We start from the raw sequence: 114557 nt of genomic DNA, 5'->3' as shown, positions 1-114557 counted from the left end.
GCACATCCTCGTCCGCCACGAGCAGGGCGCCGGACACGCCGCCACGGGATACGCGCAGGCCACCGGCAAGGTCGGGGTCTGCATGGCCACCTCGGGCCCGGGTGCCACCAACCTCGTCACCCCGATCGCGGACGCCCACATGGACTCCGTCCCGCTGGTCGCGATCACCGGTCAGGTGGCGTCGAAGGCGATCGGCACGGACGCCTTCCAGGAGGCGGACATCTGCGGCATCACGATGCCGATCACCAAGCACAACTTCCTGGTCACCGACCCGGCCGAGATCCCCAAGACGATCGCCGAGGCGTTCCACATCGCGTCCACCGGCCGTCCCGGCCCGGTCCTGGTCGACATCGCCAAGGACGCCCTGCAGGCGCAGACCACGTTCAGCTGGCCGCCGCACACCGACCTGCCCGGCTACCGCCCGGTGACCAAGCCGCACGCCAAGCAGATCCGTGAGGCCGCCCGGCTGATCGCCGAGTCCAAGCGCCCGGTGCTCTACGTCGGCGGCGGCGTCCTCAAGGCCGGTGCCACCGCCGAGCTGAAGGTGCTCGCCGAGCTGACCGGCGCCCCGGTCACCACCACCCTGATGGCGCTGGGCGCCTTCCCCGACAGTCACCCGCAGCATGTCGGCATGCCCGGCATGCACGGCTCGGTCACCGCGGTCACCGCGCTGCAGAAGGCCGACCTGCTGATCACCCTCGGCGCCCGCTTCGACGACCGGGTCACCGGCAAGCTGGACTCCTTCGCGCCGTACGCCAAGGTCGTGCACGCCGACATCGACCCGGCGGAGATCGGCAAGAACCGCGCCGCGGACGTGCCGATCGTCGGTGACGCCCGCGAGGTCATCGCCGACCTGATCGTGGCCGTCCAGGCCGAGCACGACGCCGGCCACAAGGGCGACTACAGCGCCTGGTGGAAGGACCTCAACCGCTGGCGGGAGACCTACCCGCTGGGCTACGACCTGCCGGACGACGGCAGCCTGTCCCCGCAGCAGGTCATCGAGCGGATCGGCAGGCTCGCCCCCGCCGACACCATCTACGCCGCCGGCGTCGGCCAGCACCAGATGTGGGCCGCCCACTTCATCAAGTACGAGCAGCCCGCCACCTGGCTCAACTCCGGCGGCGCCGGGACCATGGGCTACGCCGTGCCGGCCGCGATGGGCGCCAAGGCCGGCCAGCCGGACCGCACGGTCTGGGCGATCGACGGTGACGGCTGCTTCCAGATGACCAACCAGGAACTGGTCACCTGCGCGCTGAACAACATCCCGATCAAGGTCGCGATCATCAACAACGGCGCGCTGGGCATGGTCCGCCAGTGGCAGACCCTCTTCTACAACCAGCGCTACTCCAACACCGTGCTGCACAGCGGCCCCGAAGCGGACGGCAAGCAGCCCTCGGCGGGCACCCGCATCCCGGACTTCGTCAAGCTCTCCGAGGCCATGGGCTGCGTCGCACTGCGCTGCGAGGACCCGGCCGACCTCGACAAGGTCATCGAAGAGGCCAATGCCATCAACGACCGCCCGGTCGTGATCGACTTCATCGTCCACGAGGACGCCCAGGTGTGGCCGATGGTCGCCGCCGGCACCTCCAACGACGAGGTCATGGCCGCCCGCGGCGTGCGTCCCGACTTCGGCGACAACGAAGACGACTGAGACGACGAAGAGCGAAAGAGAGAAGACCATGTCCAAGCACACGCTCTCCGTCCTGGTGGAGAACACCCCCGGCATCCTCGCCCGGATCGCCGCGCTGTTCTCCCGCCGCGGCTTCAACATCGACTCGCTCGCCGTCGGGGTCACCGAGCACCCCGACATCTCCCGCATCACCATCGTGGTCAGCGTCGAGTCGCTGCCGCTGGAGCAGGTCACCAAGCAGCTCAACAAGCTCGTCAACGTCCTGAAGATCGTCGAGCTGGAGCCCGGCTCCGCGATCCAGCGCGAACTGGTCCTGGTGAAGGTCCGCGCGGACAACGAGACCCGCTCGCAGATCGTCGAGATCGTCCAGCTCTTCCGCGCCAAGACCGTGGACGTCTCGCCCGAGGCCGTCACCATCGAGGCCACCGGATCCAGTGAAAAGCTGGAGGCCATGCTGAAGATGCTGGAGCCGTTCGGCATCAAGGAACTGGTGCAGTCCGGCACGATCGCCATAGGCCGGGGCGCCCGCTCCATCACGGACCGCTCGCTGCGCGCGCTGGACCGTTCGGCCTGACCGCCCCCGTCCGCCGCGCTCCGACCGGACCGTATGGCGAGACCCACCGACCTTCCTCACCCCGCCCGACGTACTGTGTGGGCACCCCGCTAGATCCAAGGAGAAACCCGAAGTGGCCGAGCTGTTCTACGACGACGACGCCGACCTGTCCATCATCCAGAACCGCAAGGTCGCGGTGATCGGCTACGGAAGCCAGGGCCACGCCCACGCGCTGTCCCTGCGCGACTCGGGCGTCGACGTGCGCGTCGGTCTGCACGAGGGCTCCAAGTCCAAGGCCAAGGCCGAGGAGCAGGGCCTGCGCGTGGTCACCCCCGCCGAGGCGGCCGCCGAGGCCGACGTCATCATGATCCTGGTGCCGGACCCGATCCAGGCCAAGGTCTACGAGGAGTCCATCAAGGACAACCTGAAGGACGGCGACGCGCTGTTCTTCGGCCACGGCTTCAACATCCGGTTCGGCTTCATCAAGGCCCCGGCCGGCGTGGACGTCTGCATGGTCGCCCCCAAGGGCCCGGGCCACCTGGTGCGCCGCCAGTACGAGGAGGGCCGCGGCGTGCCGTGCATCGCGGCCGTCGAGCAGGACGCCTCCGGCAACGCCTTCGCGCTGGCGCTGTCCTACGCCAAGGGCATCGGCGGCACCCGCGCCGGCGTCATCAAGACCACCTTCACCGAGGAGACCGAGACCGACCTGTTCGGTGAGCAGGCCGTGCTCTGCGGCGGCGCCTCGGCGCTGGTCAAGGCCGGTTTCGAGACCCTGGTCGAGGCGGGCTACCAGCCGGAGATCGCGTACTTCGAGTGCCTGCACGAGCTGAAGCTCATCGTGGACCTCATGTACGAGGGCGGCCTGGAGAAGATGCGCTGGTCGGTCTCCGAGACCGCCGAGTGGGGCGACTACGTCACCGGCCCGCGGGTGATCACCGACGCCACCAAGGCCGAGATGAAGAAGGTCCTCACCGAGATCCAGGACGGCACCTTCGCCAACAACTGGATGGCGGAGTACAACGCCGGTCTGCCGAAGTACAACGAGTACAAGAAGGCCGACGAGAACCACCTGCTGGAGACCACCGGCAAGCAGCTGCGGAAGCTGATGAGCTGGGTCGACGACGAGGCGTAAGGGCAGTGGACAGGGGGTCGCGAAACACTCGCGGCCCCCTCGTCCGTATGACCGGCCGCGCTCCGCCGCGGCGCCTTGTCCACCGCGTAGAACCACGCACGGGTGATCCTTCCGCAACGGCACAGGACGCGCCCCCCACCGCCACTACACTGCCCATCACAAGCGCGTTCAGGCTCACAATGTCGTGCGTCTTCCACGCGGCTTTCCCCCTTCACCGCCTTCGGCCGTCGGGACGGCCGTCCGCGAAGGACTAGTGAGGACTGAAGACCACGTGAGCTCGAAACCTGTCGTACTGATCGCCGAAGAGCTGTCGCCCGCCACCGTCGACGCCCTCGGCCCGGACTTCGAGATCCGGCACTGCAACGGCGCGGACCGTGCCGAACTGCTCCCCGCCATCGTCGACGTCGACGCCGTCCTGGTGCGCAGCGCCACGAAGATCGACGCCGAGGCGATCGCCGCCGCCAAGAAGCTGAAGGTCGTCGCCCGCGCCGGCGTGGGCCTGGACAACGTCGACGTCTCCGCCGCCACCAAGGCCGGCGTGATGGTCGTCAACGCCCCGACCTCCAACATCGTCACCGCCGCCGAGCTCGCCTGCGGCCTGCTGGTCGCCACCGCGCGGAACATCCCGCAGGCCAACACCGCGCTCAAGAACGGCGAGTGGAAGCGCAGCAAGTACACCGGCGTCGAGCTCAGCGAGAAGACCCTCGGTGTGGTCGGCCTCGGCCGGATCGGCGTCCTGGTCGCCCAGCGGATGTCGGCGTTCGGCATGAAGGTCGTCGCCTACGACCCGTACGTCCAGCCGGCCCGCGCCGCGCAGATGGGCGTCAAGCTGCTGACCCTGGACGAGCTGCTGGAGGTCGCCGACTTCATCACCGTCCACCTCCCCAAGACGCCGGAGACCATCGGCCTGATCGGCGACGAGGCGCTGCACAAGGTCAAGCCGTCGGTCCGGATCGTCAACGCCGCGCGCGGCGGGATCGTCGACGAGGTGGCGCTGGCCAGCGCGCTCAAGGAGGGCCGGGTGGCCGGCGCGGGCCTGGACGTGTACGCCGTCGAGCCCTGCACCGACTCCCCGCTGTTCGAGTTCGACCAGGTCGTGTGCACCCCGCACCTGGGCGCCTCGACGGGTGAGGCGCAGGAGAAGGCCGGTATCGCGGTCGCCAAGTCGGTGCGGCTGGCGCTGGCCGGCGAGCTGGTGCCGGACGCGGTCAACGTCCAGGGCGGCGTGATCGCCGAGGACGTCAAGCCCGGGCTGCCGCTGGCCGAGCGGCTCGGCCGGATCTTCACCGCGCTGGCCGGCGAGGTGGCGATGCGGCTCGACGTCGAGGTGTACGGCGAGATCACCCAGCACGACGTCAAGGTGCTCGAACTCTCCGCGCTCAAGGGCGTGTTCGAGGACGTGGTGGACGAGACGGTGTCCTACGTCAACGCCCCGCTGTTCGCGCAGGAGCGCGGCGTCGAGGTGCGGCTGACGACCAGCAGCGAGTCGCCCGAGCACCGCAACGTGGTCACCGTGCGCGGCACGCTCGCCGGCGGCGAGGAGGTGTCGATCTCCGGCACGCTCGCCGGCCACAAGAACGTCCAGAAGATCGTGGCGGTCGGCGACCACTCGATCGACCTCACGCTCGCCGACCACATGGCGTTCATGCGCTACACCGACCGCCCCGGCGTCGTCGGCACGGTCGGCCGCATCCTGGGCGAGGCGGGCATCAACATCGGCGGCATGCAGGTCTCCCGGGCCGACGTCGGCGGCGAGGCGCTGGTCGTGCTGACCGTCGACGACACCATTCCGGCGAACGTGCTCAACGAGATCTCCGAGGAGATCGGCGCGACGTCCGTACGCGCGGTGAACCTCGGTCACTGACCGGACGGTCTTCGCAGGTCAACGGGCCCGGCTCCCGCTTCGGCGGGGTCCGGGCCCGTTCGCGTGCCGGCCTCGTACGCACGCCCCGCGGGTGCGGCCCGTGCGGCCGGCCGGTCAGGCATTCACCCGAATGGCGTAGCGGGGGGTGGGGCCGGGGGAGCCGCGAGGGGGCTCCCAGGGCCGCCCGGCCCGGCACTCCCGTGGCCTTTCGAGTCGCAAGCCGGAAGCGGGCGTCGCGCAATGGGAACTGTGCGTGCCGCACCGGCGCGTGCGGAAGGAGCGAGACCCATGAACGCACCTCTGGGAGACACCCCGCAGAAGCTGACCGGCCTCCACGTGGTCGACGCGAACGGCGCGAAGGTGGGCACGGTGCAGCAGGTCTACCGGGACGACGCCACCAACGAGCCCGAGTGGATCACCGTGCGCACCGGCCTCTTCGGGATGAAGGAGACGTTCATCCCGCTCGCCGGAGCCCGCCGGACCGGCGACGAACTGCACGTTCCGCACGCCAAGGAGACGATCAAGAAAGCCCCGCGGATCGACGCCGACGCGCACCTCGACCCGTCCGAAGAGACCGAGCTGTACCGCCACTACGGGCTGATCCGGCCGGTCGCCACGGACCCCGCCCACGGCGAGCCGGGCGGCACGAACGCGGTGCGGCCCACCGGGCCGCGTCCCGGAACGGAGACCGGGCGTTCGCCGCGGACGCCGGGCGAGCGCAACAAACTGTTCGACCGGCCGATGGCCGGGGCCGGAGCGGGGGAGCGCACCCGCGAGGGCCGGCCGGACGACACCCGGCGCGACACCGAGCAGACGCCCGAGGCCACGCCCCCTGAGGAGCGGAGGAAGAGGGGTGCGGAGGGGCCCGGTGGCGAGGGGGGCCGGTGACCGGCGCATGGGCGTGCTCAAGGACATGCCCATGGGCATGCGCAGGGACCTGGTCGCCGTAGACGTACGTATAAGACACCCGTCTGGTACGAGCGTATGCCGGCGATTAGGCTGCCGTCATGGGACACCGTGAAGATCTTCTGGAAGGCGCCAAGCGCTGCCTGCTGGAGAAGGGGTACGCGCGTACCACCGCCCGCGACATCGTGGCCGCCTCCGGCGCCAACCTCGCCTCCATCGGCTACCACTACGGCTCCAAGGACGCCCTGATGCGCCAGGCGGTGATCGCGTCCAGCGAGGAGTGGGGCGCGAGCATGGCCGAGGCGCCGGCCGCCACGGAGGGCACGCGGACCTCCGCCGATCCGCTGGAGCGGTTCGCCGAGACCTGGGACCGGGTGCTCCAACACATCGCCACGGAACCGGAGTTCATTGCCGCCCAGGTCGAGGTGCTGGGGCTGCTCCCGCGCGACGAGGGCCTGCGGGAGGCGATCGGGGCCGTACTGCCGGAGGGCGGCGAGGGGCTGGTCGCCATCTTCGAGGGCGTCCCCGACACGGAGGTCGACGCCGAGGCGGCCCGCGTCGTCGGCTCCTTCTACCAGGCCCTCCTCACCGGCCTGATGGTCCAGTCCCTGGTCACCCCCGACGCGCTTCCTACGGGGCACGACTTGGCGGCGGCGCTGCGGCGGGTCACCAGCGGGCAGGTGCTCTGAGCTTGCGCTTTGTGGTGCCGCCCACGTACTTGGCTGTCCCGCCGCGGTTGTTGCTCGCCGTTGCGCTTTGCGGCGCCCCGTACGTAGCCGTCTGTTCCGCCGCGGGTGTTGTTCGCCGTTGCGCCTGCGGCGGGCTGGGTGGTTTGTGGGTGCGGTGACGGGCCTCCGGGGCCGGTTGTGGGGACTGCTGACGCTTTACGTCCCCACAACCGGCCCCTCCGGCCCGTCACCTCCCGTTGGGGGAGGGGGAACGGTGGGTGGGGGTGGGCGCCGGTGGGTTATGAGGATGCCGGGAGGACGTGTTCGGACGAGCGGTCCGTGCTGAGGCACAGTGAGCAGACCATGGCGTCGTGGGTCGGGCAGGCGGCCAGGTCGGGGCGCTCGAACTCCTGCCGGCAGACGTGGCACGGGTAGCTCGTGGCGCTCGGGTTGCCGTCCGCGTCCAGCAGCGGCTCGTCGATCCCGTCGTCGGAACGCCGCAGGTAGTAACGGCCCTTGGTGACAACCGCCATCAGCGGTGTGAGGACGAAGGCGAGCACCGCGGCGGCCACCGGTGAGTACGGCTGGAGGGCGTCGCCCAGCGCGTGGAAGTACATCGCGATGGACAGGCCGGAGGCCGCGGTGAAGGCCACCACCCCCACCGGGTTGACCGCGTGGAGCATGCCGCGGCGGAACTCCGGGATCTTCGGGGACAGTTTCAGCAGGTACTTGTTGACGAGGATGTCGGTGGCGACGGTGACGACCCAGGCGATGGCGCAGTTGGAGTAGAAGCCCAGGATCCCGTTGAGGAAGCTGAACATGTCGGCCTCCATCAGGATCAGCGCGAACGCCAGGTTGGCCAGGACGAAGACCATCCGCCCCGGGTAGCGCTTGGTGACCCGGGTGACGGAGTTCGTCCACGCCAGCGAGCCGGAGTAGGCGTTGGTCACATTGATCTTGATCTGGCTGATCACGACGAGGACCACGGCCAGTGGCACCACCAGCCAGGAGGGCAGCATCGCGGCGAACGCACCGGTGAACTGCCGGATCGGCTCGGTGGCCGCGGCCGGCCCGGCCTTCGCGAGGATGTAGACGGCCAGGAACAGGCCGATGGCCTGCTTCACCGCACCCAGCACGACCCAGCCGGGCCCGGCCATGATCACGGCCGCCCACCAAGTGCGCTTGTTCTCCTCGGTCTTGGGCGGCATGAACCGCAGATAGTCGATCTGCTCGCCGATCTGCGCGATCAGCGACAGGCAGACGCCCGCGCCCAGCAGCACGGAGGCGGTGTTGATCCCGCCGTGGCCGTCGGTCCCGGCGTACGACACGAAGCGGTGCACGGTGCCCGGGTCGGTGGCGACCAGGTAGACCAGCGGCCCCACCATCAGCAGCAGCCACAGCGGCGTCGTCCAGACCTGGAGCTTGCTCAGCGCTTTCATGCCGTAGATGACCAGCGGTATCACCAGGAGCGTGGCGACCAGATAGCCCAGCCACAGCGGCAGCCCGAGGCCCAGCCGCAGCCCCTGGGCCATGATCGAGCCCTCCAGCGCGAAGAAGATGAAGGTGAAGCTGGCGAAGATGACGCTGGTGAGCACCGACCCGTAGTAGCCGAAGCCGGCACCACGGGTGATCAGGTCCAGATCGATGTTGTAGCGGGCCCCGTAGTAGGCGAGCGGGAAACCGGTGACGAAGATGACCACGGCCGCGACCAGGATCGCGGTCAGTGCGTTGCCGGTGCCGTGGGTGAGCCCGATCCCGGCGCCGATCGAGAAGTCCGCCATGTACGCGATCCCGCCCAGCGCGGTGGTCGCCACCACGGCCGGCGTCCACCGGCGGTAACTGCGGGGCGCGAACCGGAGGGTGTAGTCCTCTAGGGTCTCTGCTGCGCTTTCCGCTGCGCTTGGCTTGGGCCGTACGTCGTCGGGTGCCCCGCCGTGCGTTGTCTCTTCGTTGCGTTCCGCAACGGCCTCGCTCATGCCACGTCTCCTCCGGCGCCGGGGCCATTTCGTCAGGCCGGACGCTAGAAAGCGAGTGTTTCGGTGGGGGGCGTGTCCGGTGAACCGGGTGTTTCTTCGCCCACGTACCTGGCTTTCCCGCCGCGGGGCGCTGCGCTTGGCTGTGCCTCCCACGTACCTGTCTGCGGCGCCGCGGGGCTTGTTCGCCGTTGCGCCTGGCGGCGGGCGTGGTGTTGTCGGGTGCGGTGCCGGCCCTCCAGACTTCGTCCTCCGGTCCAGCCCCTCCCGTGGGTGGGAGTGTCTTAGCTGGTTGGGGGCGGGCCTGGTCTGTTGGCTGCACGCTCGTGGGCATTACGTGCACCCCCACCGCTGTTTTCTTCTCCCCCAACGGGAGGGGACGGGCCGGAGGGGCCGGTTGTGTGGACGTAAAGCGTCAGCAGTCCACACAACCGGCCCCGGAGGCCCGTCACCGCACCCGACACCCACCCAGCCCGCCGCAGGCGCAACGGCGAACAACAACCGCGGCGGGAAAGCCAAGTACGTGGGAGGCGCCGCAAAGCGCAACGGCGAGACGACCCGCGGCGGGACAGCCGGGTACGTGGGAGGCACAGCCAAGCGCAGCGGAAGGCTTACAGCCTCGCCACCTTGAGGGCCATATGGAGAAGCAGCCGATGCTCCCCGTCATCCAGGTCGAGACCCGTCAGCTTTTCGACGCGGCCGAGGCGGTAGTAGAGGGTCTGGCGGTGGATGCCCAGGGCCTGGGCCGTGCGGCTCGCCTGGCCCGCGCAGTCGAGGAACACCTCGGCGGTGCGGGCGAGTTCGGCGTGTGCGGGGGTGAGCAGAGGGCCGATCACGGGGTCGGGATCGGTGACCGGCAGGGCGGTCAGCATGCGGTACGAGCCGATGGTGTCCCACTGGGCGACCGGGCCCAGCCGGGGCTCGGCGCGGGCCGCGCGGGCCGCGGCGAGGGCCTCTTGCCAGGACGTGGGGAGTTCGGCCGGCTCCCGGGTGGCGCTGCCGATGCCGGCCGCGCCCGGGCGGGGTGGTGCGGAGCGATCGGCGGAACGGGATCGCCCGGCGCCGGCCGGAGCCGCGGCGGCCGGGGCGCTCCCCGCCCGCGGGGAGCGCAGCAGGTGTTCCGCCACCGTACGGGCGGGGGCCGACCCGCCCGTAGCACGCAGGCGGACCAGCGCGGCCAGGACGGGCGGGCCGGGCGGGCCCGTGGGACCGCCGGGGGAGCGCAGTGCGCACGCCGCGAGCAGACCCGGCAGGCTCGGCAGGGGGGCCGCATCGGTGTCCGAGGTGTCCCAGGGCGCCACCGCGACCAGGGTGAGCGGCAGACCGGGGGTGAAGCGCAGGGCGTCGCGGAGCGCGTCGCGCAGGGCGGTCGCCGCGGCCGACCGGCCGGCGGCCGGGCCGGTCAGCAACTCCCGTAGCAGATCGCCGAGTTCGGAGCCGGCGCGGGCCTCGTCGGCCAGCAGCGCGCCGATCCGGGCCGCGGTCTCCATCGCCTGGGCGATCCGCGGGTCGGGCGGGGCGCCCCGGCCGCCCAGGGCCAGGTCGGTGAGGTGCCCGTCGTCCAGCAGCCAGACGTAACCGTGCACCACGCCCCGGTGGCGTACGGGGAGGCAGATCCGGCCGCGGAAGACGCCGGCGGCCGGGTCCGGCGGGATCCGCAGCGGCGTCGTGGACCGGGCGATCCCGAACGCCTCGAACCAGGCCCGGACCGCCGCCGAGGAGCGGCGCTGCAGGATCGACCGGGTCCGCACCGGGTCCATGACCTCGTCGTCCTCGCCCTCGTGCGCGCCGAACGCGATCAGCCCGAAGTCCCGGTCCTCCAGCGTCGCCGGTGCACCGAGCGCCGCCGAGATCTCGTCCACGAGCTGCTGGTAGTCGCCCCGCATCCGCCGTTCGGCCCCTCTCCTGTCGCAGTGGTCGTCCCTGTTCCCATTCTCATACATCTGTCTGAGATCCCGGCCACGAAGGCGTGACAGCTGTCGATGGCCGCGAAGTGGCGCGATCCTTAAATTTCAGGTGGCTCAATCTTGCCGACGCGTCCGCCCTGCCCGGCGCCGCCCGGTACTTGTCACCCTGAATGTGGAGGTGCCCCATGCTGGGTCCCGTGCTCCTCGCCGCAGCGCGCAGCGACAGCATCCGACGCGTCGTCGCGGCCGCTCCGGTCACCCGCCCCGTGGTGGAACGGTTCGTCGCCGGCGAGCGTCTGGACGAGGCCATGGCCGCGGTGCGCAACCTGGCCGCGCGTGGACTGGAGGTCACGCTCGACCACCTCGGCGAGGACATCACGGACCCGACGGAGGCGCTGCGCAACCGCGACGCCTACCTCCGGCTGGCCGAGGCCCTCAAGGAGCACGGGCTCGGCGTGAAGGCCGAGATGTCGGTGAAGCTGTCCGCTTTCGGCCAGGCGCTGCCGGGCGGCCACGAGCTGGCCCTGCAGAACGTCACTCCGGTGGTCGAGGCGGCCGCCGAGGCCGGGACGACCGTCACCCTCGACATGGAGGACCACACCACGGTCGACTCGACCCTGGCGATCCTCGCCGAGCTGCGCGAGCGGTTCCCCCAGACGGGCGCGGTGCTGCAGTCCTACCTCTTCCGTACCGAGGACGACTGCCGGGCGCTCGCCGGGGAAGGCTCCCGGGTGCGACTGGTCAAGGGCGCGTACAAGGAGCCCGCGACCGTCGCCTTCCAGGACAAGCGGGAGGTCGACCGGGCCTATGTGCGCTGCTTGAAGATCCTCATGGCCGGCAAGGGCTACCCCATGATCGGGTCGCACGACCCGCGGATGGTGGCCATCGCCCAGGAGCTGGCGCACCGCAACGGCCGCAAGCCGGCGGACTACGAATTCCAGATGCTCTACGGCATCCGCGAGGCGGAGCAGCGCCGGCTGGTAGCCGAGGGGAATCGTATGCGGGTGTACATCCCGTACGGCACCGATTGGTACGGGTACTTCATGCGCCGGCTCGCCGAGCGCCCCGCGAACCTGGCCTTCTTCCTGCGGTCGCTCGCGACCCGGGGATGACGGCGGCCCGGGGCTGACCCCCCGGCCCCTTACGTACGTACGAACCGACCACCGAAGGAGAAACGGCCGCCATGGACGCTGTGACCCAGGTCCCCGTACCGGTGAACGAGCCGGTCCACACCTACGCACCCGGCAGCGCCGAGCGTTCCCGTCTGGAGGCCAAGCTCAAGGAGCTGGCCGGCAACCCGCGGGAGCTGCCGATGACCATCGGCGGCGAGCGCCGGATGGGCGGCGGCGAGCGCTTCGACGTCGTCCAGCCGCACAACCACGGAGCCCGGCTCGGCACGTACGGCAACGCCACGGTCAAGGACGCCCAGGACGCGGTGGACGCCGCGCTGGCCGCCGCGCCCGCCTGGCGCGCGATGTCCTTCGACGACCGCGCCGCGATCATCCTCCGGGCCGCCGAGCTGCTGTCCGGCCCCTGGCGCGAGACGCTGGCCGCCGCCACCATGCTCGGCCAGTCCAAGACCGCCCAGCAGGCCGAGATCGACACCCCCTGCGAGCTGATCGACTTCTGGCGCTTCAACGTGCACTTCGCGCGCCAGATCCTCGCCGAGCAGCCTCCGGCGAACTCCCCGGGCGTCTGGAACCGCTCGGACCACCGCCCCCTTGAGGGCTTCGTCTACGCGATCACGCCGTTCAACTTCACCGCGATCGCCGGCAACCTCCCGACCGCCCCCGCCCTCATGGGCAACGTGGTCGTCTGGAAGCCCTCGCCGACCCAGACCTTCGCGGCCGTGCTGCTGATGGAGCTGCTGGAGGAGGCCGGGCTGCCCAAGGGCGTGATCAACCTGGTCACCGGTGACGGCAAGGACGTCTCCGAGGTCGCGCTGGCCCACCCGGACCTCGCGGGCATCCACTTCACCGGGTCGACCAAGACCTTCCAGTACCTGTGGAAGACGGTCGGCGCGAACATCGAGAAGTACAAGACCTACCCGCGTCTGGTCGGCGAGACCGGCGGCAAGGACTTCATCGTCGCCCACCCCTCGGCCGACCGCGCCGTGCTGAAGACCGCCATGACCCGTGGCGCCTTCGAGTTCCAGGGCCAGAAGTGTTCCGCGGCCTCCCGCGCCTACGTCCCGGCCTCCCTCTGGAACGCCGGCTTCAAGGAGGAGTTCGCCGCCGAGGTCGAGTCGCTCGCCATGGGTGACGTCACCGACCTGTCGCACTTCATGGGTGCGGTCATCGACGAGCGGTCCTTCGCCAAGAACAAGGCGGCGATCGACCGCGCCAAGGCCGACCCGACCATCGAGGTCGTGGCCGGCGGCACGTACGACGACAGCGAGGGCTACTTCGTCCGCCCGACGGTCCTGGTCTCCACCGACCCGGACAACGAGATCTTCAAGGACGAGTACTTCGGCCCGATCCTCGGCGTCTTCGTCTACGACGACGCGGACTACGACGAGATGCTCACCCAGATGGAGTCCGCCTCGGCGTACGGCCTGACCGGTTGCGTCATCGCCCAGGACCGCGCCGCGGCCGCCGCGACCTGCGAGAAGCTCCGCTTCGCCGCGGGCAACTTCTACATCAACGACAAGCCCACCGGCGCCGTCGTCGGCCAGCAGCCCTTCGGCGGTGGCCGCGCCTCCGGCACCAACGACAAGGCCGGCGCCAAGCAGAACCTGATGCGCTGGACCTCCACCCGCTCCATCAAGGAAACCCTGGTCCCCCCGACGGACTACCGCTACCCGCACATGGGCTGACCCCCACGGGTACGACCACGGCCCGGCTCCCCGTCTCGGGGGCCGGGCCGTCGGCTTCGGCTCAGGTACGGGCGTTCCGCGGCGGCCCGGTGATCGCCTCACCGATGACGAATCCCTTGGCGGGGCCTTCGGGGATGATCGCTTCCGCGCCGTACGGCACCCGGTGGCTCAGGCGGTAGTCCGCCTCCTCGGGGGCGGGCTGGGCCAGCACGGTGACGCTGCCGCCACCGTCTTGGTCGTCGACCAGCACATAGACGGGGATGCCGGCGCGGGCATAGGCGCGGCGCTTGCGGACCCGGTCGCGCTCCTCGCTCTGGCCAGGTGAGACCACCTCCGCCACCAGCCGCACCCCACGGGCGGCCAGGCCGAGCCCGTCATCGGTGACGAACCTGTCGTCGTCCTCCGGGCAGACGACGGCGTCCGGGATCCAGCTCTGACGCTCGTGGATGACTTTCAGGGCGTTGTTGACCACGTACGGCTTCGACTCCCCGTCCAGGAACCGGCTCAGTTCCCGGCGCAGCCTGTTGCCGACCTTGCTGTGCCGGTGGTGACCGGTGGGCGACACCTCGATGAACCCCTCGACGATCTCGGCGTGGAATCCCTCGGGGAGTGCCATGGCATTCCATGCCTGCCACCGGGTCTCGTCCAGATCGGGGCCGGGCGTTGTGGTCACGGGCGCCTCCTGTGCGGTGTGGGCTCGGCCGTCCTGCGCGAGCGACAACGCGACGCTAGCCAGGCGCGACCCCCCGTGAGCTGCGGATGTCCGTGGATCACTCGTTCGAGTACACGGAATCCGTCTCAGATAGTAGGAAGCCCAAGTAATTGTGCAGACATCACGGCCGGGCTGTCCTAGCTTTGTAGGAGCCGAACGTAACGCTCCATCGAGCGACTGCGGATGTGGCCCGGTGCGTGTGCGCAGGTGACCCCTGTTGCGCCGGAGCCCCCGCCCTTTCCGGCCCGCTTCTGGATCGACGCATCCCATCCGTTCTCGGGGCTTTGGCATTGGAGACGTGAATCATGGCCGAGACCGCTGTCCGCAGGACCCGCCACTCCGCGCGTACGACCAACGACGCCGACCGCAGGAACGCCGCGGCCGCCCTCCAGCGTGCCCTCGACCGCCGGGACAACGGCGGCTCCACCGGACACTGAGATGCTCCGCGCGCATGCCGGGGCCCGGGCGTCGGTGCCGTGCCGCTGCTGGTGGCGGCTCCGGTGCTCCGTCGCCCGGCTGATCTGCCCCTCGTGACGCCGACAGGGGCGCCCGGTGTGCGGGCGCCCCTGCGTGCGGGAGTGCGTACGCGAGGTGGGTGCGCTCAGTGGGAGCGGGTCACCTCGAAGTGGTCGATGCGCTCGCCGGATTCGGCGAGGGCGGTGACCGTCATCCGCGGGCGCTGGCCCGGGGCGACCTCGACCGCGAGGAACGAGTAGCCGGTGTAGCGGACCCGGGACCACTCCACGGTGTCCTTGGTCTTCACCTGGCCCTTCGACCAGTGGTACGTGTCGACGTGGTCGAGGTCCTTGACGTGGCCCTCGTAGCTGTCCGGCACCGGGAAGTCGTAGAGGGACCTGCCCGCGCCGCCGGCCGTCACGTAGACGATGCCCTCGCGCGCGGCGTCGACGGACTCGCCGATCGGCATCTTCTTCGTGACCCGGCCGCCCTTGATGGCGTCGGTCCGCTCGTAGACGTGGTTGTGGCCGTTGATGACCAGGTCCACCTGGTGCTTGTCGAAGAGCGGCAGCCAGGCGTCGCGCACCCCGCCGTCGGAGGCGTGCGAGTTGGTCGTCGAGAAGGCGCAGTGGTGGAAGAAGACCACGATGAAGTCGATGCCCCGGGCGGCCCGCAGTTCGGCGAGGCGGCGGTCCAGCCAGCGGGTCTGCTTGCCGCCGGTGTAGCCCTGGTTGGCGGGGATCTCGTAGGAGACGTCGTTGGCGTCGAGGGCGACGACGGCGACGTTGCCGTAGGTGAAGGAGTAGATCCCCGGGGCGTTCTCGGCGTCGGGGCCGTTGCCGGGCAGCGACCAGCGGGCGTTCTGGCCGCCGTAGCCGTTGGGCGAGTACCACGCCTCCATGTCGTGGTTGCCGGTGGTCACCATCCACGGCACGGACTTGGCCACCGACTCGGTCTGCGCGAGGAACTGGTCCCAGACCCGGGCGTCGTAGGTGTCGTGGTCCGAGCCCTGGCCGTCCGGGTCCGCGTAGCAGATGTCGCCCGCGTGCAGGTGGAAGGACGGGTTCTGACCCAGGATCAACTGGTCGTTGGCGAGCGCGTGGTAGCTGACGCCCTGGTCGCCGAAGGCGGTGAAGACGAACGTCTCGGCGCGGGCCGGGGCGGTGCGGAAGGTGCCGACGGTGGAGAAGTGGCGCGGGTCGGCGGGGTCGAAACCGTCGTGGCCGACGCCGTAGTAGTACGTGGTGCCCGGGCGCAGGCCGTCGAGCGCCGCGTGCAGGTAGTACTGGTCGACGGCCGGCAGCTTGGCGGTGAGCGCGGGGGTGTGCAGCGGCCGCACCTCGGCCTCGATCTTGCGGCCCAGGTCCCAGGGCTTCAGCCCCACCCGGACGTACGGCCGCCGGACCGCGAACGGCACCTGCCAGCTCACCCGCATCTGGCACTTGGGGTCGGCGCCGAAGGCCAGGTGCCGGCCGAACGGGGCGACGAGCGAGCCGTCGACCGTGGCGGCGGCGGAGGACGCCAGCAGGGTGGGGGAGGTGGCCTGTGCCGATCCGGCCAGCAGGCCGGAGCCGGCCACCGCGCCCGCGGTGACGGCCGAGGTGCGCAGCAGCCCCCGGCGGGTCAGCTTGGTGCGGAGGTAGTCGTGCTGCTCGGGCATGGTCATCCGGGCCGCGAGCCGCTCCGGTATACCGACGCGCGGGGTGTGCGAGGGCGGGGGCGTGGACGCCCGGGGGGTACCAGTCATGTGGCCGAATTTGGCAGCATGATCCGACTGTTACGGGTCGTCCGGATGAACGGCGGCTGACCGACTTCCCCGCATGTCCGCATGGCGGACGTTACGTGTCAATCAATGGGACGAAGAGTAGGGTCCAAACATGTCTCGCAGCATTCGCCTCGCAGTGATCCCCGGTGACGGCATCGGCCAGGAAGTCGTGGCCCAGGGCCTCAAGGTCCTGACCGCCGTCCTGCCGCAGGACGTCAAGCTGGAAACCAAGGAGTACGACCTCGGGGCCAGGCGCTGGCACGCCACCGGCGAGACCCTGCCGGACGCGGAGCTGGAGTCGCTCAAGCAGCACGACGCGATCCTGCTCGGCGCGATCGGCGACCCGTCCGTCCCCTCCGGCGTGCTGGAGCGCGGGCTGCTGCTCAAGCTCCGCTTCGCCTTCGACCACTTCGTCAACCTGCGCCCGTCGAAGCTCTTCCCGAACACGACCACGCCGCTGGCCGGCCGCCCGGACATCGACTTCGTCGTCGTCCGGGAGGGCACCGAGGGCCCGTACACCGGCAACGGCGGCAGCCTGCGCACCGGCACCCCCGCCGAGGTCGCCACCGAGGTCAGCGTGAACACCGCCTACGGCGTCGAGCGCGTGGTCCGGGACGCGTTCGAGCGGGCCAACGCCCGCCCCCGCAAGAAGCTGACGCTGGTCCACAAGAACAACGTGCTGGTCTACGCCGGCCACATGTGGAAGAACATCTTCGACAAGGTCGGCCAGGAATACCCCGAGGTCACCACCGACTACCTGCACGTCGACGCGGCGACGATCTTCTTCGTCACCCAGCCCGAGCGGTTCGACGTGATCGTCACCGACAACCTCTTCGGCGACATCCTCACCGACCTCGCCGCGGCCGTCACCGGCGGCATCGGCCTGGCGGCCTCCGGCAACATCAACCCGACCGGTGAGTTCCCGTCCATGTTCGAGCCGGTGCACGGCTCCGCCCCGGACATCGCCGGCACCGGCAAGGCCGACCCGACCGCCACGATCCTCTCCGTCGCGCTGCTGCTGCGCCACCTCGGCTACGAGGCCGAGGCCGCCCGCATCGAGACGGCCGTCGCGACCGACCTGGAGGCCCGGGACGGCACCGCCCGCAGCACGGACGAGATCGGCGACGCGCTCGCCGCACGCGTAGCGGGCTGAGGCCCGCAGCGCACGCAGAAACCCACCGACAGCGCCGGGCCCCCACGGGGTTCCGGCGCTGTCCGCATTCCCGGCCGCCTGCCGCCCGCCGGTCGACCCTGTGCTAACGCCGGGCGGGATGCGACCATCGGACCCGGAGACCGCAGACGCGAGTACGGCGGCGGACACCCCCGAGCGATAATCGGAAGAGGGGCCGCCGCCCGCGGGGAAACTCGGACGTCCCAGTAACGACCGGTACGCCAAGATCCCGACGTACGCGGCCACCGCCAACCGCCCGGCGCGGACCACGCAGTGAAGGACACGCATACATGACGACGCCCACGATCGAGCTCAAGCCCTCCTCGCACCCGCTGTCCGACGCGGAGCGGGAGAAGATCCTGGCCGCCCCGGGCTTCGGGCGCCACTTCACCGACCACATGGTGACGATCAAGTGGACCGAGGGCCGCGGCTGGCACGACGGACAGCTCGTGCCGTACGGGCCGCTCTCCCTCGACCCGGCGACCAACGTCCTGCACTACGCGCAGGAGATCTTCGAGGGCCTCAAGGCGTACCGCCAGCCCGACGGCTCCGTCGCGACCTTCCGCCCGGACGCCAACGCCCGCCGCTTCCAGGCGTCGGCGCGCCGGCTGGCCATGCCGGAGCTGCCCGTCGAGACCTTCATCGAGGCCTGCGACCTGCTGGTCCGGCAGGACAAGGACTGGGTGCCGGCGCACGGCGGCGAGGAGTCGCTCTACCTGCGCCCGTTCATGATCGCGACCGAGGTCGGGCTGGGCGTGAAGCCGGCCAACGAGTACCTTTTCGTGGTCATCGCCTCGCCGGCCGGCGCCTACTTCCCCGGTGGCGTCAAGCCGGTCTCCATCTGGCTCTCCGAGGACCGGGTGCGCGCGGTGCCCGGCGGCGTGGGCGACGCCAAGACCGGCGGCAACTACGCCGCGTCGCTGCTGGCCCAGGCCGAGGCCGCGGTGCACGGCTGCGACCAGGTCGCCTACCTCGACGCCGTGGAGCACAAGTGGGTCGAGGAACTCGGCGGGATGAACCTGTACTTCGTGTACGGGGACAAGATCGTCACCCCGACGCTCACCGGCTCGCTGCTCGCCGGCATCACCCGTGACTCGCTGCTGTCCGTCGCCCGCGACCTGGGCTTCGAGGCGGAGGAGGCCCGGGTCTCCATCGACCAGTGGCAGGCCGACACCGCGAACGGCACCCTCACCGAGGTCTTCGCCTGCGGTACGGCCGCGGTGATCACCCCGGTCGGCACGGTCAAGCGCGACGGTGCCGAGTGGACCCAGTCCGACGGCGAGCCCGGCAAGGTCACGCTGAAGCTGCGCGAGACGCTGCTGGACATCCAGCGCGGCGTCGCCGAGGACGCCCACGGCTGGATGCACCCCCTGGGCTGACCCCGGCGCCTGCCCGGTACGGCCGACCTCCGCGGGGGCCTCCGGTGCGGTGGCCGGCGGGGGAGTGGCGACGGTCCGCAGCGCGGGGACCGGGCGCGGCCGGCGGGCGGTGAGCAGCAGGTAGGCGAGCCCGGCGACGGCCGCGGCCAGCAGGAAGCTGATGTCGATGCCGCCGGTGTGGGCCAGCAGTGGGCCCTGGTAGAACGGCGTGTCCACGCCCAGCAGGCCGACCGCCGAGCCGAGCGCCCAGGCGACGGTGGCCTGGACGTTCCAGCCGGCCTTGTACCAGTACACGCCGCCGCGGGTGCCGCGGTTGTAGACCTGCAGCGAGTCGGCGTCGTAGTTGCCGCGGCAGCGCGCGAAGCCCATGACCGTGATGACCGCCCAGGGTGTGCCGATCGCGGTCATCAGCAGCACGAAGGACGTCATGGCGTCCTGCGCGGCCCACAGGAAGTGGCCGGCGTAGACCAGCGCGGTCGAGACGCCCGCGACCACGTACGTGGCCTGGGTGCGGGTCGCCCGCGGCAGGATCGCGTCGAGGTCGAGACCCATGCTGTAGAGCATCAGGCCGGAGTTGCCCACCGAGCCGGCGGAGGCGTTGAGCAGCAGGAAGACCAGGTACCAGGCCGGGGCGCCGGCCACCAGCGGGCCCGCGTAGTCGTCGCCCGCGCCGACCGCCAGCGCGCTGAAGGTACCGAACAGCTGCGGCACCAGCAGGCCGATCACCAGGCCGAGGTAGGTGGCGGCGAAGACCTTCTTCGAGGAGTGGCGGCGCGGCGAGATGTAGCGGCTGTAGTCGCCGAGCAGGGTGATGAAGGCGATCGGGCCGCTCAGACCGGCGGAGACCGCGGAGAGCAGCCAGGTCTGCCAGTAGCCGCCCAGCGCGTACGGGACGCCGTGCACCGGGCCGGTGGTGAAGTGGCGCGCGTAGGCGAAGACGCCGACCACGAGCAGGATCGTCAGGCCGATGGAGAGCACCTTGCTCATCCGCAGCAGGACCTTGTAGCCGTAGACCGCGCCCACGGCGGTACAGCCCGCCAGGACGGCGTAGACGACGGCGTAGGACGCGCCGCCGGCCGGCAGGCCCAGCAGGCGGTGCAGACAGCCGACCATGGCGTCGCCGCCCACCCACAGCGTGAGCGCGGTGTAACCGAGCGAGAGCAGCAGGCCGATGATCGAGCCGATCAGCCGGCCGCGTACGCCGAAGTGGGCGCCGCTGCTGGTCGAGAGGTTGGTCGCGCTGCGCAGCGAGACCAGCGCGAGCGGCGCGGTCAGCACGGCGCCGACGAGGGTGCCGGCGGCCAGTGAGCTGATCGAGCCCCAGAAGCCGAGGCCGAACGAGACCGGGAGCCAGCCGAAGATCACCACGCCGAGGGCGAGGTTCGATCCGAGGAGGATCGAGATGAGATCTCGGGGACCGCTGGTGCGCTCCTCGTCCGGGATGGTGTCGACTCCGCGTTGTTCGATCGGCATGAGGCTCCCCTGAGAGGCCGGACAGCAGTGTGTGAGCAGTGCTCTGCGTGCAGTGCTCCGTCATGTGGACAGTGCTCGGAGTGAGCGAGGACTCGCGCTGCGGGTTCGCCGCGAGATCATTTAGAGCGGTGCTCTATTCACCGCTTATTTAGAACAGCGCTCAATGTGACTCATGCCCATGCCGTAGGTCAACGCTTCCGCGTTGACTATTTTCATGGTTAGAGTGATGCTCTAATCGAGCTGGAAGGTGGGACGGGATGCGGTTGACCCCGACGGAACGCGACCGGCTGCTGCTGTTCGGCGCAGCCGAGCTGGCGCGGACGCGCCGGGCCCGCGGACTGAAGCTGAACGTGCCCGAGGCGACCGCGTTGATCGCGGACACAGTCTGCGAGGCGGCGCGGGACGGGCGCCGCCTCGCTCAGGCCATCGAGGCGGCACGCAGCGTGCTCGGCCCGGACGACGTCCTGCCGGGCGTGGCCGACGTGGTCACCGAGGTCCACGTGGAGGCCGTCTTCGACGACGGCTCCCGGCTCGCGGTGGTCACCGACCCGATCGGCGCCGCGGCGGGGGAGCGCGACGAGACCGCGGCCCCGGCGCCCGGCGCCGTGCTCCCCGGCCCGGCCGACCCGGAGCCGGCGCCCGCGGTGGTGCTGACCGTGCGCAACACCGCGGAGGTGCCGATCAGCGTCACGTCCCACTTCCACTTCTTCGAGGCCAACCCCCGGCTGGAGTTCGACCGCGCGGCCGGGTACGGCATGCGGCTGTGCGTGCCGGCCGGCTCGTCGGTGCGGTTCGACCCCGGCGGCACCTCGGAGGTCGGTCTGGTGCCGATCGGCGGCGACCGGATCGCGATCGGCTTCGCCGGTCTCGTGGACGGCCCGCTGGACGCACCGGGCGCGAAGGAAGAAGCGCTGCGGCGGGCCGCCGCCTGCGGCTACCTGGGAGCGGAGGAGCAGGCATGAGCATCGATCCCCACGAGTACGCGTCGGTGCACGGCCCGCGCGCCGGCGACCGGGTCGTCCTCGGCGACTCGGGCCTGGTCGTCCGGGTCGAGTCGGACGCCCAGAAGCCCGGCGACGAGTTCCTGGCCGGCTTCGGCAAGACCGCCCGGGACGGGCTGCTGCTCAAGGCCGCCGCGGTCCGCGAGACCTGCGACGTGGTGATCAGCAACGTGCTGGTCATCGACGCGGTCCAGGGCATCCGCAAGGTGTCCATCGGCATCCGCGAGGGCCGCATCCACGCCATCGGCCGGGCCGGCAACCCCGACACCCTCGACGGCGTCGACGTCGTCGTCGGCACCGGCACCTCGATCGTCTCCGGTGAGGGCATGATCGCCACCGCCGGCGCCGTGGACACCCACGTCCACCTGCTCTCGCCGCGCGTCATGGAGGCCTCGCTGGCCTCCGGCGTGACCACGATCATCGGCCAGGAATTCGGCCCCGTGTGGGGCGTCGGCGTCAACTCCCCCTGGGCGCTGGGCCATGCGTTCAACGCCTTCGACGCCTGGCCGGTCAACATCGGCTTCCTCGGCCGCGGTTCCTCCTCCGGCGACGCCCCGCTCGTCGAGGCGCTCGCCGAGGGCGGCGCCTGCGGCTTCAAGGTGCACGAGGACATGGGCGCGCACGCCCGCGCCCTGGACACCGCGCTGCGGGTCGCCGAGGACCACGACGTCCAGGTCGCGCTGCACAGCGACGGCCTGAACGAATGCCTCACCGTCGAGGACACCCTGCGCGTCCTGGACGGCCGCACCATCCACGCCTTCCACATCGAGGGCTGCGGCGGCGGGCACGTCCCCAACGTCCTGAAGATGGCCGGCGTCCCCAACGTCATCGGCTCCTCGACCAACCCCACCCTCCCCTTCGGGCGGGACGCGGTCGCCGAGCACTACGGCATGATCGTCTCGGTCCACGACCTGAAGACCGACCTGCCCGGCGACGCCGCCATGGCCCGCGACCGGATCCGCGCCGGGACCATGGGCGCGGAGGACGTCCTGCACGACCTCGGCGCGATCGGCATCACCTCCTCCGACGCCCAGGGCATGGGCCGGGCCGGCGAGACCGTACGCCGCACCTTCGCGATGGCCGGCAAGATGAAGGCCGAGCTCGGGCCGATGGAGGGCGACGGCCCGCACGACGACAACGCCCGCGTGCTGCGCTACATCGCCAAGCTCACCATCAACCCCGCCATCGCCCACGGCCTCTCGCACGAGATCGGGTCGATCGAGGTCGGCAAGATGGCCGACATCGTGCTCTGGACGCCGCAGTTCTTCGGCGCCAAGCCGCAGCTGGTGCTGAAGTCCGGCTTCCCGGCCTATGGCGTCACCGGCGACCCCAACGCCGCCACCGACACCTGCGAACCCCTCGTGCTGGGCCCGCAGTTCGGGGCACACGGCGCGACACCCGCGGAGATCTCCGTCGCCTTCGTCGCGGGCGCCGCGGTCGACCAGGGCAACGACAAGATGCCCACCCGCCGCCGCCGGGTCGCGGTCCGCGGCACCCGCGGCATCGGCCCCGGCAGCCTCGTCCACAACTCCCGGGTCGGACAGGTCCAGGTCGACGCGCGCAGCGGACTGGTCACCCTCGACGGCGACCCGATGCGCTCCGAGCCGGCCGACACCGTCTCGCTCTCGCGCCTGTACTTCCTCTGACCCACCGCTTCCCGACCACACCGGTGTCCGTTGACCCACCGGCTCCCTCCCAAGGACCCCACATGAACACTCCCGTCGCCGACGGCTTCGCCATGCCCCCGGAGTGGGCACCGCACGAGCGCACCTGGATGGCCTGGCCCGGCCCCAACTTCACCTTCGGCGAGGAGGGCGGCGAGACGCTGGCCGAGGCCCGCCGGGCGTGGGCCGCGGTCGCCCGCGCGGTGCGGCAGTACGAGCCGGTCACCGTCGTCGCCGGCCCGGGCCAGCTGGCCGGCGCCCGCGAGCTGCTCGGCGACGACATCGAGCTGGTCGAACGGCCGCTGAACGACGCCTGGATGCGCGACATCGGCCCGACCTTCCTCACCGACGGCAAGGGCAACCTCGCCGCCACCGACTGGGTCTTCAACGGCTGGGGCGCCCAGGAGTGGGCCCGCTGGGACCTCGACGAGAAGATCGCCGAGCAGGTCGGCGCGCTGGCCGGGGCCCGCCGCTACGCCACCCCCCTGGTCAACGAGGGCGGCGGCATCCACGTCGACGGCGAGGGCACGGTCCTGCTCACCGAGACCGTCCAGCTCGACCCGGGCCGCAACCCCGACCGCACCAAGGAAGAGGTCGAGGCGGAGATCCACGCCCACCTCGGCACCACCAAGGCGATCTGGCTGCCGCGCGGCCTCGCCGCCGACTACGGACAGTTCGGCACCCGCGGCCACGTCGACATCGTCGCCGCCTTCGCCCGCCCCGGCGTCGTCATGGTCCACACCCAGCCGAACCCGGACCACCCCGACCACGCCATCTGCAACGAGATCGTCAAGCTGCTGAGCGCCGCCACCGACGCCAAGGGCCGCCAACTGGAGGTGGTGGAGATCCCCGCGCCCACCGTCATCGAGGAGGACGGCGAGCTGGTGGACTACTCGTACATCAACCACCTGCAGTGCAACGACGGCATCGTGCTGTGCGCCTTCGACGACCCGCGGGACGAGGAGGCGGCCGCGATCTTCCGCCGGCTGTTCCCCGGGCGGACCGTGACGCTCGTGGACGCCCGTACGATCTTCGCAGCGGGTGGCGGTATCCACTGCATCACCCAGCAGCAGCCCAAGGCCTGATCCCCAAGGCCCCGACCAGCCGACCCGGAGGTCCCCGTGCCCGGTCCCGTGCGCCGTCCCCGGCGCCGGCTCAACCAGCCCCGCGAGCAGGTCCTGGCCGCGGCGATGGCCACCATCGCCGCGGAGGGCCTGGACCGGCTGACCATGGCGGGTCTGGGCCGTGAGGTCGGCATGAGCAGCGGCCACATCCTGTACTACTTCGGGACCAAGGACGAGCTGCTGCTGCAGACCCTCCAGTGGAGCGAGGAGCAGCTCGGCGCCGAGCGCCGGGCCGCCCTCTCCCGCCGCGTCCCGGCCCGCGAGCGGCTGGACGCACTGATCGACCTCTACCTCCCCCAGGGCCACCGCGACCCGCGCTGGACCCTCTGGCTGGAGGTCTGGAACCGCTCCCAGAACGCCGACGACGAGACCCGCGAACGCCAGCTGGAACTCGAACTCGCCTGGCACCGCGACCTGGTGGCGCTCCTCGTCGAGGGCGCGTCCAAGGGCGAGTTCCGCCCCGTCGACGCCGAACGCTTCGCCACCCGCACCCGCGCCCTGCTCGACGGCTTCGGCACCCACCTCGTCGTCGGCCTGCCCGGCACCGACCGCGAACAGGTCCGCGACCACATACGGGACTTCCTGGACGAATCCCTCAGCGTCCCGCGCCCGTAGCCGACCGCGCACGGCGACCCGCGGCCGGTGACGCGCGCCGCCCCGTGACCACAACGCACGTAAATACGCCCGATCGTTGCCGTGCGCTCCCTTGCCGAAGGACGACCGGTCCGCGACCGTGATCGGCTATGGGACGAGAGCAGTGGAAGAAGATCTGGGTCGGCTCGGCCGGCAACATGGTCGAGTGGTTCGACTGGTTCGTGTACGCCAGCTTCGCGGTGTACTTCGCGGATGCGTTCTTCCCCAAGGGGAATGACACGGCGAACCTCATGAACACCATGGGGATCTTCGCCGTCGGCTTCTTCATGCGGCCGGTGGGCGGCTGGCTGCTCGGCCGGATCGGCGACCGCAAGGGCCGCAAGGCCGCCCTGACACTCACCGTCACCCTGATGTCCGCCTCGGCGATCCTGATCGCGATCGCGCCCACGTACGCCGCCGCCGGCTACGGCGGGGTCGCCGTACTGCTCCTCGCCCGGATGCTGCAGGGCCTCTCGGTCGGCGGGGAGTACGCGGCCAGCGCCACCTACCTGACCGAGGCGTCCGCCGAAGGGCAGCGCGGTTTCGCCTCCAGCTTCCAGTACGTGTCGATGACCGCGGGCCAGCTGCTGGGCCTCGGGCTGCAGATCGTGCTCCAGCGCACCCTGTCCGAGGACGCGCTGCACAGCTGGGCCTGGCGGGTCCCGTTCATCGTCGGCGCGCTGGGCGCCGGGATCGTCTTCTACCTGCGGCGCAACATGCTGGAGACGGAGGTCTACGCCCACGACGAGGGCGCCCAGGCCGACCCCGAGCGCGGCACGATCAAGGCGCTGCTGGCCCACAAGCGCGAGGCGTTCCTGGTCATCGCCCTCACCATGGGCGGCACCGTCGCCTACTACACGTACACCACCTACCTGACCAAGTACCTCTCGCAGAGCGCCGGTATGGCCAAGCCGACCGCCTCGCTGGTCAGCTTCTGCGCGCTGTTCCTCTTCATGTGCCTGCAGCCGTTCGCCGGCAAGCTGTCGGACCGGATCGGGCGGCGGCCGCTGCTGATCACCTTCGCGGTCGGGTCGACCTTCCTGACCGTGCCGATCATGATGCTGCTCAGGCACGCCGGCAGCTTCTGGCCGGCGCTCGGGCTGTCACTGCTGGCGCTGGTCGTGGTCACCGGCTACACCTCGATCAACGCCTGTGTGAAGGCCGAGCTGTTCCCCACCGGCATCCGCGCCCTGGGCGTCGCCCTGCCCTACGCGATCGCCAACGCGCTGTTCGGCGGCACCGCGGAGTACGTCGCCCTGTGGTTCAAGAACGGCGGCATCGAGTCCGGCTACTACTGGTACGTGGCGGGCTGCGCCGCGGTCTCGCTGATCGTCTACATCACCATGCGGGAGACCCGGACCATCGATCTGCACCGGGTCGGCAGGCCGGCCGCAGGCACGGGTGCCGACCGCTCGCCCGTGGGGGCGCCCGCCGCCGACTGAGGTGGTCTCCCGGCCGAAAACGGCCTCCCCTGCCCAGGGGAGGCCGTTCCCGTCTCCGGGGGATCCGCGCCCCGGCCCCCGGCGGCTTGGCTGGGCGGCATGAAGAAGACCAGGTACCTCCTCATGCCGCTGCTGCTGACGGGGCTGCTGGCCTCGGGCGCCGCGGCCCCGTCCGCAGCGCCGGCCCGGCCCGCCGAGGGCCGGCCGGCCGCCGCCCGTGAGGTCGCTGCCCGCCCGGCCGCCGACGACCTCTCCGCCCGGCTCTCGGCCATCCCCGGCATGCGGGTGGTCAAGGAGAACCCCGCCCCGGCCGGCTACCGCGCGCTTGAACTGCGCTACCGCCAGCCGGTCGACCACCGGCACCCCGACCGGGGCACCTTCGAGCAGCGGCTGTTCCTGCTGCACCGCGCCACCGACCGGCCGATGGTGCTGAACACCAACGGCTACGACCTCGACTACCAGGACCCCGCCCTGCGCGCCGAGCCGACCGAGATCCTCGACAGCAACCAGATCAGCGTCGAGCACCGCTACTTCGGCACCTCCACCCCGCATCCCACCGACTGGACCAAGCTCGACATCTGGCAGGCGGCCACCGACCACCACCGGATCGTGCGGGCGCTCAAGACGATCTACCGCGCCGCCTGGATCTCCACCGGTGGCAGCAAGAGCGGTATGGCCACCGTCTACCACCGGCGCTTCTACCCGCACGACGTGGCCGGTTCCGTGGTGTACTCGGCGCCCGACATCACCGACGCCCGGGACGGCGCCGCCGAGGACCGCTTCCTGGAGCGGGTCGGCAGCCCCGCCTGCCGCCGTGCGCTCACCGCGGTCCAGCGCCAGCTGCTGGGAGCCCGCAGGACGGAGACGGCGGGCCGCATCGCCCGCTCCGCCGCCGCCCACGGCGACACCCTGCACATCGTCGGCAGCGCCGACCGGCTGCTGGAATTCACCACGCTGATGCTGCCGGAGCGCTTCTGGATGGGGCAGGGCGAGGCGGGCTGCCGCCGCATCCCCGGACGCTCCGCGACCGGTGCGGCGCTCTACGCCTGGTTCGACGGGGTGATGGGCCTCCAGGGCTACACCGACCTTTACGTCTCCCTGGTCACCGCGTCCTTCTACCAGCTGGGCACCCAGCTCGGCATGACCGAGCGGGCCGCCCCGCAGCTGGCCGGCATGCTGCGCTACCCCGGAATCCAGCGGATCCGCACCCTCGTGCCGCGGCACATCCCGATGCGCTTCCAGCCGCGGGCCATGCCGGACATCGACCGCTGGGTGCGCCACCACGGCAGTGAGCTGACGTTCGTCTACGGCGAGAACGACCCCGTCCGGTCCCAACCGTTCCGTACCGGCCCCGGCAGCCGTGACGCCCACGTCTACCTGGCCCCGCACACCGGCCACCACGTGCGCTTCGACAAGCTGTCGCCGGGGGACCGCGCCCGGGCCACCGCCGCGCTCCGCCGCTGGGCCGCCGTGGACACGCCGCCCGCATAGTGAGACCGCCGAGTGCGCAGTGCGTCCGATATGGCACACTGCGGACCGTGCTCTCGTTCGCCATGATTATTGGCAGCAGGCGCGCCGGTCCGCAGTGACCGCCCCGTACGACCCGAGTACGGCGCGGCCACCGTCGTCCCAGACCCGCGCGCAGACCTCTCGCACCCGCGAGAGGTTTTTTCGTTTCCGGCCCACACCCCACCGGAGGCGGAGCGCGAGGGAGCATGGAGGGGCGGTGGCACCGGTTATTCCGGTAGACCGAGAACCCGACAGGAGCCAGACCGCATGACGGACGCACCCCAAGCCTCCCCGTCGCCCGCCCCCCGTCCCGCCGGCGCGGTGCCCGACGACTTCCACGTCTTCGACACCACCCTCCGCGACGGTGCGCAGCGCGAGGGCATCAACCTCACCGTCGCCGACAAGCTGACCATCGCCCGGCACCTCGACGAGTACGGCGTCGGCTTCATCGAGGGCGGCTGGCCCGGCGCCAACCCCCGGGACACCGAGTTCTTCCAGCGCGCCCGCGAGGAGATCGACTTCCGGCACGCGCAGCTGGTCGCGTTCGGCGCCACCCGCAAGGCCGGCGTCCGCGTCGAGGACGACCCCCAGGTCGCCGCCCTGCTGGCCTCCGGGGCCCCGATCATCACGCTGGTCGCCAAGTCCCACGTCGGACACGTCGAACTGGCGCTGCGCACCACCCCGGAGGAGAACCTCGCGATGGTCCGGGACACCGTCGCCTACCTCCGTTCGCAGGGCCGCCGGGTCTTCCTCGACTGCGAGCACTTCTTCGACGGCTACGCGCTGGACCCGGTCTACGCCAAGCAGGTCGTCCGCACGGCCGGGGAGGCCGGTGCGGATGTCGTGGTGCTCTGCGACACCAACGGCGGGATGCTTCCCGCGCAGGTCACCGCGGTCGTCCGGACCGTCCTCGCGGACACCGGCGTCCGGCTCGGTATCCACGCCCAGGACGACACCGGCTGCGCGGTCGCCAACACCCTCGCCGCGGTGGACGCCGGCGCCACCCACGTCCAGTGCACCGCCAACGGCTACGGCGAGCGGGTCGGCAACTCCAACCTCTTCCCGGTCGTCGCCGCGCTGCAGCTCAAGTACGGCCGGCAGGTGCTGCCCGAGGGCAAGCTCGCCGAGACCACCCGGATCTCGCACGCCATCGCCGAGGTCGTCAACCTCACCCCCTCCACCCACCAGCCCTACGTCGGCGTCTCCGCCTTCGCCCACAAGGCCGGTCTGCACGCCTCCGCGATCAAGGTGGACCCGGACCTCTACCAGCACATCGACCCGGCGCTGGTCGGGAACACGATGCGGATGCTGGTCTCCGACATGGCCGGCCGCGCCTCCATCGAGCTCAAGGGCAAGGAACTGGGCATCGACCTGGGCGGCGACCGCGAGTTGGTCGGCCGGGTCGTCGAACGCGTCAAGGAACGGGAACTGGCCGGCTACACGTACGAGGCGGCCGACGCCTCCTTCGAACTGCTGCTGCGCGAGGAGGTCCGCGGCAAGGCCCTGCGCTACTTCACCGTCGAGTCCTGGCGGGCGATCGTCGAGGACCGCCCCGACGGCACGCACGCCAACGAGGCGACCGTGAAGCTGTGGGCCAAGGGCGAGCGGATCGTCGCCACCGCGGAGGGCAACGGCCCGGTCAACGCGCTCGACCGCGCGCTGCGGGTGGGCCTGGAGCGGATCTATCCGCAGCTCGCCCACATGGAACTCGTCGACTACAAGGTCCGCATCCTGGAAGGCGCCCTCGGCACCGGCTCCATCACCCGCGTCCTGGTCTCCACCAGCGACGGCCGTGGCGAGTGGTCCACGGTCGGCGTAGCGGAAAACGTCATCGCGGCGTCCTGGCAGGCACTGGACGACGCGTACGCGTACGGGTTGCTGCGGGCTGGGGTCGAGCCGCAGGAATAACTCCCCACGTACCTGGCTGTCCCGCCGCGGTGGTTTCTCGCCGTTGCGCCTGCGGCGGGCCAGGTGGTTGTTGGGTGCGGTGACGGGCCTCCGGGGCCGGTTGTGTGGACTGCTGACGCTTTACGTCCACACAACCGGCCCCTCCGGCCCGCCCCCTCCCGTGAGAGGGAAAGTTAAAGCCGGTGGGGGTGCACGTAGTGCCCACGAGCGTGCAGCCAACAGACCAGGCCCGCCCCCAACCAGCCCTCACCTCCCACTCACGGGAGGGGGTGGACCGGAGGACGAAGTCTGGAGGGCCGGCACCGCACCCGACACACCACGCCCGCCGCCAGGCGCAACGGCGAACAAGCCCCGCGGCGGGAAAGCCGGGTACGTGCGGGGCGCCGCAAAGCGCGCAACGGCGAGCAACAACGACGGCGGGAGAGACGGGTACGTGGTAGGCCCCGCAAAAACGTGGGGATGCTACAAGCGTGCTGAAGCGCAGAGGCTTTCTCACGTTGTCCGCCGTGAGCGCCTGCGGGCTCGCGGGACCGGTCGCGTACGGGGCCGAGGACCCGTACGCCCTGTTACGGCGCCGCTGGTGCGAGCTCTCGCTCGGGACCGGGTTCGACCCGGACGCCCCGCCGTACGCGGCCGTGCTTCAGGAGACCGGCGCACTCGCCGCCGGGTTCCTGGCGAGCATGCGGCCGGCCGCGGGCTCGTTGTGGCCGGACTGCCCGTACGACCCGCCCTCCGGCATCACCCAGAGCTACGGCCGGCTGAACACGATGGCCCAGGCATGTGCCCAGGCCGGGACCGGGCACACCGGAGACCCGGACCTCGCCGACGCCGTCCGCCAAGGACTCGCGCATCTGGACGACACCGTCTACCACCCCGGCACCACCCGTTACGGCAACTGGTGGGAGTGGCAGATCGGGAGTCCGAGGCTCCTCCTCGACACGCTGGTGTACGTGGAGGAGCGGCTGCCGGGCGGGCTGACCGAGGAACTGCGCGGGCGCTGTCTCGCCGCCGTCGACCACTTCGTGCCGGACACGATGCTCGGCGACTACACCGGCACCAGCACCGGAGCCAACCGCGTCGACCTGTGCCGGGTGGTCGCCCTGCGCGGCATCCTCGGCCGGGCGCCCGCCAAGATCGCACTGGCCCGGGACGCTCTCTCGCCGGTCTTCCCGTACGTCAGCGAGGGCGACGGGCTCTACGCCGACGGCTCGTTCGTGCAGCACACCTGGGTCGCCTACTCCGGTACCTACGGCTACGTTCTGCTGGACGGGCTGGGGCGGCTGTTCGCGCTGCTCGACGGGTCGGAGTGGGAGGTCACCGATCCGGGGCGGCAGATCATCGCGGACAGCGTGGCGCACGCGTACGCGCCGCTGCTGCACAACGGGTTGATGATGGACAGCGTCAACGGCCGTGCGATCAGCCGCGGTTACCTCCGCAACGACGAGCGGCGGGTGCTGCGCAGCGACCACTACCACGGGCATGCGCTGATCGCCGCCATCGCGCTGCTCGGCGAGAGCGCGAGCGCCGCCGAACGGGACCGTTGGCACGCGATGGTCAAGGGCTGGATCGCCCGCGACCGCACCCTGCCGGTCCTCACCGACCGGCAGTACGGCGTCGCCGACCTCGCCCGGCTGCGGAAGATCGCCGACGGGCCCGGGCCCGCCGCCGCCGAGTCCGTCGGCCACCGGCTCCTCGCGGCCATGGACCGCGCCGTGCACCGCCGCCCCGGCTGGGCCGCGAACGTGGCGATGTGCTCGGACCGGATCACGTACTACGAGAACGGCAACGGTGAGAACCGCCGCGGCTGGCACACCGGTGCGGGGATGACGTACTGGTGGGGTGCGGACTTCGGCGGGGACCAGTACACCGATGCCTTCTGGCCGACCGTCGATCCGTACCGGCTGCCCGGCACGACCGTCTCCACCAAACCGCTCGCGGACAACGAGGGCGGCGGCTGGGGCGAGCCGAAGCCCGACGTCCGGTGGGTCGGGGGGACCACCGACGGGGAATTCGCCGCCCTCGGGCAGCATCTGCGGGGGCTGTCCTCGACGCTGAGCGCCCGGAAGTCCTGGTTCGCGCTCGCGGACTGCGTCGTCTGCCTGGGCGCCGGGATCGCCGCGCGGGACGGCGTGACGGTCGAGACCGTCGTCGACAACCGGTGCCTGGGGGAGTACGGCACGGCCGCGCTCACCGTCGACGGCGTCCGGCAGCCCGGCACGCTCGGCCGCCGCACCGCCTTCCGCCGCGCCCGCTGGGCCCACCTCGCCGGGCACGGCGGCTACGTCTTCCCCGGCGGCACCCCCCTGCACGCGCTGCGCGAGGCCCGCACCGGCTCCTGGCACGACATCAACACCACCTCGTCGCCGGAACCGTTCACCAGGCGGTATGTCACGTTGTGGTGCGATCACGGGCTCGATCCGGTTGATGCCCGTTATGCGTATCTCCTGATGCCGGGAGCGTCCGCGCGGGCCGTCGCGGCGCGGGCCGCCGACCCGCACTGGCTGACCGTGCTCGCCAACGACGCCTGCCGCCAGGCGATCGCCGTCCACCCGCTCGGCGTAACGGCCGCGAACTTCTGGCGGGCGGGGAGCGCCGGGCCGCTGTGCAGCAGTGGCCCGGCGAGCGTGCTGGTGCGTAAGGCGCCGGGCGGGCGGACCGCCCGGCTGTGCGTCGCGGCCCCCGTGCGGACCGGTGATCCGGTGGAGATCACCTGGTCGCGGCCGGTGCGGGCGGTGCTCGACCGCGACCCGTCGATCGAGGTGCTGGCGAGCGGCCCGGGCCTGCGGCTGCGGGTCCGCCCCGGTACGGTCTGCGCCACCCACCGCTGCACGGTGCGGCTGCGCTGACCTGCGCCGGACCGCCGCTCGTCCGGGCCCGCGGACCACCGGTCACCACAACATCACTCGGCGGCCGTTTGTCGGGCTCATACAGAGGAACCGGGGCCCGGCCACCCGAACGGAGGCCGGGACGCGGGCCGCGTACAGGAGGGTTCTGTACTGCCTGCCCACCAAAACGCATGTGACGTTGTACGAAACCGACATCGGTGTGCGGCGCCCCGCACACGTACCGTCGATACATGACCACTGTCGAAGATCTGCCCGCCGGCGCCAACGACGCCCGCGGGCGCGTCGCCGAGCTGCACGCCATCCGTGAGCAGGTCCGGCGCGGACCCAGCGAGCGGGCGACCGAGGCCCAGCGTGCCAAGGGCAAGCTGACGGCGCGCGAGCGGATCGAGCTGCTGCTGGACGAGGACTCGTTCAACGAGGTCGAGCCGCTGCGCCGGCACCGGGCGACGGGCTTCGGTCTGGAGGCGAAGAAGCCGTACACCGACGGTGTGATCACCGGCTGGGGCACGGTCCACGGCCGCACGGTGTTCGTCTACGCACACGACTTCCGGATCTTCGGCGGCGCGCTCGGCGAGGCGCACGCCACGAAGATCCACAAGATCATGGACATGGCCATCCAGGCCGGTGCCCCGCTGGTGTCGCTCAACGACGGCGCCGGCGCCCGCATCCAGGAGGGCGTCTCGGCGCTGGCCGGCTACGGCGGCATCTTCCAGCGCAACACCAAGGCCTCCGGGGTCATCCCGCAGATCTCGGTCATGCTCGGCCCGTGCGCGGGCGGCGCGGCCTACTCCCCGGCCCTGACGGACTTCGTGTTCATGGTCCGCGAGACCTCCCAGATGTTCATCACCGGCCCGGACGTGGTCCGTGCGGTGACCGGCGAGGAGATCACCCAGAACGGCCTGGGCGGCGCCGATGTGCACGCCGAGACGTCCGGTGTCTGCCACTTCGCCTACGACGACGAGCAGACCTGCCTGGAGGAGGTCCGCTACCTCCTCTCCCTGCTGCCGGCGAACAACCGCGAGAACCCGCCGGCGGTGCCGTGCGAGGACCCGGCCGACCGCTCCGGCGACGCGCTGCTGGACCTGGTGCCGGCCGACGGCAACCGCCCGTACGACATGCGCAAGGTCATCGAGGAGATCGTCGACGACGGCGAGTACCTGGAGGTCCACGAGCGCTGGGCGACCAACATCATCTGCGCGCTGAGCCGCTTCGACGGCAAGGTGGTCGGTATCATCGCCAACCAGCCGCAGTCGCTGGCCGGTGTGCTGGACATCGAGGCGTCCGAGAAGGCCGCCCGCTTCGTCCAGATGTGCGACGCCTTCAACATCCCGATCGTCACCCTGCTCGACGTGCCCGGCTTCCTGCCCGGCGTCGACCAGGAGCACGGCGGCATCATCCGGCACGGCGCCAAGCTGCTGTACGCGTACTGCAACGCCACCGTGCCGCGCATCTCCATCGTGCTGCGCAAGGCCTACGGCGGCGCCTACATCGTCATGGACTCCCAGTCCATCGGCGCCGACCTGACCTACGCCTGGCCGACCAACGAGATCGCGGTGATGGGCGCGGAGGGCGCCGCCAACGTCATCTTCCGCAAGCAGATCGCCGAGGCCGACGACTCCGAGGCCATGCGCACCCGCATGGTCAAGGAGTACAAGTCCGAGCTGATGCACCCGTACTACGCGGCCGAGCGCGGTCTGGTCGACGACGTCATCGACCCCGCCGACACCCGCCGGACGCTCATCCGGGCCCTGGACATGCTGCGCACCAAGCACGCCGACCTCCCGGCCCGCAAGCACGGCAACCCGCCCCAGTAGCCATCCCGCACCCGCGACTCACCGACGACGCGACGACGGAGAAGAAGACACCGTGAATCCTGCCCACCGCACCGACCCGATCCGCGTGGAGAAGGGCCAGGCCAGCGAGGAAGAGCTCGCCGCCCTGACCGCCGTCCTGCTGGCCCGCGCCGCGCACCGCCCGGCCGCCGCCCCGGCCGGCCCGCGCGCCACCGCCGCCCGCTGGCGCCGCCTGGAGCGCCAGACCGGCTTCCACGGCGCGACCAGCTGGCAGCGCTGACCGAACACCCACGGAAGGGCCCCGCGGCACGGCTGCGGGGCCCTTCCTGTTCCCGTTTCAACTTCCTTGTGAACAAAGGTAGTTGACGTCGCATCAGTACCTCGGCGTCCGGGTATTCCGATTCGGCAGCCGACGTCCGAATCAAGGCGTAGGTTCGCCCCAATCCTGCGGAGCAGAGCTGGTCAAGGGGAGATCCCCGTGCTGGCATGCGCTCGTCATCCTCACTCCTGGTGTTCCCGCCCCGCGGGCCTAGGACGACCGGAAGGAAGAGCCCATGCTCAGCACGCTCAGTGCTGGTGCCGCAGTGGCATCCTTGCTCCTCGCCGGATCGGCATCCCCCACCACACCAGCGCGGTTCGGCGACGACCCGCCGACCGGCAAGATCACCATTACCGTCGCCACGGTCAACGGATCGGGCTGCAGACCCGGCAGCGCCGCGGTGGCCATCGCCCCCGACAACACCGCCTTCACCGTCACCTACAGCGAGTACCTCGCCCAGGCGGGCGGCACCAGCAAGCCCACCGACGCCCGCAAGAACTGCCAGATCGCCCTCAACGTCCACGTCCCGCAGGGCTTCACCTACGCGATCGCCCGTGCCGACTACCGCGGTTACGCCTCGCTGGCCCCCGGCGCCAAGGGCCTGGAGCAGGCGAACTACTACTTCCAGGGCCAGCAGCAGACGGCGCGCAAGAGCCACAGCTTCGCCGGCCCCTACGACAACAACTGGCAGTCCTCGGACGAGACCGACATCGACGCGCTCGTCTACGCGCCCTGCGGCGAGGAGCGCTACTTCAACATCAACACCGAGCTGAGGGTGGACGGCAAGTCGGCCGACCCCAAGGCCACCAGCTTCATGGCCATGGACTCCACCGACGGCAGCATCAACACCGTGTACCACTTCGCCTGGAAGGAGTGCCCGGCGCGTAAGTAGCCGCTCGCGGCTCGTGCCGCGGACACGCCGAAGGCCCCCGCATCACGCGATGTGGGGGCCTTCCGGCTGGTGCGGCGTACGGGCACGGGGGGCCGGTACGCGGCGGTGCTAGCGCAGGCGGGCCATCAGGGCGTGCTCGACGAGCGTGATGAGCGCGCTCTTGGCCTCGCTGCGGTGCCGGGCGTCCGTGGTGATGATCGGGGCGTCCGGGCCGATCTGGAGGGCCTCACGGACCTCGTCGGGCGTGTAGGGCTGGTGCCCGTCGAAGCCGTTGAGGGCGATGACGAACGGCAGGCCGCTGTTCTCGAAGTAGTCGACGGCCGGGAAGCAGTCGGCCAGGCGGCGGGTGTCCACCAGGACGACGGCACCGATGGCACCGCGGACCAGGTCGTCCCACATGAACCAGAAGCGGTCCTGGCCCGGCGTACCGAAGAGGTACAGGATCAGGTCCTGGTCCAGCGTGATCCGGCCGAAGTCCATCGCCACGGTCGTGGTCGTCTTGTCCGGCGCGTGCGTGAGGTCGTCGATCCCCGCGGAGGCGGAGGTCATCACGGCTTCGGTACGCAGCGGATTGATCTCTGAGACGGCCCCGACGAACGTGGTCTTGCCCACGCCGAAGCCGCCCGCCACCACGATCTTCGCGGAGGTGGTGGAGCGGGCTGCACCGCTAGAGCTTGCGAAGTCCACTGAGCACCCTTTCGAGCAGTGTCACATCTGGCTGTCCGCCGGCGGTCTCGTCCCCGCCGGGCTGATGGATGGCGACGAGCCCGGCCTCCGCCAGGTCGGCGACGAGGATTCGGGCGACGCCGAGGGGGATGGAGAGGAGGGCCGAGATCTCGGCCACCGATTTGATCTCGCGGCAGAGGTGGCAGATGCGCTGGTGCTCCGGCAGCTGGCCCTGCAGCTTGGCCGGGTCGGCGGTCGTGCTGACCAGCGCCTCGATGGCGAGCTGGTAGCGCGGCCGGGTCCGGCCACCGGTCATGGCGTACGGGCGCACGAGCGGGTTGTTCGCCCCGGAGGGGGCGGGCTCGGGCTTCCGCGGCGGCTGCACCGGCTGGATGCGCGGTGCCTGCGGCTGGTCGTACACCGACGGCTCGTACGGCTGGGAGTCGTACGGCCCCGGCTGCGGTGGCTGGGGCCGCTGCGGCCGGCGGCTCGGCGCAGACGGGAAGTTGAAGCGGTTGTGATGGGTCTCGCCCACAGGCCCGGACTCCTGCCCGGAACCGTACGGGTATCCGCTAGGGGGCGTTGCCACGTCTCCTCCTTCAACTTGCCTGTCTGACGCCGGTCGCGCCACCGAACCATAAGACGCGGCGGCGGGAAACGCACTGCCTGTTTGCTAGTTGAGAAGACTGCCCTGGAGTTCGGCGCGCAGGTCGGGCGTCAGCACCGTGCCCGCGCGGTCGACCAGCAGGGCCATCTCGTAGCCGACCAGGCCGATGTCGCACTCGGGGTGCGCGAGCACGGCCAGCGACGATCCGTCGGAGACGGACATGATGAAGAGGAAGCCACGCTCCATCTCCACCACGGTCTGGTTGACGCTCCCGCCCTCGAAGATGCGGGACGCGCCGGAGGTCAGCGAGGTCAGCCCGGAGGCCACCGCCGCCAACTGGTCGGCGCGGTCACGGGGGAAGCCCTCGGACATCGCGAGAAGGAGTCCGTCCGCGGAGACCACGACCGTGTGGGACACCCCGGGGGTGTTGTCCACGAAGTTGGTGATCAACCAGTTCAGATTCTGCGCCGCCTGGCTCATCGGGCTCACACTAACGCTCCTGATCGTAGGTGCTGCCGGGGCCGAAGCCCTGTTGGTCATTCTGGGGGACCCCGGAGGGGTCCGTGCCGACACTGCGTCCCTGCTGGACTCCGCGGCGCAGGTTGCTCAACCTGCCGCGGACGTCCTCCGGGGCGCGGGAGACCTGGGGGCCGCCCTGCGGGGTCTGCTCCGCGGAACCCTCGACCAGGTTGGCCTTGGGCACCCGACGGGGAAGACCGGAGGCTGTGACTCCGCCCGCCTTCGGCTCGCGCAGCCGCTCCGCCCGCTCCCAGCGCTCGTCGTTCGAGCTGCGCCAGTCGGAGCCGTCCTGGCCGGTCTCCGGCGCGCTCCGCGGCTGCTGAACCTGCTGTGCCTGCTGGTCGCGGCCTCCGCGGCGCGGAAGGCCGGCGTCCGTCAGCGAGTGCGAGTCGCTCGGTGTGGGGCCCGGACGCTCGAATGGTACGCGCTCGGGCGCGTCAGCGGGAGCGGCAGTTGTATTCCGGTCAGATTCCGCTTCGGTCCCGAAGTAGCCCTCGAATGCGTGGCGTTCGGACCATTCGTCCGGCTGTACCGGTTCGTGCGAGACGTATGGCTGCTGGCCGGTGGTCTCCGGGAAGCCCGGATCACCGAACGCCTGGCTGCCGTGCGACCGGTCGTCGTAGAGCGGTTGATCAGCTTCCGGATAGCCCGGGGCGGGGTGGCCCTGGTAGCCGGTGGCGGACGTCGCCGGGTCGCGGAAGAGCGGATTGCCGGCCTCCGGCCCCTCGGCCGGGCGCTCGCCACCAGTGGCCTGCGCCTCCAGCGCCGCCCGGCGCTCCTCGCGCATCAGCGAGCGGCCGACCATGTCCAGGTCCGCGGCGTCCGTGCGGGCGTAGCGGCTGTCGTCGAAGCCGAGCTCGGCGGCGGTGCGCTGGTGGCCCTCGTAGGCCGCCTGCTGGTGCTCGGGGACGATCCGGGAGACCGTGAAGTCGTCCTCGAACTGCTCGTCGCCGCCACCACCGTGGGTGATCGCCTCGGGCAGCATGACCAGGGACGTGGTGCCCGCCTGCTCGCCGGAGGGGCGCAGCTGCACCCGGATCCCGTGCCGGTCGGCCAGCCGGCCGACCACGAACAGGCCCATGCGCTGGGAGATCGCGGCGTCCACGCTCGGCGGGTTCGCCAGCTTGTGGTTGATGTCCGCGAAGTCCTCGGGGGTCAGCCCGATGCCCTTGTCGTGGATCTCGATCATCACCCGGCCGTCGGGCAGCCGGGTCGCGGTCACCCGCACCTTGGTCTGCGGCGAGGAGAAGGTGGTGGCGTTCTCCAGCAGCTCGGAGAGCAGGTGCACGAGGTCGGTCACGGCGGTGCCGTGGATCTCGCTCTCCGGCACGCCGGTGAGGTCTATTCGCTCGTACGACTCGACCTCACTGATCGCCGCCCGCAGGACGTCGACCAGCGGCACCGGCTGGTTCCAGCGGCGGCCCGGCTCCTCGCCGGCGAGGATGAGGAGGTTCTCGCCGTTGCGGCGCATACGGGTCGCGAGGTGGTCGAGCCGGAAGAGGCTCTCCAGCTGGTCCGGGTCCGCCTCGTTGTTCTCCAGGTCGGTGATCAGCTCCAGCTGACGCTCGATCAGGCCCTGGTTGCGGCTGGAGAGGTTGGTGAAGATCGCGTTGACGTTGCCCCGCAGCAGCGCCTGCTCGGCGGCCAGCCGGACGGCCTCGCGGTGCACCTGGTCGAAGGCGCGGGCGACCTCGCCGATCTCGTCGGTGGTGGCGATCGGGATCGGGGTGACGCGGGTGTCGACCCGGCCCGGGGCGGTCCGGGAGAGCTGGTCGACCAGCATCGGCAGCCGCTGCTCGGCGACACCGAAGGCGGCGTTGCGCAGCTGGCGCATGTTGCGGCTCATCCGGCGGGCCATCAGACCGGCCACGACGAACGCGATGATCAGCGCGGCGAGCACGATCGCGGAGTCGACGAAGGTGGACTGCTTGGCGTCCGCGGAGATCTGCGCGGCCTCGTTCACGGCCTTGTCGGCCAGGTCCTTCTCGATGGACCGGTACATGTTGAACTTGCCGGTTGCGGCCGCGAAGTAGCTGTCGGAGGTGATGCCCTTCAGGCTCAGCGTCTCCGGCGCCGCGCCGGTCCCGATCAAGGTGGACATCTGGTCGATCGACGGCGGGGTGCGGAACGGCCGGTTCGCGGCCTGCGCCTGCTCCTTTGCCTGTGCGATCTTCTGCTGCGCGGCCTGCTTCAGCGCGGCGGCGTCCTTCTGCAGCCGCTCGACGTCCTCCGGGGTGCCGCCGGAGGTGTACTCGCCGATGGCGATGCCCTCCAGGTAGCGGTACGACGCGAAGGCGGTCAGCTGGAGCTTGTGCTCCTTGCCGCCCTGCGGCGTCGCCGGGTCGACCAGCAGATGGGTGCCGATCGAGCGCTCCAGCGACTCGGCCGCCTTGGCCAGCGCCACGGCGTAGACGGTGCGGCCGTACGAGGTGATGTTGCCGGTGCCCAGGCCGAGCTCGTTGGCGAACTCCATCAGCGGGTGCTGGACCTCGACGTAGCCCTCCTCGGTCTGCACACCGTGCAGCTTCGAGGTGTACGCGGCCTGGCGCAGCTGCTGGAGCTTGGGCTCGACCTTCTCGAACGAGGCGAGCCGGCGCTTCAGGCCCGGCTTGTCCGGCATGGCCTTGGCGGCCTTGTGGAACGCGTCCGCGGCGGAGTCGGTGGCGTCCCGGGCCTCCTGGACGACCGGGTCGTTCTTCTTGCCCTCCAACAGCGGCGCCGCGGTGCGGTCCCGCTCGTCGATCAGGGCGGTGCTGTAGGACAGCGCGGCACGCACGAGCTTCGCGGTGTTCTCCGCGTCCTGCGCCTCCTGCCAGGTGGCGAACGAGGTGTTCACCCGCAGGCCGCCCAGGACCAGGGCGAGCAGCACGGGGATCAGCAGGATCGCGTTCAGCCGGGTGGCCACCCGCCAGTTGCGCGGGGAGTACTTGCTACCGGTGACCGGAGGCTTCGCGACCGTGTCCTCGGGCGCGTCGGAAGCCGGTACGCCACCTCTCGGTGGCGGGGTGAAGTTGCCCCGCCGCGGTTCCTGCGGCTCGGGGCTCGACGTGCTTCGCCTCACTCGACCAACAACCTCTCGGCGGCCGGCACTACCTGCTGTGCCGTTTCTTCTGGGCGTTCCTACTCCGGAGTTCAGCGAATTTCAGCACGTCAGGGCGGTGCGTTCCAAACACTGAGCAAAGCCGGAGCAGGCCCGGAAGGCCCTCAGATAAAAGGGGCGTTAAGGGCGAGGTGCAGCAAAAGACAGGCGATCCGTGAGCGCAGCGAAGCCGGGCATGCGCGTGCGGTGTCGAAACCTCGGGGATTCACTGTCGAAACGTTATGAAGCGAATTTGTGGGCGTGTCGAAGGACACAGATCCCTTCGCGGATGGTGGGGCGCAGCCCTGGGCAGGGCGGCGCCCCCCATGAGAATCAACTGCCGGTTCGCCCACTACAGATGACGAACCGGAGCGCCGGCCGGTTCCTACTGGAGGCGGGCCATCAGCGCGTGCTCGACGAGCGTGATGAGCGCGCTCTTGGCCTCGCTGCGGTGCCGGGCGTCGGTCGTGATGATCGGGGTGTTGGGACCGATCTGCAGCGCCTCACGCACCTCGTCGGGCGTGTAGGGCTGATGTCCCTCGAAGCCGTTGAGGGCGACGACGAACGGCAGGCCGCTGTTCTCGAAGTAGTCGACGGCCGGGAAGCAGTCGGCCAGGCGGCGGGTGTCCACCAGCACGACCGCGCCGATGGCACCGCGGACCAGGTCGTCCCACATGAACCAGAAGCGGTCCTGGCCCGGCGTACCGAAGAGGTACAGGATCAGGTCCTGGTCCAGCGTGATGCGGCCGAAGTCCATCGCCACGGTCGTCGTGGTCTTGTCCTGCACGTGGCTGAGGTCGTCGATCCCCGCCGACGCGGAGGTCATCACGGCCTCCGTGCGCAGCGGGTTGATCTCCGAGACCGCGCCGACGAACGTGGTCTTGCCCACGCCGAAGCCGCCCGCCACCACGATCTTCGCGGACGTGGTGGCGCGGGCCGGGCTCGCGGCGAAGCCGCCGTCAGAGCTTGCGAAGTCCACTGAGCACCCTCTCCAGCAAGGTCACGTCCGGCGTACCGCCGGCCTCGCCGCTGCCACCGGGCTGGTGGATCGCCACCATCCCGGCCTCTGCCAGGTCCGCGACGAGGATCCGCGCCACGCCCAGCGGGATGTGCAGCAGCGCGGAGACCTCGGCGACCGACTTCACCTCACGGCACAGGTGGCAGATCCGCTGGTGCTCGGGCAGCAGCCCGGGCAGCTGCGCGGGGTCGGCGGTCGTGCTGACCAGCGCCTCGATGGCGAGCTGGTAGCGCGGCCGGGTCCGGCCTCCGGTCATGGCGTACGGGCGCACCAGCGGCTGGTCACCTTCGCTCCCGTACGGCGCTTGGCTGTAGGCGCCGTACGGGCCGGGCGAGGCAGGTGGCGGGGTCATGGGGTCCTCCGGACGGGACAGCGCGCGCTGTCGTCGGGTTGGGCCGGTGGGGGGTGCGGCACGAATGGTTGGTGTGGTGCTGGACGGGGCGGCGCTGCGGACGCCGTCAGTTCAGCAGACTGCCCTGGAGTTCGGCGCGCAGGTCGGGCGTCAGCACCGTGCCCGCGCGGTCGACCAGCAGGGCCATCTCGTAGCCGACCAGGCCGATGTCGCACTCGGGGTGCGCGAGCACGGCCAGCGACGATCCGTCGGAGACGGACATGATGAAGAGGAAGCCACGCTCCATCTCCACCACGGTCTGGTTGACGCTCCCGCCCTCGAAGATGCGGGACGCGCCGGAGGTCAGCGAGGTCAGCCCGGAGGCCACCGCCGCCAACTGGTCGGCGCGGTCACGGGGGAAGCCCTCGGACATCGCGAGGAGCAGTCCGTCCGCGGAGACCACCACCGTGTGGGACACCCCGGGGGTGTTGTCCACGAAGTTGGTGATCAACCAGTTCAGATTCTGCGCCGCCTGGCTCATCGGACTCAACTAACGCTCCTGCTGGTGTGTGGGATCGACAATGCCGTGGTTGCCGGTGGACGACGTCCCGGCCTGCCGGCCCTGCTGGATACCGCGACGGAGATTGGTCAGCCGGCCGCGCACATCGCCCGGCGCGCGGGAGACCTGCGGACCGCTCTGGGCGGGCTGCTGCTGTTGGGCGGTGCCCGCGACGAGGTTGGCGCGCGGGACCCGGCGCGGCAGCCCGGAGGTGGTGATACCGCCCGAGGCCGGCTGACGGATCTGCTCCGCCTGCCGCCAGGTCTCGTCGTTCGGCGAACTGCGCCACTGCGCCGTGGCGTCGGCCCGCTCCGGGTTGCGTGCGCCGTTGCCCTGCGGCTCGGCGGGCGCACCCGGGGCCGCCGCGGATCCGCGGCGCGGCAGTCGCGGCGCCTCCGGCTCCTCGGTGCCCTGCGGCGGCACACCGGCAGCGGCTGCCGCCGGGTGGCTGAACCAGTTGGACTCGATCGTGTCGAAGATCGGCGTGCGGCCGTCACCGGGACCGGCGTCGGCGGCGCCGAGCACGTCCGGCTCGGGCGCGCGGCCGTCCTGCCGCCCGGCCATCGGGAACTGGCCGGTGCTCTGCGGGTCGTCGGCGTAACCGGCCCGGTCCGCGTCCGGCTGCTGCAGCTGACGGGTGTCGAGCTGCCCGGTCTCGTACGGGTCGGCCTCGGCGGCGGGCTGCGGGAAGCGGTCCGCCGGGTACTCGCCGGTGTCGTAACGGTCCGCGGGGTACTCGCCGGTGTCGTAACGGTCCGTCGGGTACTGGCCCGTGTCGTACCGGTCCGGCTCGCGCTCCGGGGCCTTCGCCGCGGGCGGCGGGGCGTTGAAGTCGGGACGGGCGAACGCGGCGGTGTCACCGGGGCCGCCGGCCGGTGCGGGCCGCTCGAAGCTGCCGGTGGTCTCCGGCTCCTCGTGGCCGCGCGGCCGGTCCTGCGCCTCGCGGGGCGTCAGCGGCCAGTCGTCGTCGCCGCGCTCGCGGCGGGCACCCCAGCTCGTACCGCCCGGCTGCTGCTGACCGCCGAAGGCGTCCTGGCCACCGCGGCCGCCGCCGGCCGGCGTACCGCCCGGCAGTTCGGCCGCCGGACCGCGGGCCGGCAGCTCCGCGCGCTCCTCGCGGCGGGGCGCGCCGGTGGGCGGGGCGACGGTCGCGGCGGGGCCGTTGTCCGCACCGCGGGTGGGCAGCGCGGGGCGCGCACCGCCGGAGCGTGCGGCGGGCGGACGGGCGTCGCCGCCCGCGGCCGGGGCACCGGGTGCGGCGCCGGCGGGCGCGGGACGCCCGGACGGGGCGCCGAAGGCGTTCGGTCCGCCACCGGGACCGCCGCGGCCGGGCAGCGCGGGACGGCCGCCGGCACCCGGGCCGGAACCGACCTGGCCGCGCGGCTGGAGCCCGGCGAGCCGGCTGGACGGCGCACCGCCGACCTCGCCGGACGGGCTCTTGGCGGTGCTGGGTGCCGGCTTCTTGCCGCCCTGGGCGACGTCGACCGGCAGCATGACCAGTGCGGTGGTGCCGCCGGAGTCGGACGGCCGGAGCTGGATGCGGATGCCGTGCCGCAGGGACAGCCGGCCGACCACGAACAGACCCATCCGGCGGGAGACCGAGACGTCCACGGTCGGCGGGCTGGCCAGCCGCTCGTTGATCGCCGAGAGGTCCTCGGGGGACAGGCCGATACCGGTGTCGTGGATCTCGACCAGGACCCGGCCGTCGGGCAGCGCGTGGCCGGTGACCTTGACCTTGGTCTGCGGGGAGGAGAACGAGGTGGCGTTCTCCAGCAGCTCGGCGAGCAGGTGCACGAGGTCGTTGACGACCCGGCCGGCGACCTCGGTCTGCGGGACGGCGTTGAGCTCGATGCGCTCGTACTGCTCCACCTCGGAGGCGGCGGCACGGAGCACGTCGACCAGCGGCACCGGGCGGGTCCACCGGCGGCCCGGCTCCTCGCCCGCGAGGACGAGGAGGTTCTCGCCGTTACGGCGCATACGGGTCGCGAGGTGGTCGAGCTTGAAGAGCGAGGAGAGCTGGTCCGGGTCGGCCTCGCGGGACTCCAGTTCGGAGATCAACGAGAGCTGACGCTGGATCAGACCCTGGGAGCGGCGCGAGAGGTTGGTGAACATCGCGTTGACGTTGCCCCGCAGCAGCGCCTGCTCGGAGGCGAGGCGGACCGCCTCGCGGTGCACGTCGTCGAAGGCCGCGGCCACCCGGCCGATCTCGTCCCGGCTGTGCACACCGACCGACTCGACGGAGGTGTCCACGTCCTGCGGGTCGGACTCGGACAGCTGCTTGACCAGCTCGGGCAGCCGGTCCTGGGCGACCTTCTGCGCGGTGTCCTGCAGCCGGCGCAGCGAGCGGACCATGGAGCGGGCCACGACGAACGCGCCGACCAGCGAGACGCCGAGGACGAGCAGGATCAGCGCACCGTTGATGAGGGCGTCCTGCGTGGCCTCGTCGCGGGCCTCGCGGGACTTCTGCTCCATCTCCGACAGCAGCGTGGTCTCGATCCGCGACATCTCGTCGATCTTGACGGTGTCGGAGTCGTACCAGTCGAGGTAGCGGTAGTCCTGGCTGCGGATGCCGGAGGCGCTGGCGAAGGCGCGGTGCGAGAAGGCGGACGCCGCCTTGATCTCGTCGTTGTTGCCGTCCAGGCCGCGGGTGAGCGCGCCGGCGTTGTTGGCGTAGATCTGCGAGAACCGGTCCCGGGCGGCCTTCTCGCTGATCTCGGCGTTGTGACCGGCCTGGCGGTCGTTGGCGGACAGCTCCGGGCCGCCCTTGTGGGCGAGACCGGCACTGATCAGGGCTCGCTGGATCGACGCGTACTCCTTGGCCGACGAGAACGCCGCCAGCGCACGGGTACTGCGGATCATGTCCGGGTTGCTGGTCGCCTGCGCCATGTCCTGGGAGAGCGACAGCAGCGAGTTGATCAGCTGGTTGTAGCTGGTGACGGTCCGCGCGGTGTTGCCGTCGTCCTTGTAGGCGTTGGCGCGGATCTCGTTGAGGGTGTTGAGCTGGCGGCCGATCTCCAGGATGGTCGCCCGGACGCCGGCCATCGTGGCGTCCTGGCCCTGGATGTCGCCGGTGGCCTGGTTGAAGGACAGCTTGGCGCGGTCGGTCGCCTCACGGGGGGCGACGACGTTCGCGTCGTCCTTGGCGTTGCCGCTGCCGGCCAGCGGACCGGCCGACTTGTCCCGCTCGACCTGCAGCGCGTCGGCGAGCTCGGTCGCCTGCCGGGTCATCTCGGTGAGCATCTGCATCTTGTCGAGCTGGTCGATGTTCTCCAGCTGCGTGGCGATGCGCATGCCGCCGAGCGTGGTGGCGGCGACCACGGGCAGCGCGAGCAGAGAGACCAGTCGGGTGCTGATGCGCCAGTTGCGCAGCGCTATTCGCGAACCGGGGCCGGTCGCGGCCTTGGGCGCACCGGTGTCCGTGGCGTCACCGCCCGGCGCCTGGCCGCCGCGGTCGGACGGCGTCAGGCCGCCCGCCGGGTTGTTGCGGTCGCGCTGGGGCGAGGAGGCGCGGTCGGTTCCGCCGCGCAGCTCCGGTTCCGCCGCAGCGCTGCCATCCCTCTTGAAACGTCCCTGCACTAGCGTCGCAACCTCTGGACCAGGCGTCCCACCTCGGCGGGACGGTGTCGAGTCGTATAGGGGACCGTGAATCCCCCATGGGCGGTCGTGAAATGACCGGCGGGCTGCCCCCTCTGGCCGAGAGAGCGGCACCACCGCGCGGCGCCACCTTGCGCCCTGCGCGCCGGCTGAAACGTGCGGCGGTCCGTGGAATTCCAGCACAGTGCCGGATCTCCAACAAGAGCGGAGCGGGTGGCTGTGACGTGGATGACGCAATGTACGGACCACGTCACGAGTTGTAGAAGAAGCCGCTGGAGATATCGGACGTTTGCCCGCGAGTCGCACGCCTCTGCCGGCTGTCCCAGGTGCGGTGATCGGGAGCGGAACGTGCGCTTCAATCCGTCATTGTCCGATTCGCCCAGGGATGTTGATCATGGGAAATGCGGCTTTTGTCGCACGGCTCGTGAGCAAACTCACAGGAAGATCGTTGAGTTCCCCAGCGCTTCGGAGGGAATAGCGCGCATAGCCTGACGCTTTACACAGTTGCCGGAACCGACAAGACAGGTTTCCGCAACGGCTTTTCCACCGGCCGATCACCAGCTTTCGACCACACGAGGCATACCGAAGTGAAGACGACGATGATGTTCCGCAACATAGCCAACCCGCGGCGCACCACCCTGGCCCACCTCAAGGACGCCGACGAGCTCGGCACCACCCTCCCCGAGGCTCCGGAGCACACCGTCGATCTCCCCACACAGACCGCCAACCCCCGGCGCACCGTCCTGATGGACGCCCCCGAGCAGGCCGTCACCGCGTAACCACGCGGCCAAGGGGCAGCGGCCGCGGACCGCCTCGGCGCCCATAGGTGAGCGCGCGCCCAAAAAGGGGCGATAGCCTGGAGTGTCAACTCCGGTCAATGATCACTGAGGGGCAGCGGCACCCGTGCGCATCGCCAGATTCTCCATCGACGGCAACGTCGGCTTCGGCGTCCTCGAAGGCGACGAACTCGACGTCATCAAGGGTCATCCCTTCGCGGAATTCGAGCGCTCGGGCCAGAAGGTTCCCCTCGACAAGGTCCGGCTGCTGCCTCCCGTCCTGCCCAACAAGGTCGTCTGCGTGGGCCGCAACTACGCCGAACACGCCGCCGAGCTGGGCAACGCCGTCCCGGACGTGCCGGTCACCTTCTTCAAGCCGTCCACCTCGGTGATCGGCCCCGGTGACCCCATCGCCTACCCCTCCTTCTCCCAGGAGGTGCACCACGAGGCGGAGCTCGCCGTCGTCATCGGACGGATGTGCCGCGAGGTGCCCCGCGAACGCGCCAAGGACGTCATCCTCGGCTACACCTGCGCCAACGACGTCACCGCGCGCGACGTCCAGCAGCGCGAGAAGCAGTGGGCCCGGGCCAAGGGCTTCGACAGCTCCTGCCCGCTCGGCCCCTGGGTCGAGACCGGGCTGGCCCCCGCCGACGTCGCCGCGGGCCTCGCGATCCAGTGCACGGTCAACGGCGAACAGCGCCAGCTCGGCCGCACCAGCGACATGATCCGCCCGATCGAGGACCTGATCGTGCACATCACCGAGGCCATGACCCTGCTCCCCGGCGACGTCATCCTCACGGGCACCCCGGCCGGGGTCGGCCCCCTCAACGTCGGCGACGAGGTCGCCGTCACCATCGAAGGCATCGGCACTCTCACCAACAAGGTGATCAAGCGTGGCTAACGCGACCCCCGTCCGCGTCCGTTTCTGTCCCTCCCCGACCGGTAACCCCCATGTCGGCCTGATCCGCACCGCCCTGTTCAACTGGGCCTACGCGCGGCACCACAAGGGCACCCTGGTCTTCCGGATCGAGGACACCGACGCGGCCCGCGACTCCGAGGAGTCCTACAACCAGCTGCTGGACTCCTTCCACTGGCTCGGCTTCGACTGGGACGAGGGCCCCGAGGTCGGCGGCCCGCACGCGCCGTACCGCCAGTCCCAGCGGATGGACCGCTACAAGGACATCGCCGAGAAGCTGCTCGCCGCCGGCCACGCGTACCCCTGCTACTGCACCACCGAGGAGCTCGACGAGCGCCGCGAGGCCGCCCGCAAGGCCGGCCGGCCCTCCGGTTACGACGGCACCTGCCGCGAGCTGACCGCCGAGCAGAAGGCCGCGTACGAGGCCGAGGGCCGCAGCTCGATCGTCCGCTTCCGGATGCCCGACGAGCCGATCACCTTCACCGACCTGGTCCGCGGCGAGCTGACCTTCACCCCGGACAACGTCCCGGACTACGGCATCGTCCGGGCCAACGGCGCGCCGCTCTACACCCTCGTCAACCCGGTCGACGACGCCCTGATGGGCATCACCCACGTCCTGCGCGGCGAGGACCTGCTCTCCTCCACCCCCCGCCAGATCGCCCTGTACAAGGCGCTGATCGAGCTGGGCATCGCCTCGTCGATCCCCGAGTTCGGCCACCTGCCGTACGTCATGGGCGAGGGCAACAAGAAGCTCTCCAAGCGCGACCCGCAGGCCTCGCTCAACCTCTACCGCGAGCGCGGCTTCCTGCCCGAGGGCCTGCTCAACTACCTCGCGCTGCTCGGCTGGTCGTTCTCCGCCGACCAGGACATCTTCTCGGTGCCCGAGCTGATCGAGAAGTTCGACATCGCGGACGTCAACGCCAACCCGGCCCGCTTCGACCTGAAGAAGGCCGAGGCGATCAACGCCGACCACATCCGGCAGCTGGACGTCGAGGACTTCATCAAGCGGTGCGAGCCCTGGCTGGCGGCCCCGTTCGCCAACTGGGAGCCGGCGGACTTCGACGAGGCCGCCTGGCGCGCGATCGCTCCGCACGCCCAGACCCGCCTCACCGTCCTGTCCGACATCACCGCCAACGTCGACTTCCTGTTCCGCAAGGAGCCGGTGGAGGACGAGGCGTCCTGGACCAAGGCGATGAAGGGCGACCCGGTCGCCCTGCTCACCACCGCCCGGGCCAAGCTCGCCGCCGCCGACTGGAACGCCGGCCCCGAGCCCCTCAAGGAGGCCGTCCTGGCCGCCGGCGAGGAGCACGGCCTCAAGCTCGGCAAGGCCCAGGCCCCCGTCCGGGTGGCCGTCACCGGCCGCACGGTCGGCCTGCCGCTCTTCGAGTCCCTCGAAGTCCTCGGCAAGGAGCGCACCCTCGCCCGCATCGACGCCGCGCTGGCCAAGCTCGCCGGCTGACCCACGACGGGCGCCCGAGGGCCCGGAAGCCGCACCGGCTTCCGGGCCCTCGGCATATCTCCTCCCGGCACCGCCCAGGAGCGTTAGATTGCCCTCATGCCCCTCCGCGCCGTCCTGTGGGACATCGACGACACACTCTTCGACTACACCGGGTCGGACCGCGCCGGTGCGCTGCGGCACCTGCGCGCCGAAGGCCTGCTGGCCGCCTACGGCGGGGAGGAGGCGGCGCTGACGCGCTGGCGCGCGGCGATGGAGACCGAGTTCGCCCGCTTCCTCGCCGGTGAGCTGGGATTCCTCGACCACCGCAGGGAGCGCGCCCGGACGTTCCTGGGCGTGGCGCTGAGCGACGAGGAGGCGGACGCCTGGTTCGCGCGGTACATCGCGCACTACGAGGCGTCCTGGGCGCTCTTCCCGGACTCCGAGCCCGCGCTGACGGCGCTGGCGCCCCTGGTGCGGCAGGCCGTGCTGTCGAACTCCTCCGTCGCCAACCAGGAGCGCAAGCTGGCCACGCTGGGCATCCGCACCCACTTCGAGGCGGTGCTGTGCGCGGACGAGCTGGGGCACGCCAAGCCCGCGGCGGAGGCCTTCCACGGCGCCTGTGCCGCGCTGGGCCTCGGGCCCGAAGAGGTGGTCTACGTCGGCGACCGGCTCGACATCGATGCGCTCGGCGCCCGGGACGCCGGGCTGGGCGCCGTCTGGCTGGACCGCACGGGCGCCGGCGGGGAGCTGCCGGCCGGGGTGCGGCGGATCGCGAGCCTGGCGGAGCTGCCCGAGCTGCTGCACGGAGTTATCGGTTTTGGAGCCCCGTCCACGATCAGGTAATGTTCTTCCTGCGCCGCCCGAGAGGGCCGAGAGGCCCGGCCGGGAAGCGTAAGTCAAATACCACCCCCGCAGGGGGTTGCGTTTTGATGGCCTATGGTGTAATTGGCAGCACGACTGATTCTGGTTCAGTTAGTCTAGGTTCGAGTCCTGGTAGGCCAGCTCGCAGAGCTCATCTGCAAAGCCCCCGTTGTGTAGCGGCCTAGCACGCTGCCCTCTCAAGGCAGTAGCGCCGGTTCGAATCCGGTCGGGGGTACGGATCCATCCCGTAGATCATCAGGGTCGCTCCCGATGGTATTGCGGTGACAGCATCCGGCTCCGGCCGGATGGGATCGCTAGGGCCCCCGTTGTGTAGCGGCCTAGCACGCCGCCCTCTCAAGGCGGTAGCGCCGGTTCGAATCCGGTCGGGGGTACTGGTCTAAACCACCATGGGCTATGGTGTAATTGGCAGCACGAGTGATTCTGGTTCATTTAGTCTAGGTTCGAGTCCTGGTAGCCCAGCGCAGCGTGTCCTCGTGACAGGCTCAACTGCAGGAAATCTTGCCCCCGTTGTGTAGCGGCCTAGCACGCCGCCCTCTCAAGGCGGTAGCGCCGGTTCGAATCCGGTCGGGGGTACGTAAGAGGGAAGGCCCTCCGCATCATGCGGGGGGCCTTCTCGCTGTTCCGGTGGCTCAACGGCCCGTTCCGAAGCGCCTGTTGGACGCCTTGAGGCCTTGCGGTCTCGACATCGTCGCGGCGCCCACCCCGCTGCGCTCCCGCGCTCCCGGGCTGCGCCGGTCGCCTACCACTTGCACTCCCTCTTGGGGAGTGGCACTATCCAATTATGGATAGCGACGCTATCCAGCGTCATGGTGTGACCAAGGGGGCTGTGATGAGCGGCAAGCCGGTGCAGGGACGGATGACGGCGGACGGTACCGGGGAGGTGGTGGTCTTCCTCGTCGGGGTGCGGATCAACGACTGGCGGGCGGTGCGCAGTTGGCTGCCCGTGCTCCGGGCGATGACGCCCATGCTCAAGGAGCTGGCGCGTGACCCGGAGCGGGGCATGCTCGGCTACCGCTTCCTGCCCGGACTGCGGAACGTCGCGGTCCTGCAGTACTGGGAGTCGAAGGAGAAGCTGCTGGCCTACGCGAGCGACCAGGGCGGTGCGCACCGCCCGGCCTGGGCCGCCTTCAACCGGCGGGCACGGGCGGGGCGGGGGCGCGTCGGCATCTGGCACGAGACCTACGCCGTCCCGGCGGGCTCGTACGAGAACGTCTACGCGAACATGCCGCCCTACGGGCTGGGGGCGGCCCGCGGGGTGGTGCCGGTCGCCCGCCGCGGGGAGCGGGCGGCCGAGCGGCTGGCGGCCTGAACCGGGGCGCGGCCGCCCGGCCCCGGTCCCGGACGGAGCTCGCCGTACGGGAGCGGGGCCGGGCCGCGTGGTTCGGGCCGGGGCCGGCCGGGTCGCTCAGCCGTTGCGGCGCAGGCCCTCGGAGAGCCGGGCGGCCGCGTCGATGACCGCCTGGGCGTGCATCCGGCCCGGGTGGCGGGTCAGCCGCTCGATCGGTCCGGAGACCGAGACGGCGGCCACCACGCGGTTCGAGGGGCCGCGTACGGGCGCGGAGACCGAGGCCACGCCGGGCTCCCGCTCGCCGATCGACTGGGCCCAGCCGCGGCGCCGTACGCCCGACAGGGCCGTCGCCGTGAAGCGGGCGCCCTGGAGGCCGCGGTGCAGCCGCTCGGGCTCCTCCCAGGCCATCAGGATCTGCGCGGCCGAGCCGGCCTTCATCGGGAGCGTGGAGCCGACCGGGACGGTGTCCCGCAGTCCGGACAGCCGCTCGGCCGCCGCCACGCAGATCCGCATGTCGCCCTGCCGGCGATAGAGCTGGGCGCTCTCGCCCGTCACATCGCGCAGGTGGGTCAGTACCGGTCCGGCCGTGGCCAGCAGGCGGTCCTCGCCGGCCGCCGCGGCCAGCTCGGAGAGCCGTGGGCCCAGGATGAACCGGCCCTGCATGTCCCTCGCCACCATCCGGTGGTGTTCCAGTGCCACGGCCAGCCGGTGGGCCGTGGGTCGTGCAAGCCCTGTCGCCGCGACCAGCCCGGCGAGGGTGGCCGGACCGGACTCCAGGGCACTCAAAACCAGAGCTGCCTTGTCGAGAACGCCGACGCCGCTAGAGTTGTCCATGCAACGATACTCACGTCTCACAGTGTGAAACGCAAGTTCAATTTTCCAGGGAAGTCGTCAGTCTGTAGGTGTGGGCCCTCGACCAGGGCCCGGCGTAAGGCCCGGCAGGGGGAGTTCTGCGGGCGATCGCGCATGGACGAGCAAGGCCGGCACAGCGGCCGGCCGGAGGGAAAGCGATGGGACGGACACTCGCGGAGAAGGTCTGGGACGACCACGTCGTCCGGCGCGCGGAAGGCGAGCCCGACCTCCTCTTCATTGATCTGCACCTGCTGCACGAGGTCACCAGCCCGCAGGCGTTCGACGGCCTCCGCAAGGCCGGCCGCCAGGTGCGCCGGACGGACCTGACCATCGCCACCGAGGATCACAACACCCCGACCCTCGACATCGACAAGCCGATTGCCGACCCGGTCTCGCGCACCCAGCTGGAGACGCTGCGGAAGAACTGCGCCGAGTTCGGCGTCCGGCTGCACCCGCTCGGCGACGTCGAGCAGGGTGTCGTCCACGTCGTGGGCCCCCAGCTGGGACTGACCCAGCCGGGTACCACCGTGGTCTGCGGTGACAGCCACACGTCCACCCACGGCGCCTTCGGCGCGCTGGCGTTCGGTATCGGCACCAGCCAGGTCGAGCACGTGCTGGCCACCCAGACGCTGCCGCTGGCCCCGTTCAAGACGATGGCGATCACCGTCGACGGCGAGCTGCCGGAGGGCGTGACCGCCAAGGACCTGATCCTGGCGATCATCGCCCGGATCGGCACCGGCGGCGGCCAGGGATACGTCATCGAATACCGCGGCCCGGCCATCGAGAAGCTCTCGATGGAGGCCCGGATGACCATCTGCAACATGTCGATCGAGGCGGGCGCCCGGGCCGGCATGATCGCCCCGGACCGGACCACCTTCGACTACCTCCAGGGCCGCGACCACGCCCCCCAGGGCGCGGACTGGGACGCCGCGGTCGAGTACTGGAAGACGCTGCGCACCGACGACGACGCGGTCTTCGACGCCGAGGTGCACATCGACGCCGCCGAGCTGGCGCCGTTCGTCACCTGGGGCACCAACCCGGGCCAGGGCGCCCCGCTTTCGGCGCGCGTCCCCGACCCGGCTTCGTACGAGGACGCCTCGGAGCGACTGGCCGCCGAAAAGGCCCTGGAGTACATGGGGTTGACGGCGGGTCAGCCGCTGCGCGAGATCACCGTGGACACCGTCTTCGTAGGTTCCTGCACCAACGGCCGCATCGAGGACCTGCGCTCCGCGGCGTCGATCCTGGAGGGCCGCAAGGTCGCCGACGGCGTACGGATGCTGATCGTTCCCGGCTCGGTCCGGGTCTCCCTGGAGGCGGTCGCCGAGGGGCTGGACAAGGTCTTCACCGCGGCCGGCGCCGAATGGCGGCACGCGGGCTGCTCGATGTGCCTGGGCATGAACCCCGACCAGCTGGCGCCCGGTGAGCGCTCGGCGTCCACCTCCAACCGCAACTTCGAGGGCCGCCAGGGCAAGGGCGGTCGTACGCACCTGGTCTCGCCGCAGGTGGCCGCCGCAACGGCGGTTCTCGGCCATCTGGCCTCACCGGCCGACCTGTCCGACGTCGCCACGCCCGCGGGAGTCTGAACCATGGAAGCTTTCACCACCCACACCGGCCGGGCCGTCCCGCTGCGCCGCAGCAACGTCGACACCGACCAGATCATCCCGGCCCACTGGCTGAAGAAGGTCACCCGCGACGGCTTCGAGGACGGGCTGTTCGAGGCCTGGCGCAAGGACCCCGAGTTCGTCCTCAACAAGCCGCAGTACAAAGGCGCCACGGTGCTGGTCGCCGGCCCCGACTTCGGCACCGGTTCCTCGCGTGAGCACGCCGTCTGGGCGCTGCAGAACTACGGCTTCAAGGCCGTCATCTCCTCGCGGTTCGCGGACATCTTCCGCGGCAACTCCCTCAAGAACGGCCTGCTGACGGTCGTCCTGCCGCAGGAGACGGTGGACCGGCTGCAGAAGCTGGTGGAGGCCGACCCGGCCGCCGAGGTGACCGTCGACCTCGTGGACCGGCAGGTCCGGGCGGAGGGCATCAGCGCGGACTTCGAGCTGGACGAGAACGCCCGTTGGCGTCTGCTGGAGGGGCTGGACGACATCAGCCTCACCCTTCGGGAGGAGTCATCAATCGTGGCGTACGAGGCGAATCGCCCGTCGTTCAAGCCGCGTACGATCGAGGTCTGACCTCGGGTTTTTGGCTCAAAGCGTTATTGCGTACGATGCGCCCCCTGTGCAGTTGGCAGGGGGCGCATCGGCTTGTGGAGACGCCTGTTGAGGCCCCGTGAAGCGACAACTCGCCGCAGATGGCACAATTAGCGCATGGAACGCGACGACCAACTCCAGCTCTACGGCGTCGTCGCCGACCGACTCAAGGACGCACACGCAAGAGTGCGGACACTGCAAGTCCCGGAGGGCGTACGGATGGCGCTGACCCGGAAGCTGCTCGTCATCACGGCCGCGGCTAAACACGATCTTGCGGACGCGGCACGGCGTCTGGAGTGGTTCATGGAAGACCTCGACGAAGGTCGTTATCCCGAAGATGTGCATGCCGACGGAAGTCCGTGAAGGTCGAGTTCGTTGCGGCACAAGGGTGATTAGCCCGTTTCGTGTTTGATTTGCGGTATATATCTGCCTAACGTGCGAAAAAGCTTGGAAACTTTCCTTCCAGCAATGTCTCCGAAGGGGAAGACGTGAACAAGGCGCAGCTCGTAGAAGCCATTGCCGACAAGCTCGGCGGCCGCCAGAACGCCGCGGACGCGGTCGACGCCGTACTCGACGCGATCGTCCGTGCAGTGGTCTCCGGCGACCGCGTTTCGGTCACCGGATTCGGCTCGTTCGAGAAGGTCGACCGCCCGGCCCGTTACGCCCGCAACCCGCAGACGGGTGAGCGGGTGCGGGTCAAGAAGACCTCGGTGCCGCGCTTCCGCGCCGGTCAGGGCTTCAAGGACCTGGTGAGCGGCTCGAAGAAGCTCCCCAAGGGCGGCGAGGTCTCCGTCAAGAAGGCCCCCAAGGGCAGCCTCACCGGTGGCGCGGCCATCAAGAAGGCCGCCGCGAAGAAGGCCACCGCCAAGAAGGCCGCGGCGAAGAAGGCGGCTCCGGCGAAGAAGGCCGCGGCGAAGAAGGCCACCACCGCGAAGAAGGTCACCGCCAAGAAGACGGCGGCGAAGAAGGCCCCCGCCAAGGCCGCCGCCAAGAAGGCGACCCCGGCCAAGAAGACCACCGCGAAGAAGGCGACGGCCAAGAAGACCGCGCCCGCGAAGAAGGCGACGGCGAAGAAGGCTCCCGCCAAGAAGGCCACCGCGCGCAAGACCACCGCGAAGAAGACCACCGCCCGCAAGCGGTGACCACAGCAGCGGCGACGCCATGCGTCGGGCCGGTCTCCCTCCGGGGAGCCCGGCCCGCGGTGCTTGTGGGCCCCGGCCGCCGTCTAGGCTCTCTTCCATGCAGGCCACCGCGTACACGTACGACCCCCAGACCCGCTCCGGCAGCGTGCTGCTCGACGACGGCACCCCGCTGCCCTTCGACGCGGCCGCCTTCGACGCCGGCGGGCTGCTGCTGCTCCGGCCCGGTCAGCGGGTGCGCATCGAGGTCACCGGCGAAGACGACGCCCGGCACATCGACCTGATCACGCTCCAGACGCTCTGACCTGCGGCGGCACCGGCCCGGACGGGTCCACGGCCGCCCCGGCGCCGCCCGCCCCCGCGGCCGTCCGCGCCGCCAGCGGCGCCTGCCGCGCCGTGTGCGGGCCCACGCCCAGCGCCAGCGCGGCCAGCAGATCCTCGCCGGTGTCCACGTCCCGGCGTACCGACGGCACGTCCGGTGCGGTGATCTCTCGCGCGCCCGACGCCAGATGACGGGCCCGCGAGGCGCCTCCGAATGCCGGTGCCAATTCCACCCCGGAACTCGCGGTCAGAAGTGTTGTCCCGAAATGCGCCGCATCCGCGAGAAATGCACGGGGAAATACCGCGGCGGAATGGAGCACCCGGGCCAGCTCGGCCGGGCGCAGTGCGGGCAGATCCGCGTTCAGCGCGGCCACCGGCGCGCCCGGACGACCCTCCCGGACCGCCGCCGCGCCGTGCGCCAGCGCCGCGTTCAGCCCGCCCGCCGGAGTGTCGGGCACGATCCGCGCCCCCAGCGCCGCGAGCCGCTCCGCGGCCGACCGGTCGTCCGTGACAACCACCACATCGTGCACATCACCGCAGGCCAGCGCGGCTGCCACGGTGTCCAGGGCGAAGGCCAGGGCCAGCCGCGGCCGGAACTCCTCCCCGGCGGCCCGGGCAAGCCTGCTCTTGGCCCGCACCAGCGGTTTCAGCGGCACCACCAGGCTCCAGGCCGCCGCTGCCTCGCCGTCCGCTCCGTCTCTTCGCATCCGCGCCATTCTCACCCGCCGCCGACGCCCCGGGGGAGCGCCGGGGTTACGGTGTCCTCGACATAGCGGGTACCTGGGGCGACACTTGTGCGGCTGCCGGCCCGTAGCAGCTACGCAGGTCCCACAAGGAGGGTGTCCCAGTGTCCCGCCGCAGAATCGGCTTCTGGTACCGCTTGGCCGCGGTCATCTGCAAACCGCCGCTCTTGGTTCTGTTCAAGCGGGACTGGCAGGGAATGGAGCACATTCCGGCCGACGGTGGATTTATCACCGCGGTCAACCACAACTCCTATCTCGACCCGCTCTCCTATGCGCACTATCAGTACAACACCGGTCGGGTCCCCCGATTCCTCGCCAAGGCCGGACTCTTCAAGAGCGGCTTTGTCGGCCTGATGATGCGCGGCACCGGACAGATCCCGGTCTACCGGGAAACCACCGACGCCGCCAACGCGTTCCGCGCCGCCGTCACCGCCATCCACAAGGGCGAATGCGTCGCCTTCTACCCCGAGGGCACCCTCACCCGGGACCCCGAGCTCTGGCCGATGCAGGGCAAGACCGGAGCCGCGCGGGTGGCGCTGCTGACCAAGGCCCCGGTCATCCCGGTCGCCCAGTGGGGCGCCAACGACGCGATGCCGCCGTACGCCAAGGAGAAGAAGCTCCAGCTCCTCCCGCGCAAGACGCTGCGGGTCAAGGCGGGGCCGCCGGTCGACCTGAGCGCCTACTACGACCAGGAACCCACCGCCGAGGTGCTGCGCGCCGTCACCGACCTCATCATGAGCGCGATCACCGAGCAGCTGGCCCAGCTGCGCGGCGAGCCCGCACCGGCCGCACCGTACGACTGGCGCAAGGCCATCGCCCAGGAACGCCGGGCCGCCCGCGAGGCCGCCAAGGCCGCCGCTGAGCCGGCCCCCGCCACCGAAGGCGCGATCGCCCCGCAGCAGGCCCGAAGCACCCAGCAGGCACAGGAGGATGAAGGCAAGTGACGCGCTGCGCCGTCTACGGCACGGGGTCCTGGGGCACCGCATTCGCGATGGTGCTCGCCGACGCGGGATGCGAGGTGACCCTGTGGGGGCGCCGCGCGGCCCTGGTCGACGCCATCAACAACGGCCGTACGAACCCCGACTACCTGCCGGGCGTCGAGCTCCCCGAGGCCGTACGGGCCACCACCGACCCGGCACGGGCGGCCCGCGACGCGGAGTTCACCGTCCTGGCCGTGCCGTCCCAGACGCTGCGCGGAAACCTCGCCGAATGGGCGCCCCTGCTGCCCGCCGACACGATCCTGGTCTCCCTGATGAAGGGCGTCGAACTGGGCACGGCCAAGCGGATGAGCGAGGTCATCGAGGAGGTCGCCAAGGCCCCCGCCGAGAGGGTCGCGGTGCTCACCGGCCCCAACCTCGCCAAGGAGGTCGCGGCCCGGCAGCCCGCCGCCGCGGTCGTCGCCTGCGCCGACGAGGCGGTCGCCCGCCGGGTGCAGACCGCCTGCCACACCTCGTACTTCCGCCCGTACACCAACACCGACGTGGTGGGCTGCGAACTGGGCGGCGCGGTCAAGAACGTCATCGCCCTCGCGGTCGGCATCGCCACCGGCATGGGCCTGGGCGACAACGCCAAGGCCTCACTGATCACCCGCGGGCTCGCCGAGACCACCCGGCTCGGCCTCGCCATGGGCGCCGACGCGCACACCTTCGCCGGCCTCGCCGGCATGGGCGACCTCGTCGCCACCTGCTCCTCGCCGCTGTCCCGCAACAACACCTTCGGCACCAACCTCGGCCGCGGGATGACGCTCCAGGAAACCATCGCGGTCACCAAGCAGACCGCCGAGGGCGTCAAGTCCTGCGAATCCGTTCTGGATCTGGCCCGCAGGCACGGCGTCGACATGCCGCTCACCGAGACGGTCGTGTCCATCGTCCACGACGGCAAGCCGCCCCTGGTGGCCCTCAAGGAACTGATGGCGCGCAGCGCCAAATCCGAGCGGCACTGAACAACGGCACCGGGAAACGGCACCGAACCGGGACGAAAACCCGGCCGTCCGCGGCGGGTGCCGGCGCCACGCCACCAACGGCGGCCGCCGCACTGACGCCGCGCCGGTCAGCAGGTACCCTCAACGCGATATGAGCAGCCAGACCTCCTCCCACAAGCCCCGCGTCGCCGTCGTGTTCGGCGGGCGCAGCTCCGAGCACGCCATCTCCGTGGTCACCGCCGGAGCCGTACTGCGCGCCATCGACCGCGACAAGTACGACGTGCTGCCCATCGGCATCACCACCGACGGCCGCTGGGCGCTCACCGCCGACGACCCCGAGCGGATGGCCATCGCGGACCGGCGGCTGCCCAGCGTGGCCGAGCTCGCCGAGTCCACCGAGGGCGGAGTGGTGCTCCCCGTCGACCCGTCCAACCGCGAGGTGGTCTACACCGAGCCCGGTTCGGTGCCCAAGGCGCTCGGCGAGGTCGACGTGGTCTTCCCCGTCCTGCACGGCCCGTACGGCGAGGACGGCACCCTGCAGGGCCTCCTGGAGCTCTCCGGCGTGCCCTACGTCGGCTCGGGCGTGCTGGCCTCCGCGGTCGGCCAGGACAAGGACTACATGAAGCGGGTGTTCACCTCCTTCGGGCTGCCGGTCGGCCCCTACGAGGTCATCCGCCCCCGGGAGTGGGAGAAGGACCCCACGGCGGCCCGCAAGAAGATCGTGGACTTCGCCGCCGAACACGGCTGGCCGCTCTTCGTGAAGCCCGCCCGGGCCGGCTCGTCCATGGGCATCAGCAAGGTCGACGGCCTGGAGGGCCTGGACGAGGCCATCGAGGAGGCCCGCCGGCACGACCCCAAGATCCTCGTGGAATCGCTGTTGAGCGGCCGCGAGATCGAGTGCGGGGTGCTGGAGTTCGCGGACGGGCCGCGGGCCAGCGTGCCGGCCGAGATCCCGCCGGTCACCGCGCACGACTTCTACGACTTCGAGGCCAAGTACATCGACTCGGCCGCCGGCATCGTGCCGGCGCCGCTGACCGCCGAGCAGACCGCGAAGGTCCAGGAACTGGCCGTCGCGGCCTTCGAGGCGGCGTCCTGCGAGGGCCTGGTCCGCGCGGACTTCTTCCTGCAGGACAACGGCGAGTTCGTGATCAACGAGATCAACACGCTCCCCGGCTTCACGCCCATCTCGATGTACCCGCGGATGTGGCAGGAGAGCGGAGTGAGCTACCCGGAGCTGATCGACCGCCTCCTGGAGGCGGCGCTGCAGCGCTCGACCGGCCTGCGCTAGCACCGCGGCCGGCCCGCGCCAGGAGGCTAGATGCCCGCGGGGACGGTCTTCTTCACCGCGCCCGCGAGGTCGGGGAGCACATTGACCTCGGGGGCGTACTTCCCGGGCACGGTCACCTCGACGTACACCTTGCGCAGCACGGTCGTGAAGCGGTAGCCGTCGTCCTGCTTCTCGAAGAGCCACCGGACGCCGTTGACTTCCGCCGCCTCCGGGTTGGGGTTGTAATGTTCACTCCCGTGTCTCAGGACGTCCGGCTTCGGCACCCCGCAGCGCAGTTGCACGGCGGGGTCGCCCCAGACGGCGGTGAAGTCGGAGACGGGCTCGGCGGTCCGCCGCTTCAGTCCGTCGACGGTCCGCGGCAGTTCCTCGTGGAGTGCCCGGCAGTGCCGCGCCGCCTCGCCCCGGGGGGACGGGACGGCCACGTCCTCGGAAGACGAACAGCTCACCGCGGCGAACGCCACGGTGAGCAGGGGAAGGGCCAGGATCGGGCGGCACCGGCGACGCGAAGAGATCACCCGGCCGAGCATACGGGGGAGCTAGAGATGAACGACCGGGCAGGTGAGGGTGCGCGTGATGCCCTCCACTTGCTGGACCTTCGCCACCACCATGCGGCCCAGCTCATCGACGGTGTCGGCCTGTGCGCGCACGATGACGTCGTAGGGACCGGTGACGTCCTCGGCCTGCAGCACACCGGGGATCTTCGCGATCACCTCCGCGACGGCCGAGGCCTTGCCGACCTCGGTCTGGATCAGGATGTAGGCCTGTACCACGGAACCTCCAGGGCGGCTACGAGGATCATGGGGGAAGAAGGGACGCCACGGTACCGCGTCACCGTGCGGAGCGGGGAGACCCGCGCGGTGAACACGGCAGGTGCGGCGCAACCGTCAGCCACGTACGGACCGTCCGTACAACGGTCCGTACACATGAGAAGGGCAACAGCATGAAGGGCACCGTGGGCGAGCTGGGGGAGTTCGGTCTGATCAGGGAGCTCACCTCCCGGCTCACGTCCACTCCGGCGGTACGGATCGGGCCGGGGGACGACGCCGCGGTGGTCACCGCGCCGGACCGGAGGGTGGTCGCCAGTACCGACATCCTCCTGGAGGGCCGGCACTTCCGCCGTGACTGGTCCACCGCCTACGACGTCGGCCGCAAGGCCGCCGCACAGAACCTCGCCGACATCGCGGCGATGGGCGCGGTGCCCACCGCGATCCTGCTGGGCCTGGTCGTGCCCGCGGAACTCCCCGCGACCTGGCCGACCGAGCTGATGGACGGGCTGCGCGACGAGTGCCAGGTGGCCGGTGCCGCCGTCGTCGGCGGGGACGTGGTCCGCGGCGACACCATCACCGTCGCCATCACCGCCCTCGGCGACCTGCGCAACCAGGAGCCGGTCACCCGGGCCGGCGCCCAGCCCGGCGACGTGGTCGCGGTGACCGGCTGGCTCGGCTGGTCCGCCGCCGGGCACGCGGTCCTCTCCCGCGGCTTCCGCTCGCCGCGCGCCTTCGTGGAGGCGCACCGCCGCCCCGAACCGCCGTACCACGCCGGTCCCGCGGCCGCCGGGCTCGGCGCCACCGCCATGACCGACGTCAGCGACGGGCTCGTCGCCGACCTCGGGCACATCGCGGAGGCCAGCAAGGTCCGGATCGACCTGCGGTCCGCGGCGATCGACATCCCCACGCAGATGTCCGACATCGGCACCGCGGTCGGCGTGGACCCGATGCAGTGGGTGCTCAACGGCGGCGAGGACCACGCGATCGTGGCCACCTTCCCGCCGGACGTGAAGCTGCCCGCCCGGTGGAAGGTCATCGGCGAGGTCCTCAACCCCTCCGCGCTGCCGCAGGTGACGGTGGACGGCGCCCCCTGGGCGAAGGCCGGCTGGGACCACTTCGGGGACAACGCCGACGCCGAGTAGCCCCTGGTGGCGGGTAGATTCGCCGGCATGCACATACCTCCACGCGTCCTGACCGTCGCCGGGTCCGACTCCGGCGGCGGCGCGGGCATCCAGGCCGACCTGAAGACGATGCTGGCGCTCGGCACCCACGGCATGAGCGTGCTCACTGCCGTCACCGCCCAGAACTCCCTGGGCGTGCAGGGCGCGTGGGACCTGCCCGCCGAGGCCGTACGCGCCCAGTTCCGCAGCGTCGTCGACGACATCGGCGTGCAGGCCGTCAAGACCGGCATGCTCTCCTCGGCGGAACTCGTCGAGACCGTCGCCGATCTGCTCGCCGCACTGGACGTCCCGGTCGTCGTCGACCCCGTGGGCGTCTCCAAACACGGTGACGCGCTGCTCGCCGCGAGCGCCCTGGACGCGGTGCGCACCAAACTCCTGCCGACGGCCACCGTCGCCACCCCCAACCTCGACGAGGTGGCCCAGCTCACCGGCGTTGCCGTCCACGGAGAGGCCGACATGCGCCGGGCGGCCGCCGCCGTCCTGGACTTCGGGCCGCGCTGGGCGCTGATCAAGGGCGGCCACCTCACGGCCGCGGACGGTGCCGGTGACAGCGCCGTCGACCTGCTCACCGACGGCACCGAGGAGCACTGGCTGCGCGCCCCGCGCCACGACAACCGGCACACCCACGGCACCGGCTGCACCCTCGCCAGCGCGCTCGCCGCGCAGCTGGCCAAGGGCGACCCCGTCCCGCGGGCCGCCGCCGCGGCGAAGGACTACGTCACCGGCGCGATCGCGGCCGGCTTCCGGCTGGGCGCCGGCATCGGGCCGGTCGACCACGGCTGGCGGCTGCGCGACGGGGGGTGAACCGCCCGCCCGCGGCGGCACCGGAACGGCAAAAAGCCGGTCCACCCCACGGGTGGACCGGCTTCCCAGGCAACCGGCCGGCTGCGCTACGACTAAGGCGTCAGCGCGAGACCTTGCCGGCCTTGATGCACGAGGTGCAGGCGTTCAGCTTCTTCGGCGTGCGCCCGATCACTGCACGCACCGTCTGGATGTTGGGGTTCCAACGACGGTTGGTACGGCGATGCGAGTGCGAGACACTCTTGCCGAAGCCCGGCCCCTTGCCGCAGACGTCGCAGTTGGCAGCCACGGGTCACTCCAAAGACTTCAGATGCACTTACGGTGAAATCCCGACGGGCCGAGTGCATTGCCCGACCGGCGACCGTCAGGAGAGGAAATGGCCCGATTCTCATCGGGCAACCGGAGCAGCATACAACGACCGCTCCCGTAGAACGAAACTATCACGCACCTCCCGGCCCCCGCCCCGGCCTCCCCACCGGGGCGCGGCTACTGTGCGGTGCAGCCCGTGACCCAGGAGGACGATGTGCCGTACCCGCTCGACGCCGCCGCGGTCCGCTCCTGGTGCGGGCTGGCGCTGGAGGCGCTCGGCCGGGAACGCGAGCGGATCGACGCGATCAACGTCTACCCGGTGGCCGACGGCGACACCGGCACCAACCTCTATCTGACGCTGGAATCCGCGGCGCGCGCGGTCGAGGCCGCCTTCGACGGCCATGCCTCCGCGGGCACCGCCCCCGGCCTCGCCGACGCGATCGGCGCGATGGCACACGGCGCCCTGATAGGAGCGCGCGGGAACTCCGGCACCATCCTGGCGCAGCTGCTGCGCGGGATGACCGACGTCCTGGCGGCCGGCGGCGGGACGGACGGCACGGACACCGCGACCGGTGACCGCTCGGCCGAGGCGCTGCGCCGGGCCCTGCGCCGGGCCGCCGCCTCCACGTACGAGGCCGTCGCCCACCCCGTGGAGGGCACCGTCCTGACCGTCGCCACCGCTGCCGCCGACGCCGCCGAACGCGCCGCAGGCGAGGCCGGCGACGCCGCCGCGGTCGCCCGCGCCGCCCACGAAGGCGCCCGTACGGCCCTGCAGGAGACCCCCGGGCAGTTGGCCGTGCTCGGCAGGGCGGGCGTCGTGGACGCCGGCGGCTGCGGGCTCGTCGCGCTGCTGGGCGCGCTCGCCGACGCGCTCTCCGGAGAGGTCACCGCCACCCCCGTCGCCGTACGGGCCGACGCCCCGCTCCCCGAGGCCGCCGGCTGCGACGTCGCCGCCCACACGGCGGCCGACGCCTGCGGAGAGCCCGGTGGACCCGCCTTCGAGGTGATCTACCTGCTGGAGGCGTCGGACGAGGCCGTGGCAAGGCTGCGCACCCGGCTCGACGGGCTCGGCGACTCCCTGGTGGTGGTCGGCGGCGACGGGCTGTGGCACGTCCACGTCCACGTCGACGACGCGGGCGCCGCCGTGGAGGCCGGCATCGAGGCCGGCCGCCCGTACCGGATCCGCATCACGCACTTCGGCGGCGCCGGCCGCACCAAGGAGCCGGCCCTGGCAGCGCGGGCCGTGGTCGCGGTGGTGCCGGGCGCCGGGCTCGCCGGCCTGTGTACCGGGGCCGGTGCGACGGCCGTCACCGTACGCCCCGGGGAGCCGCCGGCCAGCGGCGAACTGGTGCAGGCGATCCGGCAGGCCCACGCCCGCGAGGTCATGCTGCTGCCCAACGACCCCGAACTCCGGCACACCGCCGCGGCCGCCGCCGAACAGGCCCGCACCGAAGGCGTCCGGGTCGCGGTGATCCCCACCCGCGCCGCCGTCCAGGGCATCGCCGCGCTGGCCGTGCACGAGCCGGACCGCAGCTTCGACGAGGACGCGGTCGCCATGACCTCCGCCGCCGGCGCCACCCGCTACGCCGAGCTCGCCCTCGCCGAACGGCAGTCGTGGACGATGGCGGGCGTCTGCCAGGCCGGCGACGTCCTCGGGCTGATCGACGGCGACGTCGCGGTGATCGGCTCGGACCTCACCGTCACCGCCATGACGGTGCTGGACCGGATGCTGTCCGCGGGCGGGGAAATGGTGACCCTGGTCCTCGGCGCGGGGGCGCCCGCCGCCCTCGCCGAGCGGCTGGAACGGCACGTCCGCGAGCGGCACCTCGCCGTCGACACGGTCGTCTACGACGGCGGCCAGCGCACCGCCCCGCTGCTCATCGGCGTGGAGTGACGGCGCCCCGGCGGCCGGGACCGGCGCAATTGTCAGAGGCGTGGTGTGCAATAGACGCGTGGCTGCGCTCGACGAACCCCTGAAGAAAATCCTCGGCGGCACCACCGCGAAGGTGCTGGCCGAGCATCTCGACCTGCACACGGTCGGTGACCTGCTGCACCACTACCCGCGCCGCTACGCCGAGCGCGGCGAGCTGACCCGCCTCGCCGACCTCCCGCTGGACGAACACGTCACGGTCGTCGCCCGGGTCGCCGACGCCCGGGTGCACAAATTCAACGCCGGCCGGGGACAGCGCCTGGAAGTGACGCTCACGGACGGCAGCGGCCGGCTCCAGCTCGTCTTCTTCGGCAAGGGCATCCACAAGCCGCACAAGGAACTGCTGCCCGGGCGCCGCGCGATGTTCGCCGGCAAGGTCTCCGTCTTCAACCGCAAACTCCAGCTCGCCCACCCCGAATACGCGCTCCTGGACGGCGACACCGACGGCGACGCCGTGGACGCCTTCGCCAATCAGCTCATCCCGATCTACCCGGCCTGCCAGCAGATGGCGTCCTGGAAGATCACCAAGGCGGTCGACGCGGTGCTGCCCAGCGCCCAGGACGCCGTCGACCCGCTTCCCGAGGCACTGCGCGAGGGCCGGTCGCTGGTCCCGCTCACCGAGGCGCTGCTGAAGATCCACCGCCCCGACAGCAAGGCCGACATCGCCGGTGCGCGGGACCGGCTGAAGTGGGACGAGGCGTTCGTGATGCAGGTCGCGCTGGCCCGCAGGCGCCTGACCGACACCCAACTCCCCGCCGTGCCACGGCAGTTGGTCAAGGACGGCATCCTCGACGCGTTCGACGCCGAGCTGCCGTTCACGCTCACCGAAGGCCAGCAGAAGGTCAGCCGGGAGATCTTCGACGACCTGGCGACCGAACACCCCATGCACCGCCTCCTCCAGGGCGAGGTCGGCTCCGGCAAGGCCCAGCCGCTGGACGCCCTGGTGCTCACCCCGAGCGGCTTCCGGCCCATGGGGGAGATGACCGTCGGCACCGAAGTGGTGGTGCCCAGCGGCGAGCGCGCCGTGGTGGACGGCGTCTTCCCGCAGGGCGAGCGCGAGGTGTGGCGACTGGTGCTGTCGGACGGCTCCACCGCCGAGTGCGACGACGAGCACCTGTGGATCGTCGGGTCCCGCGAGACGGGCGAGCGGGTGCTGACGACCCGCGAGCTACGGGCCGACCTGCTGCGCGCCGACGGCCGGCCCAAGTGGTCCATCGCGCCCGCCACACCGGTGGACCTCGACGACGGCGGGGAGCGACCGCTCGACCCGTACCGCCTGGGCCGGTCCCTCCCCGAGGACGGCCTGCCGGCCGCCTGCCGCAACGCCCCCGTCAAGGACCGGCGGGCCGTGCTGCGCGGTCTGCTGGACGCCGGGGGAGAGGCTTCCGGCGCCGGGGACGTGTTCCGCGCCGCGTCCGGCCCGCTGGCCGCCGACCTCGCCTGGCTGGTGCGCTCCCTGGGCGGCGCGGCCCAGCTGCAGGACACCGGGGCGGGCGGGTACGACGTCCATGTCGCGCTGCCCGAGGAGGGGGCCGGTGACGCTCCGGGCTTCCGGCGCTCCATCCGCGCGATCGAGCACGTGGGCCGCAAGCCCGTCCAGTGCATCAGCGTCGCGCACCCCTCCCACGCCTATGTGACCGACCACTTCACCGTCACGCACAACACCATGGTCGCGCTGCGCGCCATGCTCGGAGTCGTCGACAGCGGCGGCCAGGCCGCGATGCTGGCGCCCACCGAGGTGCTCGCCCAGCAGCACCACCGCTCGATCACCGAGATGATGGGGGAGCTGGCCGAGGGCGGGATGCTCGGCGGCGCCGAGCAGGGCACCAAGGTGGTGCTGTTGACCGGCTCCATGGGCGCCGCGGCCCGCCGGCAGGCGCTGCTCGACCTGGTCACCGGCGAGGCCGGCATCGTCGTCGGCACGCATGCGCTGATCGAGGACAAGGTGCAGTTCCACGACCTGGGGCTGGTGGTCGTCGACGAACAGCACCGCTTCGGCGTCGAGCAGCGCGACGCCCTGCGCGGCAAGGGCAAACAGCCGCCGCACCTGTTGGTGATGACCGCGACCCCGATCCCGCGGACGGTCGCGATGACCGTCTTCGGCGATCTGGAGACCTCCGTCCTCGACCAACTCCCCGCCGGACGCTCGCCGATCGCCAGCCACGTGGTGCCCGCGAAGGACAAACCGCACTTCCTCGCGCGCACGTGGGAGCGGGTCCGCGAAGAGGTCGAGGCCGGGCACCAGGCGTACGTGGTCTGCCCGCGGATCGGCGACGAGGAGGACGCGCCCAAGCCGGGGAAGAAGGGCGCGTCCGGGGGCAACGACGCGGCGGCCGCGGCGAGTTCGCCGGAGGACATCGCCGAGAAGCGCCCGCCGCTCGCGGTGCTCGACATCGCCGACCAGCTCACCAAGGGCCCGCTCGCCGGCCTGCGGGTGGCAGTGCTGCACGGCAGAATGGCGCCGGACGACAAGGACGAGGTGATGCGCTCGTTCGCGGCCGGCGAGCTGGACGTGCTGGTCGCGACGACGGTCATCGAGGTCGGGGTGAACGTCCCCAACGCCACCGTCATGGTGATCATGGACGCGGACCGGTTCGGCGTCTCCCAGCTGCACCAGCTGCGCGGCCGGGTCGGCCGTGGATCGGCGCCCGGCCTGTGCCTGCTGGTCAGCGAGATGCCCGAGGCCAGCCCGGCGCGGGCCCGGCTCGCCGCGGTGGCCGGCACCCTCGACGGTTTCGAGCTCTCCCGGATCGACCTGGAACAGCGGCGCGAGGGCGACGTCCTGGGCCAGGCCCAGTCCGGCGTCCGCTCCTCGCTGCGGATGCTCACGGTCATCGACGACGAGGAGATCATCGCCGCCGCCCGCGAGGAGGCCACCGCGCTGGTCGGCGACGACCCCGAGCTGACCGGCTACCCGGAGCTGCGGATCGCGCTGTCCGCCCTGCTGGACGAGGAACGGGAGCAGTATCTGGACAAGGGCTGAGCGAGCCGGGACGGCGGGCCGCGCCGTCCGTGCGCCGCCCGCGGCCGGGTGAGAACGATCACGGACCGGGGTGCCGCCCGGACGCCTCCGGCGGGCGCCCGCCGCCGGACGACGGAATATCGTGGAGGACGGAGCCCGCGCGGCTCCGCCACCACCCCTGCACCCCGCACGACGTAAGGACGGGCCCATGACCCGCGTGATCGCCGGTACGGCCGGCGGCCGCCGCCTGGCCGTACCACCCGGCAACGGCACCCGCCCGACCTCCGACCGGGCACGCGAGGGCATGTTCTCCACCTGGGAGTCGCTGGACGGCCCCCTGACCGGCGCCCGGGTGCTCGATCTGTACGGCGGTTCCGGCGCGGTCGGCCTGGAGGCGCTCTCCCGCGGCGCGGCACACGTCCTGCTGGTGGAGGCCGACGCCCGCGCCGTCCGCACCATCCGTGACAACGTCCGCACGGTCGGCCTCCCGGGCGTCGAGGTGCGGCCCGGCAAGGCCGAACAGACCGCCGCCGCCCCGGCCCCCGGCGAGCCCTACGACATCGTCTTCCTGGACCCGCCGTACGCGGTGAGCGACGCAGAGCTGTGCGAGATCCTGCTCACACTCCGTGGTCAGGGGTGGCTGACCGACGATGCACTCGTCACCGTGGAACGGAGCACCAGAGGCGGCGCGTTCCCGTGGCCGGACGGCTTCACCGCGATCAAGGCCCGTCGTTACGGCGAGGGGACGCTTTGGTACGGTCGCGCCGCTTCGACGTCCGCCGAACCGACGTCAGCAAGCGTGTCATGACCGCATCGGAGAGCGAGGAACCCGCGTTGCGCCGCGCCGTCTGTCCGGGGTCGTTCGACCCCATCACCAATGGGCACCTGGACATCATCGCCCGTGCCTCCAAGCTGTACGACGTCGTCCATGTGGCCGTGATGATCAACCAGTCCAAGCAGGGGCTGTTCACGGTCGACGAGCGGATCGACCTGATCCGCCGGGCCACCGCCGAGTACGGCAACGTCCAGGTCGAGTCCTTCCACGGCCTGCTCGTCGACTTCTGCAAGCAGCGCGACATCCCCGCGATCGTCAAGGGCCTGCGCGCGGTCAGCGACTTCGACTACGAGCTGCAGATGGCCCAGATGAACAACGGCCTCTCCGGCGTGGAGACCCTGTTCGTCCCCACCAACCCCACCTACAGCTTCCTCTCCTCCAGCCTCGTCAAGGAGGTCGCCGCCTGGGGTGGCGACGTCTCCCACCTGGTCCCGCCGTTCGTGCTCGACGCGCTCACCGAGCGGCTTCGCAAGAAGAGCTGATCACCGCCCCGGCGCACCCGCCGCGGGCACTTTCTGACGTACCGTCAGTTGGTGTCGGGCGGAGGGCCGGTGGACGTACAGTCGTCCCGTTCCGTCGTTCCAACCCTCAGAGAGTGGCGAGTCCAAGGTGGACGTGCAGAAGAAGCTCGACGACATCGTCGCGACCGTCGCCGGCGCCCGGTCCATGCCCATGTCGGCCTCGTGCGTGGTCAACCGCGCCGAGCTGCTCGCCATGCTGGAAGAGGTGCGCGCCGCGCTGCCCGGATCGCTCGCCCAGGCACAGGAGCTGCTCGGCGGCCGGGAGCAGATGGTCGAGGAGGCGCGCGCCGAGGCGGAGCGGATCATCGAGTCCGCGCACGCCCAGCGCGGTTCGCTGATCTCCGACACCGAGGTCGCCCGGCAGTCGCAGGAGGAGGCGGACCGGATCCTCGCCGAGGCCACCCAGGAGGCCGCCGAGATCCGCGCCGAGGCCGACGACTACGTCGACTCCAAGCTCGCCAACTTCGAGGTCGTCCTCACCAAGACCATCGGATCCGTCGACCGCGGCCGCGAGAAGCTGCTCGGCCGGGGCCCCGGACTCGACGAACAGGGCTACGAGGACGCCGAGGCCCCCGAGCGCAGCGCCGACCCGGAGACCCTCAGGCAGCGCGCGGACGCCTATGTGGACGCCAAGTTCGGCGCCTTCCAGGCCGTGCTGACCAAGACGCTGGAGGCGGTCGGCCGGGGCCGCGACAAGCTCCAGGGCGCCCGGGCGATCGACGAACTCGGCGTGCACCTGGCGGCCCAGGGCGACCCGCAGACCGCACAGCCGCAGGCCGACGCGGAGTACCTGGCCGAGCTGGCCGGCATCGGCGCCGACCGCGAACCGCAGACGCCCGTGGTCCCGCAGGACCAGCCCCTGGAGCACCAGCAGCCGCTCCAGCCACAGCAGCAGGGCTACTACACCGACCCGGCCGCCTACCCCCAGCAGGACGTCTACGGCTACCAGCAGCCCCAGCAGGCCGCCGCGTACGCCCAGCACCAGGACCCGTACGCCTACGACTGGCAGCAGCAGCCCCAGCAGCCCGGCTACGACCCGAACGCCTACCTCCAGCCCCAGGTCCCCCAGCAGCCCCAGCACGCCCCGCACACGCCCGCCCAGCCCGCCGCCCTGGACGAAACGAGCCTCTTCGACACGAGCATGATCAACCTCGACCAACTCCGCCAATACGAAGAGGGCCGCCAGTAGGAGGCATCTCCCCGGCGAGGCCGGCCGCGGGGGTGTCGGGCGCTGCGGGTGGCCTTCGGTCGGTCGCCGGCGAGGCTGGTGGCGTCGACCGGGCCCGGAGGCGGTTCGGACGGCGCTCGACCGGGCGCCCGGAGGTGGTTCGGGCGGCGCTTGCCCGGCCGCGAGTCGGTGCGGGAGGCCCGCCACCGGGCCCTGGCCCGGCGGCCCCGTACCGCGCCGGGCCAGGGAACCACCCGTAGCCCACCACCGGAACGAGCTCCGTAGCCGCCACCGGAACGAGCCCTGCAGCCGCCAACGGCACAAGCCCCGTAGCCGCCAACGGACCGACTCTGCCCGCGTCTCGCCGCGCCGCCGCCGGAGCAGCCCCGCCCACGCTCCGCTGCGCCCCCCCGCGCCGGAATAACCCCCGCCTTCCGCCTGGTTGTGGCCCCGCAGGGGGGCCTCGTGTCCCCTACGGGATCTGTTCCCCCGCCCCCTAGGTGTACGGGATCACGGGGGTATGCGTAGGTATGGTGTACGGGATACGGGAGCCCGGGTCTTCGGCCCCGCCACCCGCCCCCCGGTGGCCGCCCCGCCGCCCCGCCGCCCCGCCGCCCGGCGCGTGACCCGCGCCTCGCCCCCACCTACGCGGCCGCCGGACGATCGGCACGCGGCCCGTCCCCAGCCGGAACGGCCCCCGGGCCCGGCCTGCGCGTGGCTCGTGCGGAGCCGCCCCGTACGAAGTCCCCGTACGAGGCCGGTGTGCGGCCCATATGTGTCCGGCCCGCCCGCGGACCGGGTGTGGCCGGGGGAGCGGGGGCGGATTGGGCCTATCGGGGCGCTTCCAGTATCCTGGCTCTTCGGTCGCGCGTATTTCCGCGATCTCTGCTGCCCGGATTTCCCAGCGAAGCACGGGCGGCGCGAAAACCCCGTAGAAAGCAGGAAGCCATCAACGCCCGCCTCGACCACCGCGCCCCTCTCGTGTTCGATACGCGTGAGCTGGGCCGGCGTCCCGGTGCGCTCAAGAGGGTCTCCCGCTCCGTCGAGGCCCCCCGGGACCTCGGCAACGAGGTCATCGGTGTGCCCGAGGGCGCCTCGATCGAGCTCGACCTCCGCCTCGAATCGGTCATGGACGGGGTGCTCGTCACGGGCACCGCCCGTGCAACGGTCAAGGGGGAGTGCGTAAGGTGTCTGGAGCCGCTGGAGCGAGAGCTCGACAGCGACTTCCAGGAGTTGTTCGCCTACCCCGACGCCGATGCCAGGGTCCATGACAAGGACGCGGGCGACGACGCCGAGGATGAGGAGGACACCCTCTTCATCGAGGACGACCTGTTCGACCTCGAACCCGTGCTGCGCGATGCGGTGGTGCTCGCACTGCCGATGCAGCCGGTGTGCCAGGACGACTGCCCGGGCCTGTGTTCCGATTGCGGAGTGCGGCTCGCGGACGACCCGGACCACCACCACGACGCCGTCGACATCCGTTGGGCGGCACTGCAGGGACTCGCCGAAACCAGCAAGGACGGCGAGAAGGACAACGCACCCCGCGACGGCGGGGATGAACCTCAGGAGAAGTAGCCGTGGCTGTTCCGAAGCGGAAGATGTCGCGCAGCAACACGCGCCACCGCCGGTCGCAGTGGAAGGCTGCGGTCCCCACCCTGGTGGCGTGCGAGCGCTGCCACGAGCCCAAGCAGCAGCACATCGCGTGCCCCGCTTGCGGCACCTACAACAAGCGCCAGGTCCTCGAGGTCTGAGCGGCTGGTGACAGGCACTGTGTCTAGCCCCAAGAAGGCGGAAGACGCCCATTCGGCATCCCGCAAGCGCGGGGAGGAAACGACTCCGGCGGACACAGCCTCGTCCCACACGCTTCTGGAAGGGCGGCTCGGGTACCAGCTCGAGTCCGCCCTTCTGGTGCGTGCGCTGACGCACCGCTCGTTCGCATACGAGAACGGCGGTCTGCCCACCAACGAGCGGCTGGAGTTCCTCGGGGACTCGGTGCTCGGCCTGGTGGTCACGGACACGCTGTACCGCATCCACCCCGACCTGCCCGAAGGCCAGTTGGCCAAGTTGCGGGCCGCGGTGGTCAACTCGCGTGCGCTCGCCGAGGTGGGGCGCGGCCTCGACCTCGGTGCCTTCATCCGCCTCGGACGCGGCGAAGAGGGCACGGGCGGCCGGGACAAGGCCTCCATCCTCGCCGACACGCTCGAAGCGGTGATCGGCGCGGTCTACCTCGACCAGGGTCTCGACGCGGCCGCCGAGCTGGTGCACCGGCTCTTCGACCCGCTCATCGAGAAGTCCTCCAGCCTGGGCGCGGGCCTGGACTGGAAGACCAGCCTCCAGGAACTCACCGCGACCGAGGGTCTCGGCGTCCCGGAGTACCTGGTCACCGAGACCGGCCCGGACCACGAGAAGACCTTTACTGCTGCCGCCCGCGTCGGTGGTGTCTCGTACGGCACCGGCACCGGCCGCAGCAAGAAGGAAGCCGAGCAGCAGGCGGCGGAGTCCGCGTGGCGCGCCATTCGCGCCGCGGCGGACGAGGCGGCCAAGACGGCGGCCTCCGGCGACGCGGCGTCGCCGGGCCCGGACGGATCGGCTCCCACCGCCGACGACGGCTCGTCGTCGGCACACTGAAGCACCTCTCCTGACCCCGTCCGGGGCGACCACGCGTCGCCCCGGACGGGGTCAGAAGTCTTTCCCCGCCCGCCGAAGCCCCTCCGCCGCAACCTTGCGCCGAAGTGCTTCCGCCACGTCCTTCCCCGCGTTCTTCCCCTCCTTCCCACCCGTCGTCGTTCCGAGGAGTCCGCCGTGCCCGAGCTGCCCGAGGTCGAGGTCGTCCGCCGTGGACTGGAGCGCTGGGTCGACGGCCGCACCATCGACGAGGTCGAGGTGCGGCATCCGCGGGCGATCCGCCGGCACACGGCGGGGGCGGAGGACTTCGCGGCCCGCCTCACGGGGCTGCGCCTGGGGACCGCGCGCCGCCGCGGCAAGTACCTCTGGATCCCGGTGACCGGCGGCACCCCGGCAGCGCAGACCGCCGCCGAGGGCATCGCGCCGCTCGTCACCCCCGACGTGACCCACGGCCTGGCGATCCTCGCCCACCTCGGCATGAGCGGCCAGCTGCTGGTCCAGCCGCACGACGCGCCGGACGAGAAGCACCTGCGCATCCGGCTGCGGTTCGCCGACGACCTGGGGACCGAGCTCCGCTTCGTCGACCAGCGCACCTTCGGCGGCCTGTCGCTGCACGACACCGTGCCCGGCGACCCCGACCAACTGCCCGACGTCATCGCGCACATCGCCCGCGACCCGCTCGACCCGGCCTTCGACGACGCCGCCTTCCACGACGCGCTGCGCCGCCGCCGGACCACCGTCAAGCGGGCGCTGCTCGACCAGACCCTGATCAGCGGAGTGGGCAACATCTACGCCGACGAGGCGCTCTGGCGCAGCAAGCTGCACTACGAGCGGCCGACCGCCACCTTCACCCGCCCGCGCACCGCCGAGCTGCTCGGGCACGTACGGGACGTGATGCGCGCCGCGCTGGCCGTCGGCGGCACCAGCTTCGACAGCCTCTACGTCAACGTCAACGGCGAGTCCGGCTACTTCGAGCGCTCGCTGGACGCCTACGGCCGCGAGGACGAGCCCTGCCGCCGCTGCGGTACGGCGATCCGCCGCCGGCCGTGGATGAACCGCTCCAGCTACTTCTGCCCGCGCTGCCAGCGGCCGCCGCGCCCCTGAACGGGTCCGCGCTCTTCCCCGGGAAGTCCTTGCCGCCGGCGGCTCAGCGCGCGGCGTGCTCGGCGTCGTAGCGCTCCTGCGCCCGGAGCACCTGCGGCATGCGGTCCTCCACCAGGTCGATCAGCGCCCGGAGTTGGCGGGCGACCTGGTGCCCCAGCGGGGTCAGTGCGTAGTCCACCCGCGGCGGGTTGGTCTGCTGTGCCTCGCGGTGCACCAGCCCGTCGCGCTCCAGCGCGTGCAGGGTCTGCGACAGCATCTTCTCGCTCACCCCGTCGACCCGGCGGCGCAGTTCGTTGAACCGGAACGTCCCGTCGAGCAGCGCGCCCAGCGTCAGGCTGCCCCAGCGGTCGGTGATGTGCTTGAGCGTGTCGCGGGAGGGGCAGTTGCGCGCGAACACGTCGTAGGCCAGGTCGTCCGGACAGCCGCCGGCGGCCTCCCCGTTCGTCCGGTCCGCGGTCTCGGTCGTCGCCATCCTCACACCATACTCCGCGATAGCGCTTTCCGCTGGAAAGCGCTATCTGAGATGCTGGCGCTATCTCTTGGGTTGCACTTTCGAAAAGTTAGTGCTTTTCTCGGTGCAGACGCCCCGGCGACGACCGCCCGGGGCCCCGTCCCCCGAGGAGATCCCGTGACCACCCCTGCTCTGCCCGCGCCCGTCGTCTCGATCGCGTACCACTCCGGTTTCGGTCACACCGCCGTCCTGGCCGAGGCCGTCCGGGCCGGCGCCGTCGAGGCGGGTGCCACCGTCCACCTGATCAAGGTCGACGAGATCACCGAGGCCCAGTGGGAGCAGCTCGACGCCTCCGACGCGATCGTCTTCGGCTCGCCGACCTACATGGGGACCGCCTCCGGCGCGTTCCACGTCTTCGCCGAGGCGACCTCCGCGCGCTGGGCGACCCGCGCCTGGCAGGACAAGCTCGCGGCGGGCTTCACCAACTCCGCCTCCAAGAGCGGCGACAAGCTCCACACCCTGCAGTTCTTCACGGTGCTCGCCGCCCAGCACGGCATGACCTGGGTGGGCCTGAACCTGCTGCCGGGCTGGAACTCCTCCACCGCGTCCGAGAACGACCTGAACCGGCTGGGCTTCTTCCTGGGCGCCGCCGCCCAGTCGAACAACGACCAGGGCCCCGAGGGCGTCCACAAGGCCGACGTCGCCACCGCCGAACACCTCGGCCGCCGTATCGCCGAGCAGGCCCGGGTCACCCTCGCGGGCCGCGCCGCGCTGTCCGCCTGACCGGCACGGACCCGGGCATCACGACCCCGCAGGCCCGGCCGCTACGGTGCGTGAAGGGCCTCCGGGTCGGCACCAGGGCCTCTGACCGGCACCTCTCGGTCAGAGGCCCTGCGCGCTCACCGGCCGTCCCCACAGCGCGCGGCTACCAGCCCTTCCCCCAGAACGGCTGCAGCACGGAGGCGACACCCGACAGCACCGCGAGGACGCCGCCGATCGTCGCCAGGGCGGACGTCGCGTTGGGGAACAGTTCCCTCGCCAGCTGGCGCCACCGTTCCCGCACGACGACCAGCTTGAACTTCTGCCACTTGTGCTGACGGAGATGGCAGCCCATCAGGACGCCCTGGCTGTTGTTGCGGCACGTCCCCTCCCGCCCCGAGGCGCCACACCACGCCGGGACGCGGAAGAAGAAGTACACGGTGCTCAGCGCCGAGAGGGTCAGCAGCACCCCCGGTCCGAACGCCGAGGTCAGCCAGGCCGCGATCAGCACCGCGAAGACCGCCCATCCCCAGTACTTCCCCAGTCCCTTCATGGACGGCGAAGTTACCGGGGGCCTCGGTGGCATATGCAGGGCGCATGAACGGCGCACCAGAGCGCCCTCCCGGGGCGCGGGGGCGGGTCAGGAGCCCCTCAGGCGCAGGTCAGCGGCCGGGTCCTTGCGAGGCCGGTCGGCGCGCGGGTCAGAAGCCGAAGTCCTGGGTCCACCACGGTCCGCCCGGTCCGAAGTGGGCGCCGACGCCGAGGGTCTTGTACTCGCAGTTGAGGATGTTGGCGCGGTGGCCGGGGCTGTGCATCCAGGTGTCCATGACGGCCTGGGCGGTGGCCTGGCCGCGGGCGATGTTCTCGCCGCCGAGGTCGCTGATGCCCTGGGCCTCGGCGCGGTCCCAGGGGGTGTGGCCGTCGGGGTCGGTGTGGTCGAAGAAGTTGCGGTGGGCCATGTCGTCACTGAACCGCTGGGCGAGGGAGGCCAGTTCCGGATCGGCGGTCACGGGGGAGCAGCCGGCCTTGGACCGCTCCTGGTTGACCAGGGCCAGCACCTGGGCCTCGGCCGACGACTCACTGCCGGTGCCGCCGGCGGCGGACACGGTGGGGTGCGGGGAAGCCGTGGACGCGGAGGCCGACGGGTGGCCGGTTGGCGCGGCGGAGCCGGACGGTGAATCGGCCTTTCGGGTGGGGGACTTGGCGGGGCGGTGCGGCGAGGGGGAGGTCGTCGGGGTGGTGGGGCCGGTGCTGCCGGGAACCGCGGAGCGGGCGCTGCCGCGGCTGGCCGGGAGGGTGGCGCGATCGGTGGGGGACGCCGAGAGGCCCCCCTGCGGCGCGGTGGTCTCCGGCAGGGCGCCGGCCCGTACCCGCTCGCCGGGCCCGTCGCCCGTACCGCCGTCGAACTGGCCGCCGCCCGGGATCAGTCCGGAGGCGACCGCCACGGCCCCCATCGCCATCGCCGCGGAGACGCCGAGCAGGCCGGTGCGCACCGGTGCCGCGCCCCTGGGGCGGGCAGCACGGTGCGAGCGGTGCCGCACCGGGCCGGCCTGGCCGGCGGCCGGTCCCGTTGCCGTCGGGGCGTCAACAGGCCGTGGGCCGGGGGCTGCCGGCGTGGGGTTCGCAAGACGTCGATGGCGGCCCATCCGCTGTCTTCCTTCCGTCCTCAGCGTCAACACGCTCACCCGTAAGGGTGAGTTTCGCTGTCGGGGGACTGTACGCCATGACGCATGGGGCCGAAGTGTCCGTTGAGCAATTGGCCAGTTAACGTGCACACATGGAAGAAGAGGTGCGGGTGACCGCATGGGTACGGGGGCGGGTGCAGGGTGTGGGGTTCCGCTGGTTCACCCGTGCGAACGCCCTGCGAATCGGTGAACTCAGCGGATTCGCGAGCAATCTCGAAGACGGCCGCGTCCAGGTGGTCGCCGAGGGCCCGAAGGACCGGTGCGATCAGTTGCTCGACTGGCTGCGGACCGGTGACACGCCCGGGCGAGTAGACGGAGTCACTGAGATATGGGCCACGCCGCGGGGCGGTTACGACGGCTTCGAGATCCGCTGATACCGGCCACCGGAACCGGCCGTACGGCCGATATCCGCGATCTTGGCGGTGCGTCTTCGTCAGCTGCTTACGGCGGATAAGGCCTGGTGGTTGCCAACTCGGCCGACCCGTGCAAGGCTGCCGCTGTACGGATGATCTCCACGCCCCCGCGGGACCTTTCTGGGGAGTCGGCGCAGCGCCCTCGCGGCCGCGCACTCTCAGGTGCCCGAGGATACGGGGTGTGATCGTGTTGACCGTCTAACCGTTTGGTGAGACTCTGGAATCCCCGCGCACCTTAGCTGTTTGGCATTGAGTACACCAGAGAATGACAAGCCGCGGGTGCGAATCCCTCACGACCCACACCGCTTCGGTCGGTCACTCATTGTGGAGGACCATCCATCATGGCAAAGGCGCTTCTCGGTTACGTCGGCGGCTCCGACCCCCGAGTCCTCTCCGAGATGCGACGGCTTCAGCAGCGCGTCCAAGACCTTGAATCCGAGCTTATCCGGATGCAGGCCGAAAACGACATGCTGTCCGCTGCCGCACGTCGCGACGACTCGATGCTCGACATCGACGTACCCCAGGCGGAGCCCGCGCTCACCTGACCCGACGAGGGCCGGTAGGGCTGCTTGCCAGCCGCTTGAGGCACCGCTCTCTTCAAGATCTGCAAGGGACGCTTCGGCGTCCCTTCGTCGTTTCCCGGATCTTTGGTCGTTTCCCGGATCTCTGCCCGGCCGGTCGTCCGCCGTCCGGCACTTCTCGTGATGGATACCGTCCGCGATCAATGCGGCCTGTGACCGATACGGCCGCTCCGGCCGGCCCGCCCCTCCCTTACCGCATGATGTGCCCTTCGCTTTCCGCGGTGAAACCGAAAATGAACGGCGCGGTATCCCCAGGTGCCCTGGGCGCGTACCGGGGGCGGGGGCCGGCGGCGGAATGTTGGGGTGGCCCGTCAAGGGGCGGCCGGTAGAGTCCAACGGCGTGCACCTCAAGAGTCTGACCCTGCGAGGCTTCAAGTCCTTCGCCTCCGCCACGACACTCCGGTTCGAACCGGGAATCACCTGTGTCGTGGGCCCCAACGGTTCCGGCAAGTCCAATGTCGTGGACGCGCTGTCGTGGGTCATGGGGGAGCAGGGCGCGAAGTCGCTGCGCGGCGGGAAGATGGAGGACGTCATCTTCGCCGGGACGACCGGGCGGCCGCCGCTCGGCCGGGCCGAGGTCTCGCTCACCATCGACAACTCCGACGGTGCACTGCCGATCGAGTACGCCGAAGTCACCCTGACCCGGATCATGTTCCGCAATGGCGGAAGCGAGTACCAGATCAACGGGGACACCTGCCGGCTGCTCGATATCCAGGAATTGCTCTCCGATTCCGGTATCGGCCGGGAGATGCACGTCATCGTCGGGCAGGGCCAGCTCGATTCCGTTCTGCACGCCGATCCGATGGGCCGCCGGGCCTTCATCGAGGAGGCGGCCGGCGTCCTCAAGCACCGCAAGCGCAAGGAAAAGGCGCTGCGGAAGCTGGAGGCGATGAAGGCCAATCTCGCCCGCGTCCAGGACCTGACCGACGAGCTGCGGCGGCAGCTCAAACCGCTCGGGCGGCAGGCCGCGGTCGCCCGGCGCGCCGCCGTCATCCAGGCCGATCTGCGGGACGCCCGGCTGCGGCTGCTCGCCGACGACCTCGTCACGCAGCGCGCCGCGCTGCGGGCGGAGATCGCCGACGAGGCGGCGCTCAAGGAGCGCAAGCAGGCCGCCGAGGAGCGGCTGCGCACCGCCCAGCGCCGGGAGGCGGCCCTGGAGGAGGAGGTCCGCGCGCTCACCCCGCGGGTGCAGCGCGCCCAGCAGACCTGGTACGAGCTGTCGCAGCTCGCCGAGCGGGTGCGCGGCACGATTTCGCTGGCCGAGGCGCGGGTCAAGAGCGCCACCGCGGCCCCGCCCGAGGAGCGGACCGGGCGCGACCCGGACGACATGGAGCGGGAGGCGGCCCGGATCCGCGAGCAGGAGGCGGAGTTGGCGGCCGCGCTGGAGGCGGCGACCCGGGCGCTGGAGGACACCGTCGAGCACCGTGCCGCGCTGGAGCGCCAGTTGGCGGACGAGGAGCGGCGGCTGCGGGACCTGGCCCGGGCCATCGCCGACCGCCGCGAGGGCCTGGCCCGGCTCAGCGGTCAGGTCACCGCGGCCCGCGGCCGGGCCGCGTCGGCCCAGGCGGAGATCGGCCGGCTCGCCGAGGCCAGGGACGACGCCCGGCAGCGGGCGGCCGCGGCCCAGGAGGAGTACGAGCAGCTCAAGGCCGAGGTCGAGGGGCTGGACGCGGACGACGAGGAGAGCGCAGCCCGGCACCAGGCGGCCCGCCGGGAGCTGGCCGAGGCGGACGCCGCACTGACCGCCGCCCGGGAGGCGCTGACCGCGGCCGAGCGCAAGCGCGCCGCGACCGCCGCCCGGCACGACGCGCTCGCCCTCGGGCTGCGCCGCAAGGACGGCACCGGTGCCCTGCTGGCCGCGTCCGAGCAGCTCAGCGGGGTGCTCGGGCCGGCCGCCGAACTGCTGACCGTCACGCCCGGCTTCGAGATTCCGGTGGCCGCCGCGCTCGGTGCGGCGGCGGACGCGGTCGCGGTCAGCGATCCGGCCACCGCCGCCGACGCCATCCGGCTGCTGCGCAAGCAGGACGCCGGGCGGGCGGCGATGGTGCTGGGGGCCGGCGGAACGGGGACGGTGCCGGCGCAGGGCGGGGCGGCGGACGTCGCCCCGGCCGCCGTGCACCGGGTGCCCGGGCCGCGCGCGGAGCCCGTACCGGCCGGTCAACTGGTGCAGGGGCCCCCGGAGTTGACGGCCGCGGTGGCCCGGCTGCTGCGGGACGTCGTGGTCGTCGGGACGCTGGAGGACGCCGAGGACCTGGTGGCCGCGCGGCCGGAGCTGCTGGCCGTGACCGGTGAGGGCGATCTGCTCGGGGCGCACTTCGCGCACGGCGGCTCGGCCGGTGCGCCGAGTCTGCTGGAGGTGCAGGCCTCCGTCGACGAGGCGGCCGCCGAGCTGGAGGCGCTGGCGGCGCGCTGTGGGCGGCTGGCCGAGGAGCAGCGAGCCGCGGACGGGCGGCGGGCGGAGTGCGCCGCGCTGGTCGAGGAGCTGGCCGAGCGGCGGCGGGCCGCGGACCGGGAGAAGTCCAAGGTCGCCGGGGACCTGGGTCGGCTCGGCGGGCAGGCCCGGGCGGCCGCCGGCGAGGCCGAGCGGGCCGCCGCGGCGGCCGCCCGTGCGGAGGAGGCGCTGGTCCGGGCCACCGAGGAGGCCGAGGAGCTGGCCGAGCGGCTGGCCGTCGCCGAGGAGGAGCCGGGCGTCGGCGACGAGGAGCCCGACACCTCCGTACGGGACCGGCTGGCGGCGGACGGGGCCAACGCCCGGCAGACGGAGATGGAGGCCCGGCTCCAGGCGCGTACGCACGAGGAGCGGGTCAAGGCGCTGGCCGGGCGGGCGGACGCGCTGGACCGGGGGGCGCGCGCGGAGCGGGAGGCGCGGGCGCGGGCCGAGCGGCGGCGCGCCCGGCTGCGGCACGAGGCGACGGTGGCCGGGGCGGTGGCGTCGGGGGCGCGGCAGCTGCTGGCGCACGTCGAGGTGTCGGTGGTCCGGGCCGAGGAGGAGCGGGCCGCCGCGGAGCGGGCCAAGGCCGAGCGGGAACAGGCGCTGGTGGCCGAGCGGAACGCGGCCCGGGACCTGAAGTCCGAACTGGACAAGCTGACCGACTCGGTGCACCGGGGCGAGGTGCTCGGCGCCGAGAAGCGGCTGCGGATCGAGCAGCTGGAGGCCCGGGCGCTGGAGGAGCTGGGGGTGGAGCCGGCCGCGCTGCAGTCCGAGTACGGCCCGGACCAGCCCGTGCCGCCGTCGCCGCCGGCGGAGGGCGAGACGCTGCCGGACGACCCGGAGCACCCCCGCAACCAGCCGGTGCCCTATGTACGGGCCGAGCAGGAGAAGCGGTTGCGGGCCGCCGAGCGGGCGTATCAGCAGCTCGGGAAGGTGAACCCACTGGCGTTGGAGGAGTTCGCGGCGCTGGAGGAGCGCCACCAGTTCCTCAGCGAGCAGCTTGAAGACTTGAAGAAGACCCGGGCCGACCTGTTGCGGGTGGTCAAGGAGGTCGACGAGCGGGTGGAGCAGGTCTTCACCGAGGCGTACCACGACACCGCCCGGGAGTTCGAGGGCGTCTTCGCGCGGCTCTTCCCCGGGGGCGAGGGGCGGCTGGTGCTCACCGACCCGGACGACATGCTGGGGACCGGCGTGGACGTCGAGGCCCGGCCGCCGGGCAAGAAGGTCAAGCGGCTGTCGCTGCTGTCGGGCGGCGAGCGGTCGCTGACCGCGGTGGCCCTGCTGGTGTCGATCTTCAAGGCGCGGCCCAGCCCGTTCTACGTCATGGACGAGGTCGAGGCGGCGCTGGACGACACCAATCTCCAGCGGCTGATCCGGATCATGGAGGAGCTGCAGGAGAGCTCCCAGCTCATCGTGATCACGCACCAGAAGCGCACGATGGAGGTCGCGGACGCCCTGTACGGGGTATCGATGCAAGGGGACGGCGTCTCGAAGGTCATCAGCCAGCGGCTGCACTGATCGCAGCGCGTGTCCGACGCGGCATCAGTTCCTGATCAATTCACAAGTTGAATGAACCCTCCCCTGAACTGCGGGGAAACAAATCCATCTCGGCCTATTGACTTCGAAACTTGAAGGCATAGTCTCTGCAACGTTGCTTTTACCTTCAAGTGGTGGGTACCCCCAACCTATGCACCACTAGAAGGGCCAGCCCCCTACGCCCGGCAGCGCAGCCGGGCCACTGGAGTTCACGTTGACCAGCACCGCGCAGCCGACGGTCCCGGAAGGCCGTAAGGCCCACCCCGACCACCTCGGCCATGTCATCTTCATCACCGCGGCTGCCGCGATGGGCGGCTTTCTCTTCGGCTACGACAGTTCCGTGATCAACGGCGCCGTCGAGGCGATCCGCAGCCGCTACGACGTCGGGTCCGCCGTCCTGGCCCAGGTGATCGCCGTCGCCCTGATCGGCTGCGCCATCGGAGCCGCCACCGCCGGCCGGATCGCCGACCGGATAGGACGCATCCGGGTGATGCAGATCGCCTCGGTGCTGTTCACCGTCAGCGCCGTGGGATCCGCCCTGCCGTTCGCGCTGTGGGACCTCGCCCTCTGGCGGATCATCGGCGGCTTCGCCATCGGTATGGCCTCGGTCATCGGCCCGGCCTACATCGCCGAGGTCTCGCCGCCCGCCTACCGCGGCCGCCTCGGCTCCTTCCAGCAGGCCGCCATCGTCATCGGCATCGCCATCTCCCAGCTCGTCAACTGGGGCATCCTCAACCTCGCCGACGGCAAGCAGCGCGGCACCATCGCCGGCCTGGAGGCCTGGCAGTGGATGCTCGGCGTGATGGTCATCCCGGCCGTCCTCTACGGCCTGCTGTCCTTCGCGATCCCCGAGTCGCCGCGTTACCTGATCTCCATCGGCAAGATGACCCGGGCCAAGGAGGTGCTGGCCGAGGTCGAGGGCCACACCGTCAACCTCGACACCCGGCTCACCGAGATCCAGGACGCGATGCGCCGCGAGCACAAGTCGAGCTTCAAGGACCTGCTCGGCAGCAAGATGGGCTTCCTGCCGATCGTCTGGGTCGGCATCGGCCTCTCGGTCTTCCAGCAGCTGGTCGGCATCAACGTGGCGTTCTACTACTCCTCGACGCTGTGGCAGTCCGTCGGCATCAACCCCGAGAGCTCGTTCTTCTACAGCTTCACCACGTCGATCATCAACATCATCGGCACCGTGATCGCGATGATCTTCGTCGACAAGATCGGCCGCCGCCCGCTGGCACTGATCGGCTCGGTCGGTATGGCCGTCGCGCTCGGCCTGGAGGCCTGGGCCTTCTCCGCCAAGACCGCGGCCGGCACCCTGCCGGCCACCGAAGGCACCGTGGCCCTGATCGCCGCCCACGTCTTCGTGCTCTTCTTCGCCCTCTCCTGGGGCGTCGTGGTCTGGGTCTTCCTCGGCGAGATGTTCCCGAACAAGATCCGCGCCGCCGCGCTGGGCGTCGCCGCCTCCGCGCAGTGGATCGCCAACTGGGCCATCACGGCCAGCTTCCCGAGCCTGTCCGACTGGAACCTCTCGGGTACCTATGTGATCTACATGTTCTTCGCCCTGCTCTCGATCCCCTTCGTGCTCAAGTTCGTGAAGGAGACGAAGGGCAAGGCGTTGGAGGAGATGGGCTAACCCCCCCGCCAGCCCACTCCTCAGTGCAAGCTGTTGCCCCGGACCGACAGGCGGTCCGGGGCATCAGCTTTTCCGTTCCCCGGACCCTTTGCCCGTCGTGTGGAACGCCCGCCGGTACGCCGCCGGTGTGGTGTGCAGGACCTGCTGGAAGCGGCGCCGGAGGTTGGTCGCCGAGGACAGGCCGACCCGCACCGCGACCGCCTCGACGGGCAGATCGGTCTCCTCCAGCAGGGTCCGGGCCGCGGTGATCCGCCGGCCCAGCAGCCACTGGCCGGGACTGGTACCGAGCTGCTCGGCGAACCGGCGGGCCAGGGTCCGCGCGGAGACCCGCAGCCGCTCCGCCATGTCCTCCACCGTCACCGGTTCGGACAGCCGCTCCGCGACCCACTCCAGCAACGGGGCCAGCGACCGCTCCATCGCCGGCGCCGGATCGATCCGGTCCTGCGCGGCCGGGGCGGCGTACTGGGCCTGGCCCCCTTCCCGGTGCGGCGGCATGACCATGTGCCGGGCGATCCGCGCCGCGTGGGCCGCGCCGTGGTCGTTCCGTACGAGGTGCAGACAGAGATCGACCCCGGCCGCCGCTCCCGCACTCGTGGCCACATCGCCGTGGTCGATGTACAGCACCCCGGCGTCCACCTCCAACTCCGGGAAACGAAGCGCCAGTTCGGCCGCCCGAGCCCAGTGCGTGGTCGCCCGGCGGCCGTCGAGCAGACCGGTCTGCGCCAGCGCGAAGACTCCGGAGCAGATGCTGACCAGCCGCGCGCCGTTGCGGTGCGCGGCGAGCACGGCCTCGCGGACGGCGGGGGACAGCGGCTCGTCCAGCGGGATCCACCCCGGGACGACGACCGTGTCCGCCGCGGCCAGCGCGGACAGCCCGGCGCTGACGAGCATGTCGTAACCGGCCGTCGTCCGCACCGGCCCCGGCGTCTCCGCACACACCGTGAACTCGTAGCGCACGGGCACACCGGGGCGGCGGGTCCCGAACACCTCCGCCGCACAACCGAGTTCGAAGGGCCCCTGGGGCGCGTGGACCAGGGCGACCACGCGATGCGGCGGGCTGTCGTCATCCTCCACGGTCATGGCAGGAAAGTACCTGAGGATGTCATTCCTGACACTGGGAGCGGGGGTGCCGGCCCGATGAGGATGGCGCCATGACACAACACAGCACCGCGATCAGCGGCCAGGAGATGGACGATTACGTGTGGTCGGAGGTGTCCGACGCACCCGTCAAGGAGCTGTTCCCCGGCGTCCGGATCCGCCCCCTGTGGACGGGCGACAACGGGGCCAAGGCCCTGGTCCTGGAGATCGACCCGGGCGCCGCCTGGGAACGGATCGACGTACACGAGCCGGGACCGGAAGAGGTCTTCGTCGTCTCCGGCACCTTCAACGACGGCTTCGGCGACCACCCCGCCGGCTCGTTCCTCCACGCCCCCGCGGGCTCCTGGCACCTCCCCCACTCGGACACGGGCTGCACACTCTTCGTCTTCTATCCAGAGGGCTAAGTCCCGCTGCGCTTGGCTTTTGCCTCCCACGTACCTGTCTGCGGCGCCGCGGGTCGTCTCGCCGTTGCGCGCTTCGCGGCGCCCCGCACGTACCTGGCCGTCCCGCCGCGGGTCGTCTCGCCGTTGCGCCTGGCGGCGGGCGTTGTTTTGTCGGGTGCGGTGCCGGCCCTCCAGACTTCGTCCTCCGGTCCAGCCCCTCCCGTGAGTGGGAGTTTCTTAGCTGGTTGGGGGCGGGCCTGGTCTGTTGCCTGCGGGCTCGTGGGCATTACCTGCACCCCCACCATCGTTTTCTTTCCCTCTCACGGGAGGGGGCGGGCCGGAGGGGCCGGTTGTGTGGACGTAAAGCGTCAGCAGTCCACACAACCGGCCCCGGAGGCCCGTCACCGCACCCAACAACCCACCTGGCCCGCCGCAGGCGCAACGGCGAGAAACCACCACGGCGGAACAGACGGCTACGTGGGGGGACCAAGCCGCGTAAGCACCCGCTCCGCGAACAGGTGCAGCGACCGCCACCCCTCGTCCACCGGCATGCCGCCGCACAGCGGGTGGAGGATCAATGAGCCCTGGGCGCCCGCCTGTTGGGCAAGCGCGAGGCACTCGTCCGGGGTGACGACCCGGTAGACGCCCTCCTCGCGCAGCGCCTCCGTGTCCGTCGCCGCCGAACGCACCGCGGAGCGGATCCCCGCGGACTGCCAGGAGGCGTAGGTCCGCGCCTCGTGCAGGAGATGGCCGCCGTACTCGGCCCAGGTGCGGTCCGGGTCCTCGGAGACGTGCAGCAGGCAGGTCCGCTCGGGTGGCTGCAGCACCCAGCCGTCGGTGCCGTGGACGGCGCGCTGCTCGTGGTAGTACGCCTCCAGTGAGGGCAGGCGGGCGCTGGGGAAGAAGGGGAGGCCCAGCCGGGCGGCGCGCCGGGCCGCGGCGCGTGAGCTGCCGCCGACCAGCAGCAGCGGGTGCGGCCGGGTGAAGGGGCGCGGGGTGACCCGCACCGTACGCCCCCGGTAGCTGAACGGTTCACCGGTCCAGGCGGACAGCAGGGTGCCGAGCACCTCGTCCTGGAGTGCGCCGCGGCCGGCCCAGTCCTTGCCGTGGGCCGCGTACTCCTCGGGCCGGTAGCCGATGCCCGCGACGGTGACCAGCCGGCCGCCGCTGAGCAGGTCGAGCGAGGCGAGGTCCTCGGCGAGCCGGAGCGGGTCGTGCAGCGGGGTGATCAGCGCGGAGACCGTCACCCCGATCCGGCGGGTGGCGCCGAAGACGGCGCCCGCGAAGGTGAGCGGCGAGGGCATCCAGCCGTTGTCCGTGGCGTGGTGCTCCTCGGTCTGGATCATGGTGATGCCGCGGTCGTCGGCGAAGGCGGCCATCTCGACGGCGGCCCGGTAGCGGGCGGCGAGCGAGGCGGCGGTGGGCGCCGGGTCGACGAGGTTGACGCGCAGGACCGTGACGGGCCGGGCGGGCGGTGCGGCCGGCGCGGGCCGGGCACCGGGCATGGCATCGGGCGTGACATCGGACAGGGCACCGGACATGGCAACGTCCCCTTCGCCAAGGACGGTTGGCGAAGGGGACGTTAGCTGACGCGGCGTCAGGTCGCCAGAGGGCGGGAGCCTCCCGGGATGGGGCGGCTCAGCTCACCTCGACCGACTGCCGGGCCTTTGCCGGTGCCTCGGCAGCGGCCGCCGGGACCGACTCCTTCGCCGCCGGGAGGACCGCGAAGACCACCGCGGCGATCGCGATCGTGGCCGCCCAGCCCAGGCCGTTCTCGCCGATCCAGGTCGTGGCCAGCGGGCCGGCGAACCACTGGACCTTGGTGAAGCACAGGCCCGCCACCAGCGCGACCGCCCAGGCGGCCATGGCCTGCCAGCAGAAGCCGCCGGTGTACCAGTAGCGGCTGGTGCGGCCGGTGTCCATCAGGCCGGCGGAGTCATAGCGCACCGCGAGCTTGCGGCGGCGGAACATGTCGACCGCGTAGACCCCGATCCAGGCGGAGAAGGAGACCGCGAGCAGCGTCAGGAAGGCGATGAACTGCCCGATGAAGTCCTTGGCCACCAGCATCATGAACAGCCCGCCGATCAGGCTGATGGCGGCGTTGATGCTGACCGCCAGGGCGCGCGGCAGCTTGACGCCCATGGTCTGCGCGGTGAAGCCGGCCGAGTACATCGACAGGCTGTTGATCAGCATCATGCCGACCAGCGCGGTGATCAGGTACGGGATCGCGATGGCCCGCGGCAGGACCTGGCCGAGGAAGGACATCGGGTCGGTGTTCTGGCTGGCCAGCTCCGGGTTGGAGACCGCCATCACGCCGCCCATGAGCACCATCGGGATCAGTACCAGCGCCGCGCCGGAGATGGTCGTGCCGACGATCTTCTTGCCGGAGGCGGAGTGCGGGAGGTAGCGCGCGAAGTCCGGACCGGTGGGGACCCAGCTGATGCCGCCGGCGGCGATGGTGCCGATGCCCGCGATCATCAGGGTGGTCGAGCCCGGCGACTTGTGGAGGATCGAGCTCCACGGCGCGGTGGCGACCAGGTAGACCAGCACGACCACGCTGATCGCGCTGAACAGGTACGTCGAGTACTTGTTGCACACGTTCAGCGCCTTGCGGCCCATGCCGCTCACCAGGAACGTACAGGCGACGAAGGCCAGCAGGGTCACGACCACCAGGGCGTTGTTGGCCTCGATGCCGAACACCAGGTGCAGCACGGTCAGGATGGCGTACGCGCCGGTGACCGCGTTGATCGTCTCCCAGCCGAAGCGGGCGACCCACAGGATCGCGCCCGGGAAGTAGTTGCCGCGCACGCCGAAGGCGGCCCGCGAGAGCATCGCGCCCGGGGCGCCGCCCCACTTGCCGGAGACCGACAGCAGCCCGACCATGCCGAACGAGACGGCGGAGGCGATCGCGGCGACGATCAGCACCTGCCAGAAGTTCAGGCTGTTGTTGATCACCAGCGAGGCCCCCATGGTGAGCAACAGCACGCTGATGTTGGCGGCGACCCAGGTCGGGAAGAGTTCGCGGACGCGTCCTCGGCGCTCGTGATCCGGGACGGGCTCGATGCCGCGGGTCTCGACGGCGCCTTCGGTTTCGGGACGGGACGTGGACGTGGTGCTGGTGCCCATAGGTGCAGCTATCTCCGTGCGGGGATCTGGGGGGCACCCCCGGGGGAGGAGGTGCAGGCAGCGGCTGTGGTACCTGGCCAGAGCCTTGGTTGCCAGGACTCTACGCGCGTTGCGCGGCCGTCCACCATCGTACTTTGATCCAACTTCTGCTACTTCGCACCGTTGGACCCCTCAACGAGGACGAGTGTCACCCACACTCGTCGAAGGGTCCAGTCGGACCCCCGCGACCAGGCCCCGGGCCGGTCCGGGCCGGAGCCGGAAACCGGCGCGTGAGGGTCCCGCCCACGGGGCGTGGCTGATACTGGAGGGGTTATGGAATACGTCATCCTTGCTGTAGTCATCGCCGTGGTCGTGCTCGGCGCGATCAGCGGGCTCGTCGTCAGCGGCCGCAAGAAGAAGCAGCTGCCGCCGCCCCCGCCGGCCACCCCCCAGCCCTCCGTCACCGCGCCCCCCGCCGAACCGCACGTCGGCGAGGAGGCCGAAGCCCCCAGCGACGAGGAACGTCGCACCGTCGAGGACGTCACGCTGCCCACCGCCGAGGCCCCCGCGGCCGAGGCACCGGCCGCCGAGCCCGAGGCGCCCGCCGCGCCCCCCGTCGAGGTCCCCGAGCCCACCGCCGGCCGGCTGGTCCGGCTGCGCGCCCGGCTCTCCCGCTCGCAGAACACCCTCGGCAAGGGCCTGCTCAACCTGCTCTCCCGCGAGCACCTCGACGAGGACACCTGGGAGGAGGTCGAGGACACCCTCCTCACCGCCGACGTCGGCGTCGCCCCCACCCAGGAGCTCGTCGAGCGGCTGCGCGAGCGGGTCAAGGTGCTCGGCACCCGCACCCCCGACGACCTGCGCGAACTCCTCCGCGAGGAACTGCTCACGCTGATCGGCCCGGACCTCGACCGGACCGTCCACACCGCCAACGGCATCGGCAACGGCGGCGACGAGATCCCGGGCGTCGTGATGGTCGTCGGCGTCAACGGCACCGGCAAGACCACCACCACCGGCAAGCTCGCCCGCGTCCTGGTCGCCGACGGCAAGTCCGTCGTCCTCGGCGCCGCCGACACCTTCCGCGCCGCCGCCGCCGACCAGCTGCAGACCTGGGGCGAGCGGGTCGGTGCCCGTACGGTCCGCGGGCCCGAGGGCGGCGACCCCGCGTCGATCGCCTTCGACGCGGTCAAGGAGGGCATCGCCGAGGCCGCCGACGTCGTCCTGATCGACACCGCCGGCCGGCTGCACACCAAGACCGGTCTGATGGACGAGCTCGGCAAGGTCAAGCGGGTCGTCGAGAAGCACGGCCCGGTCGGCGAGGTGCTGCTCGTCCTGGACGCCACCACCGGCCAGAACGGCCTGGTCCAGGCCCGGGTCTTCGCCGAGGTCGTGGACATCACCGGCGTGGTCCTCACCAAGCTCGACGGCACGGCCAAGGGCGGCATCATCATCGCCGTCCAGCGCGAGCTCGGCGTCCCGGTCAAGCTGGTCGGCCTGGGCGAGGGCGCGGACGACCTGGCGCCGTTCGAGCCGAAGGCGTTCGTGGATGCGCTTATCGGCGACTAGCGCGCCCGTCCGCGCGGACCTCGCAGCGCCCCGGAACGCGGGCCCGGCTCCACGGCCGGCCGCACCGGGGCGCTCCGCTTTCCCGGTACGCACCGGATGCCGGTACGCGCCGGCCGCCGCGGCTCAGCCGTTCAGCGGCGCGCGATGGCACACATAGGCCAGCGTGCCCAACACCAGCCGGGCCTGCGGGGGCCGGCCCGCGGTCTCCAGGGCCGGCGGGCGCAGCCAGCGCATCGGGCCCTGCCCGCCGTGGTCGGACGGCGGCGCGGTGACATGGGCCCCGGGGCCGAGCGCCCGCAGGTCGAGCGCGGCGTCGTCCCAGCCCGTCCGGTAGAGCAGATCGGGCAGCTCGGCGGCCGCACCCGGGGCGACGAAGAACAGCGCCCGGCCGGTCGGGGCCAGCGCGACCGGGCCGAGCGGCAGCCCCATCCGCTCCAGCCGCGCCAGCGCGTGGCGGCCCGCGGCCTCCGGCACGTCGAGCACGTCGAAGGACCGGCCCACCGGCAGCAGGACCGCCGCCCCCGGGGTCTCCGCCCAGGCCGCCGCGGCCTTCTCCAGCGTCGCCCCGGCCGCCAGCTCCCCGGCGAACTCCAGCGGATGGGCACCGGGCGCGGGGCAGTCGCGGGCGCCGCACGAACAGTCCGGACGGCCGCCGGCGGCGCGGGCCGCCCGGGCGCCGGGGACGACGTCCCAGCCCCACAGCCCGGTGTACTCCGCCACCGCCGTGATCTCGGTCGAGCGGGCGCGGCGCCGGGAGGCGGATCGCCTCTCCCGGATGCCGCCGATCGTGAAGCCCATACCCCCTCCAACGGGTGGTGCCTGGCAGTGGTTACGAGTCGGTGGGTTGACGACGGGCGCCCTTCACGCTCCGTTCACGGCCCGTGGGGCCGGTGGTGTGCCGGAGTGCGCCGGGTGGTGCGGAGTGCCGCGGGAGCCGCTGCGCGCTTCGTTCCGCCCGGACGTGCTCGACCTGTGTCAAGTCAATCGCGAGAGCAGCGCCCGGAGTTCATCCGAAGGGGTGGCGAATGGTGGCGTTTCCGCGATCGCCCTCGCGGGGAGCGTGATCGTAGGATTACTTTCGGTGCCTGAACCCCGGAGGGGCATCGTTCGCACGGGTATGCCGGTGGCAACGCACCGGTCGAGCACAGGCCAAAAGGTGTGGCCGGAATCCGTGGTCGGGTAGATGTACCCCGGACAGGCGTCGCAACGGACCGCCGCCTGCGGGCGGTTCGCATGACGGCACCAGGCACCACGCAACGCGCCAGGCACGCGCCAGGCACCAAGCAGCAATCGGGATGGGGGCTTCCAGTGGGCGGCAACGGCGGCACGGGCGGCACCGACGCCGTCAAGCAGCCCAACGCGCAGTTGGGTTCGTGGTTCATGCGCAGCGGCTGGTCCAAGGGCGAGCTCGCCCGCCAGGTCAACCGCCGCGCACGGCAGATGGGCGCCCACCACATCAGCACCGACACCTCCCGGGTGCGCCGGTGGCTCGACGGTGAGCAGCCGCGCGAGCCCATCCCCCGGATCCTGTCCGAGCTGTTCTCCGAGCGCTTCGGTTGCGTCGTCGGCATCGAGGAGCTGGGCCTGCGCTCCGCGCACCAGTCCCCGTCCGTCTCCGGTGTGGACCTGCCCTGGGCCGGCACCCAAACGGTCAACCTCATCAGCGAGTTCTCCCGCAGCGACCTGATGCTCGCCCGCCGCGGCTTCCTCGGCACCTCGCTCATGCTCGCCGCCGGACCCAGCCTCATCGAGCCGATGCAGCGCTGGCTGGTGCCGGTCCCGGCGTCCCCGGGCGGCGCCGACCCGCAGCCCGACCGCGCCAGGCGCCCGGTCCGGCTCTCCAAGCCCGAGCTGGACCTGCTGGAGTCGACGACCGCGATGTTCCGCCAGTGGGACGCCCAGTGCGGCGGCGGACTGCGGCGCAAGGCCGTCGTCGGCCAGCTCCACGAGGTCACCGACCTCCTCCAGGAGACGCATCCGGAGCCGGTCACCAAGCGGCTCTTCAAGGTCGCCGCCGAGCTCGCCGAGCTGGCCGGCTGGATGAGCTACGACGTCGGGCTGCAGCCGACCGCGCAGAAGTACTTCGTGCTGGCGCTGCACGCCGCGAAGGAGGCCGGCGACCGTCCGCTGGGCTCGTACATCCTCTCCAGCATGAGCCGCCAGATGATCCACCTCGGCCGGCCCGACGACGCCCTGGAGCTCATCCACCTCGCCCAGTACGGCAGCCGGGAGACCGCCACCCCGCGCACCCAGGCCATGTTGTATGCGATGGAGGCCCGCGCCTACGCCGGGATGGGGCAGCCGAGCAAGGTCAAGCGGGCCGTGCGGATGGCCGAGGACACCTTCTCCGACGTCATGCCCGGCGAGCCCGAGCCGGACTGGATCCGGTTCTTCTCCGAGGCCGAGCTGAACGCCGAGAACGCCCACTCCTACCGCGACCTGGCCTACGTCGCCGGCCGCAGCCCCACGTACGCCTCGCTCGCCGAGCCCGTCATGGAGCGGGCCGTGGAGCTGTTCGGCAAGGACCCCGAGCACCAGCGGTCGTACGCGCTCAACCTCATCGGGATGGCGACCGTACGGCTGCTGCAGAAGGAGCCGGTGGCCTGCGCGGAGATGGCGCAGAAGGCCATCCCGTTCGCCCGGCAGGTCCGCTCGGAGCGGGTCAACACCCGGCTGCGGAAGACCGTGGACACCGCCGCCCGGGAATTCGGCGGGGTCGCCGAGGTCATCCGGCTCAGCGACGACCTCGCCCGCTCCCTCCCGGAAACCGCGGAGGCCGTCTGACCGGCCCCGCCCCCGGAACACCGGCCGCGGCCGCCGCCCCGTACACCCCGACTCGGCTCCCCCCTGCCAGGTCACGCGGGCGGCGGACCGCGGCCGGTTCGCCTCTGCGCCCAGGCCGGCGCCGCTCCCGCGGAGGTGGTTGCTCGCCTCGGGGGTTGCTCACTGGGTGGTGGCGGCGACGGGGCGCAATGTTTCCTCCGACCGAACGGGTGAATGTGGGGCCGATCGCGGAGTTCACCGGGGCGTAACACCGCGGCGGTCTTCGTCACTGCGGTGAAACACCGGCAAGGTTTGGCCGAAACCACCCTGCGACAACCTCATCGCGAAGTCGGCCCACCAGAAACACGCCCGCACGGGCCGCATCGACGACGAGGAGACGCCGATGCCCCCAGGCATCCTGACGATCGCGGCAGACAAAGTGACACTGAGCCCGGCCAACACCGGGTTCATGCTGGTCTGCTCCGCACTGGTGATGATCATGACCCCCGGGCTCGCCTTCTTCTACGGCGGCATGGTCCGGGTCAAGAGCGTGCTCAACATGCTGATGATGAGCTTCATCAGCCTGGGCATCGTCACGATCCTGTGGGTCCTGTACGGCTTCGGCCTCGCCTTCGGCAATGACGCCGGCGGCTTCCTCGGCTGGAACGGCTCGTTCGCCGGACTCAGCGGCATCGGCCTGACCCAGCTGTGGGGGGCCACCACCATCCCGATCTACGTCTTCGCGGTCTTCCAGCTGATGTTCGCGATCATCACGCCCGCGCTGATCAGCGGTGCGCTCGCGGACCGGGTGAAGTTCACCGCCTGGGCGCTGTTCATCGCCCTGTGGGTCACCCTCGTCTACTTCCCCGTGGCCCACTGGGTCTGGGCCGAGGGCGGCTGGCTGTTCAACCTCGGCGTGATCGACTTCGCCGGCGGTACGGCGGTCCACATCAACGCCGGTGCCGCGGCGCTCGGCGTCATCCTCGTCGTCGGCAAGCGGATCGGCTTCAAGAAGGACCCGATGCGGCCGCACAGCCTGCCGCTGGTGATGCTCGGCGCGGGCCTGCTGTGGTTCGGCTGGTTCGGCTTCAACGCCGGCTCCTGGCTCGGCAACGACGACGGCGTCGGCGCGGTCGCCTTCGTCAACACCCAGGTCGCCACCGCCGCCGCGATGCTCGGCTGGCTCGCGTACGAAAAGCTCCGGCACGGCTCCTTCACCACCCTCGGCGCGGCCTCCGGCGCGGTCGCCGGACTGGTCGCCATCACCCCGGCCTGCGGTTGCGTCAGCCCGCTCGGTGCCATCGCGGTCGGCGCGATCGCCGGCGTGCTGTGCGCGATGGCCGTCAACCTGAAGTACAAGTTCGGCTACGACGACTCCCTCGACGTGATCGGCGTCCACCTCGTCGGCGGTGTCGCCGGCTCCCTGCTGATCGGCCTGTTCGCCACCGGCGGGGTGCAGAGCAAGGCGAAGGGCCTGTTCTACGGCGGCGGCTTCGAACAGCTCGGCAAGCAGACCGTCGGAGTGGTCTGCGTACTCCTCTACTCCCTCGTGGTCAGCTACGTCCTTGCCAAGGTCATCGACCTGGTGATGGGCTTCCGGGTCAGCGAGGACGAGGAGATCTCCGGTATCGACCAGGCCGCGCACGCGGAGACCGCGTACGACTTCACCGGCGCGGGCGGCGGCACCGCGGCCCGCAAGGGACCGGCACTCGGCGAGGCCCTGACGAAGAAGGTGGACGCGTGAAGCTCATCACGGCAGTAATCAAGCCGCACCGGCTGGACGAGGTGAAGAACGCCCTGCAGGCCTTCGGGGTGCACGGGCTGACCGTCACCGAGGCCAGCGGCTACGGCCGGCAGCGCGGGCACACGGAGGTGTACCGCGGGGCCGAGTACACCGTCGACCTGGTGCCCAAGATCCGGATCGAGGTGCTCGTCGAGGACGCGGACGCCGAGGAACTCGTCGACATCGTCGTCAAGGCGGCCCGCACCGGGAAGATCGGCGACGGCAAGGTGTGGAGCGTCCCGGTCGACGACGCGGTGCGCGTCCGCACCGGCGAGCGGGGGCCGGACGCGCTCTGACGCACCCGGGACGGACGGCCGTCCGCCGCCCGTGCGGCGGATGGCCGCCCGCCCGGCCGCGGCCCGGACCGGGCGTGCGGGCGGGCCGGGGACACGCAGGGCGGCGGCCAGGGCGTACGGCGGGGGCCACGGGGCAGGCGGGGGACAACACGACCAAGGAGCGCGGGAGTTGACCGACAGCGTCGAGGACACGGCAGGAACGGCAGCGGCATCCGGCCAGGACGAGGGGCCCGCGGACGGCAGCGGCTACCCCGCGGCCCGGGTGCGGCTCCTCCAGGACGAGAAGACCACCGGACCAGACCGCCGCGCCGCGCTCGCCCGACTGACCGACGAGTGGCTGGCCGGCCTGCTGAACCGGCACGCCACCGCCGCCGGGCTGTCCGGCACCGCACTGGTCGCGGTCGGCGGCTACGGCCGCGGCGAACTCTCCCCCCGCAGCGACCTCGACCTCCTCCTGCTCCACGACGGACGCGCCGACCCGCGCGCCCTGGCCGCCCTCGCCGACCGGCTCTGGTACCCGGTCTGGGACCTGGGCATGGACCTCGACCACTCCGTCCGCACCCCCGCCGAGGCCCGCCGGGCCGCCCGCGACGACCTCAAGGTGCAGCTGGGCCTGCTCGACGCCCGCCACCTGGCCGGCGACCCGGAGCTGAGCACCCGGCTGCGCTCCACGGCGTACGCCGACTGGCGCGAGAGCGCCCCCAAGCGGCTGCCGGAGCTGCACGCCCTGTGCCAGGAGCGCGCCGAGCGCCAGGGCGAACTGCAGTACCTCCTCGAACCGGACCTCAAGGAGGCCAGGGGCGGGCTGCGCGACGCCACCGCGCTCCGGGCGGTCGCCGCCTCCTGGCTTGCCGACGCACCCCGCGGCGGCCTGGAGGCCGCCCGCACCCTCCTCCTCGACACCCGCGACGCGCTCCACCTCACCACCGGGCGCGCCACCGACCGGCTCTCCCTCCAGGAACAGGACCAGGTCGCCGCCGCCCTCGGTGTGCTCGACGCGGACGCCCTGCTCCGCCAGACCTACGAAGCAGCCCGCACCATCTCCTACGCCGCCGACGTCACCTGGCGCGAGGTAGGCCGGGTGCTGCGCGCCCGCGCCGTCAAACCCGTCCTGCGCGGCCTGCTGACCGGCCGCACCGCCGCCAAGGGGGAGCGCTCACCGCTTGCCGAGGGCGTCGTGGAACTCGACGGGGAAGCGGTGCTGGCCCGCACCGCCCGGCCCGAACGGGACCCGGTGCTGGTGCTGCGCGCCGCGGCCGCCGCCGCGCAGGCCGGACTGCCGCTGGCCACCGCCGCGATCCGCCGCTGCGCGAGTGCCCTCGCCACCCGGCCGCTGCCCGAGCCCTGGCCCGCCGAGGCGCTGGAACAGCTGGTCACGCTGCTCGGCGCGGGCGCGCCCACGGTGCCCGTATGGGAGGCGCTGGAGGCCGAGGGCGTCATCCCCCGGCTGCTGCCCGACTGGGAGCGGGTCCGCTGCCGCCCGCAGCGCAACCCCGTCCACACCTGGACCGTCGACCGCCACCTGGTCGAGACCGCCGTACGGGCCGCCGCGCTCACCCGCCGGGTGCACCGCCCCGACCTGCTGCTGGTCGCCGCGCTGCTGCACGACATCGGCAAGGGCTGGCCCGGCGACCACTCGGTGGCCGGCGAGACCATCGCCCGCGACATGGCCGCCCGGCTCGGCTTCGACGCCCGCGACACCGCGGTGATCGCCACCCTCGTCCGGCACCACCTGTTGCTCGTCGAGACCGCCACCCGGCGCGACCTGGACGACCCGGAGACCGTCGGCGCGGTCGCCGACGCGGTCGGCACCACCCGCACCCTGGAACTCCTGCACGCCCTCACCGAGGCCGACGCGCTGGCCACCGGGCCCGCCGCCTGGAGCGCCTGGCGCGGCGGACTCGTCGCCGACCTGGTCAAACGGGTCGCGGCACGGCTCGCCGGGGAACCCGAGGCGGAACAGCGCGGCGCCGACGGGCCGACCGCGGAACAGGAACGGCTGGCCATGGAGGCCGGACGCACCGGCGGCCCGGTCCTCGCGCTGCGCACCCGCGCCGAGGCCCCCGCCGAGGACGCGCCCGAAACGGACGGCCCGGAACCGGTCGGCGTCGAGCTGCTGATCGCCGTCCCCGACCAGCCGGGCGTGCTGCCCGCCGCCGCCGGGGTGCTGGCCCTGCACCGGCTCGCCGTGCGCGCCGCCGACCTGCAGCTCCTGGACCCGATCGGCGACGGCCCGGTGCTGCTGCTCAGCTGGCGGGTGGCCGCCGAATACGGCTCGCTGCCCGAGGCCGACCGGCTCCGTGCCGACCTGGTCCGCGCCCTGGACGGCTCCCTCGACATCCCGGGCCGGCTCGCCGAACGCGAACGCGCCTACGCCCGCCGCGTCCGCACCGTGCACGCCCCGCCACCGCGGGTCACCGTCGCCACCGGCAGCTCCCGCACCGCCACCGTCATCGAGGTCCGCGCCCATGACGCGCACGGCCTGCTGCACCGCATCGGCCGCGCCCTGGAGACCGCCCGGGTGGCCGTCCGCAGCGCCCACATCAGCACCCTGGGCGCGGACGCGGTCGACGCCTTCTACGTCACCAGCACCGACGGCGCGCCCCTGACCGACGCGGCGGCCCACGAGGTCGCGTCGGCGGTGGAGGCGGCGCTGCGGTAGCCGTACGGCCCCGTACGGGGAAGCGGGCGGGCCCGGCACCCCGGAACGGGGCGGTAAACAGGGCAGGAACGGTTCGCTTGCCGGGCCCGATACCCTAGAAGCCGACTGACCGCACCCCGCCCCCGACCCCGAGGATCGACGACCGCCGTGTTCGATACGCTTTCCGACCGCTTGGCGAGTACTTTCAAAAACCTCCGGGGCAAGGGACGCCTGAGCGAGGCGGACATCGACGCCACGGCGCGCGAGATCCGCATCGCGCTGCTCGAGGCGGACGTCGCCCTCCCCGTCGTCCGGGCCTTCATCAAGCAGATCAAGGAGCGCGCCCTCGGCTCCGAGGTCTCCCAGGCGCTGAACCCGGCCCAGCAGGTCATCAAGATCGTCAACGAGGAGCTCATCGGCATCCTCGGCGGCGAGACCCGCCGGCTCCGCTTCGCCAAGCAGCCGCCGACCGTGATCATGCTCGCCGGTCTGCAGGGTGCCGGTAAGACCACCCTCGCCGGAAAGCTCGGCCGCTGGCTCAAGGGACAGGGCCACGCCCCGCTGCTGGTCGCCTGTGACCTCCAGCGCCCCAACGCCGTCAACCAGCTCCAGGTCGTCTCCGAGCGCGCCGGCGTCGCCTTCTACGGCCCCGAGCCGGGCAACGGCGTCGGCGACCCGGTCCAGGTCGCCAAGGACTCGATCGAGTACGCGCGGACCAAGCAGCACGACGTCGTCATCGTCGACACCGCCGGCCGCCTCGGCATCGACGCCGAGATGATGCAGCAGGCCGCCGACATCCGCGACGCGGTCGGCCCCGACGAGGTCCTCTTCGTCGTCGACGCGATGATCGGTCAGGACGCGGTCAACACCGCCGAGGCGTTCCGCGACGGCGTCGGCTTCGACGGCGTGGTGCTCTCCAAGCTGGACGGCGACGCCCGCGGTGGTGCCGCGCTCTCCATCGCGCACGTCACCGGCAAGCAGATCATGTTCGCCTCCAACGGCGAGAAGCTGGACGACTTCGACGCGTTCCACCCGGACCGCATGGCGTCCCGCATCCTCGGCATGGGCGACATGCTCAGCCTGATCGAGAAGGCCGAGCAGACCTTCAGCCAGCAAGAGGCCGAGAAGATGGCGGCCAAGCTGGCGAAGGGCCCCAAGGAGTTCACGCTCGACGACTTCCTGGCCCAGATGGAGCAGGTCCGCAAGATGGGCTCCATCTCCAAGCTGCTCGGCATGCTGCCGGGCATGGGCCAGATGAAGGACCAGATCAACAACCTCGACGAGCGCGAGGTCGACCGCACCGCCGCCGTCATCAAGTCCATGACCCCGGCCGAGCGCCAGGACCCGACGATCATCAACGGCTCCCGCCGCGCCCGTATCGCCCGCGGTTCCGGCGTCGACGTCAGCACGGTCAAGAACCTGGTCGAGCGGTTCTTCGACGCCCGCAAGATGATGTCGAAGATGGCCCAGGGCGGCATGCCCGGGATGCCGGGCATGCCGGGGATGCCCGGCATGGGGGGCGGTGCCCGGAAGAAGAAGCAGGTCAAGCAGGCCAAGGGCAAGCGCAAGAGCGGCAACCCGATGAAGCGCAAGGCCGACGAGCAGGCCGCGGCCGCCCGCCGCGAGGCCGCCCAGGCCGGCAACCCGCTCGGTCTGCCGCAGGCCGACCAGGACCCGAAGAACTTCGAACTCCCCGAGGAATTCAAGAAGTTCATGGGCTGACCGGCCCTCGACGGCACCCCGCCGTACGCCTCGCGAGCCCCCGGCCACACCTCGTGGCCGGGGGCTCGGCGCATCGACCGCGGTCCCGGGCGCCGGCTACCGCGTCCGCGCGATCAGATAGCGGAAGACGTTCGGCATCCACACCGTCCCGTCCGGACGCTGATGCGGATGCAGCGCCTCCGCGAGCTCCTTCTCCACCTGCCGCTGCTCGGCCACCCGCAGCGCCGCGTCGAACACGCCCGTCGACAGCAGCCCGCGCACCGCACTCGTCAGGTCCGCGTACCCGAACGGGCAGGCCACCCGGCCCGAACCGTCCGGCCGCAGCCCGGCCCGCTCCGCCAGCTCCTCCAGATCGTCCCGGCCGCTGGGCTGCCACCTCGCGGCACCGGCCGCCCGGTCACCGCCCGCATCGGCCAGCCGCTGCGCCACCCGCAGCACCCCGGCCGTGGCGCACCGCTCCACAGGCCCCCAGCCGCCCAGCACCACCGCGCTGCCGCGCTCGGCGAGCCCCGCCGCCGCGGTCAGCGACGCCGCCAGCCCCTCGACGGTGCTCACACACCCCACCGGATGGAACGCGGTGACCACGTTGAACGTGGTGTCCCCGGACGCCGCCGCCTCCAGACCGCCGCTGACCACCTGGGTGTGCTCCGGCAGGCCGTCCGGCGTGAGCCGCTCGCGCGCCAGCTCCAGCCGCGACTCGTCCGCGTCCACCCCGCTGACCTGCGCCCCACGGGCCGCCGCCAGCAGCAGCGCCAGACCGGAACCACAGCCGAGTCCCAGCAGCCGGGTGCCCGGCCCGATGCCCAGCCGGTCGTACGCGGCTTCGTAGAGCGGTACCAGCATCCCTTCCTGGATCTCGGCCCAGTCACGGGCGCGCGCCCGCGACCCGGCCGGTAGGGGCGGGCCCTCACAGCGCAGGGATGCAGTGTCCGGAAGCTGGTGCCGTACGAGCGTGGGTGACATCGATAGCGCCCCTATTCGCCGAGAACCGAACCTGTGCCGTACCGATCGCCCCCGTCATCACGCGTGGTGCGCCCCCGCAACCCAGACAACTGCGCATCCGTCCGGGCGTCCAGGGGGTGCGCCGGGGTTGTCTCCCGCGCGCCCCCGTATGCGCCGGGGCCGCTCCCTGAAGCGCCGTTCCAGGGTGCCCCGGCCGGCGCGGTTCCGCCACGCCAGCGTTCCCGCCGGGGTCGCCTCCGCACCTCCGCGCGCCCTCGCCCGGCGCCCGCGCGCGCCCTACGGTGGGGCACGGGCCGGCGCGGGGACGCACAGGCAGGCCCCGTAGCATCGCCGCGGCGCTCTCCGTAGTGGCCGGCCGTCGTTACGCCGTGCGGCGTACCCGGGTGCGCACGGGGAAGGACCGCGGGCAGTCCGCGGGCACCTCCGGTGCATACGCGGGGGTACGTCCCGGCTTGCGGCCCGGTGGGCGGCTTCTGCGCAGATCGGCGTAGGCGCCCTCCCGCACGGCGCATGCCCGGAAACTGACTGGTACGTGCAAATTATTTGGGATGGCCCGGAATCGGAACACTGGGCGTCCCTGGCTCGTTGTTACGACGTGAGCACGACACCGCCTGTTCTCGCCGCCGAGCTGGCGCTCGCGTGGGCCGACATTCAACGGCACCACCCCGAGCTGCCGGACCTGGCCGCGCCCGAGTCCCTGATCGGAGAGTCCTCGTCCGCCTGCGGCGCCGAACTCTCCTTCGAACGGCTGCTCCACGAGGCAGTCCACGGCATCGCCGCCGCCCGCGGCGTCCGCGACACCTCCCGGGCAGGCCGCTACCACAACCGTCGATTCCTGGCGATCGCCGAGGAACTGGGCCTGGACCACGCCGACGAGCCGCACCCCAGCAGCGGCTTCTCGCTGGTCACGCTCAACCCCGAAGCCAGACGGCGCTACCGCCCGACCATCGAACGGCTCGGCAGAGCCCTCAAGGCGCATTCGGCCGCGACCGCCACCGACACCGCCCGCAGCTTCCGGGGCCCGGCCGCCCGGCACGGCTCCTCCGGAGGCGGCGTCCGCGTCAAGGCCGTCTGCGACTGCGGGCGCAACGTCCGGGTCGTTCCGTCCGTCCTCGCACAGGCGCCGATCGTCTGCGGCGGCTGCGGCAAGCCCTTCCGGATCCCCGAGGTGGCCGCGGTCGGCTGACCCAACCGCGTGTGGCACAATGGCTAGCTGTACTCGACAGTCGCACAGGACCCCTCTCTCCTCCGGCTGACGCGTCCATCGGGCATTCGGGTACCGCAACCCCACGCGGCAGCTCGCCGTGCCCAACCACGTCAAATCCAGGAGAACCCACTCCCGTGGCAGTCAAGATCAAGCTGAAGCGTCTGGGCAAGATCCGTTCGCCTCACTACCGCATCGTCGTCGCCGACTCCCGTACCCGCCGTGACGGCCGGGCCATCGAGGAGATCGGTCTGTACCACCCGGTGCAGAACCCCTCGCGCATCGAGGTCGACTCCGACCGTGCGCAGTACTGGCTGAGCGTCGGCGCCCAGCCGACCGAGCCGGTTCTCGCCATCCTCAAGAAGACCGGCGACTGGCAGAAGTTCAAGGGCGAGCCCGCCCCGGCGCCGCTGCTGGTGGCCGAGCCGAAGGCCGACAAGCGCGCCCTCTTCGAGGCCGCCGCCAAGGCTTCCGGTGACGAGCCGAAGGGTGAGGCCATCACCCCGAAGGCGAAGAAGACTGACAAGAAGGCGGACGAGGCTGCGGCCGAGTCCACCTCCGAGTCCTCCGAGGCCTGAGCATGCTCGAGGAAGCCCTCGAGCACCTCGTCAAGGGCATCGTCGACAACCCCGATGACGTGCAGGTAGCCTCGCGCACCCTGCGTCGCGGGCGGGTGCTGGAGGTCCGGGTCCACCCCGACGACCTCGGCAAGGTGATCGGCCGCAACGGCCGCACCGCCCGCGCGCTGCGGACCGTCGTCGGCGCCATCGGCGGCCGCGGCATCCGCGTCGACCTCGTCGACGTGGACCAGGTCCGCTGACACGTTGAACACCGGCTCGGGCCGGGGAGGGCTTCGGCCCGCCCCGGCCCGTAGTCGTCGTCAAGGGAGAAACAAGCGTGCAGTTGGTAGTGGCGCGGATCGGCCGCGCCCACGGCATCAAGGGCGAGGTCACCGTCGAGGTGCGCACCGACGAGCCGGAGCTCAGGCTCGCGCCCGGGGCCGTCCTGGCCACCGACCCGTCCTCCGTGGGGCCGCTGACCATCGCGACCGGCCGGGTCCACAGCGGCCGGCTGCTGCTGCGCTTCGAAGGCGTCACCGACCGCACCGCCGCCGAGGCGCTGCGCAACACCCTCCTGATCGCCGAGGTCGACCCCGACGAGGTCCCCGAGGACCCGGAGGAGTTCTACGACCACCAGCTGATCGACCTCGACGTGGTCACCCGCGACGGCACCACTGTGGGCCGGATCTCCGAGATCTCCCACCTGCCCTACCAGGACCTGCTGGTCGTCGAACGCCCCGACGGCAGCGAGGTCCTGATCCCGTTCGTCGCCGAGATCGTCCCGGAGATCGACCTGGAGGAGCAGCGCGCCGTCATCGAACCGCCGGCCGGCCTCCTCGACGACAGCCAGGCGGAGATCGCGTCCGGCCGCGAGGACAGCTGATGCGGCTCGACGTCGTCACGATCTTCCCCGAATACCTCGAACCGCTGAACGTCTCCCTGGTCGGCAAGGCACGCGCCCGCGGCCAGCTCGACGTGCGCATCCACGACCTGCGGCAGTGGACGCACGACAAGCACCACACCGTCGACGACACCCCCTACGGTGGCGGACCCGGCATGGTCATGAAGCCCGAACCGTGGGGCGAGGCGCTGGACGCCGTCCTGGCCTCCGGCGAGGGCGCGCCGGTCATCGTCGTCCCCACCCCCAGCGGTGTGCCGTTCACCCAGCAGCTCGCCGTGGAACTCTCCACCAAGCCCTGGCTGGTCTTCACCCCCGCCCGCTACGAAGGCATCGACCGCCGCGTCATCGAGGAATACGGCGACCGCGTCGACGTCCGCGAGGTGTCCATCGGCGACTACGTCCTGGCCGGCGGCGAGGCCCCGGTCCTGGTCATGGTCGAGGCGGTGGCCCGGCTGCTGCCCGGCGTCCTCGGCAACGCCGCCTCCCACCAGGACGACTCCTTCGCCCCCGGCCCGATGGCCGACCTCCTGGAGGGGCCCGTCTACACCAAGCCCCCCGAGTGGCGCGACCGTACGATCCCCGAGGTGCTGCTCAGCGGCCACCACGGCAAGATCGCCCGCTGGCGCCGGGACCAGGCGTTCCGCCGCACCGTCCGCAACCGCCCCGATCTGATCGAACGCGCCGACCCCGCCGCGTTCGACAAACACGACCGCGCGATCCTCGCCGCCCTGGGCTGGGCGCCCGGGGAGGACGGCCGATTTGGGCGGACGACCGAGGCCGTGGAAGAATAGGCCGCTGTTGTGTGCGTCCGGCGCGCGCCCCTGCCACAGGGGGAACGACGCCCGCCCGACGGAACAGCATCCGAAGCATTCCTTATCGATATTCCGTTGATGACCTGTGGCATCAGCGAAGAAAGCAGTGGGTCATGCACCTTCTCGACTCCGTCGACTCCGCGTCGCTGCGCAGCGACATCCCGGCCTTCCGCCCCGGTGACACGATCAACGTCCACGTCCGCGTCATCGAGGGCAACCGCTCCCGTGTGCAGCAGTTCAAGGGCGTCGTCATCCGCCGTCAGGGCTCGGGCGTCCGCGAGACCTTCACGGTCCGCAAGGTCAGCTTCTCCGTCGGCGTCGAGCGCACCTTCCCGGTGCACACCCCGATCGTCGAGAAGATCGAGGTCGTGACCCGCGGTGACGTCCGTCGCGCCAAGCTGTACTACCTCCGCGAGCTGCGCGGCAAGGCCGCCAAGATCAAGGAGAAGCGCGAGAGCTGAGCCGCGCCGCCCCGGAGCGCGATTTTTTGCGCCCCGGCAACGCAAAGCCCCTCTCGCGCCGGGTGTCCGGATCCGGCCGGATAGGCTCAGGGCCCGATGGACACCGACGCACATCTCACGGAGCGCGACCCCTCTCCCACCCCCGACGCGGGGCCGGAGCAGGGGTCGCGCTCCGCGCGTTTCACCGCCCGCCTCGCCGGGCTGCGCCACCGGCCGGTCACCCTGCTCGCGCTCTGCCTGGCCTTCGTCCTGCTGCTGAGTTCCTTCATCGCGCAACCGTTCCTGATCCCCAGCTCGTCCATGGAGAACACCCTCCACATCGGGGACCGGGTGCTGGTCAACAAGCTGGCGTACCGTTTCGGCAGTGAGCCCGCGCGGGGCGACGTGGTGGTGTTCGACGGCATCGGGTCGTTCGTTCACAGGGAGCAGGGGGAGAATCCCGTCACGGGCCTGCTGCGCGGCGCCGGAGCGGCGCTGGGCCTGGCCCGGCCCGCCGACACCGACTACGTCAAGCGCGTGATCGGCATCGGCGGCGACCATGTGACCTGCTGCGACAAACGGGGGCGGATCGAAGTGAACGGTGAGCCCGTCGACGAGGGCTATCTCCACCCGGGGGACGCGCCGTCCTCGGTGGAGTTCGACATCGTGGTGCCGGAAGGGAAGCTCTGGGTCATGGGGGACCACCGCGCACGCTCCAGCGATTCCCGCGACCACCTCGGCGAACCGGGTGGTGGCACGGTCCCGGTCGACGAGGTCATCGGCCGGGCGGATCTGATCACCTGGCCGGTGAGCCGCTGGCGCACGATCGACACACCGGGCTCCTTCGCCCGGATACCGGCCCCGGCAGGCCCCCATGGGTAGCCGCGGACGCCCCCGGCACGGGCGCCAGGGCGGCAGCGGGACCGGACGCGGGACCGGCGGCGCACACGACGCGGGCAGCGGTGCGTACGGCGACGGGGACGGCGCGTACGGCGACACCGCAGCGCCCGGGGAGGCCCCGGCGGGCGGACGTGGCGGAGGTACCACGCCGCGGCGCCCGGCGACCGGCGGGCGGGCCGAACGGCGCCGCCAGGCCAAGCGCATCAAGCGCCGCAGGCAGCGCTCCTACCTCAAGGAAATCCCCATCCTGGTGGGCGTGGCGCTGGCCATCGCCCTCGTACTGAAGACGTTCCTCGTCCAGGCCTTCGTCATCCCGTCCGGCTCCATGGAGCAGACGATCAGGATCGGCGACCGGGTGCTGGTCGACAAGCTCACCCCCTGGTTCGGCTCCAAGCCGGAACGCGGCGACGTCGTGGTGTTCAAGGACCCCGGAGGCTGGCTCAAGGGCGAGCAGCACCAGCCCACGGACGACGCAGGCGCCTTCCAGCCGGTCAAGGACGCCATGACCTTCATCGGGCTGCTGCCGTCGGCCGACGAGCAGGACCTGATCAAGCGGGTCGTGGCGGTCGGCGGCGACACCGTCAAATGCTGTGACAAGCAGGGCCGGGTGACGGTCAACGGCAGCCCGCTCACCGAGCCGTACATCCATCCGGGCAATCCGCCGTCCCAGATCAAGTTCACCGTCAACGTCCCCACCGGCCGGATCTTCGTGATGGGCGACCACCGTTCGGACTCCGCGGATTCGCGCTTCCACCTGGACGAGCCGTACCGTGGCACGGTCTCGGAGGACAACGTCGTGGGCCGGGCAGTGGTGATCGCCTGGCCGTTCAGCCACTGGCGGCGCCTGGAAGAACCGGACACGTTCGGGACGGTGCGCGACGCGCCGGGCGCCAAGGCGTCCGCGGCGGGCGTGCCGCATAGGCTGTCACCCGAGAGTTTGACCGTACTCCCGACCCCTGCGGAACTCCCGCTCGTTATGGGAGTGGTGGGCCTGCACCGGTTGACGGGCGGGCGAGTGCGTGGAGTGAGGAGCAGACGTGGGGGACTTGGCGGTCGGCGCGCGGTCCGGAACCGGAGAGCCCGAAGAGCCGGCACGGCGCGGTGAGACCCCGCAGCCGGCGGCGAGTTCCGTGCCCCAGTCACCAACACAGTCACGAGCGGAGTCAGAGCCGTCACGGCCGCAGTCACCGGCCGCCGCACGGACGCGGTCGCAGGGCCCGGTGGCCCTGGACAAGCCGGACGGTGCCGGCGCACCGGATCCGTCCGGCGGCTCCGGTGCGACGGACGGACCAGCGGGTGAGGAGACCGTCGGCAGCATGAAGAAGGGCAAGAAGCCGCGCGCCTTCTGGAAAGAGCTGCCGATTCTGATCGGGATCGCCCTGCTCCTCGCGCTGCTGATCAAGACGTTCCTGGTCCAGGCGTTCTCCATCCCGTCCGACTCGATGCAGGACACTCTGCAGCGCGGGGACCGGGTGCTGGTCGACAAGCTGACGCCCTGGTTCGGCGCGAAACCGCAGCGCGGTGAGGTCGTCGTCTTCCACGACCCGGGCGGCTGGCTGAACGAAACGCCGACCCCCGAGCCCAACCCCGTGCAGAAGGTCCTCAGCTTCATCGGGCTGATGCCCTCGGCCGAGGAGAAGGACCTGATCAAGCGGGTCATCGCGGTCGGCGGCGACACCGTCGAGTGCCACGGCAGCGGCCCGGTCAAGGTCAACGGCAAGGCGCTCAAGGAGAGCTCGTACATCTTCCCCGGCGCCACCCCGTGCGGTGACCGCGCGTTCGGCCCGATCCACGTCCCCAAGGGCCGGATCTGGGTGATGGGCGACCACCGCGACGACTCCCTCGACTCCCGCTACCACCAGAACCTCAAGGGTCGCGGCACGGTCTCGGAGGACGAGGTCGTCGGCCGCGCCTTCACCATCGCCTGGCCGGTCAACCGCTGGGCGACCCTGCCGGTCCCGGACACCTTCGACCAGCCCGGCCTCGACAAGGCCATGGCGGCGGCCCCGGCGGCCCTCGGGCTGGCCGGTGCGGTACCGCTGGTGGTGTGGCGGCGGCGGAGGCAGGCCGCGGGCGCGAGCGTGGGTGCGGCCGGGGACGCCGGTACGGACGCGGGGGCCGGCCCGGAGGGCGGCCGGGAGTAGCGCGTGAGGTGTGGCCGGGTGGTGCCTGTGGGTGCCACCCGGTGGTGACTGCCCGGGCGAGTCCCGGGCAGTCGGCGTTTTGGGAGGTCTGGTGGGGACTTCGGGGGCTTCTCGTACGCCGTTTTGCCGGGGCTGGTGGGGGCTTCTCCCGGGACGGGGGCCTTGGGGGTGGTTGGCTTGGTGGGGGTGGGAGCGTCCGCGGAACGGGACCGCGGGCCCGGACCCAGGTACTGACCGCAGGGCGTAACCCCAGGTAAGGTGCCGTCCCGGATCTTCGACGCGGGCCGGGCCTGCGGGGTGGGAGCGCTGGGATGAGCAGCAGTACGGAACACAGGACCGACGGCCGCAGCCGGACGGCGGGCAGTGTGCTGTCCGGTCTCGCGGTGGCCGCCGGCTGTGTGCTGTTCCTCGGCGGCTTCGTATGGGCGGCCCTGACCTACCGCCCCTATACGGTGCCGACCGATTCGATGTCGCCGACGATCGCGGCCGGGGCCCGGGTCATCGCCGAGAAGGTGGACGGCTCCGAGATACGCCGCGGCGACATCGTCGTCTTCAAGGACTCCACCTGGGGCGACCTGCCGATGGTCAAGCGCGTCGTCGGCGTCGGCGGCGACAAGGTCGCCTGCTGCACCAAGCAGGGCCGGCTGACCGTCAACGGCACCCCCATCGAGGAACCGTATCTGCAGGGCAGCGGCCCCGCCTCGCCCATCGGCTTCAAGGCCAAGGTGCCCACCGGCCAGCTCTTCCTGCTCGGCGACCACCGCAGCGACTCCCTCGACTCCCGCGTCCACCTCACCGACGGCGACCACGGCTCGGTGCCGCGCGGCGCCGTCGCCGCCCGGGTCGACGCCCGCGCCTGGCCGCTCGGCAGCGTCGGCATGATGCAGCGCCCGGCCGCCTTCTCGGCCCTCCCCGGCGGCACCTCCCAGCCGGGACCCATCCAGCCCATCGCCCTTGCCATAGTGGCCGGGGCGGTCCTCATCCTCGGCGGCGCGGCCTACGGCCCGATCGCCCGCCGCAAGGGGCGCCAACGTGCCTGAGCGGCCGAACCCGGAAGACGGGCTGAGGACGGAGGCCGAGCCGGCCGTCGCGGCGCGCCAGGTCTCCCGCGTCATCCTCCTCGACCCCGACGACCGGATCCTGCTCCTCCACGGCTTCGAACCGGACGACCCGACCGACACCTGGTGGTTCACCCCTGGTGGCGGCCTGGAAGGCGAGGAGACCCGGGAGGAAGCCGCCCGCCGGGAACTCGCCGAGGAGACCGGCATCACCGGCGTCGTCCTCGGCCCCGTCCTGTGGAAGCGGCACTGCACCTTCCCCTTCGACGGACGACGCTGGGAACAGGACGAGTGGTACTACCTGGCGAGAACCGACCGGACTGCCACCCACATGGGAGGACAGACGGCCCTGGAACGACGCAGCGTCTCGGGACTGAAGTGGTGGACTTCGGAGGAACTCTCCGCCTCGCATGAGACGGTGTACCCGACCAGACTCGCCGAGCTGCTGCGCACACTGCTCGACGAAGGGCCCCCGAGTGCGCCGGTGCTCCTGGAGACCGAGCGGGCCTGACGCACAATAGGGGGACGCACGGCTGAAGGGGATCTGCCATGAGCGCCGAGGACCTCGAAAAGTACGAGACCGAGATGGAGCTGAAGCTCTACCGGGAGTACCGCGACGTCGTCGGGCTGTTCAAATATGTGATCGAGACCGAGCGTCGCTTCTACCTCACCAATGACTACGAAATGCAGGTGCACTCCGTCCAGGGCGAGGTCTTCTTCGAGGTCTCGATGGCGGACGCCTGGGTCTGGGACATGTACCGGCCGGCCCGATTCGTCAAGCAGGTGCGCGTCCTCACATTCAAGGACGTGAACATCGAAGAGCTCAACAAGAGCGACCTGGAGCTTCCCGGCAGCTGATCGGCGCGCCCGAGCAGTCGACGACCGGTGCTCTCCAAGCGGCCGCGTGGAGCGGGGCGCGCGGCCGCCTTCACTCGCCCGGGTGAGCGAGTTATCCACAACCGGCCGGTTGTCCACCAAGATCCAATACTTCCGGGCGGGGGAGTCACAGTCGGTGCCGGAGGTGGTACCGATGAACGCCACGCACGCCCGGCACCAGGCCGGACCCGACACCCAGACCCCGCCCACGCCCCGCCCGATCCGCGCGCCACACGCGACACCAGCGGCACTCCCGGCACCCGCGAAACCCAAGACGGCACCCGCGAAACCCAAGACGACCGCACCGCCGCCCCGCCCCGGGACGACCCGAAAGCGGCGCCCCCCAGCAACGACCGCACCCCCGGCAACGACCGCGCATCCACGCACCGACGTCCGGCGACGCGCCCTCGGCCGCTACGGCGAAGACCTGGCCGCCCGGCTCCTCATCAAGGCCGGCATGCGGATCCTGGCCCGTAACTGGCGCTGCCGGGAGGGCGAGATCGACCTCGTCGCCGCCGACCGCGACACCCTGGTGATCTGCGAGGTCAAAACCCGCCGCGCCGGCCGGTACGAACACCCCATGGCCGCCGTCCGCCCCGAGAAGACCGCCCGCCTCCGCACGCTGGCCGAACGCTGGATGCAACGCCACGGCGGCCCACCGCCCGGCGGCGTCCGGATCGATGTCATCGGAGTCGTCCTGCCCACCCGCGGCGCCCCGTCCGTCGAGCATGTGCGAGGGGTGGCCTGAATGGGATTCGCCCGTACGTGCTCGGTCGCCCTGGTCGGCGTCGAAGGAGTCGTCGTCGAGGTCCAGGCCGACCTCGAACCCGGCGTCGCCGCCTTCACCCTCGTCGGACTCCCCGACAAGAGCCTCATCGAATCCCGGGACCGCGTGCGCGCCGCCGTCGTCAATTCCGGCGCCGAATGGCCACAGAAGAAGCTCACCGTCGGCCTCAGCCCGGCCTCCGTCCCCAAGGGCGGCAGCGGCTTCGACCTGGCCGTCGCCTGCGCCGTCCTGGGCGCCGCCGAGCGCCTCGACCCCCGCGAACTCACCGACCTCATGATGATCGGCGAACTGGGCCTGGACGGCCGGGTCCGGCCCGTACGCGGCGTCCTCCCCGCCGTCCTGGCCGCCGCCGACGCCGGGTACCGCCAGGTCGTCGTCCCCGAACGGACCGCCGCCGAGGCCTCCCTCGTCCCCGGCATCTCCGTCCTCGGCGTCCGCAGCCTGCGCCAGCTCATCGCCGTCCTCGCCGACGAACCGGTACCCGAAGAGGAAGACGGCCTGGAGGAAGGCCGCCCCGACCCGCTGCTGGCGGGCCTGGTCGTGCCCGGCACGGGTACCGGCGCCGGCCTGCCGCGCGGCGACCACGTCCCCGACCTCGCCGACGTCGCAGGTCAGCACACCGCCCGCCGCGCCCTGGAGGTGGCCGCCGCCGGACGCCACCACATCTTCTTCAAGGGACCGCCCGGCGCCGGCAAAACCATGCTCGCCGAGCGCCTCCCCGGACTGCTGCCACCCCTCACCCCCAAGGAATCGCTGGAGGTCACCGCCGTCCACTCCGTCGCCGGCACCCTCCCACCCGGACAGCCGCTGGTCGACCGGCCGCCCTACTGCGCCCCACACCACTCCGCGACCATGGCCTCCCTCGTCGGCGGCGGCACCGGACTGCCCCGCCCCGGCGCGGTATCCCTCGCCCACCACGGAGTCCTCTTCGTGGACGAGGCCGCCGAATGCAGGCCCAGCGTCCTCGACGCCCTGCGTCAGCCCCTGGAATCCGGCCATGTCGTCGTCGCCCGGGCCGCCGGCATGATCCGCATGCCGGCCCGCTTCCTCCTGGCCCTCGCCGCCAACCCCTGCCCCTGCGGACGGCACGGCACCCTCGGCGGCGGCTGCGAATGCCGCCCCTCCTCCATCCGCCGCTACCGCGCCCGCCTCTCCGGCCCCCTGATGGACCGGGTCGACCTGCGCATCGCCGTGGAACCGGTCGCCCGCTCCGAGCTCATCGCACTGAGCCGGGGCACCGAATCCAGTGCGACCGTGGCCGACCGCGTACGAGCCGCCCGCGAACGCGCCGCGGCCCGCCTCGCCGGCACCCCCTGGCACACCAACAGCGAGGTACCCGGCCACGAACTCCGCACCCGCTGGCAGGCCCACCCCGGCGCCCTCGCCCAGGCGGAACGCGACCTCGAATGCGGCCTCCTCACCGCCCGCGGACTCGACCGCGTCCTCCGCGTCGCCTGGACCGCCGCCGACCTGGCCGGCCGTGACCGCCCCACCAGCGAAGACGTCAACTGGGCCCGGGAACTCCGCACCGGCGTACGACGCGGCGCCCTGACCACCGTGGGCAGCGACACCCGCGGGGCCGCCCACGACACCGCACCCACCCGCCCACCAGCCACCCGGAACCAGGACTGACCGACCCATGACCGGACTCGACGAATGGGGCTTCGCCACTCCCGGCCCGGCCCCCGACACCGAAGGCCCTCTCACAGGCAGCAACACCGACCCGAACCCCAACGACCGGAATCACCGGACACCCGCCGACGCCACAGACGGCCCGTCACCCCGCCCCACGACCCCACCGGACCGCACTCACCCACCCGGCCACCCACCCACTCCCCACCCGCTCTACGAACCACACCGCAGCGCCCGCGCCGCCCTCACCCGGATCCTCGAACCGGGCGACGAAACCGCCGGCCGCTGGCTGAACGACGTGGGCCCGGTAGCCCTGCTGCACGCGCTCACCGACGACGACGCGGCCCCGCCCCCGGGCGCCGGCCGGACCAAGCTCGCCGGCCTCCGGCTGCGCGCCGCACGAGCCCGCCCCGCCGAGGACCTCGCCGCCGTCGCCGCACTCGGCGGCCGGTTCCTCTGCCCCGGCGACGAGGAATGGCCCAGCCAGCTCGACGACCTCGGCGACGCCCGCCCCATCGGCCTCTGGGTGCGCGGCAGGGCCCACCTCCGGCTCTGGGCGCTGCGCTCCGTCGCTGTCGTCGGCGCCCGGGCCTGCACCGAATACGGCGCCCACCTCGCCACCACCCTCAGCGCCGGGCTCGCCGAGCGCGGCTGGGCCGTCGCATCCGGGGCCGCGTACGGCGTCGACGGCGCGGCCCACCGCGGCGCGTTGGCCGCCAACGGCGCCACCATCGCCGTACTCGCCTGCGGCGTCGACTACGCCTACCCGCGCGGCCACACCGAGTTGATCGACCGCATCACCGAACAGGGCCTGGTCATCGCCGAGTTACCACCCGGCGACCACCCCACCCGCAGCCGCTTCGTCCAGCGCAACCGCGTGATCGCCGCCCTCACCCGGGGCACCGTCGTCGTGGAGGCCGAACTCCGCAGCGGCTCGCTCGTCACCGCCCGCCGCGCGCTCGCCCTCGGGCGCTTCACGATGGGCATGCCCGGCCCCGTCACCAGCGGCCTGTCCGCCGGAGTGCACCAACTCCTGCGCGGCGAGGCCGCCCTGGTCACCGACGCCGACGAGGTCATCGAACTCGTCGGCAGCATCGGCGACCTCGCCCCCGAGCGGCGCGGACCGACCCACCTCCGCGACCTCCTCGACCCCGTCGCAACCCGCGTACTGGAGGCACTGCCCGCGCGCGGAAGCGCGGGCACCGGTCATCTCGCGCGGGAAGCCGGCACGACCCGCGACATCGCCCACAACAAACTCTTCGAGCTGCAGTCCCTCGGATTCGTTCAAAGGTGCGGTGACGGCTGGGAGTTGGCCCGACGCGCCGAGACGACCGACGGTTCCCGGCGAGGCGGTACTTGACCTGGGGCGAACGGGTGAAAGGGTGAGGGGAATGACCGCAGAATCCAGTTTTGCCGTGCTTCGTGACCCGTGTCCGGCCCACGGTGCAACAGCGATAGTGCGCGGCGGGCACACGACATCACGCCCGCCCCGTCGCCGCGTCCACCCCCACGCCTCGCCACCGGCGCACGCCCGGCATCGCACACACGCGTCGACACGCCGTACGAGGTAACCCTGAGGTGCGGGCAGCGGAACGTATCTGCGCACGCCCGAACTCGCCCTCCTCGCGGACCGCAACGCTCCGGTCACGCTACGCTCACACCCAATTCATCCCTCACACATCCATCCACCCGCGTCTCGGCAGAACGGCTCAAGGCGACGAATGCCCCAGCACACCTCCGGGTCTGACCGTGCGGCAGTACCACCTGCCGCACGCGGCAGCGTGCGCCCCGCCCCGCCCACCTCACTCGACGAGCTGTGGCGCTCCTACAAGGCATCCGGCGACGGGCGGCTGCGGGAACAGCTGATCCTGCACTACTCGCCGCTCGTCAAGTACGTCGCCGGCCGCGTCAGCGTCGGCCTGCCACCCAACGTCGAACAGGCCGACTTCGTCTCCTCCGGAGTGTTCGGACTGATCGACGCCATCGAGAAGTTCGACCCCGAACGCTCCATCAAGTTCGAGACCTACGCCATCACGCGCATCCGCGGCGCCATGATCGACGAACTGCGCGCCCTGGACTGGATCCCCCGCTCCGTACGCCAGAAGGCCCGCGCCGTCGAGCGCGCCTACGCCACCCTCGAAGCGCAACTGCGCCGCACCCCGACCGAGGCCGAGGTCGCCGAGGAGATGGGCATCGCCCTGGAGGAGCTGCACGGCGTGTTCAGCCAGCTGTCCCTGGCCAATGTGGTTGCCCTCGAAGAGCTGCTGCACGTCGGCGGCGAGGGCGGCGAACGGCTCAGCCTGATGGACACCCTCGAGGACACCGCCGCCGAGAACCCCGTCGAGATCGCCGAGGACCGCGAACTCCGGCGACTGCTCGCCCGCGCCATCAACACCCTGCCCGAACGCGAGAAGACCGTGGTCACCCTCTACTACTACGAGGGCCTCACCCTCGCCGAGATCGGCAACGTCCTCGGGGTCACGGAGAGCAGGGTCAGCCAGATCCACACCAAGTCCGTACTGCAGCTCAGGGCCAAGCTCGCCGACGTCGGCCGCTGAGTCCTCCTGCGTGGGGCCCGACGCCGAGTCGCGTGCCGAGGCGCCCGCCGAATCGCCACGGCACCCGAGCGCTCGCCCACCCCGGGACGCCGTGTCGCCATGCGGAGTGCCACGCCGGGCACGCCATCCGTAGAGTGGTGACGTGCCCAGGATTCGAGCGGCCTCCGTGGCCGAGCACCGGACGATGCAGCGCGGCGCCCTGTTGGACGCCGCTCGCACCTTGCTGTCGGAAGGCGGAACCGAAGCGCTGACCTTCCCGGCCCTCGCCGAGCGCACCGGACTCGCGCGCTCCTCCGTGTACGAGTACTTCCGCTCGCGCGCAGCCGTTGTCGAGGAGCTGTGCGCGGTCGATTTTCCCGTATGGGCCGCCGAGGTGGAGGCGGCGATGGAGCGCGCCGCCACCCCCGAGGAGAAGATCGAGGCGTACGTCCGGCGACAGCTCGCCCTGGTCGGCGACCGGCGCCACCGTGCCGTCGTCGCCATCTCCGCCGGCGAGCTGGACGCCGGCGCGCGCGAGAAGATCCGCGCGGCACACGGCGGCCTCATCGCCATGATCGTCGAAGCCCTCGCCGCCCTCGGTCACGAACAGCCCCGACTCGCCGCGATGCTCCTCCAGGGCGTCGTCGACGCCGCCGTCCGCCGCATCGAACTCGGCGCCGCAGAGGACCCGACCGACATCACAGAGGCGGCCGTGGCCATGGCCCTCCACGGCATCCACGGCTAGCACCCTCCGCGGGGCATCCACGGCTAACACCGCCGGCAGGGCTGGCTTGCGCGGCTCGCCTCCCTTGGGGCCCTTGCCGGTCTTGGGACTTTGCCGACCTGGGACCTCGCTGGCTGGGGAGCTTGTCGACTTGGTGACTTTGTTGGGTGGGGACCTTGCTGGTTGGTGACCTTGCTGGGGGACCTCGATCGGCGGGGTCCTGGCGGGACTGGCCGGAGCTCTTGACCAGCTCTCTTCCCTCTCTTACCCCCGGGGGCCCTCCCCCCCCCGGCCCCGCCC

The 114557-nt window shown here is 71.5% G+C and carries 99 protein-coding genes, 5 tRNA genes and 2 pseudogenes (1 of these 106 running past the window's edge); 80 read left to right on the top strand and 26 right to left on the bottom strand.

The genetic code is table 11. The features are described from left to right. From V2J85_RS18850 to V2J85_RS18825, 6 genes are all read left to right on the top strand, one after another. Positions 1 to 1651, top strand: the 3' portion of a protein-coding gene (locus V2J85_RS18850; RefSeq protein WP_261955516.1) for an acetolactate synthase large subunit. 209 nt of this gene lie to the left of the window's left edge; the window shows 1651 of its 1860 coding nt (coding positions 210–1860); its start codon lies off the left edge, out of view; the stop codon is at positions 1649 to 1651. A gap of 28 nt (positions 1652 to 1679) precedes the next feature. Then, on the top strand, positions 1680 to 2204 hold the full coding sequence (gene ilvN / locus V2J85_RS18845; protein WP_006602925.1) for an acetolactate synthase small subunit: 525 nt from the start codon (positions 1680 to 1682) through the stop codon (positions 2202 to 2204). A gap of 112 nt (positions 2205 to 2316) precedes the next feature. After that, positions 2317 to 3315 carry a ketol-acid reductoisomerase gene (ilvC, locus tag V2J85_RS18840; protein WP_261955515.1) on the top strand — a complete coding sequence of 333 codons (999 nt, stop codon included), beginning with the start codon at positions 2317 to 2319 and terminating at the stop codon, positions 3313 to 3315. 271 nt (positions 3316 to 3586) lie between these two features. After that, positions 3587 to 5179, top strand: a complete 1593-nt coding sequence (serA, locus tag V2J85_RS18835; protein ID WP_261955514.1) for a phosphoglycerate dehydrogenase — start codon at positions 3587 to 3589, stop codon at positions 5177 to 5179. A 288-nt stretch (positions 5180 to 5467) separates the two neighbouring features. Beyond that, positions 5468 to 6067 (top strand): PRC-barrel domain-containing protein, encoded by a 600-nt coding sequence (locus V2J85_RS41365; RefSeq protein WP_410011262.1) that lies wholly within the window; start codon positions 5468 to 5470, stop codon positions 6065 to 6067. Between the two features lie 119 nt (positions 6068 to 6186). Beyond that, positions 6187 to 6774, top strand: a complete 588-nt coding sequence (locus V2J85_RS18825; RefSeq protein ID WP_261955513.1) for a TetR/AcrR family transcriptional regulator — start codon at positions 6187 to 6189, stop codon at positions 6772 to 6774. 278 nt (positions 6775 to 7052) lie between these two features. Here V2J85_RS18825 and V2J85_RS18820 read toward each other — a convergent pair whose 3' ends face one another. Together V2J85_RS18820 and V2J85_RS18815 are read right to left on the bottom strand one after the other, a co-directional pair. Then, positions 7053 to 8729, bottom strand: a complete 1677-nt coding sequence (locus tag V2J85_RS18820; RefSeq protein WP_330822255.1) for a purine-cytosine permease family protein — start codon at positions 8727 to 8729, stop codon at positions 7053 to 7055. A 608-nt stretch (positions 8730 to 9337) separates the two neighbouring features. Further along, positions 9338 to 10612, bottom strand: coding sequence for a PucR family transcriptional regulator (locus V2J85_RS18815; protein WP_330822254.1), 1275 nt, complete (start codon positions 10610 to 10612; stop codon positions 9338 to 9340). A gap of 206 nt (positions 10613 to 10818) precedes the next feature. On the opposite strand from V2J85_RS18815, the gene V2J85_RS18810 reads away from it, so the two are divergent. Next, positions 10819 to 11745: a proline dehydrogenase family protein gene (locus tag V2J85_RS18810; protein ID WP_261955510.1), complete on the top strand. Its 927-nt coding sequence runs from the start codon at positions 10819 to 10821 to the stop codon at positions 11743 to 11745. A gap of 71 nt (positions 11746 to 11816) precedes the next feature. Then, entirely contained in the window at positions 11817 to 13448 is a 1632-nt protein-coding gene (gene pruA / locus V2J85_RS18805) for an L-glutamate gamma-semialdehyde dehydrogenase (RefSeq protein ID WP_261955509.1), read from the top strand. Positions 13449 to 13509: 61 nt separating this feature from the next. Here pruA and V2J85_RS18800 read toward each other — a convergent pair whose 3' ends face one another. Beyond that, positions 13510 to 14121: a Uma2 family endonuclease gene (locus V2J85_RS18800; protein ID WP_330822253.1), complete on the bottom strand. Its 612-nt coding sequence runs from the start codon at positions 14119 to 14121 to the stop codon at positions 13510 to 13512. A gap of 344 nt (positions 14122 to 14465) precedes the next feature. On the opposite strand from V2J85_RS18800, the gene V2J85_RS18795 reads away from it, so the two are divergent. Beyond that, positions 14466 to 14597: a hypothetical protein gene (locus tag V2J85_RS18795; RefSeq protein WP_261955507.1), complete on the top strand. Its 132-nt coding sequence runs from the start codon at positions 14466 to 14468 to the stop codon at positions 14595 to 14597. Between the two features lie 164 nt (positions 14598 to 14761). Here the strand turns inward: V2J85_RS18795 and V2J85_RS18790 are convergent, their stop codons facing one another. Next, complete coding sequence (locus tag V2J85_RS18790; RefSeq protein WP_261955506.1) at positions 14762 to 16363, bottom strand: purple acid phosphatase family protein; 1602 nt, start codon at positions 16361 to 16363, stop codon at positions 14762 to 14764. A 130-nt stretch (positions 16364 to 16493) separates the two neighbouring features. Here V2J85_RS18790 and V2J85_RS18785 point away from each other — a divergent pair, with 130 nt between their 5' ends. Next, the gene (locus V2J85_RS18785) at positions 16494 to 17534 is read left to right on the top strand and encodes a 3-isopropylmalate dehydrogenase (protein ID WP_261955505.1); all 1041 of its coding nucleotides are present in this window, start codon (positions 16494 to 16496) and stop codon (positions 17532 to 17534) included. A gap of 308 nt (positions 17535 to 17842) precedes the next feature. Then, positions 17843 to 18931, top strand: coding sequence for a branched-chain amino acid aminotransferase (locus V2J85_RS18780; protein ID WP_330822252.1), 1089 nt, complete (start codon positions 17843 to 17845; stop codon positions 18929 to 18931). Between the two features lie 21 nt (positions 18932 to 18952). On the opposite strand, the pseudogene V2J85_RS18775 reads toward V2J85_RS18780, so the two are convergent. Continuing rightward, positions 18953 to 20404 (bottom strand): annotated as a pseudogene (locus V2J85_RS18775) (cytosine permease); the annotation flags it as partial. Between the two features lie 257 nt (positions 20405 to 20661). Here V2J85_RS18775 and ureA point away from each other — a divergent pair. From ureA to V2J85_RS18720, 11 genes are all read left to right on the top strand, one after another. After that, positions 20662 to 21366: an urease subunit gamma gene (gene ureA / locus V2J85_RS18770; protein WP_261955502.1), complete on the top strand. Its 705-nt coding sequence runs from the start codon at positions 20662 to 20664 to the stop codon at positions 21364 to 21366. Then, positions 21363 to 23051 (top strand): urease subunit alpha, encoded by a 1689-nt coding sequence (locus V2J85_RS18765; protein WP_330822251.1) that lies wholly within the window; start codon positions 21363 to 21365, stop codon positions 23049 to 23051. Before ureA ends, V2J85_RS18765 begins: the two co-directional genes overlap by 4 nt. A gap of 62 nt (positions 23052 to 23113) precedes the next feature. Beyond that, positions 23114 to 24154 (top strand): agmatine deiminase family protein, encoded by a 1041-nt coding sequence (locus V2J85_RS18760; protein WP_261955500.1) that lies wholly within the window; start codon positions 23114 to 23116, stop codon positions 24152 to 24154. A 36-nt stretch (positions 24155 to 24190) separates the two neighbouring features. Further along, the gene (locus V2J85_RS18755; protein ID WP_261955499.1) at positions 24191 to 24808 is read left to right on the top strand and encodes a TetR/AcrR family transcriptional regulator; all 618 of its coding nucleotides are present in this window, start codon (positions 24191 to 24193) and stop codon (positions 24806 to 24808) included. Positions 24809 to 24936: 128 nt separating this feature from the next. Beyond that, complete coding sequence (locus V2J85_RS18750; protein WP_261955498.1) at positions 24937 to 26268, top strand: MFS transporter; 1332 nt, start codon at positions 24937 to 24939, stop codon at positions 26266 to 26268. A 99-nt stretch (positions 26269 to 26367) separates the two neighbouring features. Further along, complete coding sequence (locus tag V2J85_RS18745; RefSeq protein ID WP_330822250.1) at positions 26368 to 27759, top strand: S28 family serine protease; 1392 nt, start codon at positions 26368 to 26370, stop codon at positions 27757 to 27759. Positions 27760 to 28044: 285 nt separating this feature from the next. Beyond that, positions 28045 to 29685 carry a citramalate synthase gene (gene cimA, locus V2J85_RS18740; RefSeq protein WP_261955496.1) on the top strand — a complete coding sequence of 547 codons (1641 nt, stop codon included), beginning with the start codon at positions 28045 to 28047 and terminating at the stop codon, positions 29683 to 29685. 470 nt (positions 29686 to 30155) lie between these two features. Then, positions 30156 to 32531, top strand: coding sequence for a polysaccharide lyase 8 family protein (locus tag V2J85_RS18735; protein WP_419836805.1), 2376 nt, complete (start codon positions 30156 to 30158; stop codon positions 32529 to 32531). 230 nt (positions 32532 to 32761) lie between these two features. After that, positions 32762 to 34345 carry an acyl-CoA carboxylase subunit beta gene (locus tag V2J85_RS18730; protein ID WP_030416121.1) on the top strand — a complete coding sequence of 528 codons (1584 nt, stop codon included), beginning with the start codon at positions 32762 to 32764 and terminating at the stop codon, positions 34343 to 34345. 52 nt (positions 34346 to 34397) lie between these two features. After that, positions 34398 to 34604, top strand: a complete 207-nt coding sequence (locus V2J85_RS18725; RefSeq protein WP_261955493.1) for an acyl-CoA carboxylase epsilon subunit — start codon at positions 34398 to 34400, stop codon at positions 34602 to 34604. A 274-nt stretch (positions 34605 to 34878) separates the two neighbouring features. Continuing rightward, positions 34879 to 35535 (top strand): DUF4360 domain-containing protein, encoded by a 657-nt coding sequence (locus V2J85_RS18720; RefSeq protein WP_261955492.1) that lies wholly within the window; start codon positions 34879 to 34881, stop codon positions 35533 to 35535. Between the two features lie 108 nt (positions 35536 to 35643). On the opposite strand, the gene V2J85_RS18715 is transcribed toward V2J85_RS18720, so the two are convergent. From V2J85_RS18715 to V2J85_RS18680, 8 genes are all read right to left on the bottom strand, one after another. After that, positions 35644 to 36222, bottom strand: a complete 579-nt coding sequence (locus tag V2J85_RS18715; RefSeq protein WP_073447656.1) for a GTP-binding protein — start codon at positions 36220 to 36222, stop codon at positions 35644 to 35646. Beyond that, positions 36203 to 36790, bottom strand: a complete 588-nt coding sequence (locus tag V2J85_RS18710) for a DUF742 domain-containing protein (protein ID WP_261955491.1) — start codon at positions 36788 to 36790, stop codon at positions 36203 to 36205. The genes V2J85_RS18715 and V2J85_RS18710 overlap by 20 nt, the downstream gene beginning before the upstream one ends. An 84-nt stretch (positions 36791 to 36874) precedes the next feature. Beyond that, a complete protein-coding gene (locus tag V2J85_RS18705; RefSeq protein ID WP_018087204.1) occupies positions 36875 to 37288 on the bottom strand; it encodes a roadblock/LC7 domain-containing protein in 414 nt (137 codons plus the stop codon). A 10-nt stretch (positions 37289 to 37298) separates the two neighbouring features. Beyond that, on the bottom strand, positions 37299 to 40388 hold the full coding sequence (locus tag V2J85_RS18700; protein WP_261955490.1) for a sensor histidine kinase: 3090 nt from the start codon (positions 40386 to 40388) through the stop codon (positions 37299 to 37301). A gap of 403 nt (positions 40389 to 40791) precedes the next feature. Further along, entirely contained in the window at positions 40792 to 41385 is a 594-nt protein-coding gene (locus V2J85_RS18695) for a GTP-binding protein (RefSeq protein ID WP_261955489.1), read from the bottom strand. After that, a complete protein-coding gene (locus V2J85_RS18690; protein ID WP_261955488.1) occupies positions 41366 to 41776 on the bottom strand; it encodes a DUF742 domain-containing protein in 411 nt (136 codons plus the stop codon). Before V2J85_RS18690 ends, V2J85_RS18695 begins: the two co-directional genes overlap by 20 nt. A gap of 106 nt (positions 41777 to 41882) precedes the next feature. Then, complete coding sequence (locus tag V2J85_RS18685; RefSeq protein ID WP_018087204.1) at positions 41883 to 42296, bottom strand: roadblock/LC7 domain-containing protein; 414 nt, start codon at positions 42294 to 42296, stop codon at positions 41883 to 41885. A gap of 9 nt (positions 42297 to 42305) precedes the next feature. Then, entirely contained in the window at positions 42306 to 45890 is a 3585-nt protein-coding gene (locus V2J85_RS18680) for a sensor histidine kinase (RefSeq protein WP_330822248.1), read from the bottom strand. Positions 45891 to 46495: 605 nt separating this feature from the next. On the opposite strand from V2J85_RS18680, the gene V2J85_RS18675 reads away from it, so the two are divergent. The 10 genes from V2J85_RS18675 to V2J85_RS18630 all read left to right on the top strand — a co-directional run bounded on the left by V2J85_RS18675 (position 46496) and on the right by V2J85_RS18630 (position 51229). After that, the gene (locus tag V2J85_RS18675) at positions 46496 to 46687 is read left to right on the top strand and encodes a hypothetical protein (protein ID WP_261955486.1); all 192 of its coding nucleotides are present in this window, start codon (positions 46496 to 46498) and stop codon (positions 46685 to 46687) included. A gap of 124 nt (positions 46688 to 46811) precedes the next feature. After that, a complete protein-coding gene (locus V2J85_RS18670; RefSeq protein WP_330822247.1) occupies positions 46812 to 47585 on the top strand; it encodes a fumarylacetoacetate hydrolase family protein in 774 nt (257 codons plus the stop codon). Continuing rightward, on the top strand, positions 47578 to 49059 hold the full coding sequence (gltX, locus tag V2J85_RS18665; RefSeq protein WP_330822246.1) for a glutamate--tRNA ligase: 1482 nt from the start codon (positions 47578 to 47580) through the stop codon (positions 49057 to 49059). The genes V2J85_RS18670 and gltX overlap by 8 nt, the downstream gene beginning before the upstream one ends. Before the next feature lie 96 nt (positions 49060 to 49155). Then, on the top strand, positions 49156 to 49881 hold the full coding sequence (locus V2J85_RS18660) for an HAD family hydrolase (RefSeq protein WP_261955483.1): 726 nt from the start codon (positions 49156 to 49158) through the stop codon (positions 49879 to 49881). 87 nt (positions 49882 to 49968) lie between these two features. After that, positions 49969 to 50040 (top strand) — tRNA-Gln (locus tag V2J85_RS18655). A gap of 21 nt (positions 50041 to 50061) precedes the next feature. Further along, positions 50062 to 50134 (top strand) — tRNA-Glu (locus V2J85_RS18650). Between the two features lie 84 nt (positions 50135 to 50218). Next, a tRNA-Glu gene (locus V2J85_RS18645) sits at positions 50219 to 50291 on the top strand. 16 nt (positions 50292 to 50307) lie between these two features. Further along, positions 50308 to 50379, top strand: a tRNA-Gln gene (locus V2J85_RS18640). 41 nt (positions 50380 to 50420) lie between these two features. Beyond that, a tRNA-Glu gene (locus V2J85_RS18635) sits at positions 50421 to 50493 on the top strand. Positions 50494 to 50749: 256 nt separating this feature from the next. Then, on the top strand, positions 50750 to 51229 hold the full coding sequence (locus V2J85_RS18630; protein ID WP_261957415.1) for a DUF4188 domain-containing protein: 480 nt from the start codon (positions 50750 to 50752) through the stop codon (positions 51227 to 51229). 96 nt (positions 51230 to 51325) lie between these two features. Here the strand turns inward: V2J85_RS18630 and ndgR are convergent, their stop codons facing one another. Then, positions 51326 to 52042 carry an IclR family transcriptional regulator NdgR gene (gene ndgR / locus V2J85_RS18625; RefSeq protein ID WP_030414225.1) on the bottom strand — a complete coding sequence of 239 codons (717 nt, stop codon included), beginning with the start codon at positions 52040 to 52042 and terminating at the stop codon, positions 51326 to 51328. Positions 52043 to 52218: 176 nt separating this feature from the next. Here ndgR and leuC point away from each other — a divergent pair, with 176 nt between their 5' ends. From leuC to V2J85_RS18600, 5 genes are all read left to right on the top strand, one after another. Beyond that, positions 52219 to 53643, top strand: a complete 1425-nt coding sequence (gene leuC, locus V2J85_RS18620; RefSeq protein ID WP_261955482.1) for a 3-isopropylmalate dehydratase large subunit — start codon at positions 52219 to 52221, stop codon at positions 53641 to 53643. A 3-nt stretch (positions 53644 to 53646) separates the two neighbouring features. After that, positions 53647 to 54240: a 3-isopropylmalate dehydratase small subunit gene (gene leuD / locus V2J85_RS18615; protein WP_261955481.1), complete on the top strand. Its 594-nt coding sequence runs from the start codon at positions 53647 to 53649 to the stop codon at positions 54238 to 54240. 135 nt (positions 54241 to 54375) lie between these two features. Next, positions 54376 to 54621 carry an SCO5555 family protein gene (locus V2J85_RS18610; RefSeq protein ID WP_030414222.1) on the top strand — a complete coding sequence of 82 codons (246 nt, stop codon included), beginning with the start codon at positions 54376 to 54378 and terminating at the stop codon, positions 54619 to 54621. A gap of 125 nt (positions 54622 to 54746) precedes the next feature. Beyond that, positions 54747 to 55400, top strand: a complete 654-nt coding sequence (locus V2J85_RS18605; protein ID WP_261955479.1) for an HU family DNA-binding protein — start codon at positions 54747 to 54749, stop codon at positions 55398 to 55400. 97 nt (positions 55401 to 55497) lie between these two features. Continuing rightward, positions 55498 to 55701, top strand: a complete 204-nt coding sequence (locus tag V2J85_RS18600) for a hypothetical protein (RefSeq protein ID WP_261955478.1) — start codon at positions 55498 to 55500, stop codon at positions 55699 to 55701. On the opposite strand, the gene cofC is transcribed toward V2J85_RS18600, so the two are convergent. Next, a complete protein-coding gene (gene cofC, locus V2J85_RS18595; RefSeq protein WP_330822245.1) occupies positions 55682 to 56425 on the bottom strand; it encodes a 2-phospho-L-lactate guanylyltransferase in 744 nt (247 codons plus the stop codon). The genes V2J85_RS18600 and cofC overlap by 20 nt on opposite strands. A 140-nt stretch (positions 56426 to 56565) precedes the next feature. Here cofC and V2J85_RS18590 point away from each other — a divergent pair, with 140 nt between their 5' ends. From V2J85_RS18590 to V2J85_RS18580, 3 genes are all read left to right on the top strand, one after another. After that, positions 56566 to 57405 (top strand): lysophospholipid acyltransferase family protein, encoded by an 840-nt coding sequence (locus V2J85_RS18590; RefSeq protein WP_261955476.1) that lies wholly within the window; start codon positions 56566 to 56568, stop codon positions 57403 to 57405. Then, positions 57402 to 58403 (top strand): NAD(P)H-dependent glycerol-3-phosphate dehydrogenase, encoded by a 1002-nt coding sequence (locus V2J85_RS18585; protein ID WP_261955475.1) that lies wholly within the window; start codon positions 57402 to 57404, stop codon positions 58401 to 58403. Before V2J85_RS18590 ends, V2J85_RS18585 begins: the two co-directional genes overlap by 4 nt. A 130-nt stretch (positions 58404 to 58533) precedes the next feature. Continuing rightward, positions 58534 to 59670 carry a D-alanine--D-alanine ligase family protein gene (locus V2J85_RS18580; protein WP_261955474.1) on the top strand — a complete coding sequence of 379 codons (1137 nt, stop codon included), beginning with the start codon at positions 58534 to 58536 and terminating at the stop codon, positions 59668 to 59670. A 26-nt stretch (positions 59671 to 59696) separates the two neighbouring features. On the opposite strand, the gene V2J85_RS18575 is transcribed toward V2J85_RS18580, so the two are convergent. Both V2J85_RS18575 and V2J85_RS18570 read right to left on the bottom strand, forming a co-directional pair. Continuing rightward, positions 59697 to 60197 (bottom strand): DUF3515 domain-containing protein, encoded by a 501-nt coding sequence (locus V2J85_RS18575; protein ID WP_261955473.1) that lies wholly within the window; start codon positions 60195 to 60197, stop codon positions 59697 to 59699. Between the two features lie 9 nt (positions 60198 to 60206). Then, a complete protein-coding gene (locus V2J85_RS18570) occupies positions 60207 to 60440 on the bottom strand; it encodes an Lrp/AsnC family transcriptional regulator (protein WP_046925812.1) in 234 nt (77 codons plus the stop codon). Between the two features lie 170 nt (positions 60441 to 60610). Between V2J85_RS18570 and V2J85_RS18565 the strand changes: the two genes are divergently transcribed. After that, positions 60611 to 61579 (top strand): thiamine-phosphate kinase, encoded by a 969-nt coding sequence (locus tag V2J85_RS18565; RefSeq protein WP_261955472.1) that lies wholly within the window; start codon positions 60611 to 60613, stop codon positions 61577 to 61579. Between the two features lie 27 nt (positions 61580 to 61606). Further along, positions 61607 to 62422, top strand: coding sequence for a bifunctional hydroxymethylpyrimidine kinase/phosphomethylpyrimidine kinase (gene thiD, locus V2J85_RS18560; RefSeq protein WP_261955471.1), 816 nt, complete (start codon positions 61607 to 61609; stop codon positions 62420 to 62422). A gap of 100 nt (positions 62423 to 62522) precedes the next feature. Here the strand turns inward: thiD and rpmB are convergent, their stop codons facing one another. After that, complete coding sequence (gene rpmB, locus V2J85_RS18555) at positions 62523 to 62708, bottom strand: 50S ribosomal protein L28 (protein ID WP_006602870.1); 186 nt, start codon at positions 62706 to 62708, stop codon at positions 62523 to 62525. A 234-nt stretch (positions 62709 to 62942) separates the two neighbouring features. On the opposite strand from rpmB, the gene V2J85_RS18550 reads away from it, so the two are divergent. From V2J85_RS18550 to mutM, 9 genes are all read left to right on the top strand, one after another. Then, on the top strand, positions 62943 to 64622 hold the full coding sequence (locus V2J85_RS18550) for a DAK2 domain-containing protein (RefSeq protein WP_330822292.1): 1680 nt from the start codon (positions 62943 to 62945) through the stop codon (positions 64620 to 64622). A 58-nt stretch (positions 64623 to 64680) separates the two neighbouring features. Next, entirely contained in the window at positions 64681 to 67641 is a 2961-nt protein-coding gene (locus V2J85_RS18545) for a helicase-related protein (protein WP_330822244.1), read from the top strand. Positions 67642 to 67828: 187 nt separating this feature from the next. Then, positions 67829 to 68428 carry a 16S rRNA (guanine(966)-N(2))-methyltransferase RsmD gene (rsmD, locus tag V2J85_RS18540; protein WP_261955469.1) on the top strand — a complete coding sequence of 200 codons (600 nt, stop codon included), beginning with the start codon at positions 67829 to 67831 and terminating at the stop codon, positions 68426 to 68428. After that, positions 68425 to 68937 carry a pantetheine-phosphate adenylyltransferase gene (gene coaD, locus V2J85_RS18535; protein ID WP_030414208.1) on the top strand — a complete coding sequence of 171 codons (513 nt, stop codon included), beginning with the start codon at positions 68425 to 68427 and terminating at the stop codon, positions 68935 to 68937. Before rsmD ends, coaD begins: the two co-directional genes overlap by 4 nt. Positions 68938 to 69064: 127 nt before the next feature. Next, positions 69065 to 70165 (top strand): ATP synthase F0 subunit B, encoded by a 1101-nt coding sequence (locus V2J85_RS18530; RefSeq protein ID WP_330822243.1) that lies wholly within the window; start codon positions 69065 to 69067, stop codon positions 70163 to 70165. Positions 70166 to 71125: 960 nt separating this feature from the next. Beyond that, a complete protein-coding gene (locus V2J85_RS18525) occupies positions 71126 to 71719 on the top strand; it encodes a YceD family protein (protein WP_261955467.1) in 594 nt (197 codons plus the stop codon). A 2-nt stretch (positions 71720 to 71721) separates the two neighbouring features. Then, complete coding sequence (gene rpmF / locus V2J85_RS18520) at positions 71722 to 71895, top strand: 50S ribosomal protein L32 (protein WP_028802425.1); 174 nt, start codon at positions 71722 to 71724, stop codon at positions 71893 to 71895. A gap of 7 nt (positions 71896 to 71902) precedes the next feature. Then, a complete protein-coding gene (gene rnc, locus V2J85_RS18515; protein ID WP_261955466.1) occupies positions 71903 to 72772 on the top strand; it encodes a ribonuclease III in 870 nt (289 codons plus the stop codon). 174 nt (positions 72773 to 72946) lie between these two features. Next, on the top strand, positions 72947 to 73873 hold the full coding sequence (mutM, locus tag V2J85_RS18510; protein ID WP_261955465.1) for a bifunctional DNA-formamidopyrimidine glycosylase/DNA-(apurinic or apyrimidinic site) lyase: 927 nt from the start codon (positions 72947 to 72949) through the stop codon (positions 73871 to 73873). Between the two features lie 43 nt (positions 73874 to 73916). Here the strand turns inward: mutM and V2J85_RS18505 are convergent, their stop codons facing one another. Beyond that, positions 73917 to 74345, bottom strand: a complete 429-nt coding sequence (locus V2J85_RS18505; RefSeq protein ID WP_261955464.1) for a winged helix-turn-helix transcriptional regulator — start codon at positions 74343 to 74345, stop codon at positions 73917 to 73919. A gap of 171 nt (positions 74346 to 74516) precedes the next feature. Between V2J85_RS18505 and V2J85_RS18500 the strand changes: the two genes are divergently transcribed. Continuing rightward, positions 74517 to 75107 (top strand): flavodoxin family protein, encoded by a 591-nt coding sequence (locus tag V2J85_RS18500; RefSeq protein ID WP_261957413.1) that lies wholly within the window; start codon positions 74517 to 74519, stop codon positions 75105 to 75107. 142 nt (positions 75108 to 75249) lie between these two features. Here V2J85_RS18500 and V2J85_RS18495 read toward each other — a convergent pair whose 3' ends face one another. Next, positions 75250 to 75636, bottom strand: a complete 387-nt coding sequence (locus tag V2J85_RS18495) for a hypothetical protein (protein WP_261955463.1) — start codon at positions 75634 to 75636, stop codon at positions 75250 to 75252. 148 nt (positions 75637 to 75784) lie between these two features. Continuing rightward, complete coding sequence (locus V2J85_RS18490; protein ID WP_419836804.1) at positions 75785 to 76729, bottom strand: CAP domain-containing protein; 945 nt, start codon at positions 76727 to 76729, stop codon at positions 75785 to 75787. Between the two features lie 131 nt (positions 76730 to 76860). Here V2J85_RS18490 and V2J85_RS18485 point away from each other — a divergent pair, with 131 nt between their 5' ends. The 4 genes from V2J85_RS18485 to V2J85_RS18470 all read left to right on the top strand — a co-directional run bounded on the left by V2J85_RS18485 (position 76861) and on the right by V2J85_RS18470 (position 83362). Beyond that, complete coding sequence (locus V2J85_RS18485) at positions 76861 to 77142, top strand: acylphosphatase (RefSeq protein ID WP_261955461.1); 282 nt, start codon at positions 76861 to 76863, stop codon at positions 77140 to 77142. Between the two features lie 380 nt (positions 77143 to 77522). Then, positions 77523 to 77726, top strand: a complete 204-nt coding sequence (locus tag V2J85_RS18480; RefSeq protein WP_006602857.1) for a hypothetical protein — start codon at positions 77523 to 77525, stop codon at positions 77724 to 77726. 376 nt (positions 77727 to 78102) lie between these two features. Then, positions 78103 to 81711, top strand: a complete 3609-nt coding sequence (gene smc / locus V2J85_RS18475; protein WP_330822241.1) for a chromosome segregation protein SMC — start codon at positions 78103 to 78105, stop codon at positions 81709 to 81711. 232 nt (positions 81712 to 81943) lie between these two features. Further along, a complete protein-coding gene (locus V2J85_RS18470; RefSeq protein ID WP_261955459.1) occupies positions 81944 to 83362 on the top strand; it encodes a sugar porter family MFS transporter in 1419 nt (472 codons plus the stop codon). A 63-nt stretch (positions 83363 to 83425) separates the two neighbouring features. Here the strand turns inward: V2J85_RS18470 and V2J85_RS18465 are convergent, their stop codons facing one another. Then, positions 83426 to 84442: a helix-turn-helix domain-containing protein gene (locus V2J85_RS18465; protein ID WP_330822240.1), complete on the bottom strand. Its 1017-nt coding sequence runs from the start codon at positions 84440 to 84442 to the stop codon at positions 83426 to 83428. A gap of 107 nt (positions 84443 to 84549) precedes the next feature. Here V2J85_RS18465 and V2J85_RS18460 point away from each other — a divergent pair, with 107 nt between their 5' ends. Further along, on the top strand, positions 84550 to 84864 hold the full coding sequence (locus tag V2J85_RS18460; protein WP_410011357.1) for a cupin domain-containing protein: 315 nt from the start codon (positions 84550 to 84552) through the stop codon (positions 84862 to 84864). A 452-nt stretch (positions 84865 to 85316) separates the two neighbouring features. On the opposite strand, the gene V2J85_RS18455 is transcribed toward V2J85_RS18460, so the two are convergent. Together V2J85_RS18455 and V2J85_RS18450 are read right to left on the bottom strand one after the other, a co-directional pair. Continuing rightward, entirely contained in the window at positions 85317 to 86348 is a 1032-nt protein-coding gene (locus V2J85_RS18455) for an LLM class flavin-dependent oxidoreductase (RefSeq protein WP_330822291.1), read from the bottom strand. A gap of 133 nt (positions 86349 to 86481) precedes the next feature. Beyond that, positions 86482 to 87969: a purine-cytosine permease family protein gene (locus V2J85_RS18450; protein WP_261955455.1), complete on the bottom strand. Its 1488-nt coding sequence runs from the start codon at positions 87967 to 87969 to the stop codon at positions 86482 to 86484. A gap of 312 nt (positions 87970 to 88281) precedes the next feature. On the opposite strand from V2J85_RS18450, the gene ftsY reads away from it, so the two are divergent. After that, positions 88282 to 89514, top strand: coding sequence for a signal recognition particle-docking protein FtsY (gene ftsY, locus V2J85_RS18445; protein ID WP_261955454.1), 1233 nt, complete (start codon positions 88282 to 88284; stop codon positions 89512 to 89514). A 123-nt stretch (positions 89515 to 89637) separates the two neighbouring features. Here the strand turns inward: ftsY and V2J85_RS18440 are convergent, their stop codons facing one another. After that, a complete protein-coding gene (locus V2J85_RS18440; RefSeq protein WP_330822239.1) occupies positions 89638 to 90312 on the bottom strand; it encodes a bifunctional DNA primase/polymerase in 675 nt (224 codons plus the stop codon). 510 nt (positions 90313 to 90822) lie between these two features. On the opposite strand from V2J85_RS18440, the gene nsdA reads away from it, so the two are divergent. From nsdA to ffh, 5 genes are all read left to right on the top strand, one after another. Continuing rightward, on the top strand, positions 90823 to 92298 hold the full coding sequence (nsdA, locus tag V2J85_RS18435) for a transcriptional repressor NsdA (protein WP_261955452.1): 1476 nt from the start codon (positions 90823 to 90825) through the stop codon (positions 92296 to 92298). Between the two features lie 382 nt (positions 92299 to 92680). Beyond that, positions 92681 to 94021, top strand: coding sequence for an ammonium transporter (locus V2J85_RS18430; protein WP_261955451.1), 1341 nt, complete (start codon positions 92681 to 92683; stop codon positions 94019 to 94021). Then, a complete protein-coding gene (locus tag V2J85_RS18425; protein WP_030415772.1) occupies positions 94018 to 94356 on the top strand; it encodes a P-II family nitrogen regulator in 339 nt (112 codons plus the stop codon). Before V2J85_RS18430 ends, V2J85_RS18425 begins: the two co-directional genes overlap by 4 nt. A gap of 169 nt (positions 94357 to 94525) precedes the next feature. Continuing rightward, positions 94526 to 97018 carry a [protein-PII] uridylyltransferase gene (locus V2J85_RS18420; protein ID WP_330822238.1) on the top strand — a complete coding sequence of 831 codons (2493 nt, stop codon included), beginning with the start codon at positions 94526 to 94528 and terminating at the stop codon, positions 97016 to 97018. Positions 97019 to 97165: 147 nt separating this feature from the next. Next, positions 97166 to 98719, top strand: a complete 1554-nt coding sequence (gene ffh, locus V2J85_RS18415) for a signal recognition particle protein (protein ID WP_330822237.1) — start codon at positions 97166 to 97168, stop codon at positions 98717 to 98719. Between the two features lie 96 nt (positions 98720 to 98815). On the opposite strand, the gene V2J85_RS18410 is transcribed toward ffh, so the two are convergent. Beyond that, complete coding sequence (locus tag V2J85_RS18410; RefSeq protein WP_261955448.1) at positions 98816 to 99682, bottom strand: methyltransferase domain-containing protein; 867 nt, start codon at positions 99680 to 99682, stop codon at positions 98816 to 98818. Positions 99683 to 100277: 595 nt separating this feature from the next. Between V2J85_RS18410 and V2J85_RS18405 the strand changes: the two genes are divergently transcribed. The 17 genes and pseudogenes from V2J85_RS18405 to V2J85_RS18325 all read left to right on the top strand — a co-directional run bounded on the left by V2J85_RS18405 (position 100278) and on the right by V2J85_RS18325 (position 114278). Next, positions 100278 to 100868 (top strand): hypothetical protein, encoded by a 591-nt coding sequence (locus V2J85_RS18405; RefSeq protein WP_030415776.1) that lies wholly within the window; start codon positions 100278 to 100280, stop codon positions 100866 to 100868. Positions 100869 to 101023: 155 nt separating this feature from the next. Next, positions 101024 to 101464, top strand: a complete 441-nt coding sequence (rpsP, locus tag V2J85_RS18400) for a 30S ribosomal protein S16 (RefSeq protein WP_261955447.1) — start codon at positions 101024 to 101026, stop codon at positions 101462 to 101464. 2 nt (positions 101465 to 101466) lie between these two features. Further along, positions 101467 to 101706 carry an RNA-binding protein gene (locus V2J85_RS18395; protein ID WP_003980229.1) on the top strand — a complete coding sequence of 80 codons (240 nt, stop codon included), beginning with the start codon at positions 101467 to 101469 and terminating at the stop codon, positions 101704 to 101706. A gap of 77 nt (positions 101707 to 101783) precedes the next feature. After that, entirely contained in the window at positions 101784 to 102329 is a 546-nt protein-coding gene (gene rimM / locus V2J85_RS18390) for a ribosome maturation factor RimM (RefSeq protein WP_030415778.1), read from the top strand. Further along, complete coding sequence (gene trmD / locus V2J85_RS18385) at positions 102329 to 103138, top strand: tRNA (guanosine(37)-N1)-methyltransferase TrmD (protein WP_330822236.1); 810 nt, start codon at positions 102329 to 102331, stop codon at positions 103136 to 103138. The genes rimM and trmD overlap by 1 nt, the downstream gene beginning before the upstream one ends. Positions 103139 to 103272: 134 nt before the next feature. Further along, positions 103273 to 103620, top strand: coding sequence for a 50S ribosomal protein L19 (gene rplS, locus V2J85_RS18380; protein WP_030415780.1), 348 nt, complete (start codon positions 103273 to 103275; stop codon positions 103618 to 103620). 96 nt (positions 103621 to 103716) lie between these two features. Next, complete coding sequence (gene lepB / locus V2J85_RS18375) at positions 103717 to 104481, top strand: signal peptidase I (RefSeq protein ID WP_261955445.1); 765 nt, start codon at positions 103717 to 103719, stop codon at positions 104479 to 104481. Continuing rightward, on the top strand, positions 104474 to 105604 hold the full coding sequence (gene lepB, locus V2J85_RS18370) for a signal peptidase I (protein WP_261955444.1): 1131 nt from the start codon (positions 104474 to 104476) through the stop codon (positions 105602 to 105604). Before lepB (V2J85_RS18375) ends, lepB (V2J85_RS18370) begins: the two co-directional genes overlap by 8 nt. Next, complete coding sequence (gene lepB / locus V2J85_RS18365) at positions 105546 to 106643, top strand: signal peptidase I (protein ID WP_419836806.1); 1098 nt, start codon at positions 105546 to 105548, stop codon at positions 106641 to 106643. The genes lepB (V2J85_RS18370) and lepB (V2J85_RS18365) overlap by 59 nt, the downstream gene beginning before the upstream one ends. 311 nt (positions 106644 to 106954) lie before the next feature. Continuing rightward, on the top strand, positions 106955 to 107683 hold the full coding sequence (gene lepB, locus V2J85_RS18360; RefSeq protein ID WP_330822234.1) for a signal peptidase I: 729 nt from the start codon (positions 106955 to 106957) through the stop codon (positions 107681 to 107683). A 22-nt stretch (positions 107684 to 107705) separates the two neighbouring features. Continuing rightward, positions 107706 to 108212, top strand: a complete 507-nt coding sequence (locus V2J85_RS18355; RefSeq protein WP_261957412.1) for an NUDIX hydrolase — start codon at positions 107706 to 107708, stop codon at positions 108210 to 108212. A gap of 38 nt (positions 108213 to 108250) precedes the next feature. Next, positions 108251 to 108559 (top strand): DUF2469 domain-containing protein, encoded by a 309-nt coding sequence (locus tag V2J85_RS18350; RefSeq protein WP_005311352.1) that lies wholly within the window; start codon positions 108251 to 108253, stop codon positions 108557 to 108559. A 415-nt stretch (positions 108560 to 108974) separates the two neighbouring features. Then, positions 108975 to 109325 (top strand): annotated as a pseudogene (locus tag V2J85_RS18345) (YraN family protein); the annotation flags it as partial. Next, entirely contained in the window at positions 109326 to 110996 is a 1671-nt protein-coding gene (locus V2J85_RS18340) for a YifB family Mg chelatase-like AAA ATPase (protein ID WP_261955440.1), read from the top strand. Positions 110997 to 111003: 7 nt separating this feature from the next. Continuing rightward, positions 111004 to 112356, top strand: a complete 1353-nt coding sequence (gene dprA / locus V2J85_RS18335) for a DNA-processing protein DprA (protein ID WP_261955439.1) — start codon at positions 111004 to 111006, stop codon at positions 112354 to 112356. Between the two features lie 361 nt (positions 112357 to 112717). Continuing rightward, positions 112718 to 113554: an RNA polymerase sigma factor WhiG gene (gene whiG / locus V2J85_RS18330; protein WP_030415789.1), complete on the top strand. Its 837-nt coding sequence runs from the start codon at positions 112718 to 112720 to the stop codon at positions 113552 to 113554. A 184-nt stretch (positions 113555 to 113738) separates the two neighbouring features. Beyond that, positions 113739 to 114278, top strand: coding sequence for a TetR/AcrR family transcriptional regulator (locus V2J85_RS18325; protein ID WP_261957411.1), 540 nt, complete (start codon positions 113739 to 113741; stop codon positions 114276 to 114278). The last annotated feature ends 279 nt before the right edge of the window (positions 114279 to 114557 follow it).

It is taken from the genome of Streptomyces bugieae (genome assembly GCF_036352915.1).
In the GTDB taxonomy this organism is placed as follows: domain Bacteria; phylum Actinomycetota; class Actinomycetes; order Streptomycetales; family Streptomycetaceae; genus Streptomyces; species Streptomyces endophytica.
This window is presented reverse-complemented; position numbering and strand designations above follow the sequence as displayed.

What these genes read in the sequence shown, in the direction of transcription:
- V2J85_RS18350 (WP_005311352.1), top strand. Translation starts at nt 108,251, where the DNA reads ATGAGCGCCGAGGACCTCGAAAAGTACGAGACCGAGATGGAGCTGAAG.
- V2J85_RS18750 (WP_261955498.1), top strand. Translation starts at nt 24,937, where the DNA reads ATGGGACGAGAGCAGTGGAAGAAGATCTGGGTCGGCTCGGCCGGCAAC.
- V2J85_RS18820 (WP_330822255.1), bottom strand. Translation starts at nt 8,729, where the DNA reads ATGAGCGAGGCCGTTGCGGAACGCAACGAAGAGACAACGCACGGCGGG.
- V2J85_RS18325 (WP_261957411.1), top strand. Translation starts at nt 113,739, where the DNA reads ATGCAGCGCGGCGCCCTGTTGGACGCCGCTCGCACCTTGCTGTCGGAA.
- trmD (WP_330822236.1), top strand. Translation starts at nt 102,329, where the DNA reads ATGCGGCTCGACGTCGTCACGATCTTCCCCGAATACCTCGAACCGCTG.
- V2J85_RS18630 (WP_261957415.1), top strand. Translation starts at nt 50,750, where the DNA reads ATGAGCGGCAAGCCGGTGCAGGGACGGATGACGGCGGACGGTACCGGG.
- ftsY (WP_261955454.1), top strand. Translation starts at nt 88,282, where the DNA reads ATGGAATACGTCATCCTTGCTGTAGTCATCGCCGTGGTCGTGCTCGGC.
- V2J85_RS18565 (WP_261955472.1), top strand. Translation starts at nt 60,611, where the DNA reads ATGAAGGGCACCGTGGGCGAGCTGGGGGAGTTCGGTCTGATCAGGGAG.
- V2J85_RS18730 (WP_030416121.1), top strand. Translation starts at nt 32,762, where the DNA reads ATGACCACTGTCGAAGATCTGCCCGCCGGCGCCAACGACGCCCGCGGG.
- V2J85_RS18395 (WP_003980229.1), top strand. Translation starts at nt 101,467, where the DNA reads ATGCTCGAGGAAGCCCTCGAGCACCTCGTCAAGGGCATCGTCGACAAC.
- rsmD (WP_261955469.1), top strand. Translation starts at nt 67,829, where the DNA reads ATGACCCGCGTGATCGCCGGTACGGCCGGCGGCCGCCGCCTGGCCGTA.
- V2J85_RS18795 (WP_261955507.1), top strand. Translation starts at nt 14,466, where the DNA reads ATGGCCGAGACCGCTGTCCGCAGGACCCGCCACTCCGCGCGTACGACC.
- V2J85_RS18440 (WP_330822239.1), bottom strand. Translation starts at nt 90,312, where the DNA reads ATGGGCTTCACGATCGGCGGCATCCGGGAGAGGCGATCCGCCTCCCGG.
- V2J85_RS18580 (WP_261955474.1), top strand. Translation starts at nt 58,534, where the DNA reads ATGAGCAGCCAGACCTCCTCCCACAAGCCCCGCGTCGCCGTCGTGTTC.
- V2J85_RS18690 (WP_261955488.1), bottom strand. Translation starts at nt 41,776, where the DNA reads ATGACCCCGCCACCTGCCTCGCCCGGCCCGTACGGCGCCTACAGCCAA.
- V2J85_RS18455 (WP_330822291.1), bottom strand. Translation starts at nt 86,348, where the DNA reads ATGCCCGGTGCCCGGCCCGCGCCGGCCGCACCGCCCGCCCGGCCCGTC.
- V2J85_RS18505 (WP_261955464.1), bottom strand. Translation starts at nt 74,345, where the DNA reads ATGGCGACGACCGAGACCGCGGACCGGACGAACGGGGAGGCCGCCGGC.
- V2J85_RS18575 (WP_261955473.1), bottom strand. Translation starts at nt 60,197, where the DNA reads ATGCTCGGCCGGGTGATCTCTTCGCGTCGCCGGTGCCGCCCGATCCTG.
- V2J85_RS18495 (WP_261955463.1), bottom strand. Translation starts at nt 75,636, where the DNA reads ATGAAGGGACTGGGGAAGTACTGGGGATGGGCGGTCTTCGCGGTGCTG.
- V2J85_RS18450 (WP_261955455.1), bottom strand. Translation starts at nt 87,969, where the DNA reads ATGGGCACCAGCACCACGTCCACGTCCCGTCCCGAAACCGAAGGCGCC.
- V2J85_RS18610 (WP_030414222.1), top strand. Translation starts at nt 54,376, where the DNA reads ATGGAACGCGACGACCAACTCCAGCTCTACGGCGTCGTCGCCGACCGA.
- lepB (WP_330822234.1), top strand. Translation starts at nt 106,955, where the DNA reads ATGAGCAGCAGTACGGAACACAGGACCGACGGCCGCAGCCGGACGGCG.
- V2J85_RS18480 (WP_006602857.1), top strand. Translation starts at nt 77,523, where the DNA reads ATGGCAAAGGCGCTTCTCGGTTACGTCGGCGGCTCCGACCCCCGAGTC.
- V2J85_RS18460 (WP_410011357.1), top strand. Translation starts at nt 84,550, where the DNA reads ATGGACGATTACGTGTGGTCGGAGGTGTCCGACGCACCCGTCAAGGAG.
- cofC (WP_330822245.1), bottom strand. Translation starts at nt 56,425, where the DNA reads ATGCGAAGAGACGGAGCGGACGGCGAGGCAGCGGCGGCCTGGAGCCTG.
- V2J85_RS18705 (WP_018087204.1), bottom strand. Translation starts at nt 37,288, where the DNA reads ATGAGCCAGGCGGCGCAGAATCTGAACTGGTTGATCACCAACTTCGTG.
- V2J85_RS18490 (WP_419836804.1), bottom strand. Translation starts at nt 76,729, where the DNA reads ATGGGCCGCCATCGACGTCTTGCGAACCCCACGCCGGCAGCCCCCGGC.
- ilvN (WP_006602925.1), top strand. Translation starts at nt 1,680, where the DNA reads ATGTCCAAGCACACGCTCTCCGTCCTGGTGGAGAACACCCCCGGCATC.
- V2J85_RS18600 (WP_261955478.1), top strand. Translation starts at nt 55,498, where the DNA reads ATGCAGGCCACCGCGTACACGTACGACCCCCAGACCCGCTCCGGCAGC.
- whiG (WP_030415789.1), top strand. Translation starts at nt 112,718, where the DNA reads ATGCCCCAGCACACCTCCGGGTCTGACCGTGCGGCAGTACCACCTGCC.
- V2J85_RS18790 (WP_261955506.1), bottom strand. Translation starts at nt 16,363, where the DNA reads ATGACTGGTACCCCCCGGGCGTCCACGCCCCCGCCCTCGCACACCCCG.
- V2J85_RS18765 (WP_330822251.1), top strand. Translation starts at nt 21,363, where the DNA reads ATGAGCATCGATCCCCACGAGTACGCGTCGGTGCACGGCCCGCGCGCC.
- pruA (WP_261955509.1), top strand. Translation starts at nt 11,817, where the DNA reads ATGGACGCTGTGACCCAGGTCCCCGTACCGGTGAACGAGCCGGTCCAC.
- V2J85_RS18760 (WP_261955500.1), top strand. Translation starts at nt 23,114, where the DNA reads ATGAACACTCCCGTCGCCGACGGCTTCGCCATGCCCCCGGAGTGGGCA.
- rplS (WP_030415780.1), top strand. Translation starts at nt 103,273, where the DNA reads ATGCACCTTCTCGACTCCGTCGACTCCGCGTCGCTGCGCAGCGACATC.
- V2J85_RS18815 (WP_330822254.1), bottom strand. Translation starts at nt 10,612, where the DNA reads ATGCGGGGCGACTACCAGCAGCTCGTGGACGAGATCTCGGCGGCGCTC.
- V2J85_RS18685 (WP_018087204.1), bottom strand. Translation starts at nt 42,296, where the DNA reads ATGAGCCAGGCGGCGCAGAATCTGAACTGGTTGATCACCAACTTCGTG.
- V2J85_RS18745 (WP_330822250.1), top strand. Translation starts at nt 26,368, where the DNA reads ATGAAGAAGACCAGGTACCTCCTCATGCCGCTGCTGCTGACGGGGCTG.
- dprA (WP_261955439.1), top strand. Translation starts at nt 111,004, where the DNA reads ATGACCGGACTCGACGAATGGGGCTTCGCCACTCCCGGCCCGGCCCCC.
- lepB (WP_261955444.1), top strand. Translation starts at nt 104,474, where the DNA reads ATGGGTAGCCGCGGACGCCCCCGGCACGGGCGCCAGGGCGGCAGCGGG.
- V2J85_RS18485 (WP_261955461.1), top strand. Translation starts at nt 76,861, where the DNA reads ATGGAAGAAGAGGTGCGGGTGACCGCATGGGTACGGGGGCGGGTGCAG.
- leuD (WP_261955481.1), top strand. Translation starts at nt 53,647, where the DNA reads ATGGAAGCTTTCACCACCCACACCGGCCGGGCCGTCCCGCTGCGCCGC.
- V2J85_RS18660 (WP_261955483.1), top strand. Translation starts at nt 49,156, where the DNA reads ATGCCCCTCCGCGCCGTCCTGTGGGACATCGACGACACACTCTTCGAC.
- V2J85_RS18785 (WP_261955505.1), top strand. Translation starts at nt 16,494, where the DNA reads ATGTCTCGCAGCATTCGCCTCGCAGTGATCCCCGGTGACGGCATCGGC.
- V2J85_RS18780 (WP_330822252.1), top strand. Translation starts at nt 17,843, where the DNA reads ATGACGACGCCCACGATCGAGCTCAAGCCCTCCTCGCACCCGCTGTCC.
- V2J85_RS18720 (WP_261955492.1), top strand. Translation starts at nt 34,879, where the DNA reads ATGCTCAGCACGCTCAGTGCTGGTGCCGCAGTGGCATCCTTGCTCCTC.
- V2J85_RS18825 (WP_261955513.1), top strand. Translation starts at nt 6,187, where the DNA reads ATGGGACACCGTGAAGATCTTCTGGAAGGCGCCAAGCGCTGCCTGCTG.
- thiD (WP_261955471.1), top strand. Translation starts at nt 61,607, where the DNA reads ATGCACATACCTCCACGCGTCCTGACCGTCGCCGGGTCCGACTCCGGC.
- V2J85_RS41365 (WP_410011262.1), top strand. Translation starts at nt 5,468, where the DNA reads ATGAACGCACCTCTGGGAGACACCCCGCAGAAGCTGACCGGCCTCCAC.
- V2J85_RS18810 (WP_261955510.1), top strand. Translation starts at nt 10,819, where the DNA reads ATGCTGGGTCCCGTGCTCCTCGCCGCAGCGCGCAGCGACAGCATCCGA.
- V2J85_RS18430 (WP_261955451.1), top strand. Translation starts at nt 92,681, where the DNA reads ATGCCCCCAGGCATCCTGACGATCGCGGCAGACAAAGTGACACTGAGC.
- ndgR (WP_030414225.1), bottom strand. Translation starts at nt 52,042, where the DNA reads ATGGACAACTCTAGCGGCGTCGGCGTTCTCGACAAGGCAGCTCTGGTT.
- coaD (WP_030414208.1), top strand. Translation starts at nt 68,425, where the DNA reads ATGACCGCATCGGAGAGCGAGGAACCCGCGTTGCGCCGCGCCGTCTGT.
- ureA (WP_261955502.1), top strand. Translation starts at nt 20,662, where the DNA reads ATGCGGTTGACCCCGACGGAACGCGACCGGCTGCTGCTGTTCGGCGCA.
- V2J85_RS18465 (WP_330822240.1), bottom strand. Translation starts at nt 84,442, where the DNA reads ATGACCGTGGAGGATGACGACAGCCCGCCGCATCGCGTGGTCGCCCTG.
- lepB (WP_261955445.1), top strand. Translation starts at nt 103,717, where the DNA reads ATGGACACCGACGCACATCTCACGGAGCGCGACCCCTCTCCCACCCCC.
- cimA (WP_261955496.1), top strand. Translation starts at nt 28,045, where the DNA reads ATGACGGACGCACCCCAAGCCTCCCCGTCGCCCGCCCCCCGTCCCGCC.
- V2J85_RS18410 (WP_261955448.1), bottom strand. Translation starts at nt 99,682, where the DNA reads ATGTCACCCACGCTCGTACGGCACCAGCTTCCGGACACTGCATCCCTG.
- V2J85_RS18340 (WP_261955440.1), top strand. Translation starts at nt 109,326, where the DNA reads ATGGGATTCGCCCGTACGTGCTCGGTCGCCCTGGTCGGCGTCGAAGGA.
- leuC (WP_261955482.1), top strand. Translation starts at nt 52,219, where the DNA reads ATGGGACGGACACTCGCGGAGAAGGTCTGGGACGACCACGTCGTCCGG.